Source organism: Haloarcula amylolytica (assembly GCF_049705545.1).
In the GTDB taxonomy this organism is placed as follows: domain Archaea; phylum Halobacteriota; class Halobacteria; order Halobacteriales; family Haloarculaceae; genus Haloarcula; species Haloarcula amylolytica_B.
The window spans coordinates 1-113211 of sequence record NZ_JBNAMU010000003.1 but is presented as its reverse complement, the minus strand read 5'-3'; the positions used below and the strand labels follow the sequence as shown (position 1 = coordinate 113211).

Annotated in this window: 103 protein-coding genes and 12 pseudogenes (1 of these 115 only partly in view); 53 read left to right on the top strand and 62 right to left on the bottom strand. The window is 56.4% G+C overall.

The annotated features are described in order from the left end of the window. The 3 genes and pseudogenes from ACOZ4H_RS19760 to ACOZ4H_RS19750 form a co-directional block, all read right to left on the bottom strand. Positions 1 to 706: the start of a response regulator gene (locus ACOZ4H_RS19760; RefSeq protein WP_424330971.1), read on the bottom strand. The gene continues 716 nt to the left of window position 1, outside the view; 706 of the gene's 1422 nt are visible here — the first part of the coding sequence; it begins with the start codon at positions 704 to 706; the stop codon falls past the left edge of the window. Positions 707 to 1076: 370 nt separating this feature from the next. Continuing rightward, a complete protein-coding gene (locus ACOZ4H_RS19755) occupies positions 1077 to 1496 on the bottom strand; it encodes a hypothetical protein (RefSeq protein WP_424330970.1) in 420 nt (139 codons plus the stop codon). Beyond that, a pseudogene (locus ACOZ4H_RS19750) lies at positions 1493 to 1924 on the bottom strand (site-specific integrase); the annotation flags it as partial. The pseudogene ACOZ4H_RS19750 and the gene ACOZ4H_RS19755, both read right to left, overlap by 4 nt. Before the next feature lie 67 nt (positions 1925 to 1991). On the opposite strand from ACOZ4H_RS19750, the gene ACOZ4H_RS19745 reads away from it, so the two are divergent. Together ACOZ4H_RS19745 and ACOZ4H_RS19740 are read left to right on the top strand one after the other, a co-directional pair. Then, positions 1992 to 2237 carry an antitoxin VapB family protein gene (locus ACOZ4H_RS19745; protein WP_424330969.1) on the top strand — a complete coding sequence of 82 codons (246 nt, stop codon included), beginning with the start codon at positions 1992 to 1994 and terminating at the stop codon, positions 2235 to 2237. Further along, the gene (locus ACOZ4H_RS19740; RefSeq protein WP_424330968.1) at positions 2234 to 2632 is read left to right on the top strand and encodes a PIN domain-containing protein; all 399 of its coding nucleotides are present in this window, start codon (positions 2234 to 2236) and stop codon (positions 2630 to 2632) included. Before ACOZ4H_RS19745 ends, ACOZ4H_RS19740 begins: the two co-directional genes overlap by 4 nt. A 736-nt stretch (positions 2633 to 3368) precedes the next feature. Here ACOZ4H_RS19740 and ACOZ4H_RS19735 read toward each other — a convergent pair. Further along, positions 3369 to 3515, bottom strand: a pseudogene (locus ACOZ4H_RS19735) (type II toxin-antitoxin system RelE family toxin); the annotation flags it as partial. A gap of 779 nt (positions 3516 to 4294) precedes the next feature. Then, complete coding sequence (locus tag ACOZ4H_RS19730; protein ID WP_424330967.1) at positions 4295 to 5005, bottom strand: type I 3-dehydroquinate dehydratase; 711 nt, start codon at positions 5003 to 5005, stop codon at positions 4295 to 4297. A 231-nt stretch (positions 5006 to 5236) separates the two neighbouring features. Between ACOZ4H_RS19730 and ACOZ4H_RS19725 the strand changes: the two genes are divergently transcribed. Both ACOZ4H_RS19725 and ACOZ4H_RS19720 read left to right on the top strand, forming a co-directional pair. Continuing rightward, positions 5237 to 5833, top strand: a complete 597-nt coding sequence (locus ACOZ4H_RS19725; RefSeq protein WP_424330966.1) for an N-acetyltransferase family protein — start codon at positions 5237 to 5239, stop codon at positions 5831 to 5833. Between the two features lie 402 nt (positions 5834 to 6235). Then, a complete protein-coding gene (locus ACOZ4H_RS19720; RefSeq protein WP_424330965.1) occupies positions 6236 to 7144 on the top strand; it encodes an NAD-dependent epimerase/dehydratase family protein in 909 nt (302 codons plus the stop codon). A gap of 94 nt (positions 7145 to 7238) precedes the next feature. On the opposite strand, the gene ACOZ4H_RS19715 is transcribed toward ACOZ4H_RS19720, so the two are convergent. Next, positions 7239 to 8015 carry an IclR family transcriptional regulator gene (locus ACOZ4H_RS19715; RefSeq protein ID WP_424330964.1) on the bottom strand — a complete coding sequence of 259 codons (777 nt, stop codon included), beginning with the start codon at positions 8013 to 8015 and terminating at the stop codon, positions 7239 to 7241. Between the two features lie 256 nt (positions 8016 to 8271). Then, positions 8272 to 8961, bottom strand: a complete 690-nt coding sequence (locus tag ACOZ4H_RS19710; RefSeq protein WP_424330963.1) for a 4-carboxy-4-hydroxy-2-oxoadipate aldolase/oxaloacetate decarboxylase — start codon at positions 8959 to 8961, stop codon at positions 8272 to 8274. A gap of 214 nt (positions 8962 to 9175) precedes the next feature. Here ACOZ4H_RS19710 and ACOZ4H_RS19705 point away from each other — a divergent pair, with 214 nt between their 5' ends. Further along, positions 9176 to 10219, top strand: coding sequence for a zinc-dependent alcohol dehydrogenase (locus ACOZ4H_RS19705; protein ID WP_424330962.1), 1044 nt, complete (start codon positions 9176 to 9178; stop codon positions 10217 to 10219). 106 nt (positions 10220 to 10325) lie between these two features. Here the strand turns inward: ACOZ4H_RS19705 and ACOZ4H_RS19700 are convergent, their stop codons facing one another. Beyond that, on the bottom strand, positions 10326 to 10997 hold the full coding sequence (locus ACOZ4H_RS19700) for an MBL fold metallo-hydrolase (protein ID WP_424330961.1): 672 nt from the start codon (positions 10995 to 10997) through the stop codon (positions 10326 to 10328). Positions 10998 to 11293: 296 nt separating this feature from the next. On the opposite strand from ACOZ4H_RS19700, the gene ACOZ4H_RS19695 reads away from it, so the two are divergent. From ACOZ4H_RS19695 to ACOZ4H_RS19685, 3 genes are all read left to right on the top strand, one after another. After that, positions 11294 to 12415: a TRAP transporter substrate-binding protein gene (locus tag ACOZ4H_RS19695; RefSeq protein ID WP_424330960.1), complete on the top strand. Its 1122-nt coding sequence runs from the start codon at positions 11294 to 11296 to the stop codon at positions 12413 to 12415. A 256-nt stretch (positions 12416 to 12671) separates the two neighbouring features. Beyond that, a complete protein-coding gene (locus ACOZ4H_RS19690) occupies positions 12672 to 13151 on the top strand; it encodes a TRAP transporter small permease (RefSeq protein ID WP_424330959.1) in 480 nt (159 codons plus the stop codon). Continuing rightward, positions 13144 to 14442: a TRAP transporter large permease gene (locus tag ACOZ4H_RS19685; protein WP_424330958.1), complete on the top strand. Its 1299-nt coding sequence runs from the start codon at positions 13144 to 13146 to the stop codon at positions 14440 to 14442. The genes ACOZ4H_RS19690 and ACOZ4H_RS19685 overlap by 8 nt, the downstream gene beginning before the upstream one ends. A gap of 194 nt (positions 14443 to 14636) precedes the next feature. Here ACOZ4H_RS19685 and ACOZ4H_RS19680 read toward each other — a convergent pair whose 3' ends face one another. Next, a complete protein-coding gene (locus ACOZ4H_RS19680; protein WP_424330957.1) occupies positions 14637 to 15596 on the bottom strand; it encodes an AEC family transporter in 960 nt (319 codons plus the stop codon). A 128-nt stretch (positions 15597 to 15724) separates the two neighbouring features. Here ACOZ4H_RS19680 and ACOZ4H_RS19675 point away from each other — a divergent pair, with 128 nt between their 5' ends. Beyond that, a complete protein-coding gene (locus tag ACOZ4H_RS19675) occupies positions 15725 to 16168 on the top strand; it encodes a universal stress protein (protein WP_424330956.1) in 444 nt (147 codons plus the stop codon). A 546-nt stretch (positions 16169 to 16714) separates the two neighbouring features. On the opposite strand, the gene ACOZ4H_RS19670 is transcribed toward ACOZ4H_RS19675, so the two are convergent. Continuing rightward, positions 16715 to 18229 (bottom strand): phosphoenolpyruvate carboxykinase (ATP), encoded by a 1515-nt coding sequence (locus tag ACOZ4H_RS19670; RefSeq protein WP_424331043.1) that lies wholly within the window; start codon positions 18227 to 18229, stop codon positions 16715 to 16717. Between the two features lie 170 nt (positions 18230 to 18399). Here ACOZ4H_RS19670 and ACOZ4H_RS19665 point away from each other — a divergent pair, with 170 nt between their 5' ends. The 3 genes from ACOZ4H_RS19665 (at position 18400) to ACOZ4H_RS19655 (ending at position 22822) form a co-directional block, all read left to right on the top strand. Next, positions 18400 to 19047, top strand: coding sequence for an MBL fold metallo-hydrolase (locus ACOZ4H_RS19665; RefSeq protein ID WP_424330955.1), 648 nt, complete (start codon positions 18400 to 18402; stop codon positions 19045 to 19047). A 359-nt stretch (positions 19048 to 19406) separates the two neighbouring features. Then, positions 19407 to 21821, top strand: coding sequence for a methyl-accepting chemotaxis protein (locus ACOZ4H_RS19660; protein WP_424330954.1), 2415 nt, complete (start codon positions 19407 to 19409; stop codon positions 21819 to 21821). Positions 21822 to 22144: 323 nt separating this feature from the next. Continuing rightward, positions 22145 to 22822 (top strand): type I 3-dehydroquinate dehydratase, encoded by a 678-nt coding sequence (locus tag ACOZ4H_RS19655; RefSeq protein WP_424331042.1) that lies wholly within the window; start codon positions 22145 to 22147, stop codon positions 22820 to 22822. Between the two features lie 54 nt (positions 22823 to 22876). On the opposite strand, the gene ACOZ4H_RS19650 is transcribed toward ACOZ4H_RS19655, so the two are convergent. After that, a complete protein-coding gene (locus ACOZ4H_RS19650) occupies positions 22877 to 23905 on the bottom strand; it encodes a homoserine dehydrogenase (protein ID WP_424330953.1) in 1029 nt (342 codons plus the stop codon). Here ACOZ4H_RS19650 and ACOZ4H_RS19645 point away from each other — a divergent pair. Continuing rightward, positions 23798 to 24433 (top strand): IS6 family transposase, encoded by a 636-nt coding sequence (locus ACOZ4H_RS19645; protein WP_424328496.1) that lies wholly within the window; start codon positions 23798 to 23800, stop codon positions 24431 to 24433. The genes ACOZ4H_RS19650 and ACOZ4H_RS19645 overlap by 108 nt on opposite strands. A gap of 91 nt (positions 24434 to 24524) precedes the next feature. Here the strand turns inward: ACOZ4H_RS19645 and ACOZ4H_RS19640 are convergent, their stop codons facing one another. Further along, positions 24525 to 25058, bottom strand: coding sequence for an amino acid-binding protein (locus ACOZ4H_RS19640; protein ID WP_424330952.1), 534 nt, complete (start codon positions 25056 to 25058; stop codon positions 24525 to 24527). Between the two features lie 202 nt (positions 25059 to 25260). Between ACOZ4H_RS19640 and ACOZ4H_RS19635 the strand changes: the two are divergent. After that, positions 25261 to 25547 (top strand): annotated as a pseudogene (locus ACOZ4H_RS19635) (cell division control protein Cdc6); the annotation flags it as partial. A 213-nt stretch (positions 25548 to 25760) separates the two neighbouring features. Here the strand turns inward: ACOZ4H_RS19635 and ACOZ4H_RS19630 are convergent. After that, positions 25761 to 25946 carry a hypothetical protein gene (locus tag ACOZ4H_RS19630; protein ID WP_424330951.1) on the bottom strand — a complete coding sequence of 62 codons (186 nt, stop codon included), beginning with the start codon at positions 25944 to 25946 and terminating at the stop codon, positions 25761 to 25763. A gap of 685 nt (positions 25947 to 26631) precedes the next feature. Here ACOZ4H_RS19630 and ACOZ4H_RS19625 point away from each other — a divergent pair. Beyond that, the gene (locus ACOZ4H_RS19625) at positions 26632 to 27420 is read left to right on the top strand and encodes a hydroxypyruvate isomerase family protein (protein ID WP_424330950.1); all 789 of its coding nucleotides are present in this window, start codon (positions 26632 to 26634) and stop codon (positions 27418 to 27420) included. Positions 27421 to 27431: 11 nt separating this feature from the next. Here ACOZ4H_RS19625 and ACOZ4H_RS19620 read toward each other — a convergent pair. The 7 genes and pseudogenes from ACOZ4H_RS19620 to ACOZ4H_RS19590 form a co-directional block, all read right to left on the bottom strand. Further along, positions 27432 to 28442, bottom strand: a pseudogene (locus ACOZ4H_RS19620) (amidohydrolase family protein). A gap of 111 nt (positions 28443 to 28553) precedes the next feature. Then, a complete protein-coding gene (locus ACOZ4H_RS19615) occupies positions 28554 to 29426 on the bottom strand; it encodes an ABC transporter permease (protein WP_424330949.1) in 873 nt (290 codons plus the stop codon). Position 29427: 1 nt separating this feature from the next. Continuing rightward, positions 29428 to 30273 carry an ABC transporter permease gene (locus ACOZ4H_RS19610; RefSeq protein ID WP_424330948.1) on the bottom strand — a complete coding sequence of 282 codons (846 nt, stop codon included), beginning with the start codon at positions 30271 to 30273 and terminating at the stop codon, positions 29428 to 29430. Then, positions 30270 to 31115, bottom strand: coding sequence for an ABC transporter ATP-binding protein (locus ACOZ4H_RS19605; protein WP_424330947.1), 846 nt, complete (start codon positions 31113 to 31115; stop codon positions 30270 to 30272). The genes ACOZ4H_RS19610 and ACOZ4H_RS19605 overlap by 4 nt, the downstream gene beginning before the upstream one ends. A 239-nt stretch (positions 31116 to 31354) precedes the next feature. After that, positions 31355 to 32635 carry an ABC transporter substrate-binding protein gene (locus tag ACOZ4H_RS19600; RefSeq protein WP_424330946.1) on the bottom strand — a complete coding sequence of 427 codons (1281 nt, stop codon included), beginning with the start codon at positions 32633 to 32635 and terminating at the stop codon, positions 31355 to 31357. 459 nt (positions 32636 to 33094) lie between these two features. Continuing rightward, entirely contained in the window at positions 33095 to 33862 is a 768-nt protein-coding gene (locus ACOZ4H_RS19595) for an IclR family transcriptional regulator (protein ID WP_424330945.1), read from the bottom strand. Positions 33863 to 34010: 148 nt separating this feature from the next. Continuing rightward, positions 34011 to 35120 carry a Gfo/Idh/MocA family protein gene (locus tag ACOZ4H_RS19590; RefSeq protein WP_424330944.1) on the bottom strand — a complete coding sequence of 370 codons (1110 nt, stop codon included), beginning with the start codon at positions 35118 to 35120 and terminating at the stop codon, positions 34011 to 34013. 168 nt (positions 35121 to 35288) lie between these two features. Between ACOZ4H_RS19590 and ACOZ4H_RS19585 the strand changes: the two genes are divergently transcribed. The 4 genes from ACOZ4H_RS19585 to ACOZ4H_RS19570 all read left to right on the top strand — a co-directional run bounded on the left by ACOZ4H_RS19585 (position 35289) and on the right by ACOZ4H_RS19570 (position 39547). Next, a complete protein-coding gene (locus ACOZ4H_RS19585; RefSeq protein ID WP_424331041.1) occupies positions 35289 to 36437 on the top strand; it encodes a Gfo/Idh/MocA family protein in 1149 nt (382 codons plus the stop codon). A gap of 230 nt (positions 36438 to 36667) precedes the next feature. Next, positions 36668 to 38116, top strand: a complete 1449-nt coding sequence (locus ACOZ4H_RS19580; RefSeq protein WP_424330943.1) for a hypothetical protein — start codon at positions 36668 to 36670, stop codon at positions 38114 to 38116. A 166-nt stretch (positions 38117 to 38282) separates the two neighbouring features. Further along, on the top strand, positions 38283 to 39155 hold the full coding sequence (locus ACOZ4H_RS19575; RefSeq protein WP_424330942.1) for a ParA family protein: 873 nt from the start codon (positions 38283 to 38285) through the stop codon (positions 39153 to 39155). Then, positions 39152 to 39547, top strand: coding sequence for a hypothetical protein (locus ACOZ4H_RS19570; RefSeq protein WP_424330941.1), 396 nt, complete (start codon positions 39152 to 39154; stop codon positions 39545 to 39547). The genes ACOZ4H_RS19575 and ACOZ4H_RS19570 overlap by 4 nt, the downstream gene beginning before the upstream one ends. A gap of 624 nt (positions 39548 to 40171) precedes the next feature. Here ACOZ4H_RS19570 and ACOZ4H_RS19565 read toward each other — a convergent pair. The 6 genes from ACOZ4H_RS19565 to ACOZ4H_RS19540 form a co-directional block, all read right to left on the bottom strand. Continuing rightward, positions 40172 to 42112 carry a COG1361 S-layer family protein gene (locus ACOZ4H_RS19565; protein ID WP_424330940.1) on the bottom strand — a complete coding sequence of 647 codons (1941 nt, stop codon included), beginning with the start codon at positions 42110 to 42112 and terminating at the stop codon, positions 40172 to 40174. Between the two features lie 110 nt (positions 42113 to 42222). Then, a complete protein-coding gene (locus ACOZ4H_RS19560; protein ID WP_367176730.1) occupies positions 42223 to 43014 on the bottom strand; it encodes an ABC transporter permease in 792 nt (263 codons plus the stop codon). Continuing rightward, complete coding sequence (locus ACOZ4H_RS19555) at positions 43014 to 43892, bottom strand: ATP-binding cassette domain-containing protein (protein WP_424330939.1); 879 nt, start codon at positions 43890 to 43892, stop codon at positions 43014 to 43016. Before ACOZ4H_RS19555 ends, ACOZ4H_RS19560 begins: the two co-directional genes overlap by 1 nt. Positions 43893 to 44129: 237 nt before the next feature. Then, the gene (locus ACOZ4H_RS19550; protein WP_424330938.1) at positions 44130 to 44726 is read right to left on the bottom strand and encodes a TetR/AcrR family transcriptional regulator; all 597 of its coding nucleotides are present in this window, start codon (positions 44724 to 44726) and stop codon (positions 44130 to 44132) included. Positions 44727 to 44861: 135 nt separating this feature from the next. Further along, positions 44862 to 47354 (bottom strand): efflux RND transporter permease subunit, encoded by a 2493-nt coding sequence (locus tag ACOZ4H_RS19545; protein ID WP_424330937.1) that lies wholly within the window; start codon positions 47352 to 47354, stop codon positions 44862 to 44864. Between the two features lie 27 nt (positions 47355 to 47381). Continuing rightward, the gene (locus ACOZ4H_RS19540; RefSeq protein WP_424330936.1) at positions 47382 to 49316 is read right to left on the bottom strand and encodes a sialidase; all 1935 of its coding nucleotides are present in this window, start codon (positions 49314 to 49316) and stop codon (positions 47382 to 47384) included. 486 nt (positions 49317 to 49802) lie between these two features. Here ACOZ4H_RS19540 and ACOZ4H_RS19535 point away from each other — a divergent pair, with 486 nt between their 5' ends. The 4 genes and pseudogenes from ACOZ4H_RS19535 (at position 49803) to ACOZ4H_RS19520 (ending at position 52244) form a co-directional block, all read left to right on the top strand. After that, positions 49803 to 50402, top strand: a complete 600-nt coding sequence (locus ACOZ4H_RS19535; RefSeq protein WP_424330935.1) for a TetR/AcrR family transcriptional regulator — start codon at positions 49803 to 49805, stop codon at positions 50400 to 50402. 427 nt (positions 50403 to 50829) lie between these two features. Further along, positions 50830 to 51293 (top strand): annotated as a pseudogene (locus tag ACOZ4H_RS19530) (transposase); the annotation flags it as partial. Positions 51294 to 51542: 249 nt separating this feature from the next. Beyond that, positions 51543 to 51719, top strand: a complete 177-nt coding sequence (locus ACOZ4H_RS19525; protein ID WP_236044526.1) for a hypothetical protein — start codon at positions 51543 to 51545, stop codon at positions 51717 to 51719. A 3-nt stretch (positions 51720 to 51722) separates the two neighbouring features. Beyond that, complete coding sequence (locus ACOZ4H_RS19520; RefSeq protein ID WP_424330934.1) at positions 51723 to 52244, top strand: winged helix-turn-helix transcriptional regulator; 522 nt, start codon at positions 51723 to 51725, stop codon at positions 52242 to 52244. Here ACOZ4H_RS19520 and ACOZ4H_RS19515 read toward each other — a convergent pair. From ACOZ4H_RS19515 to ACOZ4H_RS19500, 4 genes are read right to left on the bottom strand one after another with little or no spacing between them, the layout of a single operon-like run. Continuing rightward, the gene (locus tag ACOZ4H_RS19515) at positions 52241 to 52783 is read right to left on the bottom strand and encodes a hypothetical protein (protein WP_424330933.1); all 543 of its coding nucleotides are present in this window, start codon (positions 52781 to 52783) and stop codon (positions 52241 to 52243) included. The two genes, ACOZ4H_RS19520 and ACOZ4H_RS19515, sit on opposite strands and share 4 nt — an antisense overlap. Next, the gene (locus ACOZ4H_RS19510; RefSeq protein WP_424330932.1) at positions 52783 to 53070 is read right to left on the bottom strand and encodes a thrombospondin type 3 repeat-containing protein; all 288 of its coding nucleotides are present in this window, start codon (positions 53068 to 53070) and stop codon (positions 52783 to 52785) included. Before ACOZ4H_RS19510 ends, ACOZ4H_RS19515 begins: the two co-directional genes overlap by 1 nt. Continuing rightward, positions 53054 to 53923 carry an FAD:protein FMN transferase gene (locus tag ACOZ4H_RS19505; protein WP_424330931.1) on the bottom strand — a complete coding sequence of 290 codons (870 nt, stop codon included), beginning with the start codon at positions 53921 to 53923 and terminating at the stop codon, positions 53054 to 53056. Before ACOZ4H_RS19505 ends, ACOZ4H_RS19510 begins: the two co-directional genes overlap by 17 nt. Positions 53924 to 53928: 5 nt before the next feature. Beyond that, on the bottom strand, positions 53929 to 54255 hold the full coding sequence (locus ACOZ4H_RS19500; RefSeq protein WP_004966868.1) for a hypothetical protein: 327 nt from the start codon (positions 54253 to 54255) through the stop codon (positions 53929 to 53931). A gap of 411 nt (positions 54256 to 54666) precedes the next feature. On the opposite strand from ACOZ4H_RS19500, the gene ACOZ4H_RS19495 reads away from it, so the two are divergent. Next, positions 54667 to 55968, top strand: coding sequence for a tyrosine-type recombinase/integrase (locus tag ACOZ4H_RS19495; protein WP_424330930.1), 1302 nt, complete (start codon positions 54667 to 54669; stop codon positions 55966 to 55968). A 627-nt stretch (positions 55969 to 56595) separates the two neighbouring features. Here the strand turns inward: ACOZ4H_RS19495 and ACOZ4H_RS19490 are convergent. The 3 genes from ACOZ4H_RS19490 to ACOZ4H_RS19480 form a co-directional block, all read right to left on the bottom strand. Continuing rightward, positions 56596 to 57582 carry a hypothetical protein gene (locus ACOZ4H_RS19490; protein WP_424330929.1) on the bottom strand — a complete coding sequence of 329 codons (987 nt, stop codon included), beginning with the start codon at positions 57580 to 57582 and terminating at the stop codon, positions 56596 to 56598. A 364-nt stretch (positions 57583 to 57946) separates the two neighbouring features. Continuing rightward, the gene (locus tag ACOZ4H_RS19485; protein ID WP_424330928.1) at positions 57947 to 59089 is read right to left on the bottom strand and encodes a PQQ-binding-like beta-propeller repeat protein; all 1143 of its coding nucleotides are present in this window, start codon (positions 59087 to 59089) and stop codon (positions 57947 to 57949) included. Then, positions 59086 to 60150: a PQQ-binding-like beta-propeller repeat protein gene (locus tag ACOZ4H_RS19480; protein ID WP_424330927.1), complete on the bottom strand. Its 1065-nt coding sequence runs from the start codon at positions 60148 to 60150 to the stop codon at positions 59086 to 59088. The genes ACOZ4H_RS19485 and ACOZ4H_RS19480 overlap by 4 nt, the downstream gene beginning before the upstream one ends. A gap of 1137 nt (positions 60151 to 61287) precedes the next feature. Between ACOZ4H_RS19480 and ACOZ4H_RS19475 the strand changes: the two genes are divergently transcribed. From ACOZ4H_RS19475 to ACOZ4H_RS19465, 3 genes are all read left to right on the top strand, one after another. Then, positions 61288 to 62079 carry a hypothetical protein gene (locus ACOZ4H_RS19475; RefSeq protein ID WP_424331049.1) on the top strand — a complete coding sequence of 264 codons (792 nt, stop codon included), beginning with the start codon at positions 61288 to 61290 and terminating at the stop codon, positions 62077 to 62079. Beyond that, entirely contained in the window at positions 61997 to 62614 is a 618-nt protein-coding gene (locus ACOZ4H_RS19470) for a PH domain-containing protein (protein WP_424330926.1), read from the top strand. The genes ACOZ4H_RS19475 and ACOZ4H_RS19470 overlap by 83 nt, the downstream gene beginning before the upstream one ends. Positions 62615 to 62905: 291 nt before the next feature. Next, entirely contained in the window at positions 62906 to 64108 is a 1203-nt protein-coding gene (locus ACOZ4H_RS19465) for a LamG-like jellyroll fold domain-containing protein (protein WP_424330925.1), read from the top strand. Positions 64109 to 64653: 545 nt separating this feature from the next. On the opposite strand, the gene ACOZ4H_RS19460 is transcribed toward ACOZ4H_RS19465, so the two are convergent. Then, positions 64654 to 64863: a TOBE domain-containing protein gene (locus tag ACOZ4H_RS19460; protein ID WP_424330924.1), complete on the bottom strand. Its 210-nt coding sequence runs from the start codon at positions 64861 to 64863 to the stop codon at positions 64654 to 64656. Positions 64864 to 65021: 158 nt separating this feature from the next. On the opposite strand from ACOZ4H_RS19460, the gene ACOZ4H_RS19455 reads away from it, so the two are divergent. Continuing rightward, positions 65022 to 66122: a putative sulfate/molybdate transporter gene (locus ACOZ4H_RS19455; protein WP_424330923.1), complete on the top strand. Its 1101-nt coding sequence runs from the start codon at positions 65022 to 65024 to the stop codon at positions 66120 to 66122. 150 nt (positions 66123 to 66272) lie between these two features. Here the strand turns inward: ACOZ4H_RS19455 and ACOZ4H_RS19450 are convergent, their stop codons facing one another. Then, the gene (locus ACOZ4H_RS19450) at positions 66273 to 66791 is read right to left on the bottom strand and encodes a Tfx family DNA-binding protein (RefSeq protein ID WP_424330922.1); all 519 of its coding nucleotides are present in this window, start codon (positions 66789 to 66791) and stop codon (positions 66273 to 66275) included. Positions 66792 to 67127: 336 nt separating this feature from the next. Here ACOZ4H_RS19450 and ACOZ4H_RS19445 point away from each other — a divergent pair, with 336 nt between their 5' ends. The 4 genes from ACOZ4H_RS19445 (at position 67128) to ACOZ4H_RS19430 (ending at position 71173) form a co-directional block, all read left to right on the top strand. Further along, complete coding sequence (locus ACOZ4H_RS19445; protein WP_424330921.1) at positions 67128 to 68309, top strand: ABC transporter substrate-binding protein; 1182 nt, start codon at positions 67128 to 67130, stop codon at positions 68307 to 68309. A gap of 54 nt (positions 68310 to 68363) precedes the next feature. After that, a complete protein-coding gene (locus ACOZ4H_RS19440) occupies positions 68364 to 69476 on the top strand; it encodes a FecCD family ABC transporter permease (RefSeq protein ID WP_424330920.1) in 1113 nt (370 codons plus the stop codon). After that, positions 69473 to 70309, top strand: coding sequence for an ABC transporter ATP-binding protein (locus tag ACOZ4H_RS19435; protein WP_424330919.1), 837 nt, complete (start codon positions 69473 to 69475; stop codon positions 70307 to 70309). Before ACOZ4H_RS19440 ends, ACOZ4H_RS19435 begins: the two co-directional genes overlap by 4 nt. 408 nt (positions 70310 to 70717) lie before the next feature. After that, positions 70718 to 71173, top strand: coding sequence for a DUF4352 domain-containing protein (locus ACOZ4H_RS19430; RefSeq protein ID WP_424330918.1), 456 nt, complete (start codon positions 70718 to 70720; stop codon positions 71171 to 71173). Positions 71174 to 71224: 51 nt separating this feature from the next. Here the strand turns inward: ACOZ4H_RS19430 and ACOZ4H_RS19425 are convergent, their stop codons facing one another. The 8 genes from ACOZ4H_RS19425 to ACOZ4H_RS19390 all read right to left on the bottom strand — a co-directional run bounded on the left by ACOZ4H_RS19425 (position 71225) and on the right by ACOZ4H_RS19390 (position 79465). Further along, positions 71225 to 71428 (bottom strand): hypothetical protein, encoded by a 204-nt coding sequence (locus tag ACOZ4H_RS19425; RefSeq protein WP_424330917.1) that lies wholly within the window; start codon positions 71426 to 71428, stop codon positions 71225 to 71227. After that, positions 71425 to 72573 (bottom strand): XdhC family protein, encoded by a 1149-nt coding sequence (locus ACOZ4H_RS19420; RefSeq protein ID WP_424330916.1) that lies wholly within the window; start codon positions 72571 to 72573, stop codon positions 71425 to 71427. The genes ACOZ4H_RS19425 and ACOZ4H_RS19420 overlap by 4 nt, the downstream gene beginning before the upstream one ends. Beyond that, on the bottom strand, positions 72570 to 73949 hold the full coding sequence (locus ACOZ4H_RS19415) for a VWA domain-containing protein (protein ID WP_424330915.1): 1380 nt from the start codon (positions 73947 to 73949) through the stop codon (positions 72570 to 72572). Before ACOZ4H_RS19415 ends, ACOZ4H_RS19420 begins: the two co-directional genes overlap by 4 nt. After that, the gene (locus ACOZ4H_RS19410; protein ID WP_424330914.1) at positions 73946 to 74857 is read right to left on the bottom strand and encodes an AAA family ATPase; all 912 of its coding nucleotides are present in this window, start codon (positions 74855 to 74857) and stop codon (positions 73946 to 73948) included. Before ACOZ4H_RS19410 ends, ACOZ4H_RS19415 begins: the two co-directional genes overlap by 4 nt. Positions 74858 to 74944: 87 nt before the next feature. After that, positions 74945 to 75832, bottom strand: a complete 888-nt coding sequence (locus ACOZ4H_RS19405) for an FAD binding domain-containing protein (protein ID WP_424330913.1) — start codon at positions 75830 to 75832, stop codon at positions 74945 to 74947. Beyond that, positions 75832 to 78279 (bottom strand): xanthine dehydrogenase family protein molybdopterin-binding subunit, encoded by a 2448-nt coding sequence (locus tag ACOZ4H_RS19400; protein WP_424330912.1) that lies wholly within the window; start codon positions 78277 to 78279, stop codon positions 75832 to 75834. Before ACOZ4H_RS19400 ends, ACOZ4H_RS19405 begins: the two co-directional genes overlap by 1 nt. Further along, complete coding sequence (locus ACOZ4H_RS19395) at positions 78276 to 78830, bottom strand: (2Fe-2S)-binding protein (RefSeq protein WP_424330911.1); 555 nt, start codon at positions 78828 to 78830, stop codon at positions 78276 to 78278. The genes ACOZ4H_RS19400 and ACOZ4H_RS19395 overlap by 4 nt, the downstream gene beginning before the upstream one ends. After that, positions 78827 to 79465 carry a CoxG family protein gene (locus ACOZ4H_RS19390; protein WP_424330910.1) on the bottom strand — a complete coding sequence of 213 codons (639 nt, stop codon included), beginning with the start codon at positions 79463 to 79465 and terminating at the stop codon, positions 78827 to 78829. Before ACOZ4H_RS19390 ends, ACOZ4H_RS19395 begins: the two co-directional genes overlap by 4 nt. 211 nt (positions 79466 to 79676) lie before the next feature. Here ACOZ4H_RS19390 and ACOZ4H_RS19385 point away from each other — a divergent pair, with 211 nt between their 5' ends. After that, the gene (locus ACOZ4H_RS19385) at positions 79677 to 80873 is read left to right on the top strand and encodes a molybdopterin molybdotransferase MoeA (RefSeq protein WP_424330909.1); all 1197 of its coding nucleotides are present in this window, start codon (positions 79677 to 79679) and stop codon (positions 80871 to 80873) included. Further along, positions 80870 to 81541 (top strand): nucleotidyltransferase family protein, encoded by a 672-nt coding sequence (locus tag ACOZ4H_RS19380; RefSeq protein WP_424330908.1) that lies wholly within the window; start codon positions 80870 to 80872, stop codon positions 81539 to 81541. Before ACOZ4H_RS19385 ends, ACOZ4H_RS19380 begins: the two co-directional genes overlap by 4 nt. A gap of 454 nt (positions 81542 to 81995) precedes the next feature. Here ACOZ4H_RS19380 and ACOZ4H_RS19375 read toward each other — a convergent pair. After that, a pseudogene (locus tag ACOZ4H_RS19375) lies at positions 81996 to 82317 on the bottom strand (zinc ribbon domain-containing protein); the annotation flags it as partial. A 14-nt stretch (positions 82318 to 82331) separates the two neighbouring features. On the opposite strand from ACOZ4H_RS19375, the gene ACOZ4H_RS19370 reads away from it, so the two are divergent. Then, positions 82332 to 82754, top strand: coding sequence for a hypothetical protein (locus tag ACOZ4H_RS19370; protein ID WP_424330907.1), 423 nt, complete (start codon positions 82332 to 82334; stop codon positions 82752 to 82754). 271 nt (positions 82755 to 83025) lie between these two features. On the opposite strand, the gene ACOZ4H_RS19365 is transcribed toward ACOZ4H_RS19370, so the two are convergent. Further along, a complete protein-coding gene (locus ACOZ4H_RS19365; RefSeq protein ID WP_424331040.1) occupies positions 83026 to 83226 on the bottom strand; it encodes a hypothetical protein in 201 nt (66 codons plus the stop codon). 73 nt (positions 83227 to 83299) lie between these two features. Here ACOZ4H_RS19365 and ACOZ4H_RS19360 point away from each other — a divergent pair, with 73 nt between their 5' ends. Further along, on the top strand, positions 83300 to 83941 hold the full coding sequence (locus tag ACOZ4H_RS19360) for a cysteine hydrolase family protein (protein WP_424330906.1): 642 nt from the start codon (positions 83300 to 83302) through the stop codon (positions 83939 to 83941). A 249-nt stretch (positions 83942 to 84190) separates the two neighbouring features. Here ACOZ4H_RS19360 and ACOZ4H_RS19355 read toward each other — a convergent pair whose 3' ends face one another. Next, the gene (locus ACOZ4H_RS19355; protein WP_424330905.1) at positions 84191 to 84409 is read right to left on the bottom strand and encodes a hypothetical protein; all 219 of its coding nucleotides are present in this window, start codon (positions 84407 to 84409) and stop codon (positions 84191 to 84193) included. After that, positions 84406 to 84576, bottom strand: coding sequence for a hypothetical protein (locus ACOZ4H_RS19350; protein WP_424330904.1), 171 nt, complete (start codon positions 84574 to 84576; stop codon positions 84406 to 84408). Before ACOZ4H_RS19350 ends, ACOZ4H_RS19355 begins: the two co-directional genes overlap by 4 nt. A 240-nt stretch (positions 84577 to 84816) precedes the next feature. Here ACOZ4H_RS19350 and ACOZ4H_RS19345 point away from each other — a divergent pair, with 240 nt between their 5' ends. Genes ACOZ4H_RS19345 through ACOZ4H_RS19330 form a run of 4 tightly spaced genes read left to right on the top strand, consistent with a single transcriptional unit; the run spans position 84817 to position 87827 of the window. Beyond that, the gene (locus ACOZ4H_RS19345; RefSeq protein ID WP_424331039.1) at positions 84817 to 85830 is read left to right on the top strand and encodes a thiamine pyrophosphate-dependent dehydrogenase E1 component subunit alpha; all 1014 of its coding nucleotides are present in this window, start codon (positions 84817 to 84819) and stop codon (positions 85828 to 85830) included. Continuing rightward, complete coding sequence (locus ACOZ4H_RS19340) at positions 85830 to 86849, top strand: alpha-ketoacid dehydrogenase subunit beta (protein WP_424330903.1); 1020 nt, start codon at positions 85830 to 85832, stop codon at positions 86847 to 86849. The genes ACOZ4H_RS19345 and ACOZ4H_RS19340 overlap by 1 nt, the downstream gene beginning before the upstream one ends. Beyond that, positions 86846 to 87103 (top strand): lipoyl domain-containing protein, encoded by a 258-nt coding sequence (locus tag ACOZ4H_RS19335; protein ID WP_424330902.1) that lies wholly within the window; start codon positions 86846 to 86848, stop codon positions 87101 to 87103. Before ACOZ4H_RS19340 ends, ACOZ4H_RS19335 begins: the two co-directional genes overlap by 4 nt. A gap of 16 nt (positions 87104 to 87119) precedes the next feature. After that, positions 87120 to 87827 carry a 2-oxo acid dehydrogenase subunit E2 gene (locus tag ACOZ4H_RS19330; protein WP_424330901.1) on the top strand — a complete coding sequence of 236 codons (708 nt, stop codon included), beginning with the start codon at positions 87120 to 87122 and terminating at the stop codon, positions 87825 to 87827. Positions 87828 to 88117: 290 nt separating this feature from the next. Here ACOZ4H_RS19330 and ACOZ4H_RS19325 read toward each other — a convergent pair. Beyond that, positions 88118 to 88625 (bottom strand): annotated as a pseudogene (locus tag ACOZ4H_RS19325) (radical SAM domain-containing protein). 897 nt (positions 88626 to 89522) lie between these two features. Here ACOZ4H_RS19325 and ACOZ4H_RS19320 point away from each other — a divergent pair. The 4 genes from ACOZ4H_RS19320 (at position 89523) to ACOZ4H_RS19305 (ending at position 91350) form a co-directional block, all read left to right on the top strand. Continuing rightward, positions 89523 to 89786 carry a DUF7509 family protein gene (locus ACOZ4H_RS19320; protein ID WP_424331038.1) on the top strand — a complete coding sequence of 88 codons (264 nt, stop codon included), beginning with the start codon at positions 89523 to 89525 and terminating at the stop codon, positions 89784 to 89786. A 106-nt stretch (positions 89787 to 89892) separates the two neighbouring features. Further along, entirely contained in the window at positions 89893 to 90351 is a 459-nt protein-coding gene (locus ACOZ4H_RS19315; protein WP_424330900.1) for a winged helix-turn-helix domain-containing protein, read from the top strand. Positions 90352 to 90662: 311 nt separating this feature from the next. Next, positions 90663 to 90947 (top strand): hypothetical protein, encoded by a 285-nt coding sequence (locus ACOZ4H_RS19310; RefSeq protein ID WP_424331048.1) that lies wholly within the window; start codon positions 90663 to 90665, stop codon positions 90945 to 90947. Beyond that, the gene (locus tag ACOZ4H_RS19305; protein WP_424330899.1) at positions 90838 to 91350 is read left to right on the top strand and encodes a primase-associated protein; all 513 of its coding nucleotides are present in this window, start codon (positions 90838 to 90840) and stop codon (positions 91348 to 91350) included. Before ACOZ4H_RS19310 ends, ACOZ4H_RS19305 begins: the two co-directional genes overlap by 110 nt. 1769 nt (positions 91351 to 93119) lie before the next feature. On the opposite strand, the gene ACOZ4H_RS19300 is transcribed toward ACOZ4H_RS19305, so the two are convergent. The 4 genes from ACOZ4H_RS19300 to ACOZ4H_RS19285 are packed head-to-tail and all read right to left on the bottom strand — an operon-like array spanning position 93120 to position 96347. Beyond that, the gene (locus tag ACOZ4H_RS19300; RefSeq protein ID WP_424330898.1) at positions 93120 to 94052 is read right to left on the bottom strand and encodes a ParB/RepB/Spo0J family partition protein; all 933 of its coding nucleotides are present in this window, start codon (positions 94050 to 94052) and stop codon (positions 93120 to 93122) included. Positions 94053 to 94054: 2 nt separating this feature from the next. Then, complete coding sequence (locus ACOZ4H_RS19295) at positions 94055 to 95281, bottom strand: ParB/RepB/Spo0J family partition protein (RefSeq protein WP_424330897.1); 1227 nt, start codon at positions 95279 to 95281, stop codon at positions 94055 to 94057. Beyond that, positions 95278 to 95541, bottom strand: coding sequence for a hypothetical protein (locus ACOZ4H_RS19290; RefSeq protein WP_424330896.1), 264 nt, complete (start codon positions 95539 to 95541; stop codon positions 95278 to 95280). The genes ACOZ4H_RS19295 and ACOZ4H_RS19290 overlap by 4 nt, the downstream gene beginning before the upstream one ends. After that, positions 95541 to 96347: a hypothetical protein gene (locus tag ACOZ4H_RS19285; protein WP_424330895.1), complete on the bottom strand. Its 807-nt coding sequence runs from the start codon at positions 96345 to 96347 to the stop codon at positions 95541 to 95543. Before ACOZ4H_RS19285 ends, ACOZ4H_RS19290 begins: the two co-directional genes overlap by 1 nt. Before the next feature lie 395 nt (positions 96348 to 96742). Between ACOZ4H_RS19285 and ACOZ4H_RS19280 the strand changes: the two genes are divergently transcribed. Continuing rightward, positions 96743 to 97039, top strand: coding sequence for a hypothetical protein (locus ACOZ4H_RS19280; protein ID WP_424330894.1), 297 nt, complete (start codon positions 96743 to 96745; stop codon positions 97037 to 97039). A gap of 245 nt (positions 97040 to 97284) precedes the next feature. Here ACOZ4H_RS19280 and ACOZ4H_RS19275 read toward each other — a convergent pair whose 3' ends face one another. Both ACOZ4H_RS19275 and ACOZ4H_RS19270 read right to left on the bottom strand, forming a co-directional pair. Beyond that, on the bottom strand, positions 97285 to 97578 hold the full coding sequence (locus ACOZ4H_RS19275; RefSeq protein WP_424330893.1) for a hypothetical protein: 294 nt from the start codon (positions 97576 to 97578) through the stop codon (positions 97285 to 97287). A 129-nt stretch (positions 97579 to 97707) separates the two neighbouring features. Further along, positions 97708 to 98397 (bottom strand): annotated as a pseudogene (locus tag ACOZ4H_RS19270) (archaea-specific SMC-related protein); the annotation flags it as partial. A 139-nt stretch (positions 98398 to 98536) separates the two neighbouring features. On the opposite strand from ACOZ4H_RS19270, the gene ACOZ4H_RS19265 reads away from it, so the two are divergent. Beyond that, complete coding sequence (locus tag ACOZ4H_RS19265; protein WP_424330892.1) at positions 98537 to 98860, top strand: hypothetical protein; 324 nt, start codon at positions 98537 to 98539, stop codon at positions 98858 to 98860. Positions 98861 to 99166: 306 nt separating this feature from the next. Here the strand turns inward: ACOZ4H_RS19265 and ACOZ4H_RS19260 are convergent. Together ACOZ4H_RS19260 and ACOZ4H_RS19255 are read right to left on the bottom strand one after the other, a co-directional pair. Continuing rightward, positions 99167 to 100575, bottom strand: a pseudogene (locus ACOZ4H_RS19260) (Cdc6/Cdc18 family protein). A 1008-nt stretch (positions 100576 to 101583) separates the two neighbouring features. Then, positions 101584 to 101763, bottom strand: a pseudogene (locus tag ACOZ4H_RS19255) (type B DNA-directed DNA polymerase); the annotation flags it as partial. 212 nt (positions 101764 to 101975) lie between these two features. On the opposite strand from ACOZ4H_RS19255, the gene ACOZ4H_RS19250 reads away from it, so the two are divergent. Further along, on the top strand, positions 101976 to 102494 hold the full coding sequence (locus tag ACOZ4H_RS19250) for a DUF7342 family protein (RefSeq protein ID WP_424330891.1): 519 nt from the start codon (positions 101976 to 101978) through the stop codon (positions 102492 to 102494). 2 nt (positions 102495 to 102496) lie between these two features. Further along, the gene (locus ACOZ4H_RS19245; RefSeq protein WP_424330890.1) at positions 102497 to 102928 is read left to right on the top strand and encodes a hypothetical protein; all 432 of its coding nucleotides are present in this window, start codon (positions 102497 to 102499) and stop codon (positions 102926 to 102928) included. Positions 102929 to 103103: 175 nt separating this feature from the next. Here the strand turns inward: ACOZ4H_RS19245 and ACOZ4H_RS19240 are convergent. Then, positions 103104 to 103363: pseudogene (locus ACOZ4H_RS19240) on the bottom strand (hypothetical protein); the annotation flags it as partial. Positions 103364 to 103865: 502 nt separating this feature from the next. Beyond that, complete coding sequence (locus tag ACOZ4H_RS19235; protein WP_424330889.1) at positions 103866 to 104099, bottom strand: hypothetical protein; 234 nt, start codon at positions 104097 to 104099, stop codon at positions 103866 to 103868. A 334-nt stretch (positions 104100 to 104433) separates the two neighbouring features. Between ACOZ4H_RS19235 and ACOZ4H_RS19230 the strand changes: the two genes are divergently transcribed. The 5 genes from ACOZ4H_RS19230 to ACOZ4H_RS19210 all read left to right on the top strand — a co-directional run bounded on the left by ACOZ4H_RS19230 (position 104434) and on the right by ACOZ4H_RS19210 (position 108635). Next, positions 104434 to 104973: a DUF7342 family protein gene (locus ACOZ4H_RS19230; protein WP_424330888.1), complete on the top strand. Its 540-nt coding sequence runs from the start codon at positions 104434 to 104436 to the stop codon at positions 104971 to 104973. Positions 104974 to 104976: 3 nt separating this feature from the next. Then, positions 104977 to 105432 carry a hypothetical protein gene (locus ACOZ4H_RS19225; protein ID WP_424330887.1) on the top strand — a complete coding sequence of 152 codons (456 nt, stop codon included), beginning with the start codon at positions 104977 to 104979 and terminating at the stop codon, positions 105430 to 105432. A gap of 1372 nt (positions 105433 to 106804) precedes the next feature. After that, positions 106805 to 107104 carry a DUF3267 domain-containing protein gene (locus tag ACOZ4H_RS19220; protein ID WP_424330886.1) on the top strand — a complete coding sequence of 100 codons (300 nt, stop codon included), beginning with the start codon at positions 106805 to 106807 and terminating at the stop codon, positions 107102 to 107104. Between the two features lie 157 nt (positions 107105 to 107261). Further along, the gene (locus ACOZ4H_RS19215; RefSeq protein WP_424330885.1) at positions 107262 to 107405 is read left to right on the top strand and encodes a DUF2080 family transposase-associated protein; all 144 of its coding nucleotides are present in this window, start codon (positions 107262 to 107264) and stop codon (positions 107403 to 107405) included. Next, a complete protein-coding gene (locus tag ACOZ4H_RS19210; RefSeq protein ID WP_424330884.1) occupies positions 107406 to 108635 on the top strand; it encodes an RNA-guided endonuclease InsQ/TnpB family protein in 1230 nt (409 codons plus the stop codon). Between the two features lie 1018 nt (positions 108636 to 109653). Here ACOZ4H_RS19210 and ACOZ4H_RS19205 read toward each other — a convergent pair. From ACOZ4H_RS19205 to ACOZ4H_RS19190, 4 genes and pseudogenes are all read right to left on the bottom strand, one after another. Continuing rightward, a pseudogene (locus tag ACOZ4H_RS19205) lies at positions 109654 to 110480 on the bottom strand (IS5 family transposase). A 165-nt stretch (positions 110481 to 110645) separates the two neighbouring features. Continuing rightward, positions 110646 to 111056: a hypothetical protein gene (locus tag ACOZ4H_RS19200; RefSeq protein WP_424330883.1), complete on the bottom strand. Its 411-nt coding sequence runs from the start codon at positions 111054 to 111056 to the stop codon at positions 110646 to 110648. A 661-nt stretch (positions 111057 to 111717) separates the two neighbouring features. Further along, positions 111718 to 111948, bottom strand: a complete 231-nt coding sequence (locus ACOZ4H_RS19195; RefSeq protein ID WP_424331047.1) for a hypothetical protein — start codon at positions 111946 to 111948, stop codon at positions 111718 to 111720. 18 nt (positions 111949 to 111966) lie between these two features. Then, the coding region (locus ACOZ4H_RS19190) for a hypothetical protein (protein ID WP_424330882.1) at positions 111967 to 113211 on the bottom strand (1245 nt) is incomplete at its 5' end.

Sequence of the window (113211 nt, the reverse complement as noted above, 5' to 3'; positions counted from 1 at the left end):
TCATTGCGGAGACGTGCCACTCTCTTCCATCGGGTGTGATGTGAGGAACCTCGAATTCCACGTACTCACCATCGGCAGCTCTTTCGATCCATTTTCGAACGACCGGTTGTCGAGCGGTATCCCACCATGGTTCCTCGCAAAAGGGTTCGCCTAGGACATCTTCTTTTTCGCCGGAAACACGGGCAAGGGCTGTCTGGTTTACATCAAGTAACGTACCGTCGGGCTCCATAATGGCAATCACCGTTTGGGGGTCCTCAAACACAGCCGTAAATCGTCGCTCGCTACGTCGGAGTTCACGCTCGACCTGTGCCCGTTTGGTAGCGTTCCGGATGCGGTTAGCCAGCAGCGCGTACTGGTCCACACTGCCGCTTTTCTGAAGATAGTCTGTAACGCCAGCGGAGATGGCATCGCTTGCAATTTCCTCACTACCCTTCCCTGTAAACAGGATAAATGGTAAGTTCGCATACTGGTCTCTGACGGCTTCCAGAAACTCGATACCGGTCTGTCCCGGCATATCGTAATCAGACACCACACAGTCAAAATTACTACTAGCTAGCAAATCTAACCCCTTACTGGCGCTGGTGGCAGTTTCAATCTCAAAACTCCCGTCCTCGCGCTTCATAAAAGCTGTAGCCATATTTGCGAAATCAGGATCGTCGTCGACATGAAGCACCCAAATCGGTTCTCCTTGTCTTCGTGTGCCCATATTATATTGTATTAGCATGGACACTTTATATACTTGCCACGGTCAATTTCGATACTCAGTCTGAAATGGAACTCATAACCGGACAATCTCTGTATCTCGAACGGTGTTTCTGACAAGAAGAGAAGCTATCACAACCCGTCGCGTTAGGTCCTTCACCTGTACTGACCGAGTCGAGGAAGAGCGAAGAACGGGTATGTGAACCGTTGTATGAGACCCTCCAACGACTTGCTTGGCTCCCTGTCAATAACCTGGAACGGGATCGACTTCTGTGAGAATGGAGTTCAAGCACATCCTCAAAGACCAAACTGAGGAGCGTTCCCAGCAGCAAGGACTCATATGAAGTCGGCCGGAGGCTTGCCGATCTCCCCGATTAGACGTAGTCGCTGAACCAATCCGGAGCGCCGGTGTACTCGGCCCAGCACCGTTTGTGGCATGGCTCACCTCGGGCGTTCGGTATCGCGCGGCCAAGATCGACCATCTCTCCGCACAGATCACACTCAGCGCGGTGGCCCATTTGCCGCTGTTCAACCGAGAGGTCTTTTGTCTCGATATGGAGTTCGTGCAACGCCCTCGGCGTGAGCCGGACCAACACTTTCTCGCGGTCATCTTCGTCTCGCCTCTCTGGTGTGTACGTCAGCATCCAGTCCTGCCCCTCTTCGCCGTCGCTGGCTGGCCCGAGCGAGATTGTCTTGGCAAGTTCATCAGGGATGTAGTGCCATTCGTTGTCGGCGAACCGTGGGTAATGGCCCGTTGGCCGCGGGTCCTCAGGGTCGACATCGTCTTCGGTCATAGGGACTCAACCTCCTGGAAGGCCTCGTCGATGACGTCTTCGCTGGGGGCGTTCAGGTACGGCTCAATCGCGGCGAAGGAATCCCACCCACCGACGGCCATCACCACACGCGGGTTCATTTGTTCGTCGACGAGGAGTCGCTGGGCGAACCGTCGACGGAGATCGTGCGTACTCGCTTTCTCGAAGTCGTCGTCGCCAGTCGATTCAGCCGCCCGCGCAGCTGTCCGACGAACCACAGCACGGACGCCGGGCTGGGTCAGATCGATAAAGGAGTCCTTGGATGCGATGTTGTGTTCGTTCTGGAAGCGCTGGAGATCACGCTCGACGTCGGCGGGGAGGAAGGCATCGCGAGGTTTTCCACCGTTGCCGCTGGTGTCTTTCCCAGCCTGGACCCGAAGCCGGTACTGACCGCTCTCAGTTTGCTTAACAAGTCGTTACACACCGATTCACCCTCCACAAGGATTAACCAACGTCAACGTCAACGTTGACGTACCAATGGCAACCGCAGATGAGCAGATACGAGTAAGTGATCGAGTGAAGCGACAGCTTGATCGCCGTCGGCGTGAGGGCGAATCGTTCAACGACGTGCTCGAACGCATCCTCAACGAGAGTGAAGATGCTGACTTCTACGACGGGTTCGGAATACTCTCAGATGAGGACGCTGACTGGATTCGAGACAAGCACGAGAGCTCGAAAAAGCAGCGGAAAGAGCGGATGCAACGGTTAGACGAGGATATATGAGGGTTCTTGATGCGAACTTTCTCATCGACTACCTGAGCGGTCATCCCGCCACAGAAACGTACTACAAATCGAACGGTGGTGAGGAAGAGCTGTGGGTAATGCCTTCTCCCGCCCATGCTGAAGCACTCGTCGGTGTCGGAAACCTCCCGTCGGGCGATCTTGAGGAGGCGGTTGAAGCGCTATCGTGGGGGAAAATCTATGAAATCAATGGAGACCTATCGGTCGATGCGGGGCGAATCGCCGACGAGATTGGACCAGAGGGACCATATCTTGACGGCGTCGACGCGCTCGTTGCTGCAGTCGGGCGAGAACTTGATGCGACAGTGGTCTCGGCCGACGGTGACCTCACTCATGAGGAGACGAAACGAGTCATCGACGTTGAAGAGTATCGCTGATTCCTCAAACGACTCGTCTCTGTAGTTTTCAGAGAAGGTGCACAAACACTGCGGTATATGTGATAAGTCGGTACTATTCCTTTCAAAGGAAGAGCGATGATATGCTCACACGGTAGATCTGCGTGGTGACTACGATCTCGCTTTAATGGGAGAATTGTGCCTATCTAGGTGACACATAGGATTCTTTGACTGCCGCGAAGCAGAGACACGTGGGTAAGGTAGCCTCTGACAATCCAATCGAAATGCGGTCCCCCATTGGGTTGGTTCCTTACCTTTCACAGACTGTACTGACCGGACGGCGACTTATGTAAGATGGCGTTACTGTTGGGGTCGGTTTATTTCAGAGTTGGATGGGTGACTATACTGTTCGGTAGATTTGCGTATTGACCGGCGTGAGAACATATGGAGCCAGAACCGACTGAGAGGACGAACGAAAATAGTTTTTGAGAGCAGTGGGCGTACTATACACATGCCCTCTGAGAAGGTCTGTCCCGACTGTGAGGAATCATTAGAACAGATGGAATTACAAGGGACAGACGCCATGGGGACGCTCTCTATCGTTTCAGAAGCGTCAGACGACGGATTTCTTAGCAGTATTCGAGCGGACGAAATCCTCACGCCGGTTCCATACGTTTGTCCCAATTGCCGACGAACTCTCCTGTATGCCGAAAAGTAGTCGATAAGCCATCTGTACTGACCGAATCGCGGCAAATTGGACAAGTCGGTACTCTCGCTGCTAATCGTCGTCTGCAGTGTAGGCTCCACTTCGGTGTTCGATCCGATGAACTTCGAGAACCAATTCATCGTGATCGAGGACACAGGCGAGTCGGTATTGGCCGATTCGAAGTTTTGCGAACGGGCCGCCAGTGAGTGGCTCGAGGAACTGAGGCCAATACTCCACCCATTCTGTCCTCCAGAACCCAGCCGCGTTCAATGAGAAGTACAGCAGTATCGCAATGCTAGTCAGTAGAACTGACTGAGACAGCCGACGTATCAGTCGCGTACGCTTCAACTTGCTGTGCCGTTGTTTGATGGCTGAATCCTCTTGAGTATCACCGAAGAATCGTCGAAGTAGCCTCCCGACATGGCTCGCCCTGTGTGGTGAGGCCGGTTTCGGTATCCGTGATAACCCACCAGTCTCCTCAGGTCACGGCCGAAACTCGTTTTCATGGCTCTCTCCGGCGCGCGCCAAGTCGGCAATACCTCTAGTTGCTGTATGAATGCGAGAGCCGTTCGGCCGGCGTAGAAGGAATGGAGGGGTGAAACAACGGGAATCGGTTGCCGTGGTGTTGGGGGTGATAGTAACGACCTTGTCTCTGTTTACATCTATTTCTATCTGCAAGTGCGGAATTACAACTGTTTTTTGCCTTTTACCTCCATATAGGCCATTACGTATTCTCAGATATTCTTACTAGCTGTTCATCTACCTTCGAGAACTCTAATATCCGGGTTTCTCTATATACTAACCTGGATATTAGGAATTGGAATCTCCAATTCTCCATTATAACTCAAATTCTGTCTCTACTGCCGTCGGTATCAACAGGCAAATAATAATTACACATAGTCGCTCCCAATGGCAGAATAATTAGATATTTCGTTAGCTTCGGAGAGGAATGCAAAGACGACAGCAACCAAACATAACATCTCTATTATATATCTCTATCAGAACCGTCCTTTCAGCTGGTCGATCAATTCAACGTGATCGCCACCGTGGACAGTCGTTTCTAAAAGATTTGCGAGTTGAGCCAGTTCAATCTCCCCGTATTGCGCCTCCTCATCCAGCTGGATCGGTGCAAAGCAGAACTCAGAACCGTAGAATACACCGATGACACGGGTATGCTGGCCTAACTCGCCAAGTGAGATTCCAGAGACTCTGATATCACTTTGTGAAGCTTCGTTGAGACAATCTAATAACAATAACGCATCCTCTCGCTCCTCCGCGAACACAGATACTTTAGATATATCTCCATACTCATCACACTCCATAATCAGTTCCTGAAGCTCTGATTTTTCTGGGGTTTGTTCGAAGTCGTAGTAAGCGACAATCACATCTACCTCATTTTCTCGCAGCTCGTCAATAAGCCACTCTTCATTCCTGATAGTCTTGAGGTCAATCTCAACTATATCTACTGCATCTGCACTGGCAGCAGCGAGAAGCTCTTCTAAGCGAGTTGATTCCGATGCGTCACCACCCGCCCATTCAGGGCGATTTGAAACAATTAACGGTAATTCCCCATCGTACTCAGTTAGTTGTTCGACTGGAGCTGCTGCTTTGTCCATCTGAAATTCCACGTAGTGTGCGTCTTCCCTGGCTCGAGACTCATCATCCAAATCGTCAGTAATTCCCACCACGTCATATTCAATATTATTCATAATCCAACATAGCTGCCGTATCTATAAAAAAGTTCTATGTTGGCTTTAGTACGAGTCTCGCAATCGGCTACCTCAATTACTTGAGAGAAATTTACCTAGTATGCCTATCTGAAATTCCTCTACAAATACGAATTACTTGTGCTGATTAACCAACCCAAGAATCTATGAATTAATAAGGCCACGATGATGTACGGCAAAGAACGTTATAGTAGTGAACACAATTTTTCTAATATGACTACCAGTGATGTCTGCAATATATGGGATAACTCCGAATGTGAGGGAACAGTGGATTGTCCCCCCAGATGCCCGAGATTCTTTGATAAAAAAGGAAGACCGATGATGGTCCGTGAATTTAATTCCAATGACTATAGTTCGCTTATAAAAATGTACAACAGTCTCGAGGTTGATGACCAAACGATGGGGGTCCCGCCACAAAAAACAAAAGCATTGGAACAGTGGCTGGACTATATTTTATCAGAGGGATGGAATCTAATCGCCAATCATGATGACCGTATCGTAGGACACGGAGCCGTTACCCCGCAGTCAGAAGACGAACCAGAGTTCGTAATTTTTGTCCATCGTGAATATCGAGACAGGGGTATCGGTACGGAATTAGTCAAACAAGTACTCGCGTATACTGAATCGATGGATTACCGGAACATAGTATTGGATGTTGCTAAAACAAATCAGCGGGCAATAAACGTGTACGAGAGTCTTGGATTCGATATTGTGAGTGAAACTCCGATGTATAAGCAGATGCAAATGCCACTGCAAAAACCAGATGTCCAGGCCTTCCAGCAACCGCCGGCAGATCGCGAAGCATATTAGACTGTTATCAGTGAAACCGGACTCCTTCAGAGTCGATAGAGTAGACTAGTATTTTGACATATGCATCACCTACCAACAAAACTGTTTACACCCAGCACACTCAGAATTAGAAATATCTGAGCATGGTGATGGCTGGACAATTTGTTGCGTGTTTCAATAATATCAAAACAGGTTATCTGCGGTCCTACTGCTATTGTAGTTGGTTCCGGGCATTTGAATAACACATGTACAAGCATTATTGTAATGGTTCTAAATGCGCCATCTGTTTCAATAATATTGAAAAACTCCGATTGTATATTTTCCGGTCTTGCGCTGCTTAGTTGGCCGGGTTGTGACTAGAATTCCGAAAATTAAATTATTGGGAAGGATTTTTATAGGATGCTATAGTAGAAATCCTCACTGATGACCAAGCAACGCGTCCTCGTTACGGGCCCGTTTGGCGAAGCAGGTGAAGCGATACTGAATCACCTTGCTGAGAAAGATGAGTACGAGTTTACGTACCTCAACCGAACAGACCACCCCGAATACGAGACACACGTAGCAGACGTCGCCGATTATGATGCGATTCGACCAGCGTTCGAAGGGCAGGATGCGGTAATCCACTTGGCCGCACAGTCTGATGCGGGCGCAGAATTTGAGGAGATAATCGAGCCAAATATCATCGGCACGTATAATATTCTCAAAGCGATGGACGATGCGGGAGTTGAAAAACTCATATACGCGTCCTCACAGCGTGTGATGGGACTGTACGAGGAGGACCACGCACCGGAACTATACGAGGAAGATTATCCCAGTGAGTTCGACCCGTTCCGGCTCACTCACGAGACACTGCCGAAGCCGGACGGATACTACGGTGCCTCGAAGATGTTCGGGGAACACATGTGCCGTGCACATGCCCGTCGCGACGGTGCTCCGGAACAGGTGTACTCGCTCCGAATCTCCAGTGTTCGTACTGCAAAGTACGACCATCCATATGGCGACGCTGAACGCGGTGTAGACCGAGGGGAAGAGCACAAAGTCGACGAGGACGAGGTCTGGGACCAGTCACAGACCGGCTCCTGGGAACGCGGCAGCGAGGAGTACGAGAAAATGGTAAAGCGACTGAAAGCGTCGTGGACCTCACAACGCGACTTCGCGCATCTCCTCGAATGCTGTCTCGAAGATGACACCGTCACTTACGATGCGTTCTATGCTGTCAGTGGGAACGCAGCACGGTGGTTCGATATCGAACACGCACAGGCAGTCCTGGGCTACGAACCAAAAGACGACGCCTCAGAATGGAACAGCCCGCCAAAAGAAGCGACTGAGTGAACTCGCACAACGTGTGATACTGCAGGCGGCTGAACAGAATACCCATATCTGGCGACTCATTCCCTCACACCTCAACAACTGACTGGCCTCGCCCTCACTCGTACTGGTGCATTTTCAGTTCGATGATATTCTTTTTGTTCAGGAGTTTCGGCACGAGTTCGTCTTCTATCCGCTCGTTGTCCAATCGACTACGTGGACCACTTATACTGATGCCGCCGATAGCGTCGTCTGGCTCTGAAACGATTACCGTGGCAATCGCACAGACCCCTGGGAAGTGTTCGCCTCGATTTATCGAATATCCACGTTCCCGGATCGTGTCCAGTTCGTCGCGCAAAGTCTGCTCGTCAGTTATCGTATCGTCAGTCTGCGGTGGGAGTCCGCGCTGCTCTATAATTTGATTCACCCGTTCCTCGGGTAGCTCTGCGAGTATGGCCTTCCCCGTCGCTGTCGAATGCAGGAACAAATGTTCGCCGAGCGGTGCCTCGTCGTCTATCGACTCGGGGCTCTCCGATTTGTAGAGTTGCACAGCGTACCCGTTCTGCTCGACGGTGACGTTCGTGTGTTCGCCCGTCATCTCGCGCAGTTCGTCCAACTCGGGCCTGGCCGCCTGATAAAGTGCCATTCCGTCCTGCATCTCACCACCTATCCGAAGGAACTGAAAACTGGTTTTATAGATATCGCCCTCCCGGACGACGTAGCTCGATTCCACGAGCGTGCTGAGGTGGATGTGCGCGGTACTGGCCGGGAGGTCGAGCGCCTCGGCTACTTCCGAGAGTGTCGCGCCCCCGTTGTTGTGGAGGTAGCTGATAATCTGAAACGCCCGATTGACGCTCTTCAGCTGGCGTGTGCCCGAATTTTCGGTGTCTGTCATAGTAGAATATTGCCGTGGACTCGGTTAAGTACTGTGGAAATTTTCAATTATGTTGGAACGAGTGCCCGGCAACTCGCAGCGCCGCTCTCCAAAACAACACCAATAGTGAGACACAGCGTTCAATCGGCACGAAGATCTGTCACAGCGCCTCGCGTATTCTCTGGGTTAGTTCTGTACTGTCGGAATCTGTAGCGATGGGGGCACTGTTGGTCCAGCCGACTCAACGGAGTTATGGAGACAATGTCGCAGAGCCGAGCTACTGAATGGAGTCTTCGGGACCGACGACGTTCAGATTCTCGAACAGTTCGTCGTAGCCGTTGAGTTCGAAGAGGTAGTCCCCGTCCAGCACTTCCTCGCGGACAGAATCTTCGGCCGAGAGTTTCTGGCGGGACCGCTCCAGTACCTCCGCCGCTCCTTTGCTGGGAATGACGGCCAGTCCGTCGTCGTCGCCGATGACGATGTCACCGGGGTCGACGCTGACGCCGCCACACGAAACCGTGACGTTGACCGACCCGGGGTCCTGCTTGAGAGGGCCCTGTGGGTTCGTCCCGCGTCCGTACACCGGAAACTCCATTTCGGCGATCTCGCGGCTGTCCCGGTACCCGCCATCGATGATGAGGCCCGCGAGGTCGTTCGCCTGACAGGAGGTACACATCAGTTCCCCGATGTGGCCCGTCTCGGTGTAGCCGTTGGCGTCGATTACGAGCACGTCTCCGGGCTCGGCCATCGTTATTGCCTTGTGGATTATCAGATTGTCACCGGGGGACGCGTTCACCGTTATCGCAGTCCCCGCCATTTCAATCCCGTCGTATGCGGGTTCGATGCCGGAGTCCATGGTCAGTCCGACGTTCCCCGTCACGTCTGACACGATCGTACTTGGAACCCCTTCAAACGCCTCAACGACATCACGGTCCGGTCGCTCTACTTCATGCTCTATGGTGTGCATATCTCAGCCGAAGGTGACATTATATTTTAAACCATCGATATTCTAACCAGCGGCCGGGCGGAACAGTGGCGCTGCCCACTCGCAATCGCTCGCGTTCCCTCTCGAGACTGGCTATAACATCTCCCTGAGGCAGTCGGAACTGCCCGGGGATGTGTGGTATGATGACTTGCGGAATTCCGTAACATTATAATCGTTGTACTGTGATATCGTTCATATGCGTGGATTGGCCAAAACCAGCCGTGAGTACGGTCAAATGGAACTAGTGGATATCGGGACGCCAGAACCGTCACCTACTGAGGTATTAATCGAAATCAGCTATGCCGGACTCTGTGGCAGTGATGCTGGTATTTACGCCTTCAAATCCGCGTTTGAGCGGATGGACCTGCCGACAATAATCGGCCACGAATACACCGGTGAGGTGGTCGAAGTGGGTACTGACGTAACGAAATTCGAGGTCGGGGACCAAGTCGTCGAGCGACCCATTCGAGGCTGTGGTGAGTGTTATCAGTGTGAAATCGGCAACGAAAACATCTGCCAGAATGCCGAACTCACAGGAATTGACCACCACGGAGCGTACGCGGGATACATTGCCGTACCCGTAAGCGCCCTACAGAAAGTTCCGGAGGGAGTCGATCCGAGACACGCCGCACTCGTCGAACCTACTTCTATCTGTACCCGCGCCGTAATCGAGAACTCGCGGGTCAGCCCCGGTGATACCGTTCTCGTCGCTGGACCCGGACCGATGGGCCTACTCTCCGCACAGATCGCGGAAGCACAAGGTGGCGAGGTTGTCGTCGCCGGTGTCGAACAGGACACGGCGTATCGGCTCCCGCTTGCAGAGAAACTGGGCTACCCGACCATCAATATCGAAGAGAGTGACGTAGCGGAGTATAGTACAGAATTTACAGACGGAATCGGCTACGATGTCGTGTTCGATACGACAGGGCACCCGTCGGGGCTGACGATGGCAGCCGAACAGGCCCGAAAGGGCGGGCAGATAGTCCTCGTCGGACAGACTGGTGTGGCAGAGATGGATTACACCCCGATTGTCCGGGCTGAAATCGATTTACAAACATCGTACGGTGCGATGTACCGGGACTTCGACCGGGCGCTACGACTAATCGACTCAGGCGATGTCGATCACGAGACGTTCTCGGACAGCCGGTTTAGTCTACTCGACGCTGATGAGGCGTTCGAGGCGTTTCTGGCCGGTGAAACATGCAAACCGGTTTTCGACGTCTCCGTTCTCCGCGAATAGCTGTTTCTCACGGAAGCAAACAATCCAATACTCGAAACAGTTGCATTCAGAAGCGTCAGCGCCCGGTAACCGTCGCTGTTGTCAAACCCTGTGCCCGTTCAGTCGGCTACTCGGCACGCGGGTCCCATTCATTCCACTCGCGCTCGACGAGGAAGTCGTCGAGTTTCCCCTTCGGATTCTCGAAGACGTGCGAGCCGTGGAACACGAGCAGGGTGTCGAAGTCGTATTCGAGCAGCGAATAGAGATTCAGTTCAGCGGCTTCATGGTCGTCGTTGAAGAGTGCTGGAGGGGGGAGCAGGTACCCAGCCGGGAGCCCACCCCGGTCGGAACCGTCGAGCGTATCGCCGGAAATCAAGATGTCGCGGTCTTCAAGCAACAGAGCGGACGTCGCTTCAGTATGGCCCGGCACTTGAATCACGCGGATGTTCCCAGTGAGTACGTCGCCGTCCTCGTATTTTATATCGGGTTCGAACTCCAGCCCCTCCTCTTCGAGATGAGTATACAGTTTCGTCTCATCCGCCGGCATCGCGAGCTCGGGCGAGAATGCCTCCATGACGTGGCGTAACCCACCGTGGTGGCCGTGATCGCCGTGAGTGATGATTACGCGGTCGATTGAACCGTACTCCGTTTTGATTGTCTCGACAAGCTCTTCGCCGTTCTCCTCGAACGCGGTATCGACGAGGGTGGTCTTTCCGTTGGGGACATCTTTCAGTACCAACACACGCACGTGGTCAAACTGTATCTGGTCAATACCGTCGACTACGTTACTTACACTCATTTCAGCCGTAAGTTCTCAAATTATCCAATTAAACTTGTCGGTGTATCGGTTGTGCGGTGGGTATCGGAATGACACAAGCTATGTTGAACGGAAACCTCGTCCCGTGCAGTGGGACGTCCAACCAGCGGGAGAGGAGATAACGGTCTCATCTCGGTTTCGACAAGCCCATCGGGGGCACTCCACAGAACCTCAAGTCTATTTTTCGGTCGGTCACTCGGGTTCCCGACTCTGCTTAGCCCGTTCTGTCGGACGCAACCATCACAATCTTTATTACATGTTAGGATGTTCAACCAGGTATGGCGCGTGACAAGCGGCCAGTATCACGAAGAACCGTCCTAAAATCGAGTGGCGCACTCCTGACAATCGGTACTGCTGGGTTGGCAGGTTGTTCCGGCAACGGCGACGGAGGTAGCGATGGAAACAGCGGTGACGGCGGGAGCGGTGGCGACGGTGGCAGTGGTGGAGACGGCGGCTCCACGACTTCCGACTCTGGCGGCGAAGAACTGGAGATTACGTTCGCCACGACACAACCACCTGAGAACATCTCGGTCCAGACCGCACAGGAGTACTTCATCGACGTGCTGGAAGAGGAGTCAGATGGTCGTATCACGGTCAACCTCGAAGCCTCGACACTGGGCGGTACAGAGGATAACCTCGCCGCTCTCGAATCGGGCACTGTTGACATTCTGCACGAAAGCCCGACGGCGCTCTCACAGCGGTTCGCCTCCGAGTACTCTTTCGCCGGCGACCCGTTCGTCATCGAGGACATGGAGCACTACCGGGCGGTCAACGAGGAATTCCTGAAACCCGACGACGGGCTGAACGGGATTCTGAAAGAAAACGGCATCAGGCTGGGCGATGCGTTCTACGTCGGCAACCGCTGCTTCACCAGTAACTCTCCGGTTACCTCCCCCGAAGACGTTCAGGGCCTCAAACTCCGTCTCCCACAGTACGAGACCTGGACCTCCGTGTGGGACGAGATCGGCGCGGACGTCACGCCCGTCGCTTATGACGAACTGTACTCCGCACTGCAGACCGGTGTTGTCGATGCCTCCGAAGGTCCCATCTCCCAGTTCCTGTCTGTCAGTCTCAACGAGGTCCAGTCGCACTTTAGCGTCACGAACCACCTCCTCGACACGAAGCACTTCCTCTACAACGAGGAGTTCATGCAGGGTCTCAGCTCCGAAGACCGTGAACTTATCACTTCGACAGCAAGTGATGCGGTCGAGTCGATGACAAGTGACATCAAATCACAAGAAGAGGAGCTCTATCAAAAAGCCAAGGACAGAGGCACTACCGTCGTCCCAGCGGAGGATGTCGATCGATCTGCCTTCGTTGAGGCTGGGCAGCCAGCGCTGGAAGCATTGTCAGAGAGCAACTGGGCAGTCAACATCAACGACGTACAAGACCTCGCATAGGTCGATCGCAGATCTCCCGCAGTGAGAGAATTTCGCATAGTTTCTTTTTGTGACGGTTATACGCACGGTCCATCATGAAATTACATCCTATGTTAGACCGACCAGTCCTACTGGTGACTTTGCTTATAGGATGATACCTAGATACGCCGCTCTCAATATAATTTCGTACGGTAGTTCCTCAGGGCTAATGCCTTCAAGACGAAATTTGTCCACAATAACTCACAAGGCTTTTTAATTGACGGAGAGAGTAACCATTATGACCGGAGGATGGTTTGACAGAATTACCGTCGCAATTGGGGTAATCATGTTAAACATCATGTTAGTCGTAGGGCTGCTCCAAGTGCTCAGTCGATACTTTACGTTCCCGGTACCGCTGTATTGGACCTACGAAATAGCCAGGACGTTTCTCGCACTGATGACGATCATAGCATTGCCATATATGTTCCGGAACGAATCAGACATCTCGTTTCTGCCAGTACTAAAACGGATTACGTCAAGAACTGATGAGTTGCTTCTCTTACGCAACGTGTTCATGGCGGTCTTAGCCGGTATTCTCGTTGTATCAGCATACCTTGCAGCAGTACTTGAGGGAGACGTTAGCCTACCAATGATTGGATGGTTTAAAATCGGCTGGGGATACACGCTACTCGGAGTGAGCTCCGCTCTCCTTCTAGGAGTTATTATCCTTGATACAAAAAGTCGGCTCAGCAGCTTCCAAGGTGATACTGATGTCTGAGCTTCTCCTCGTTACTTTCATCGGACTGCTTATGCTGCTCTATGGGATCGGTGTCCCGGCAGCGTATTCGCTCGGCTTGACTGTTCTCGGGATAATGTTACTCCCGATCGGTCCACCGCTGAATCTAATCGTCATCACACAGCGGTTCTGGGCCGGGATGAATTCATGGGTCCTGTTAGCTGTCCCATTCTTCCTGATGGCAGGTCGTATCATGAACATCACTGGGATTACCGACGATATGTTCAATTTCGCCACCGAACTAGTCGGTCCGATTCAGGGCGGCCTTGCGCAAGTAAACGTCGTCGTGAGTCTGATATTCTCAGGGATGAGTGGCTCCGCAGTCGCGGACGCGGCCGGAATCGGGAGCGTCGAATACGAGGCGATGACGTCCAACGGCTACGACGGTGAATCGGCCGTCGGTATCACCGGTGCTTCGGCGATTATCGGCCCGATTATCCCGCCCAGCATCCCAATCGTTATCTACGCAGTGTTGGCACAGGAGTCGATAGGGACGCTGTTCATCGCTGGCATCGGTCCAGGACTCCTCCTCGCCGCAGCGATGGCGGGCACAGCGTTCTATCTCGGAAAGAAACGAAGCTGGCCGGACGAAGGTAGCTACGATCTCTCCCGCCTATTCGAGACCTTTGTCAAAGCAGTCCCCGGATTGATCACGCCGGCGATTATCATTGGGGGAATCCTCGGTGGGATCTTCACAGCGACGGAGGCCGCGCTGGTCGCGGTCGTGTACGCGTTACTGCTTGGCTTCTTCTACTACAGGTCCATCAACCTCAACGACCTGTATGAGGTCAGCAAAGAGACGTTCGAAGACACTGTGAGTATTGTCGTCATATTCGGGTTTGCGAACCTCTACGCATACTGGCTGACACTCTCCGGCATTCCGGACCTGATCGGTGAGATAGTCGTTGGACTGTCAATAAGTCCGGTGATGACGATGCTACTCTTGGCTGTGGTGTTGCTAATCTTGGGAACCTTCATGGAGGGAATCGCGGTCCTCCTAATAATGGTGCCAATGCTTGTGCCCCTCTACCCAGAGCTTGGTATCGATCCGATTCACTTCGGAATCGTGATGGTGGTAACCCTGATGTACGGGCTGATCACGCCACCGTTTGGTCTGATCCTCTTTGTGCTTGAGCGAGTAACCGACGAATCGCTTGATAAAGTTATGAAATCCATGGTGCCGTACTACTTGCCATTAGCACTTGCGCTGTTGCTGATCATCCTCGTGCCCGATTTATCCCTGGCAATCCCGAGAGCATTCGGGCTTCTCTGAGCAAGGTGGGCTTTCGCTCCTAACCCACGTGAAGTGGGTATCACAGGAGCTCTGAACTTTTCAGCCGATAAATGTCCGGTCGAGAACTGCTCGATAAGGCTGAAGATTTGGAAGGTGATGACCGCGGTCGATCTACACTCTACAATCACTCTGTAAATGACCGTGAGGTGCAGAAAGCGATAGCACACCCACGGTTAGATTACTGCACCTGATTTTAGCAGTGTGACAAAGATTGTTAGCACCGGCATTGAGACGAGAGTCGAGACGAACACAGTAGCGGAGACGTACTCCGGGATAGTCACACCACCCACGCTAGTGTCGCTTGCAAACTCCACAGAGAAAATGACCGGAGCCACAGCGACTGGCATCGCCGTCAAGAGGACAAACACCTGTGCGACGGTCGCGTTCTGGAAACCCATCCCAAGCGCTACAATGAGTCCGATACATGGTGACAGCAGAAATCGAAAAAGCGTCGGTGTGATTGTCATCGAGAGCGCGCTTCGATACTCTGTCTCGGAGAGTTGAATCCCGAGAATGACCAGCATGACCGGGATAGCCGAATCACCGACGAGACCGAGCGTCTCCATCGCCGCCGAATCTGCCTGTGGAGCTATGTCTACTGTTCTGGCAGCAATAGCGAGCAGGACCGCATAGACCAGTGGATAGCGGAAGACACGCTTGAGGCTCCCCATACGGGATTGCGCTCCTGAGTTCGATGCAATTGCGAGACCGATAGTAAACACGAGCACGCCGTGGACGGCCGCGAACAGCACAGCTGTCTGCCGTCCGAGGTCCCCAAACGCGAAGTCGGCCAACGGGATTCCAAGCGCACCGGTGTTTCCGAATGTCGCAATCAGCAGGAACGAATACAGCAACGAATCCCGCTTCCCGAGTGCCCTCCCTAGAACCCAACTCGCTAAGAGAACGGCCGTCACAAACAGACAGACCCCTAGAGATACCCTTACTAGAGCATCCGTTTCTAACTCGGTGAGTGTGATACTGTGGACAATGAGTGCTGGGTTCAAAATGAAGAGTGACAACGTGTTCAACGGACCTGAGTCGATTTCTTTCCAGTGACTGAGGAGGAATCCACTGCTGATTATCAGGAATATTGGCAGGATAGAGGTAGCAATGACTTTCGTAACAGACTCCATTTGGAGGATACACGAGTAGGGTCGGTAAAAGGTCTTCCACTGCTGAAATTCACATTAGACTTGGCCGGTAAAACGGGGTGTTCCAGATATTGACAAAGTATAATACGGAAGCGATTGAAGCAAATAACATGGTCATCGTGGCAGCCGTTGATGAATCAGACAGGGCAGCAAGTATTCTCGAAGAGGCCGACAATCTGGCCGAGAAGTTTGGTGATACAATTGATGTCCTTCATGTTATGAAACGCTCCGAAGCTATTCAACTTGAAGAGGATAGTGCTAACCCAGATGAAGTCGTGTCGATAGATGAGTTAAGGAACCGAGCGTCGAGGACCGCTGCAGAAGTAATAGAGTCTCATCCTACGAATGCCTCGTCTGAGAGTGTCGGGCGGATCGGAGATCCAGCAACGGAGATTGTTGACTATGCAGAGGATCACGAGGTACGGTACATTGTTGTCAGCCCGAAGAAACAGTCTGCAACGGGTAAAATGCTCTTCGGGAGTGTTGCACAGTCGATCCTATTGAATGCGAGTTGCCCGGTTGTCTCATTGGTAGCACAAAACTCAGAAGCGTAGAACGCTGATTGAGGATACCAGCGAACGGCTCATCTAAACAAATTCCTGTCACAGAAGTACTCTACCCAGAGCCAGTATAGGCGAATGATCAAGGCGACCTCTGGGTGACAGTCAATGTGCTATCGGTAGCGCAACCGAAAGCTGGTCGGTCTCATACTCTCTTTCCCGCATTGACCAACCGCTTTCTGGGCTAACCGATTTTATCGTGGTTTCAAAATTATTGAAATCTCTGCTGATGGGAATTCTCGAGGGTTCGGGAGTATATAACTAGTGTACACTTGTTATTATGACGGCAATGCCCGGATGGAGCTGTTTCAATAGTATTGAAAACAAATCTTGGAAACCGCTTTCACGCGTCAAATTTATCCAAAACCTTTGACAGACGAGCAAGGTAACCGCTTATCCTCAAACGTCTATACCTCGTACAATAGTCCAACCGTGCGCCATATCGCCACTCGTGTTCCTATGGGTCTTCAGACACACTATCCGGGTTGTTCGGTGACGGACGCGAGATCTTGGTACAAGATGCTCAAATGGAGATAGTGGTCAGTAAATGGCGTCGACAATGGCGTCGTCAAGGTCGTCAAACTGGTCGAGATAGGCCAATCGCTCCTTACGGAGCTCGGATCGTGCTACCCGGAAGTCCGCAACTCGATCAGGGACGTAGAACTGTTCAATGTCGATACCCGGAACGGTGTTGGGAACAACCAGGCCAAGCGTATCGTCGTTGGTCCACTGGATGCTGTCGCGGGCAACACCTTCGAGGATAGCGACAGTTTCCTCGACGCCGACATCAACGGGGTCGTCGGTACCGACGGTGCCGGTGTTGATAACGTAACATTGGACATCGAGGTCCGCGATGAGGTCCCGGAAGCGGTTCCCTTCCTTCCCTTTGGAGCCGATGATGAAGGGATTGGTGCCGACGACGCGGATGGCTTCGCCGACACGAGATGGATCGCCAGCGCTGGTTTCGATGGACTCGCCCAACATGAATGCGACGGCAGCCTGCTCGTCACTGAGTTTAGCGACCGGAGGCATCAATGGGTTCCGCGTGATGAAAAACACCTGGTCGACACTGTCGAGATCGATGTCGTCTGCGGAGCTTTCGAGATGGTCGCGTCTGACTACAGCGCGGGCATTACGACCGTAACGGGGTTCTTCAAAATGAACGGTACCGTCGTCATCGACGGCAACATTCTCTAAGACAGCGCTCTCATCCGTGGCCGATTCGTAGAGTTCGGGCTGCTCATCCGAATCAAGACCGAGAGTTTTGATATAGAGACCACTCCCTTCGCTGCCAGCAACAGTGCCAGACGGCAGTAATGCACAGACATCGTCCTGAATCATGTCGACACCCTCTGGGTCATCAAGCCATAACCCGTGGCTGGTCAATGTCGACTTCCCAGTGCCAGACAGGCCGAGGAACAGCTGGCCGACCTCACGGTAACCGTCTTGATCGTCGAGGGTGACCCGTTTGCTGCCAGCGTGAAGTCCGAGACCACCCTGTTCCTTCGCACGCAACATGAACAAGCGGAGAAACGACTTCTTCGCTTCCCCGGTGTAGTCGCTTCCAAGCACCGTTGTGACGCCAGTTTCGGGGTGGACACGAATCTTCGGGTCGTCGGTCGCGTCAGGGAGTTGGACGGTTATAAAATCAGGCTCCGTACCGTGGGAGGGCTCCAGAAGTTTCGCCCACGACAGTGCTATCCGACCGTACGATTTGGGAAGATACAGCCGGCAGACGTACGATGATTCGGAATGACGACCAACAACCCGGTCGACGCAGATTATATCGTTATCCGTATTTTGAATCTGGTTGAGTCCGTCCTCGAAGACCGCTAAGTCAGCATTGTCAAAATCAGAATCAATGGCGTTCTTCGTTCGGTCGGCGCTACGGGAACGGTATTCGCTAACGTACGATGGTGCGCCGTACTCAGTGGTTGTCTCGACATCCGTAGAGAACTCCCGGAGGTCCTCAATAGACGGGTTGTACGTGATGTGATCTGCTGCCACTGGGTTTGGATACTGGACCCTCTCAGGTACGCTGCTAAGGCTAACCATCCTGCGCGGTGGTTGGCAATAAGGTTTGATAAGCTTATTGAATGCCGCCGATAAGTCTGCCTCGGATGCAGTCATGCTGGCTGTCATTCAGTGCATCCATCTATTGTGTTCTAAGATTCTGAGAACCGGTGTAGGCAATTAAGTACTCTCTCACACCCCTTCGAAATGCGATGTCCGTTAGAAAAGTAGCAAGTGACGTGTACACCGTCCAGTTAGAGCACGTTCGAGTGTTCGTGCTCCAGAACCGGCCTGAAGATACGACCACCCTAGTGGATGCAGGTTTTCCCGGTGACGGTCCCGAGTTAGTTGAAACGTTGCGAGAAGAGTTCGACGGCGTCGATCGGCTGATAGTTACTCACGGCGATGAAGGCCACTTCGGTGGGACTCCCGCAATCGTTGATGCGTTTGATCCCGAACTCATTGTTCCTGGTGGAGCCCGAGGATTTCACGACGCACTCGATATCCCTGTAGACAACCACGTGAGTGACGGTGAGCAACTCGAAGGTGGGTTAGAGGTTGTCCAAGTGCCTGGACATACCGTTTCAAACAGCGGACTGTACCTCAGCGATGACAATGTTTTCATCGCCGGTGATATCTTAGAAGGCTCCGACAGGCGGGGCCTTCCGGCAGGATATCTTGTCCCGCCAGCGGAGCAGTTCAACGACCTATCGCACGCACAAGCCGAGAGCAATTTGGTGAAACTCTTCGACTATGACATCGAAACAGTCCTTGTGAGCCACGGGTCTCATGTCGATGAGCAACCGCTTGATAAGCTCAATAACTGGCTTCTAGACCGTGAGTGGGACCTCGAATATTAAACAGTCCTCTGGCAAATCATGGCAGACGAATGGCGGGTCAATATAATTGAGAACGAAATCTGAACGGTTGCGTTCCCGTTTTTTGACTCTTATTTCTGCAAGGTTCGCTATATCATGGACTCTCATTATAACTTACCTCTTCTCAGTCGGAGATGAGAGTGACTCACGTTGCAGGTGTGGGATTATACTCATTGGACTAGGTATGGAACTGTACAGAATCATCCCACGACCCATCCTGGCAAAAAAGTTGGTAGTACTGTTGTCTCCACGGAGCAGAACAGCACATATTCAAGTGTGATAACTGATCGGATACGCTTATATACTATGTGCAAAATATCATGCTATCGAAGCATCAGGATATGAAAGCTGACAAACTCTTGCCCAAAGTTGTCCGCCAGAGCTATCTCCGAAAGTTCGCCCTCGCAGTCGCTGCTATCACATTCGTCATCGTGGCAGCAGGCCTGGCTGCACAGGGAGCAATAACTGCTGAATTAACCGACCAACGCGAAAGCGAACTGATAACGACTACTGTTCAGGAATCCCAGGCAATGAACGGGTGGCTCGAACAACAGACCCGAACGACACGTCTCCTCTCGAATCATTACTTCGTGGCTGCGACGTCAGGTCAACGAGCAGAGATGACATTCATCAACGAACAGAATCGCTTGAATAGGAGCGTCCATGCGATTAACTACGTCAACACGACAACAGGGACGATAGAACGCAGCACAGTGAATGAATACCGCGGCCACACACTGGGTGATTTTGCGCTATCTTGGCGACGCGGAGAACTCGTTTTTGGGGACACCGATGACGTTGTACGGTCCCATGTCTTTGAACAGAATGGGCACTACTATATGGCCTTTGCCAGCTCAGTTCCAGAGCGGGAGTACATGACTGTCGTATTCTACAACGTAAGTCGCCGGTCCGCACAGTTTCGTAGCTCTGTTGCGGGTGAGGAGACGTTCGTGATCGAGACACAGGGCAACCGTAATCAGATCTCATTCTCCGACAATCGGTCACGCGTCTTCAATCGATTTGATGCTCCCGTATCGTCGTCGATTCTCAGGTCGACAGCAAATGGCTCGACAGGGGTTGTCCAAACGGAGGAGTACGTTTACAGCTACGCTCCGATTGCATCGACCGATTGGATTGTCATCAAGCAAGTCCCTGTCAAGAATGCCTATGCGCTGACAAACCAGATTCAACGGTACTTATCGGCACTTATTGGCTTGGCGCTCGTCGGACTCGGTATGTTCGGTGCGTTCGTAGGCAGAGACATTCGGGACGCATTGACCGACGTTACAGACCGTGCCGAGGCTGTCGCTTCAGGACAGATAGGTGAGGATATCGACGATACCGACAGGGTTGATGAGATTGGACAGGTCAAGACAGCCTTCGCCGATATACAGTCGTACTTGCAAACGGTCAGTGAACAAGCCGATGCACTGTCAAACCGACGGTTCGATGATCCAGTATTGGATACCGAGGTGCCCGGCCAACTCGGGGACTCACTGAATACGATGGGAGAGGATTTGGAGGGGTTCGTCGACAAAATCGAGCAGGCCAAGGCTGATGCCGAACAGGCCCAGCGTGAGGCTGAAAGCCTTGCTGAATCCTTGGAACAACAAGCTGAAGAATTTTCGAGTGTAATGCGAACCGCCGCCGAGGGGGATCTTACACAGCGACTGGAGACGGATACAAATAACGCAGCGATGGCCGAAATAGCGGCGGCATTCAACGAGATGCTCTCTCAACTAGGTGAGGCAGTCGACCATATCCAGACGTTCGCCGTCAATGTAGATGAGTCAGCTGAGCAGATAACTGCCAGAGCTGACGAAGTTCGGACGACAAGTGACGAAGTAAGTACCTCCGTCCAATCAATCGCCGATGGGGCTGAACGCCAGAACGAGAGCATCCAGCAGGCTGCCGACCAAATGTCGGACCTTTCGGCGACCATTGAGGAGGTGGCTTCACAGGCGGATGAAGTCGCCGAGACCGCGAGCACGGCTACCGAGATCGGGGAAGTAGGTAGCGAACGTGCTACCGAGGCAATAAATGTGATGAACAACATTGAGTCACGAGCCGATGAGGCCGTCGAGCGCGTCGAGGCGTTAAACGAGGAGATGGATCGTATCGGCGAGATTGTGGATCTGATCGACGATATTGCCGAGCAGACAAATATGCTGGCACTGAATGCTTCTATTGAGGCTGCACAGGCCGGTGAAACAGGAGATGGATTCGGCGTTGTAGCAGACGAAATTAAATCGCTGGCAGAGGAGACCAGCGAAGCTACTGAAGAGATCGCGACTGTCATTTCGGACGTGCAAACCGCGACAGATAGCACGGTGACCGAAATCCGCGAGATGGGTAACAGCATCTCTGATGGTATTGACACTGTTGACGAGGCCGTTGATTCTTTGGAGCGTATCGTCGACCACGTTGGAACTGTTAATGACGGGATGCAGTCGATTAACAAGATTACCGACGAGCAAGCAAGCACGACTGAAGATACCGTCACAATGGTCGATCAAATCGGGTCTATCAGTGAGCGAAACGCTAGTCAAGCTGGGAACGTCTCCGCAGCTGCCCAGCAGCAGACGGCGACGACTATCGAGGTCTCCGAGAGCATCGAGTCCCTGTCCTCGCAGGCCACGGATCTCTTGGAACTGCTTGAACAGTTTGATGTCACAACCGGTGGGGAATGTACCGAAACCGAGGTCTACAGTCCGGAGGACACAACCGAGAACGACAAGGGAGTACCAGACCAGTAGACGAAAATGAGATCAGTATTTTTCGAAGGTCTAATCCACCGCATAGATTGATACGATATGCTTAGAAGCTATGATACCTCTGCCGATATATGTCTAGTTAGGCCAATATACATCCATTTAGTGCCAAAACACACCTAGATTTCACGTTTGAATATTGCATCTCAGAAATAGTATTCTAAGATTGTGATTGTGTATGAACATTTGTGTGGTTTCGATGACCAAATTTTATATAGCTTGGAATGGTAAGAGATATCATGAAAATTGACGGTTTCGCTCTTGCGGCTACAACAAACGACTTAACACGGGAACCTGACGCCCGGGGAGTGGCAGACCTCATCGAATTTCGGATGGACAAGGCCGAGAATCCAGTTGAGCAACTTTCTGCATACGATGGCGAACTTCCGATCATCGCAACAAACCGGACCCGATGGTTCGGTGGCAAGGCAAACGACTCCGGCCGTTTGGACGATTTGTTCGCTGCTTCGCGTTTTGACGCTGTCAAATTCGTAGATATCGAACTCGAAACGGCACGTGCAAAAGAGTGGATATTGACTGAATTCCGGGAAAACGACGTTCAACTCATCATTTCACACCATGACTTCGAATCAACTCCCGACAAGGAGATCCTCGATGCGATTATCAAGCAGTGTGCAGAGTACGGCGACATCGCAAAAGTAGCGACGTATCCACAGAGCAACACAGACGCACTCACTCTCTTAGAAGCAATTACCACCGCGAACCAGCAAGGTATCGACGTTGCCGGTATCTCGATGGGGGAAATCGGGAGCCACACACGTGCTGTCGCCCATCTGTACGGTTCGAAACTCGGATACGCGCCGCTAGCAGCAGATACGAACGACTACGCGCCGGGACAGATTCCGCTCGAAAAGCTCCGGTCGCTCATCGATACGACAAAAGAAGCCAACGGCGAAGAACACGTCATCGATACCCTCGAAGAGGAAGAAGTCCAAGTTCCCAAGGAACTCACCCTGTCGGATTAAATTCCATAGGCGTGTACAACTGCGGGCTATTTATTCGGGAGACGGACCAGACAGCTATTTTGAGAATCGCTCGATATCCGACAGCACTGCACTCGCCGTCTCAACGCCACCTGCCCCTCGACCTGATAGATTGAGTTGGCCAGCCGACTCTGTCTCGATTCCGACTGCGTTTCGTGTCCCGACGGGGGCGAGGTCGGAGTTCTTAGGGAGGAGGCGGGGACCGACCCTTACCGTCCCGTCAGTAACTTCGACGATAAGCCGGATGGTGCGTCCATCTTTTTGCGCCAGGTCCAGCATGCTTCCCGGGAGGTTCTCTATCCCCTCGATTTCTGCGTCCTCCAGTGAAAGATTCTCTTCTCGCTCAAGAACGTTCGCAATGATTACCCCTTTCAGTGCGGCGTCAATCCCATTGACATCGAAGCTGGGGTCTGCCTCTGCGACACCAAGGTCTTGTGTTTCCGCAAGGACGTGTTCGTAGTCCAGGCCTTCCGTTGCCATTCGCGAGAGGATAAAGTTTGCAGTCCCGTTCAACACGCCACGCAATGAGGTGACACGGTCCGGCCCGAAATCCTCTATCGTGCTGATGATCGGGATTGCGCCGCCGACGGTCGCTCCGAACCGAACAGTACCATCGCTTTCCGCCTCAAGTTCTTTGAGGTCCCGATAGCGTTCTGCCACTGGACCTTTGTTCGCGAGCACGACGTGACGGTCCCGCTGGAGGGCGATCCCAGCATGAGAAAATCCGGGCTCAGCGTCGTCGAGAGTTGTCGGTGTACATTCAACGAGCACGTCGTACGGACCCTCCAGCGCTTCCTTGGGGTCGTCACTTCCAACGACGCCGTCTGTCCGTTTTGTCGACAGGACTTCTGAAACATTGACTCCCTCCGGCTCGATAGTTGCGCTTTTCGAGTCGGCGACTGCGGGGCGGTGTTTAGTTAAGGATGAAAAGTGAGGCGAGTGTGATTTCTGCTGTCCATGGCCGAAATCACACGCCTCAACGGTAGTAGCGAGTGGATTGATTTGGATTTTGTGGAGCGTGAGCGGACACCCGAGCGAGCGATGAAGCTCGGTATTCAGATGCACGTTGCGGGACTATCACTTTCGAATACAATATCTGTTCTTGATAAGTTGGGTGTCCAGCGCTCTCGAAAGGCCGTCCACGATTGGGTACAGAAAGCTGATTTACAGCCAGATAGCGGTGAAGCTCCGAATCAGGTTGCGCTTGACGAGAGCGTGATTCGCATCAACGATCAGCAGTACTGGCTGTACGCCGCCGTCGATCCTGACACGAACAGATTTCTCCATATCCGGCTCTTTACCACGTACACTACAGCGCTGACCGAAATCTTTCTCGGAGAACTCCGCGAGAAACACAGCGTCGACGACGCCGTGTTTCTCGTCGATGATGCGGACTGGCTCAAAACAGCACTGCAACGACACGGCCTCGATTTCAGATACGAACTCCACGGAAATCGGAATAGTATCGAACGTGTGTTTCGAGAGGTAAAACGACGAACGTCTTCTTTTTCAAACTGTTTTAGCCACGTCGAACCAGAAACAGCTGAAACATGGTTACGAACCTTTGCCGTCTGGCACAATGCTGCTAACTAAACACGACCGACTGCGGTAACCGTATGTCCATACTCAGTCGAGAGTTCGAGAACAGCAGAGCCAACGTCACCAACGCCTATCACACCAACTCTCATGCGTCGCTCCCGGTAATCAGCGGTTCAACCAAGCGGAGATCCTTCTCATCTGCAATCTCGCGAATCGATTCCAGTACTTCCGCCGTCGACCCTGATTCAGTTGCCAGCTTCAATCGAGCACTGGAGATGTCTGTCGCACCTTGTGGCGCCGTTAATGAGATGTCAGTAACGGTCGCGTATTTGGTCTCCTGAATCTGCGACAGCGTATCTGAAAGGTCAGTGTCGATGAGGTGGCCGGACAGTATTATCGTCAAACCCTCGCTGTACCGCTCTGTGCCCGCCTGAATGACGTTTATGCCTGCGTCACGGAGTCCTTCGACAATTGTCTCGAATCGATCTGGTGTTGCTTCGATGTCCACTTCCACAGGGATATGACCTCTCGGTGTTACGTTTCCACGCTCGTGGAAAATAGAAAGCAGATTGCCGCCGTTTTCGGCGATTGGTTTTAGGGACCGAAGCAGTTCCCCTGGCTCATCCACTAATTCCAGTCGAAGAGTGTAAGCACGGATGTCTGTTTGTGAATCATTCATCAGAGTTCCACCAGCGAGTTTCGCTAATCATTGCCGGGAATCACAGTCCAGGCGTATTATGGGCTTTCATTTGTGTTCTGATTCGCTAATCCGTGTGTATTCTGAATCGGCTTTCTACACCTCATTGGTAGCCTTATTCCTCTACATCCCTCGGCACTGGAACTTGGCGAATCAGCTACTGGCCAGCGGAAATGAGTCGTCGATGTCTCGGATTGTCTATCAGTATAAGGAACTTTGTGAGTTTCAGGACAGAGAACCACGTACCGCTCGCCGGATGCGCAGTTTCCTCTCTGACTTTGAAATCCTCAATCTCACCTTGTCTGAGATGGAACATCGTGGCCAGGATGGTGGCACGTACCGCCAGCATGAACTCAACCGCGATATCGTGACCGTCGTTGACGCCTTCCAGACGATTGTTAGCGAGTTCGGTGCTCAGCAGAGTATTGTAGAATATTTCCCGACTCTGAGGAAGAGTTTGCCACGATTTGATACCGGCAACACACCACTGCTTCCGGAGCAACTACTCTATGTCGGACTGACCGACGCCACGTACTGACTCTTGACTTTCTCTCCTTCGCGCCACTGCAGGTAGTAGTACTCTCGATCGTCGATAGTCTTCACCGTTAGCGTGCCCTTCGAGCGCGGGATCTCTGTCTATTCATACGCTTCGTCTATCTTCTCGTCCCATTCGTCCTCGTCGTCTCACCCTTCGGGCGACTTAACGCCTACCGCGTCGCTGATCTCGTCGCCCTCTCCAAGTGTCACTGCCAGCTCGTCGGCGGCGGCGACCGCCTGTTTGTGGGCATCGCGGGCGTCCTGGTCAAGCGCCTCGACGTCGATCCGCTCCAGCGTCGACAGGGCTTGGTGGGCGTATTCTTCGTCGCTCATACGCTAACCAACAATAGTAGGCCAAATAGGGATTATGTTGGTTAGCTCAAAAACCTCACTATCTATATGTTAACGATATTAGATATATGCCAAAAAATAATATTTCAATACTATATCTATTCTTGATAGGTACCGTCAAAGACTCTTAGGGGGCTATTCACGATTGGGTGCAGAAGGCTGATCCACAGTCGGTCAGCGGTAAATATCTGAATCAGGTCACGGTCACCGAAACAATGATTCTAATCTACTACCAGCAATTCTGGCTGTATGCTGCGGCGAATCCACAGGCAAACGATATTCTACAGGTACGTTGTTTTCTATCAAGAAACCGGTTCTCATAGAGCTATTTCTCAAAGATCTACAACAAACTCACGATGTCGAAACCGCTGTATTTCTCGTAGATGGTGCGAAACATCTCCGAGCAATACTGTAACGAAGGGACTCCGATGTCAAATAGAACATCATGAATGTCGGAACGCTATTGAACATATCGTTCGGAAAATAACATGCCGAACCTCTTCGCTTTCGAACTGTTTCAGCTCGTTGAATAAAAGATAGCTGATAATTAGATTCAAAGATTTGCTATCTGTCATAATACTCCAAACTAAATACGACGGTCCACGCCCGGAGTAGATTTATACCAGTCGCGGGTGATGCATGGGGTATCGATCGGAGACGAGACACTATGCCAACCCTATCGGTGAAACTCAATGACGTGTTCGGGAGCGACGTTCCGACCGAAGAGATGGTTCGCCGGGCAGCAAGCGCGGGCGCCGACGCCGTCGGCTTCTGGCCCTGGTACGACGACCTCGACGAACTCCTCGGAGCGGTTGAGGATACAGGCGTCGACCTCGCCTACCTCTCTGGCGGCGACCACCGTGTCGAGGGACCGGAGTTTCCGCTGACCGACCCAACGGAGTTCGACCGGACCGTCGAGACCCTCGAACGCGCTATCGATGTCGCCGCGGCGGCCGACAGCGAGTTCCTCAACGTCATTCCTGGACGCAGGCAGGACACCCTCGACCCTGCGGTCCAGCGGGAAACCGTGGTTCGGGCGTTGCGGTCGGTCGCCGAGCGGGCCGAAGACGGCGGTGTCACGGTTCTCGTCGAGCCGGTCAACACGAGGGTCGACCACCCGGGTATCTATCTCACCTCCTCGTACGACGGCTACGCCATCATCGACGCGGTGGACAGCCCCCACGTGAAACTCCTCTACGACGTCTATCACCAGCAGATCACCGAGGGGAACCTGATTGCCAACATCCGCGAACACATTGAACGTATCGGTCACGTCCACGTCGGCGACGTGCCAGGACGACACGAACCGGGCACTGGGGAGATCAACTATCCGAACGTCCTCGAAGCGCTCGCCGACGCGGGCTACGATGGCTACGTCGGTTGTGAGTTCCAGCCGATAGGCAACCCCGAGTCGGCGATTCGCGACGTCGGCAAGATGCTGGACACCGTCGCCTGACACGGCCGCGCTTACAGGTCGAACAAGTCCGTCGCGGTGGTCCCCATCACGCGTTCCCGGTCCGCCTCGTTCGGGACGACGGCGTCGATGTCGGCCAGTGCCGTATCGACGTCCTCCTCATCGAACGGGTAGTCCGTCCCGAACACGAAGTGGTTGACGCCGACTGTTTCAACTGCCGCGGTGAAGGCGGGCTGGTGAAAGGAGATGGTATCGTAGTAGAACTCCTACAGGTACTCGATAATGGGTTGGTCGGGCCGCGCGGCGGGGTCGTCTATCTCTCGGCGACCCCGGTCAAGTCGCCCGACGAGATGTAGCAGGGCGCCGCCCATATGCGAGAGGACGACATCGAAATCGTGGTTATCGAAGAAGCCGTCGTAGATGAGCCGAGCGATCTGGAGCGTCGTGTCCGTGGGGAAGACGACGAGCGGGTTGAGGAAGGACTCGTTCTCGTCGAGCATCTCGCTGAGCCGGTTGCCATGTGGGTGGACGAATGCTGTCAGGTCATGGTCATCGATGGCGTCGAAGACGGGCCTCAGTTCGGGAGCAGAGAGCTTACCGTCGGGCAGCGCGGTCGGGAGCGCAACGCCACAGAGGCCCGGGTCGTCGGCGATGCGGTCGACCTCCGCCCTGGCTGCCTCCGGATCTCGGAGCGGGAGCATGCCTAGCCCGGTGAGGCGACCCGAGGAGGTCGCCGCCGCGTCCGCGAAGCCGTCGTTGATGGCGCGGATAAGCCGCGTCGACTGGTCGGTCGCGAACGCCGAGGCCAGCGGGTTCGGCGTCGAGACGGAGACAAGCGTCCGGTCGATATCATACTCGTCCATCCACGCGACGCGGGCGTCGAGGTCCACGAACCCCTCGTTGACCGGGATGCGGTTCCCGGACGCGACACTCGCTGTCCCGGAGAATTGGTGGCGCATATATAGCCGGTCGCCATCCGCCTCGAGTCCCACCGGGGTGTCCATGTCCAGCAAGAGGTCAACGAACGGTTTCGGCAGGTAGTGGTTGTGTACGTCTATCCGCATGAGTCATGAGTCGACCCGTACCGGCCTAAAGGTTCCCATGCGGCAGCCAGCGCGCCCGTGACGGCCCCGCAGAGAGATTTCAGCGAGGGGAGTGGGCGGTCCACCGAAGCATCAGGTAGTCGATCCCGGCGGAGTCACGTACTTCACAGTCCAGACCGCGAGCTGGAAGAACGTGTATGAGACCAGCATGATGACCAGGACAACGCCGAACATATAGCCCAAGTCACCGGTCTTCCAAGCCAAGATGATCTGGTAGCCGATACCCGACGATGAGGCGATGAATTCGGCGACGATGACGCCGACGATGGAGAGTTGCACCGTCGACTTGATGCTGCTCGCGATGTTGGGTAGGGCCCGCCAGAATCGGAAGTACTTCACCATCTGCCAGCGGGTCGCACCGAGCACCGTTCCGAGGTGCTGGTAGCGTTCCTCGAGTTCGTTCATCCCGGTTATGGTGCTGATGAACACCGGGAAGAAGCCGACCCAGGCACCGAACGTGCTGACCCCGTTGATGCCGATGGCTATCTGCGCGTCCGCGGCGGTCATGGCCGGGAAGATGTACGCCGACGGACCGGTGAACGTGAACAGCGTAAAGCTGCCGCCGACGAGGAACCAGATGATGAACATCGGCGCGAGCACCGGGTGTGGAACGGCGTACGCGAAGATGATGAGCGGCATCGTCATCTGCCTGAGTGTGTATATTTCGGCGACGACCATGCCGAGGAGGACGCCCACTACCACTGCCAGGATGAACGCGACTATGACCGAGGAGAATGTCTCTGAGACACGCACGACGATGGTATCGGCCTGCGCCTGCAGGGAACTAACCGTATATCCGATGTCCGCGACAATACGGTTGTTGCCGATGACTCGGGCGATGACTTCCCAGAGGACGATGAACAGGACGCCGGTAACTAGCGTCGGGAACTGGCGCTTGATCCACCGCTTCGCTAGTGCGAGCTGCCGTTCGGAGAGTCCCGACATGCTACTCGTCCCCCATGATCGACGATTCGCGCCAAAAGATCATTTTGCTCTCGATCAGGTAGACAATCAGGACCACGCCGGTGCTGATCAGCCCAAGCACGAGGACGATAGCGAACGCCCGGGCGATGCTCGTCCGGCCGATGGCCGAGGCGGCCTGCGAGCCGATACCGAAGGTCCCACTGACGAACTCGCCGACGACCGCTCCGATCATCGCCAGGACGAATCCGATTTTCATGCCGTCGAAGATGAACGGGAGGCCGTTCTTGAACCGAACGTACTTGAATTCCTGCCAGGTCGTCGCGCCGTACACCTCGAGCATGTTTTCGGTGTCTTCGTCGATGCTCCGGAACCCGTCGATGGCGGCGATCAGCATCGGGAAGAACGCGACCCAGACCGCCATCACGTAGTTCGCGAGGTAGAGCATCGAGACGCTGTAGAAGCTAACCCAGTAGATCACGAGCGGGGTCATCGCGATACGCGGGACGGTGTTCGTTCCGATGATGAACGGCATCAGCGCGTTCAGGATGCGGTCGCTCGCAACGAGCGGAATCGCGATGACGATAGAGAGTGCGAGCGCCAGCAGGTACCCGACCAGTGCGGCCGAGAGCGTGTTCGGCAGGGCAGCGACGATAGCCGGCCAGATGCGGATGAGTTCGTTCACCACGCCCATCGGTCCGGGGAAGTACTTCGGGTTGAGCGACAGGACCGTCGTAACCGCTTCCCAGAACACGATCAGCAGGACGAGGCCGAGTCCGGAGAGCGTCCAGCGGGTGAGTCTGTCGTCGTCGATGCTGAACCGGCCGCCGGTGATCCCGTCGCCCAGTTTTCGCACGGCGCTCCCGATCATTGCAGGCTCTTGAAGTGCTGATGGAGTTCGGCAGACAATTCAACGAATCGGGTGGAGCCCCGAGTGTCCTCGCCCCTGGGCCTGTCGAGGTCGATGTCGATGACGTCCGCGACCTCACCCGGACGTGGCGAAAGCACGACGACTCGGTCGGAGAGGAACACCGCCTCGTCCAGGTCGTGGGTGATGAACAAGATGGTTTTCGCCGTCTCACGCCAGATGCGGAGCAGTTCGAGGTTGAGTTCATCCTTCGTCATTGCGTCCAGCGACCCGAACGGCTCGTCCATCAGGAGTACTGACGGGTTGTAGATCAGCGATTGGCTGATGGTGACTCGCTGTTGCATCCCGCCAGACAGTTCGTTGGGGTAGGAATCACCGAACCCCTCCAGTCCAACGAGCGAGAGGAGTTCGTCGGCCCGGTCTTCGTAGTAACTCATGTCTTCGTTGATGGCCCCGTTCTCTTTCAGGATCTGAACGGGGAGCATGATGTTCTTCCGGACCGTCCGCCACTCGAGAGCGACCGGATGCTGGAAGACGAGGCCGACTTCCTTGCGTTCGTGCCGTGGACTCTGGACGTCGACGCCGTTTATTTGGACCGAGCCGTCCGTCGCGTCAAGGATACCTGCAGCCATGTGTAACAGCGTCGTCTTCCCGCATCCGGAGGGACCGACGACCGACACAAACTCCCCTCGTTCCACGTCCAGGTCGATGTCTTGCAACGCGACCACGGACTCCTCTGCGACTGCATCTGCGCCATAGACCTTGTCGACACTGTCGAACGAAATCGTGTGATCCACGGACTCGGCGTCGCCGGTTCTGGATTGCTGTTCTATCTTATTATTCATTATTGTTTGTTGGTGGATTTCCGCGCCATATAAACGTAACTGATTAGTAGAGTTACTTGTTTCCGGCCGATGCCCCCGCGATGCCTCGGTAGCTCCGGTATGGCTCCGCAAACCGGGTGGCACTCGCCCTCGAGTCGTACTTCCGCCATCGAATCGCTCGGTGATGCACCGCGGCGAAGAGGATTTAGAGGGAGTCGACGTTCCGGTCGAAGGTCGGTCGGCCCGTCGATGCTGAGCCTTCAGTTGCTGGCCTCGGCCTCCTCGAACAGGTCCCAGACCATGCCGGCTGTCTCTCCCAGTTGGTTCCACTCCTCGTCGGTGAAGGTGACTTTCTCGGTGTTCTCCCATGGTTCCGAGATGACCATTTCGCTCGCGGATGGGAGCGCGTCGGGGTTGTCGACGAGCGCCGGTCCGGCGTTCTCGAGCACGTTTGCGACGCCGTCTTCGGTGAAGTAGCCGAGGCCCTCGTCTTTCATATCGAGCGTGACGGCCTGAGCACAGTTCACCTCGTGCTGGCCCGTGAGTTCCTCTTCCGTCCAGGTCTGGAGGTTCTGGTTGACCTCGTTCTTGAGATAGTCGAGGTACTCCGACTGGTTGAGCAGCCCCCACTTCAGGGCCTTGAAGTAGCCAGTCATGACCTGACCCATGAACTCGGGCGCGTTCTCCTTGTTCTCGTACCAGCTATTGTTCACCCAGATGGGGAAGCCAGGGAAACCGCCGAAGGCCGTCAGCGGGGTGACGCCGAGTTCTGCGTCGACCTCCTCTTGGTAGACGGGCAGGAGGTCGATGGAACCCCAGACCGCGGCGACTTCGCCGTTGGCGAGGCGCGGCGCGGCGACCTCTTCGGTCCCCTCTTGGAGCGTCACTTCGCTCGGGTCGACGCCAACGAGGTTCGGGTACACCTGGATCGTCGCCGCGGCGAACCCGGACGCGGCGAGGATCGTCTTGCCGGCGATGTCGCCCCGGTCCTCCATCATATCCTTGCGCCAGATGAGCGAGAGGAGCGGCCGCCCACGAGCGAGACCGACCATGCTCATGTCCAGCGCTTCGGTGTTATCTGTCTCGGGGTAGACGCTGAGCGCCGTGGTCATCGACGCGATCCCCATCGGTTTGTTACCGGTCCCGATATTCTGGGACTCGGTGTCCGAACCGTTCCCACGGACGCCGTCGATGTTCGGGACGCCGGCGTCCTCCCAGTAACCTCGACCCTCGGCCACGTGCGTGTGACCCCACGACGGCTCTGTCTTCCAAGGTGTCGTGAAGACGGCCTCCGTCTCGTCGATGAAGCCGTTCGCCTCGGTCGATGAGGTCCCACCGTCGCCGGAGGCTTCGCTCGGTGTACTTCCCCCGCTGCTGCCGTCACCACCCCCGCCGTCACCGGAACACCCGGCGAACATCGCCGCGCCTATCGTCGCGGCGGTGCCGTGCAGGAACTTTCGTCGGTCGACTTCGCCTGGTAATACGGCGTCTAGTTCGTCGATAATTCGTTCTTCCGCTGCAGTTGGCTCTCGATCAGGCATGTAGTAGGATGATTCACGCACATTACATAAGTATTGTTGTTAATGAAAAATCGATATTTCACATATGGCCACAGCGCAGGCCTCAACGTCCCATCACGCCCGTAAGCGGGCGGTTCGCAACGTCTTCGGTCCATCGTTGACCGACATTCGAGTCGTGATGGGGCGCTAGCGTTCCGTCCCGAAACTCGCCGATCACAAACAGCGTTGCGCAAGCGTGCCGCTAAACCACGGGATATCGTGTCGGTTCCGGCGGTGAGCGTGTCGATTCGGGAAGGTCTCTTTTAATGTTCGTATATACCAAATGATATTCCGTGAAGAATTGGCAGAAAGAGACTCAGGAGACAGATTATAACAGGAGTACATATATTATTTCCGTGCTACTGATTTAATGTTCGGGAAGTTCGAACGAGCAGCGAGGATAACGCAACCGCCGCGCCCGGTCCTGAGCCCGTCTGGGAGTCAGGCGAGGGACAGTTCGAGTTCGTACTCGTTGACCTGCTCCGTGAGGACATCGGCCAACTGTCGTTCCCGGGTCGAGTCCGAGAAGGAGTGTTTCGGGCCGGTAATGCTGAATCCGCCGATGACGGACCCGGACTGCTCCGTCGCCGCGACGCCGATGGCGTAAAGATCCTTTATGTTCTCTTCATGGTTGACAGCGTAGCCCTGCTCACGTATCTCCTCCAGTTCTGCGAACAGTTCGTCCCGGTCGGTGATGGTGTGATCAGTCTCCTGTGGCATCCCCCAGTTGTCGAGGATCTGTTCGACTCGCATTCGAGGCATGGCCGCCAGCATCGCCTTCCCGATGGCCGTGTTGTGGAGGTAGAGTCTGTTACCGAGTCGCTCGTGTGCCCATCCCATCTTATTGCCCGACGCGGTGTGAATGAAGACGGCTTGGCCGCCCATTTCGACTGCGAAGGTCGTGCGGAAGCCGACTTCGTCGAAGAGGCGTTCGGTGTACTCCCGGGCGAGGACGAGCCCCTCCTTGCGGGTCCGGACCTGGTTGCCCAGGCGGAGTAGTTCCGGGCCGAGGTAGTACACATCGCCACGCTTGACGACGAACTGCTTCGTTTCCAGGGTAGCAAGGTGTCCGTGGACGGTGCTCTTGGGGAGGTCCATCCGCTCGGCGACCGCGCTGACGCCGGCCCCGTCGACTTCCTCGAGGAGCTCCAGTATTTCGATGGACGTTGCTGTGGTTTGCAGCGTTTTCGACTCAGTTTCGCGGTCCATACTCTTCTTACGGGACGTGTTCAATATAAAGTTCGGGATATTCGAACAAAGTACCTGTCACTGCGGTCAATAGGCGGTGATGATTCCGGGCCGCAGACGCACCGATCCCTTCGCCGACTCGGTTACCGTATTACCCAGGAGCAGCGCTCTATACCTCGGCCCACGCATCGCGTTCGGCCGACTCGTACGCCGCGTCGAGGACCCGGAGTAACTGGACCGCGTCGTCGACGGTGGCCGGCACATCTCCAGTCTCGTAGCCCTCAAAAAAGGCCTGGAAGTAGTCGTAGACGAAGTCGCCCCATGCCGGGAACCGGTCGTACGTGAATTCGTACTCGATCGTTCGCGTGGGCGCCGCGGACCATTCGGGGTCCTCGGAGGTCAGTTCGATCGGAATGGTCGGCTCGTGCTGGAGCGCATCGTGATGAACTGGTGTGAGAGCCTGGCCCTCCTTCCCGTACAGACCGAAGTGCGTGTCCTTCCCGCGGTCGCTTAGGTAGTACCCGGAGTGGTACGTACCGAGCGTGCCGCCCTCGGTTTCGAACTGCACGACGCCACCGAGATCGACATCTGCGTGAGGATCGTCCTCCGCCTCGTGGAACTGAGCGTTGACCCGGTCGATGGGATCGTCGAGGATCCACGGCATCATGTCGATCCAGTGGGGACCGACCCACTGGAGCGCCCCGCCGCGACTCGTCTCGCGGTCGTATATGTAGTGTGTCGTGTCGCGGTAGGACAGTTGACTCGCGTTGAATCGACCTTCGACGGTCCAGATGTCGCCGAAAAAGCCGTTCTGGACGCGCTCGCGGAGGTCCATCGCGACCGGATTCTTCCGGTAGTACATCGTCGGTGCGACGGTCACGCCCCGCTCGTTCGCCCGCGTGGCGATAGATTCGAGGTCCGCGGCAGTCCGACCGATCGGCTTTTCGCTGACGACGTGAACGCCCTCGTTGACGGCGCTCGAGACGATGGCCGGCGTCTCGTCACTCCGGTACGTGATCCAGACGACATCGATATCCGCCTCCGCCACCAGGCGATGTGGGTCCTCGTACACTGACGCGCCCGCGACGAGATCCGAGACGTCCTGGCCCTCTGTCGTCACCTCGTCCGGGCGCTCGTCCATCGCAGTGAGGTTCTTGACGTCGACACGACGGCCGGGTTCACAGACGGCAGTCACGTCAAGATCCAGACCGCTCGCGACCGAAAAGTAGGGGTCGCGGTGGTGATGGTCGACGCCAACGTAGCCAATTTTCACAGGCATGTCCGAAAATCGAGCGAGATAGTATAAGAAAGTACGGGTTGCGGACCTCCTGTTCCTGCGCGGAACCCGCTCGAAGCCGGGCCACGGATGACTCGACCGCCCTGTAGACGTGGGTGACCGAAACGCTATTAAGACTTGGAGTACCTGGTTTCGATGACGGAGTACCCTATGCAAGACGTTGGCATCATCATGAACGGCGTCACCGGTCGGATGGGGACGAATCAGCACCTCATTCGGTCGATTCTGGCGCTACGCGAGGAGGGCGGCGTGGAACTGCCCGGCGGTGAGCGGGTCGTCCCCGACCCAATTCTCGTCGGTCGAAACGAACGGAAATTGAAGGCGCTGTGCGAGGAACATGACATCGACCGGCACGCGGTCGATCCCGAACTGGAAACCGTGCTGGACGGCGACGACGAGATTTACTTTGACTCCCAGGTCACGCCGCGTCGGCCTGAGGCCCTCCTGAAGGCTATCGATGCTGGCAAGGACGTCTACTGCGAGAAGCCACTCGCGACGGACCTCGACGAAGCAAAGGAAGTGGCCCAGGCCGCCGAGGAGAGCGACGTGAAGCATGGTATAGTCCAGGACAAGCTCTGGCTCCCCGGGTTGATGAAGCTCCAGCGCCTCATCGATCAGGGCTTCTTTGGCGACCTCCTCTCGGTGCGCGTCGAGTTCGGTTACTGGGTGTTCACAGGCCACGTTCAGCCCGCTCAGCGCCCGTCGTGGAACTACCGCACCGAGGACGGCGGCGGGATCATCGACGACATGTTCTCCCACTGGAGCTACGTACTCGAGAGTCTCTTCGGCGACGTGGAGACGGTCAGCTGTCTCGGGAAGATCCACATCCCCGAGCGTGTCGATGAGAACGGCGAGGCCTACGAGGCTACCGCGGAAGACGCCGCCTACGCGATTATGGAACTCGAAGACGACGTCGTTGCACAGCTCAACTCCTCGTGGACCGTCCGCGTCAACCGGGACGACCTGCTCGAGATTCAGGTTGACGGGACCGAGGGCAGTGCGGTCGCGGGTCTGCGCGAGTGCAAGACCCAGCACCACTCCAACACCCCCAAGCCGGAGTGGAACCCCGACACCCCGAACGAGCACGACTTCTACGACGACTGGGAGGACGTCCCGGACAACCAAGTGTTCGAGAACGCATTCAAACAGCAGTGGACGAAATACATCCGCCACGTAGCCGCGGACGAACCGTTCCCCTGGGACTTCTGTGAGGGCGCGAAAGGCGTCCAATTGACCGAGGCGAGTTACCGATCCTGGGACGAGGGCCGACGCGTCGAGGTCCCCGATCTTGAGCTCTGAGGGCGGCGATCACTCCTGGCGAAGCGTACAGGCGTTGGAGCTGCATGGTGTCGGCCACGTGGAGCACTCGTATTGTTCAGGGTTGACGGTGCCGATAGTGGACAGCACGGCGACCAGACCCCCCGCGGTTCCTCCCGACGGCCAGCGGTATATGAGTGGCCGTCTCGGGATCCGGATCTTCGGTAACAGTTGGAAGAAAGTACTAAAATGTCTCGGGATCTTATCCCATTATGACAGTTTCAGTCATGGACACGGAGTTGAGCGTCTTCGACCTCGAAACGAGGATGCCGTTTCACTTCGGCAACGTCGAAGTCACCGAGATTCCGAAAGTTTTCCTCCGGATAGAGGCTCAGGTCGACGGCGAGACTCGGACCGGGGCCGCGATGGGGGGCCTGATCCCCGGCTGGTTCTACAAGGACCCGGACATGCGCCTCGTCGACGGCCTGACCAACATGATCGAAGTGTTTCGGGCAGGTGTGGACAACGCACGAGCGCTGGAGCCAGCGCCGACCGCCTTCGACTGCTGGTGGTCGCTGTACGAGCGCCAGCGAGAGTGGGCGAGCGGAACGGACCACCCGCCCCTCCTTTGGTCCTACGGTGTCAGCTTCGTCGAGCAAGCTCTGATCGAGGCCGTCTGCCGGCGGAAGGACACCACGTTCGCGGATGCAGTTAGGGAGAACTCACTCGGCATCGACCTGGGGTGCATCTATGAGGAACTCTCCGCGTACGAACCTGCCGACCTCTTGCCGGCGGAACCGCTGACTTCCACCGCGATACGCCACACTGTTGGCCAGGAAGACCCCCTGATCGACAATGACCTGGCTCCCGGATCCCGTCTTGATGACGGCCTCCCGCAGACGCTCGCGGAGTACGTCCGCCGTGACGACGTGAACCACTTCAAAATCAAGCTCTCCGCGGACGTGGAGCGGGACCGCCAGCGTCTCGTGGACATCGTCGAACTGCTGGCCGACCTCGGCGTCACGGACTACCGGTGTACTGTCGACGCCAACGAAGGCTACGAGTCGGTCAGGGAATTCAAACGCCAGTGGACGTCTCATGCTGACGAGCCCGCCCTTGCGGACCTCTTCGAACGACTTACTTACGTCGAACAACCCCTTGCTCGCGATGACGCGTTCACGTCCGCGACGAAGGGCGTCCTTGAGCGGTGGGACGACGCGCCGCCGATCATCATCGACGAGTCGGACGGCCGGGTCGACAGCGCTGGGACGGCCCTCGAGTACGGGTATGCCGGGACGAGTCACAAGAACTGCAAAGGCGTCTTCAAGGGTGTAATCAACGCCTGTCTGATCGCTCATCGCAACCGCACCGACACTGACAAGCAATACGTATTGAGCGCCGAGGATTTGACAACTGTGGGTCCGGTAGAACTCCTGCAGGACCTTGCGGTGACGGCGACCATCGGAGCCGACCACGTCGAACGGAACGGCCACCACTACTTCCGCGGCCTCGACGCGTTCCCCGAATCGGTACAGAACGGGGTCCTTGGGGCCCATAGCGACCTATACCGCCGCCACAAGGATGGATTCCCGACGCTTGATGTGCAGGGCGGTAGACTCGATCTGACCTCTGTCGTCGAGGCGCCGTTCGGCGTCGGGACGACGTTCGATACCAGTGAATTCACCCCGGTCGACGAGTGGCTCGACCAGTTGCACGCCTGAAACATCGATCGGTGTGTTCTCATACCTTACTGTTCCCAATGAATTACTACTTTCTATTACCAATATTTGTTACTAACACTAGCTGCCATTGTTACTAATATGTGCTACTAACACTCGTTAGTAATATACGATAATTATTAGTAGTAGTAACACAGAGGCACAATACATGCTAGCATATACGGTGTATAGCGAGGCTGGCGGCGTAGGCAAAACGACGACCGCGGCAAATCTCGCACATGCCCACGCGGCGAACGGACTCAAGACACTGGTCATCGACCTCGACCCGCAGGAGGCTTCAATCTCCTATGTTTTCGGCGTCGACGACGACCGCGATGACGGTGAAGCTGATAACCTCGTCCGACATATGGTCGGCCGGGCGAAAGGCCCGTTCGAGAATCTCATCCGGGAGGATACGGGCGTCACCAACCTGGATGTCATCCCAGCCCACAACATGCTGTCGGGCTTGGACACGGCGATGCGTCGCGCCAAAGAGACTGAGGAACAGATGAATCCCGATGCTGAGTGGGTCGAAGAAGAACAGCTCTACCAGCTGCTCGGTCGGAATGGCATCCACGAAGAATACGACGCGATAATCTGCGACCCACAGGCATCCGAGGGCCAGGGACTGTACAACGCCGTCATGGTAACACAAACGGTCCTGATACCGGTCGAACTCTCCGGTAAGGGCTCGCTGAGTATCGACGGCCTAGAGCAACTCGTCGACGGCCTGGAGGATAACCTCGACATCGAGGTCGGCGTGCTCGGGGTAGTTCCGGTCGCCTTTGGCGACACCACAGGCCAGCAGCAACATCTCGAAACACTGCAAGATGAGGTCACGTACGACGTTCCGGCGGTGTTCCGCAAACGCGAGTCGTTGATGCAGGAGATGTGGGAGGCACGGGCCACTGCCTATCAGGTTATAGAAGAGGCCTACAAGGACGGTGAGAAGGGTGTCCGCCGTGTTCCTGACCGTGAGCACGAGACGCTGGAAAAGTACGACGAACTCGCAGCGGAGATCGAGGAGGCGTTCGACGCATGAAGTCCGGCGCTGGCTCCCCGTTTGAGGACGACTTCGACGAAGAAGAGGACACTGAGGGATCCGAACCGTCTGAAGTCGAATCCGAAACTGAATCCATCGCGACGGATACGAAGACGGAATTCGACACGAGTTCGGAGACAAGCCAACCCAGCGACTCACTCCCGTACAAGTACCGCCGCGATGGCGTCCAAGACGGCCGCAGTCATGCTAATCTCTTCTTACGGGAGGAAGCCGAAGAGCACGTTGAGGACGTCGTGGATGCGATGGAGGAAACCTTCGAGACTGAGTCGGTCTACAAAATCGACGTACTCGAAGCCATTGTTCTGGCTGCCAACGAAGACTCTCGAACAGTTGCAGACGAGTTGCGGAAAATGGGCTACGGGATGAAATAGCGAACCGATTGTTTCCGAGTGTCTAACCATCTCTAGAGCCCGTTCCTTTTCGAAAGAATACATGACCAGTAGTTGGGACCGGCGCTCTCAATGCATATGCTCTGAGCGACACAGTAGTTACCTCAACGCACTATCACCTGTCAATATCGGGCGTTCTGCATGAACTGGACTGAATTTGTGCCTAACCTGTGGCCGATTTCGGCAATCGACACCGCTCTCAACCAGCTATCTCTTCGAAGAGTGAGTAATTACTTCTAAATCTACTATAGCTGTTTGTGGTGCTGTTATACTCTTAAACCGATGTTTAGAATTTTGTTGTGACAACAAATGGTAATAACAACGGAAAGTTTTCTGAGATATTAGAGCAGGTTCGACTGCGTATTAACAAGCCATGATTATTTCGTTGTAGTGCTAAGTGCCAGCATTTCAAGCCGGCTCGTGTGTCACCTTTGACCTGGACGATTTTGACAGACGAGGGACCCTCTCATCAGCATCCGGTGGTTCGTAAGAATATTTCTCTTGACGTTCAATTCTGGATGGCGGACGAAGCGCAAACCAATACCACCCAGCGTGGAAATTCGATGGTCTACGGAATAGATCCGACTGAAACGGGACGATCGGTGCTTACTGACGGAGCCACCACCACCCGCTCACAATCACGACTGCCGCGAGTACGGCCACACCGACGACGAGGGCAGTGTCGCCGCCCGGACCCGACGGTTCTGCGATGGTTACTGCTACGAGCGACGGTTCCATCCGGATCATGTCACCGTTGGTCGTCTCGGCGGTCGCGTTGAGCGCGACGGCGTGGGTGCTCTCGACTGCGTCCTCCGAGACCGAGAGTTCGAAGCCGAGCGTCGCGGTCTCGCCGGGGTCGAGCGCGCTGACGAACGCGCTGGGGGATTCGCTGGTGAACGGCGGGGCCGTCGCGAGGCTGACTCGCACGTCTTCGAGGCGCGCGTCGCCGACGTTCGTGACGCGGACGCTGAGCCTGTTGCTCGTGTCGATGCCGTAGCTGGCGTTCACCGCCTCGAACGCGAGGCGGTCGGGCTGGGGCACGACATCACCGCGGAATTGGAGCGGCGTGCTCTGTCTGCCGGCACCGCTTGGCCCCTCGTAGCGGACGGTCACGTCGAACGGGCGGGGACCGGCCGCAGCTGTCGGGGCGACTACCGCGTCGAACGAGAACTCAGCCGTGGAGCCAGTCTCGATATCGCCGAGGGCGTACGTCGTCTCCGTGAACCGGACGTTCGGCGATGGAGAGGAGATCACGACCACGGCATTGCGTGCCGGCGTGGAGCCGCGGTTGACGACCGTCCCGCGCACCCGCCCCTCCTCACCGACAGTCAACGAGACGTCGGGGTCGCGGACGGCGAAGTCGGGGTCGGGCGCGACGGCCACCCCGATGCTTGCGGGCCTGGCCGACGCATCGGCACCCCGGTCGGTCCGGTAGTCGACGGCTGCATCAAGCGTGTAGGTCCCGCCCTCCGTGCTGGGCGGCGCGGTCACGTCGAAGGTAAACGTCCGTTCGGCCTCAGACGGCCAGTCCCCGACGAACCGAGTGCTCGCATCCCCTCCGTCAACGGCGAGTGCCCCACCGGCCGACCGGAGGGCGAGCGTGGCCTCGTTCGTCTGCGACCCGTCGTTCCGGAGCGTGACCGCGAGCGTTCCCGACCCGCCGGCCGCTACGTCGCTTTCCACGTCGGTGACGACGAACCGGCGGTCGGTCTGTGGTTCAACGCCGACGACGCTGGACGCGTCGGTCTGCCGGACGCCGCGGTCGTCGTCGAACGCCGTTGTCACCCGAAACGGGTACGTCGCGTTCGTCGCCGTTTCGGTCGCCGCGACCACGTAGGTGAGCGTCTGTCGTTGCCCGGGTGCCCACTCGCCGGCGTACTGGCTCGACGTTCCCGACGACCCGACGCGGACGTCGGGGTCCAGCGGGTCGAGTGAGATGGCCGTCTCGTTCGCCGCCTCGCTGCCGACGTTTTCGAGGGTCACGGAGACCGTGCCGACGCTCGCCGGCCCCACGTCCGCCTCGGTGTCGACGACGGCGAACCGGGCCTGCTCAACGACCCGGACTGTCACGGACAGCGTCCGCTCGACTGTCTCCGATCGGGAGAAGCCCCCGCCTTCGTCGATTTCCGACGTGTGCGTGTACGCCACGCGCAGGGGGAGGCGATAGGTCCCGGGCGAGGCGTCCTCGTCGACCGAGACGGTGAACGGGACGGCCCGCTCGCCGCCGTCGGCAATACTCCCGACGCTCTGTCGGCCGGTGGTGACGGAGAGCGGCGCGTCGCCCGCCCGAAGCCGGGTACTAACGCCGGTCGCCGTGAGAACGCGCCGATTCAGCTCCGGGTTCGTCGTCGACATGGTCTCCAGTTCGCCCGCGTTCGTGAGCGTTACCGCAAGCGTCGCCTCCTCGCCAGCGACGACGCGGTTCTCGGCGAGTGAAGCGGAAAGCTCCGGTTCCCCCCTGACGAACCCCACGACGACGCCGGAGACAAGCAGCGAGCAGATGACCACGACGGTGAGCAGCTTCGTTGCGGTTGCGAGTCGGCTCATGATCTCTCCATTGATCGGTCCGTCTCAGTGGCAATTCCGCCGTCTTGGAGTTTGGTAGGATCGTACATTGGGTATTGGTGGATCGGCGGTCGGTGGCATCGGTCACGCCATCAGATGTCCCGCCGTTGGAACAGGACGACACTCACGCCGACGCAGGCGATGGCTCCCGCGAGCAGAAGCAGCGCGCCGGCCACGTCGTAGGTCCCCTCGCTGAGGATGTCTACAGGACTGAAGTACCGCGTCGGGCTGAGGGCCCCGAGCCATTCGAAGTCGGTGTCGGTGCTTACCGTATCCAACAAGAACAGGCCGAACACCGCACCGATCCCGCCCCGCTGGGCGATGTCGGCGCGGTCCAGGCGGACAGACAGCAGCAGGCCGACACCGGCACACATCAGCAAATACGGGATCGAAAGCAGGTGAAGCGCGAACAGCGACACTGGGTCGATTGTCTCGTCGATAGCGAGGAGACCGACATAGACCACGAACGGCGTCACTAGGTTGACGCCGAGGACGGGGACCAGCAATGAGAGGTACTTCTCGACCACGACCCGCGAGCGCGAGATCGGCGTCGCGAGCAGCATGTCTAGTTGCCCGGTCTCGACATCCCCCGCAACGAGCGCACCCCCGCTGTACGCGACGTACAGCCCGAGCAACAGGAGCCAGAGGAACTGGTACATCTCGATCGAGAGGAACCCCTCGACGGTCGAGAAGTTCGCTGACCCGACGAATCCCTCCTGGAATGCCGGCGGGAGGCTCTCGACGTACTCGTCGAAGTCGACGCTCGACTCGGCGATGGACGGATACAGGAAGACGATGAGCAGCGCGTAGACCGCGAGCAGAACGGTGAGGACGGCCGTCCCTCGCATCCGTCGGCGGCCCTCGTAACGGGTCACTTCGAACATCAGTCCGCTCCATAGAAGTGCATGAACACATCTTCGAGCGGTGGTTCCTCGATTTCGAGATCGACGATGTCGTAGTCAGCAAGCACCGACACGAGGGTGTTGTAATCGCCAGTGAACGTGAACTGGACGCCGTCATCGAACGTCTCTCGGTCGAGGATACCCTCACCGCTTAGCCTGGTGAGGTCGGCATCGGACCGCGTGTGGACCCGGACACGCTTCCCGCCGCGCCGGAGCAATGCATCAATCTCCTCGAGGGTCACGAGTTTTCCCTCGCGGATGATTCCGACCCGGTCACAGACTCGTCGGACCTCGCCGAGGACGTGTGAGGAAAAGAACACCGTCTTGCCCTTCGATCGCTCTCCCCGGATGAACTCGTTGAAAGCCTCCTGTTTCAGCGGGTCCAGCCCGGAAGTCGGTTCGTCCATAATGACCAGTTCCGGGTCGTGCATGAACGCCTGAACGATACCGACCATCTGTTTGTTGCCCCGGGAGTACTCCCGGATCTTCCGGTTGAGTGGCGGGTCGAACAGCTCTAGCAACTCCTCACGCCGCTCGCCGCCTTTGAGCGACGATTGGTAGTCAAGGTACTCGCGGCCCGTGACCTGTTCGTCAAGACCTGGATCGCCTGGCAGATACCCGATTTCAGCCTTCGCTTCGAGGAGTTCGTCTTCGTCGCGAACGTCGTGGCCGAGCACCGTCGCGGTTCCCTCGGTCGGCGACTGGAAGCCGAGCAAACTGCGAATCGTCGTCGTCTTTCCCGCGCCGTTCGGCCCGAGGTAGCCGAAAATCTCGCCCTCTTGAACGGTGAACGTCAGGTCATCGTTGGCCCGAACGTCGCCGTAGTGTTTGCTCAGCCCCGATACCTCAATCGCCGCCATGGGCGCAAATGACGGCAAGAGAATATAATATTTTGTACGAGTGGGGTATTTTTACAGTTGTAGGTGGCCGATTGCTCCGCCTGCCTGTGAAGTTGTGAACGCCATTATCAGACCTGGTTGAGTGAGTACTCCGGTGTTTTTGAGCTGTGCCACGTTTCATTGGAAGCGTACCTGTCAAACATCTCTGTATTGATGGTTTCGTATAGGATGTTCTTCGGAATACGGTATTGAGAGAGGTTAGGCCATCAAATGCGAGTCAATATGGGAGAACAGAGAATCCCTTGCTCGTACTGCTGCGGTTTCACGATTGGTTGTAAGACGAGTGTACATAGTCCCTTTGATCACCGCCAGAATGTGCTCGGCCTCTTGCACCGGGTCAACATCCCGAAACACATTTGTGCGGACACCACGGCGGACGGTCTTTTCGATGATTGTTGCGAGTCGGTTGTCGATTTCGGTGAACTGCTCGCGGAACGCCTCCTGTTCCAGCGCTTGCGGAGAAATCGTGACTAATACGCAGTGAAGCTGGCGTTTCTCCTTTTTTAGCTGGCTCGGTAAGAGTGTCGTTATGATGTGGTCAAGATCTTCTTTCGGATGGTCGCCGATGGTCGTATTGATTGTCGATTCGAATCGATCGATAGAAAACTTGAGAAACTCAATTAGTAGAGCGTCTTTTGAATCGTAGTAGTGATATATCGTCGATTTAGCTTTGTCGAGTTCGTCCGAGATGAGCGATATCGAGAGTTTAGCGTAGCCACTCTTAACTAGTGCTTGGTGCGTTGCATACATGATTTCTTTCTCGGTGGCACCCAGTGTGTCACTATTATCAGTCACTTGGACAGTCCCTCCCTCGTTGGTGGCTACGGTACCACCGCAGCCCGGTCTCCCCGAACCGCACACCTTTCGGGCCAGAACTGGACCATCCGATTTGGTCGTAACAGGCCACGAGTATGGGCAGAAGGAAGCCCATTAGTTCGGACTCCATGTTGAGCGCGACGGAAGCAGTGTTTCGATCGTGTCCCGACTATTGTCCCAGATGACAATCGATGTCGGGAGGACCAGTATGGACGCGATGAACGAATAAAGGACGCTGAGAGCGATCAGCAATCCAAACTGGCCAAGGATCGGAACAACCGCGAGGATAAGCACTCCGGTACCGGACGTTGTGGTGACCATGCTGCCCGCCAGTGCGCCACCTGTTCCACGGACGCTAATGTCGAGTGCTTCCAGCAACCCGGTGTCGCCGCGGTACTCCTCGGAGAACCGATGCACGAGGTGTGCGGAGTAATCGATACCAAGCCCGATTCCGATCGATAATGTCGTTCCGGTGAGGACGTTGAAGGGAATATCCAGATACCGCATTGTCGTTGCCAAGGCGGCAATAGTGAGCAGTATCGGCACGAGATTCGCAACCCCCAATCCGGGACGACGTTCAAGTAGCCAGTAGGCGAAGAGCAGGAACGCTGCAGACGCGAGAATGGCGAGAGCCAGGCTGATGTACGCCGATTCTGCGATTACATCTGAGACGGCTTTTAATACCACAACACTGCCAGTTGCGGTCGCCTCCATCCGGAATTCGTCCGCAACGGCTCTCGTATCGTCCGTCACTTCTTGTTGACTCGCATCAGACTCGACGGAGTAGACGATACGCGTTCGCGCGTAATCGTCAGTCATGTACGATTCCGCGCGGTCGCCGTACGGCGAATCATACAGCGCGTTGTAGATGGTCGGGAGATTCTGGTCAGGCACGCCGTTACCGTTCTGGTCGTTCTGTGCGACGAGTTGACGGAACTCCGGCGAAGCACGCTCGTACCGATTAATCACGGTAAGGATGCTTGTCGTATCTGCACTCCCGCCAGCTGTAACAAAGGAGTCGGGTGGATCCTGATTCGCCCGGTGGATCTCCTCTAGCGCTGTTCCGTCCTGTAGCGACCCTTCAACGTATATCGTTACTGTGTCACTCTCACCGCTCTCGAAGGTGTCTTCAAGGTAATTTATCTGTTTCGTGACGGTGTACTCGCTCGGAGCCACAGCTTCCGGCAGAACCTCAACGTATCCGGGGTTCTCCTCCGGTGGGAGGAAGTCTTCAGTGGTGAACCGGGTATCAATCCCAGTTCCATACGCCCCCATGGCTGCCGTAGACACCAGTACGAGGGCAAAGAATACGTACGGGGCTCGACGGGCGATCGTGACACCGACAGTGAGCGACTTTCCGACTGCGGAGTCCTCAGAACCGATCGGAGCGATACTGAATTCCGGGAGGTCGTATCGCACACGCTGCCGGTCCATGAAGTGCTTGAACGACGGGAGGAAGATACCGAAGATGAGGAACGTGAATATGATTCCGACGCTGGCCACGAACCCGAGGTCGCGGATCGGGCCGAGCTGGCTGGTCCCGTTTGCGGCGAATCCAAGCACTGTCGTTCCTGTCACAATAAAGAACGCTGGGAGCAACTGATCGGTTGCGGTCCGCATCGCGGGTGTTGGTTCGATGTCCTCGATCCGTTCTTCGCGGTATCGGTTCACAGCGTGAATCCCGAAGTCGATCCCGATAGCAAGAAGCAACGGCGGGACTGTGATCAACATCTGCGTGAAGGGGATACCGGCCCATCCCATGAATCCGAAGGTCCAGATAATCGCCATCGCAAGGGAGACGAGGCCAATTAACAAATCAAACGGGTCCCGGTATGCGATAATGAGGAAGAACAGTATCAGGACAACGGCTGCTGGGACGACGAGTCCCAACGAGTCGGAGATGACACTGCTCAACTCCGCAGAGATGAGTCCACTGCCGAAGACAGAGATATCACCGTCAACCGAGCTGACAATGAACTCCGCTTCCTGTTGAATGGGCGTCAGTGGTGATGACCCCTCTGTCCCAGCACTGCTTGAGACACCTGAAACCTCGTGTGTGACAGTCGTCAGTGTTGCAGATGCCGACGGCTCCTCTCGGTTTAGATCGTTGCTGAGTAGCCCTGCAACTGCTGGCTGGCGCTCAAGTGTGGTTCGGGTGGCGGACTTAATCTCTGTCTGTGAGGCTGCTTCTACGGTATCGATCTGCTCTGGGAGTGTGTCTGCGTTCGGGTCCAGCGTCTGGGCGACTGCCTGTGCGACGCTTGTCGTCCCGACAACGTCCTGAGATTCACGCTGCGTAAGCCGGTTCTGTGCTTTCAGCATGTTGAGGATAGCCGGCTTCGACAGGACGTTCTGGTCCTTTTGAATAAGCGTTGTAGAGCCAGTCCCCTCACCGAACGGTTCGCGCTCGAAGTTGTCGTTGACCTCGTCGAACGCTTCCTGTGCGGGAACGCCGTCAGTGAACTGTGATGTCCCTGAGTCGGTCGCAGTCATGCCGAAACCCGCTGACAGAATCAGCGTTGTGACAATGAACACAGCGATGACTGTCTTGTCACGGTTGACAATCCAATCGTCCAGTACGTCGATGTATTTCTGATAATCTAGCATTGTGACATAGATGTTAGCCTCGGACGGTCACTGACGGCTGTACCAGACGACGCCGCCAACGACTGCAAGGAGTCCAATGCCACCGATCAGCCACAGTGGTGTCCCCCCGTTTCCGGACTGGTCCGTGACATCTATCGGGAGACTGTAGGTGTCAGAAACCCGTTTTTCTCCATCAGGCGTCTCGTACTGGAAGTCCAGGTTGAGCGGATAGGTCTTATCCAGCGCGTCGCTCCCCGCCGAAAGCTGGACGGAGACCGTTTCTGACTCTCCGGGTGCCAGTTCAGCGATGAACGTTTCGTCGTCACTGCTGCTGAGCGGATCATTGACGAACGCCTTCCCCTCGATGCTTGTCAGCGTCTTGTCCTTTGTGTTGGTTATCGTAAACGTGATTGACCGGTCTTGCCCCACACCAAGCGTCGAATTCTGTATTTCGATGTCAAATTCGTCCTGACTACCAGCCACCTCTGAACGGACCTCAAGCGTGTCTGCTTCAACCCTGTCGCCGTTATCATCGCGGTAGCTCACGCCGAAGTCAAACTGCCGAGCACCTGCCTCTGCACTGTTGGATACATCAACGCCAAAGCTGAAGTTAGCTGATTCGCCCGCATCGAGATCTCCAACAGCGTACTGTGACTCTTTTGGCGACAGTGTCGACTGCTGACTTTCCCATGCGACGACGACGTTCTCGACGTCACGAGTTCCAGTGTTTGTGAGGGTTGCACTCAGCGATCCGTCTTCCCCGGCCTGAAGCGACGCTTCGATGTTGGACACGCCGAAATTCTGCTCAGGTGCGGGGCTGAAGCTTAACGGCACATCGTCGTATGTGCTGGTATCGCCTTCTTGATCGTCATACTGCACGTTGGCCGACAGCGCGTAGCTTCGGTCCTCGGCATCGGGGCTCGCCGTTGTGTCGACGCGGACAGTCCGGACTTCTCCCGGTTCCCATGCCCCCACGTAGGCGGTTGTGGACGAACTCTTTCCAAACGTTATGTCGGCGTTCTGTGAAACAAACGTGACAGATGCGTCGTCAACAGTCAACGGGCCCGTGTTGCGGAGTTGCACCTCATACGTGCCTGTGTTACTGACCGCGACAGAACTACTTGAATTGACAACCGAGAACCTCTGTTCTGGGTCAGGTGCGACTGCGACGGATTGTGCTACAGATTGTGTTCGGAGACCCTCTTCGTTATCAAATGCGACCGAGAGCTCAAATCCGTACGGCTCCGGCTCCGCAGCTTCGGCAGAACTCACACGGTAGTTGAACGTCCGGACTTCTCCCGGATCCCACTTATCAACGAATCGTGAAGTGGCAGCGCCGCCGCTCACTGTGAGGTCCTGATTCTGTGATTCCAGCGTTACCGCAGCGTTCCGTGCGGAGCTATCCCCCGTATTTTCGACGCTAACTGCCACCGTGCCCGTAGAGCCGACGCGTGCATTCGAATCAATGTCGGTCACATTAAACGTGGCATCATCGGTGACGTCAATCTCGATATCGACAGTTCGAGTTATTTTGTCTTCGTCTCGTGCCCCTGTTCCCTCAGAAATGTAGCTTGTATGCTTGTAATTGAGCCTCAGTTGTGCCTCATACGTTCCGGAACTGGCGTCTTCATCCACGCTGATATCGAACGGCACTGTCGCCTTCGGCCCCGCTTGTAGCGTGCCGAGGCTTCGTTTCGAGTTCTTGACCGAGATAGGCGCGTCACCAGATCCGAGTGACACAGTAAGGCCCTTTGCCGTGGTTACCTCATTGTTCAACGCCGGATTTCGGGCGGAGCCGCTATCGAGTTCCCCGCTGTTGACCAGTGAAATTTCTATGGTCTTTTGTTCACCCGGAGCGACAGTGTCGTCTTCAAGCGTTGCCCCGATATCGGGGCTTCCAAGGACCGCAGCGGTTGCCGTTCCGCTGGTGACGGTAATCCCGACTACAGCCAGAAGTAGCAGTTTATACTTTGTAGAGGCCATGTTACTTGAGGTTTCGTTCAAACCGCGTCTCGTTTCTAGCGACACTCCGTCTCGGAATTCTTCGTTTGTGAGTAGCCATTTCCTGATATTGACTAAACGTTCAATCACATATATTGCTTTCGTATCTTTCGGGGCCAGACGAAAACAGGTACCCAGTCAAAGCCACCACTACCTCGCTATCTATCGCCTTCAACACAGTTTCTACAGGTCTTATGGGACATTAGGGGGTTCGAGGCAGCAGAGGAATGTATCTATGAATAGAGCGAACCAGAGGACAATCTAGTGTGCTCCGCTGAGACAGCGGACGACAATACGCTTAAGTTTATTGAATGTTTATTCAAAAGTATAGTTATCTGCAACTGTACCCGCTATCCAGTTCAATGATAGAAAATACAACCCAGATTGGTCTTGTGCTCTACAGAGAGAGTAGTGAAACCGTGAGCCATTTGAACCATACCAGACAAGCAGGAAACGGTCGACCTAAAGATGACTAACGAGATATCCTTTTTCCAGAACCCAGATGGAACCCGCGAGGAGATTCTTGAAGCTACATTCTATGCATTACGTCAATACGGGTACGCGGATCTGACTATCTCAAAGATAGGTGACGAATTCGGGAAGAGTCAGTCGCTCATATATCATCATTACGATAATAAGGACGAGCTGTTGGTAGATCTTCTGGATTATATGCTGGAGCAGGTCGAAAATCAGGTCCCACTTCCCAACCAGTCCCCTGAGGAGTATATCGAGATAATCGTCGATGAAATATTTGGCACCAGCAGCAACAGTGATATCGAGTTTTCGCAGGCCGTAATTGAACTGCGAGCGCAAGCAGCGCATGACGACGATTACAGCCGTCTCTTTCGAAGGAGTGATGATTTCATTCGAAAACAAATCGCGCGTGTCATCCAAGCCGGTGTTGATACAGGCGCATTTGATGTCGAAGACCCATCACAGACAGCCGCGCTGTTCCATACAGTTTTAGTCGGGATTCAGGCGGAACGGATGACCAGTGATGAGGAAACTATCGATGACGTGAGAGCCGAGTTTCAGCGGTATGTCGAGGACTGTCTGCTCTCCGAATAGCCTCTCAAACTCACGTCCAGCCGACCGATTAAGGCCCCCTGCCAGCCGTCATGCCGCCACTGGGCATTGGCTGGCAGTTCCCTTTGGGTTTCTGAATTGACTTGACCGAACCCAATGAGTGAAACCCCATTGACCCGGCTTCAATACGTTGCGGATATCCGAATCCCGCGAGGATGTAGTATGTAACCGGCTTATATGAGCTGCTCTGAAAAATTTCATACACCAACACCTCCTCACTATCGATAGTATCCTAGCTGACCGGTGTGATGTCTGGGTTTTCCTCCGGCTGATCGGAAAATCTACTGAGGTCAACCTCGTCACGGTCCATCCTTGTTGCATCGTCTCTTGGAGGGACTGTCCCTCGGCGACGGTATACGTTTTGTTGAGGGTGACTCCCTAAGAATCCCGCTGAAATTCCTGGATCGTGAATGTGCTGATGGATCGGGAATTCGATAGCCAGCAATCCTGGAGATATTGAGTCAGCGCGGGCTCTCCTAAGTCGTGCCGAAACAGATCTAGACGAGTGAGAAAGCTCAGGTTATGCGATTGCTCCAGCGGGGTCAAGACCGATACGAGACTGGTAGGAAACTCCATCTTGGGAAGAACGAGTGGCACGAGACGACGCTGATCTACCGTCGGCAAGAAGACTCTGAGCACGACGACCACCGGCAATACTCGGTATTCATGACAAACACCAGCAGCGCCTATCTTACCGAGTATGGGTATCGCTGGGAGATCGAGAGTGGCTACAGGTCGATTAAGCGATTCATGGCCGCCACGACATCAAAGGATTTTGACCTCCGATTCTTCTACTTCGCATTCGTGTGTCTGTTGTACTCGATTTGGCGAGCAGTCGATTTACTGGTACAGGTCGAATTGACTGGTGAATACGCCGTAGTTGAGACTGGTCGTCTCCATGCATAAGATTGGATTCGACGGTTGAACGCCAATCGTTTTCCCCGCTACCCTTCGATTGAGTTGTATCGATCGCCGAGCACGTCGCTCCGGTTGTGTATACAGATACAACGTATGCCACTCGCTCAACTCCTCGAACAATACGTTAGTCTGGGTATCTTCGTCCTCGCGGCAGGCCTGAGTGTACTCAGCTTCCTCGCATGGCGGCGGGAACGTGATCGTCGTATGTGGATCGTTACGCTCGGGTACGCGATGTTCGCCGTCTACGGACTTATCGTGTTTCTCGAGTACCCGCTGCTCCCGTACTTCCCGTACGCGACGCTGGAATTACTCGAACATGGGAGTGCCATCCTGATCCTCGGTGGCCTCCTGGCGTTTTTCGTCGCCTTGACGCGGGACTGAGCAATGTCGGACCCGGATCTCGAATTGGCCTCTCGGCGGGAAATCTACCAGCGGATAGCCGACACACCAGGCGTTCACTTTCGCGCACTCCTCGACGATCTTGAGTACGCACAAGGGACACTCCAGTACCAGCTCAGGTGGCTCGCCGATGAGGACCTGATCGACGTCTCGGACGACGGCAAGTACACGCGGTACTATCCGGCTGCCGAGTTCGACGAAGCCGATCGAATAGTGATGAACGCGCTACGCCGGGAATACAGTCGCCGCATCCTCGCACATCTTCTCACTGACAGCCCGCTTTCGACGACTGAACTGAGCGAACGCCTCGACAAGGCGCAATCGACCGTCTCGTGGCATCTGTCGAAGCTCGCCGAGGCTGACCTCGTCACGAAAGAACGCGACGGCCGAAGTGTGGTCTACGAGGTCAGCGATCCTGACCAAGTCAGATACCTCTATACGGTTCACCAGCGCTCGTTCACTGACAAAGTCGTCGACCGGATTCTGGGGCTCTGGGACAGCTACTAACTCGGGGTCGAGTTTGACGGAATCCCTCGAAGAACTAACAGACGCAACAGCAGCACGTACACGAGAAACGCCACTGAGGGTCCCAGCAGAGGACGGATGAGTCCCGTCAGATCAGTCCCGATTGCGGCCGCGTGAATTGTCCCGAAGGCGAACCCAGCATACGCGAACGAGTGGACGACGCGTGGGCCCCAAGGGCGCTGGAAGCGTTTTGCGTCAGTAAAGCCAAGCACCGCGACGACAAGCATAAGCAGTGCCCCTGCACCTACGGCGATGGCGCCGAGAAAGTACGGAATCGAGTATGCCGGCGCTGGAACCTGTCCGGTGACGACGAACCACGCATCAAGGACACCAAGTCCCGCGTGTAGCAACGTAACGATTATCGCGAACACGGATAATTCGATATGGATTCGTTGAGCGGCCTCGTGGAGCATTCCAAACGAATCCGTGTTGTAAAGGATTCCCGTGAGAACTGCCAGATACAACGCCGGGTACGTCACGAGTGCGGCACCTCGGTCGAGGAGCCAGACGAGTTGTGACATTACGATGCCCCTGTCGTTTCGACGACATCGGGACAGCCGTCCGTGTCCTGGAACCCATTTTTTGTTTCCGGTCGTGTCGGACACTTGTCAGCGGAGTCATTGATGCCATCTCCATCGTAATCGGCTGGGGCCTGTCGCGTCGAAACGGTCTGATCGACGAGGTCGCTTTGTTTTTGTTCGGTCGCTTGGGCGGCACGCACGTCTCCAATCTGCCAAAGAGCAGGGACAACCACCACTAATACGACCATCGCCACGACGGTGATTCGTTGCTTATGTGTCCAGGACATGTGTCTCAAAGCCATCTGTCGTATGAAAGACGCCATCGTGGATGATGAGCGCCTCTATACCCACCCATTCCGATGCTAATTCGCGTGCCTTGGCAAGTGGGAGTGCCGCGAGGGTCGTCGCCAGGGCGTCGGCTTCCATACAGTCTCGGCGTGCCACGACAGTGACCAATTCATGACGAGAGCCGAGGGATTCAGTGGTTGGATCGTAGACGTGGTCAGTCCCGTTTCGCGATCGTCGGTAGCCGCCGGACGTTGCGACGTACCAGTCCGTGTCTAGAATCTTCAGCGGTGTGTCGTCGCCGTACGGACTCTCGATGGCAACCGGGCCTGTCGGTGGAGACATATCCCCGCCACCACTAACGAACCCACGTCGACCAACACCGCCGAGTGCCTCGCTTGGCCGGTCAACGATGTACCCTTTGGCGAGGCCATTGAGATCGAGTTTGATGTCGGTAGTGACGTGGGACCCGCTGGTCCGGACAGTCCCGGTATCGAATCCGTCTGGTGGTGTTTCGCTGTCACCACGCAGGAATGTTTTGAGTTCGTGTTCGAGGCGGCCTTGATAAATATCGAACACCCCGTCGGTCCGGTCGTTGTATTCGAGCCCACGCCGGACGATACGCGCGATGTGTTCGTTCGCGATTTCCCCTTCACGGTTGAGTTGGCTGACGGCACTCACCTCATCGAAGGCGTTCAGCTGTGCTTCGAGTGATTCAGCCGTTTCTTGGGCCGCGGTTGCCGCAGTCTCGGCCCGAATGCCTGTCGCCTGAATCCGAAACGTCGTGTCACAACAGCTGAACGCGCGGTGGGTGTCACCGAACCGTTCGCACACCGATGCGAGCGATCCCGTCATCTCGGTCACTCGTCCTCTTCGTGTTCGTCGTGTTCCTCTTCGTATTCCTCCTCCTCTTCGTGGTCGTCGTTTTCTTCGTACTCCTCGTGTTCCTTGTCTTCGTAGCTGGACTGGGTCTGGACTGCTGGCGTGAAGTCCTGATTCGGCGTCGGCGCATCCGCAGCGACCTGTTGCGATGCGTCCGACGCCGTCGAATCGGGTGAGTCAGTTTGGTCGCCAGCCTGCGCGAGGCCGCCACCGGGCAGAGTAAGGGCCCCGGCGACACCAGCTGTAAGGAGCGCACCTACGAGCGTGAAGGCGACGAGTTTGTTTTTCGGGACGGGAACGCGCATGGTTAGCTGTCCCTCGGTTTAGAACCGCTAGCTTTGACGTGTCGGTCGTTGCGTTTTGCCATTGCAAATAGAGGGTTGAGACAGCCTTAGTAAGTCGTTCGCGTCCAACCCTCGAATCTTCGTACAGTTATCGAATCGGTTCAGAGCGCGAGGTGGGTTCTGAGTATGTATGTGACTTCGTTATCGAACATATAGCACTACTGGCGATTTACCGCATTGTCTTTCGACGAATCGCCCGAAAACACGCATTACAGTCCCGCTAAGCCTCTTATAGCCTCAGATAATATGCGATCATTTCATACAGCGATATACACTTTAAAGCAATATTTGCCGTGCAGCCGTAGAGCGATAAGTCTGGCGTGGGTCTGCTGTGGCAACAGAATTATCAGGTTTCAATGTGTTTGCCTCAGTATGCCGAAATCGGCTGATTCAGATTCGGAACCCGGAAAGCACGACGCCTCCCCCGGGATTGAGCGGACGAAGCCGTGGCACTCCGCCGACGACGTGCCCTGGACGCTACTCACCGAGGCCCAGCTCGCCGACGCCTACGGGGCCGTCGTCGTCCCGGCGCTTCGCCGCGACGGCTACGACCCTGAAACCGACCGCCCATCCTACGAGTGGCTCTCGAAGAACGGCTTTCGCGGGCTTACGTACGCGCTGAAAGAGTACCACGACACGACGTTCGCCGAGTTCTGGGAGAACACACTCGAGTACGACACCGAGTCCAGCGGCTACGACTGGGATATCGAACACGACGGCACTCGTGAGTCCTTTCAGGAGTATCTTGACGCGAAGCAATCGGCCGCAGACGACTGGACGGACAGCACCCGGAAGACTATCCGGTATCGGCTCGCTCGCTACGCCCGCTCCTATCGAGAACGCCACGGCACCGACGATCTCCTCTCGCCCGTCGACGCTGACAGCGACATCACCGAGACCGAAGCCGTCGACCGCTGCCGGGAGACCTTCGCCTACATGTCCGGAGAGTTCGCTGAGTCGACCATCGCGCGCGTCCACGATGCAATCCGAACGTGGTATGGGTGGCTCGTTGAGCGCCGTGTGGCGACTGTTAACCCCACCAACGGCGCGGAGGATTGGTTCTCGTGGACTCGCTCCTCGGACACGGATCCGGTCGCCCTCGATCCCGAGCACGTCCGGGCAATGTTCGACGCCGCCATCACCAGCCGCGACCGGATGCTCGTCGTCGCACTCGCCGGGTGGGGCCTCCGGGCCGGCGAGGTCGCGGCGCTGCACCAGGACCAGCTCCATTTCGATGCCGACGACCCGTATATCCAGTTCGACGAGCGAAAGAACGGGCCAGGCACCGTCGCCATCGTCTTCGGCGAGGACGTGGCCCGCCGGCACATCTCCCGCGTTGATGGCTATCTGTTCCCCTCGGAGCGCTCGAAAACCGGTCACGTCGACGGGACGACAATCGCGGGTTGGTTCCACGACCTCGCCGATACGGCCGGGGTTCCCGAGGAGATCGACGGCGTCGCCCGGAAGCCACACATGGGTCGGCGCTTCTGGTACGACGCCTACTCACAGACCACGGAGGACTTGCTGAAACACGTCCAAGATATCGCCGATGAACAGGGCAGTGCGAGCGCGAAAGTGGTCTTCGAGGACTATCTGACCGACGAGCGAAAGCGAGAACTCCGGCGAGAGTTCATGCGAGAGAAGCTGAGTACGGCATTTGGCACTAATCGCTGAAACCCATCAGACTTCGGCGAGGCGATCGTAGACTTCTCTGTGTTCCACAATAGCCCGCTTTACAATGAGGTGGCGGACGCGTTGCCGAAGCGTCTCACTCTCCCGGACCTGCTGAATGAAAGTCTTGCTGGATTCGAGGCTTGCATTAATTCTTCAAGCGATAGCTCCTCTGGTGGAATTTCGAGGCCATCGGTACTCATGATGAATCTACAGGCTGGGCAGGCCGAGTGCCTCGGGGTTTGACTCCGAGGCGGTTCACATACCTTTGTGAGAGATGTAAATCAGAAAGTGAAACGGGTATATATAGAAGAGGGCTCTGTTTTGCCTCTCTGGCTTACTCTGGTGCAACGACGTCTCCACACGTTGAACACTCCGCCCAGCTGCCTTCTGGGGCATCATCGCGCTCGGATTCAACCAGAATCCACGGGGTCGCGATGCGCTCGTCGCAGTTCGGGCAGCAACCGAGACCTTGCGTGTCATCGGACATCGACAGGGGATAGAAAGAGTGTACGACAGTGTTCCTCCAGTTCAAAATTCGATCGGCGTCGAGAATAAGTGTCTGCAGGGGTCAGAGCGAATACATTTAGTACTGTTATCGATGAACTCACGGCACCTACCCCGTGACCCTCATCTCGGTGTGAATGTGAGTGATGTCCCAGAAGTTAGATTGTTGATACGGAACTTACGATTCGCTCCTGCCCCGAACGTACACCCTGCAGAACATTCGATACCGACATCTCTGGTGAGGAAACGACCTGTGGTGTCACCGCTTGTTCCGCCACCGTGTCCACTATCTTGTATTCTCAGACCGTCACTTGAGGTTTTTTGCGATGACTGGACCGGCGTTGCATGTGAATTCGAGACTGCCCCTGCATCCTGCATCGCCTCAGAGCTACTGGGGAACGGACTATCTTCAGGGGGTTTGACCTGTATGAGCTGGTCGAAAAATGTCCCGATCTCGATAGTGTAACTATTGGGGGGCGTAATCTCTAATATCCAGTCATAGCGGCCAGGTTCCACACCCGAGTCAGCGAAATTAAATTCAAACACACCTTCGTCAGGTCGTACCTCCGGGGTGACTTTGGATTCGCCACTTGGATACGACAGTCTGAGTGTCCGTTCCCAATCAGCCGAAATTGATGGATGATGGGTAATAAATGCCGCCTCCGTGGACTGTGCAAAGACGTACTGATAGCCATAAATGAGGAGTTTTTCTCCACTTGACGCGATGACTGACCCGTCCTCTAGAACCTCAAATGAATACCTTGCACAGGCCTGATGAGACATAATGGAAGTATTACCTTCCCATGTGCCGTTGATTTCTACTCGATCCCCGTTCGCTCTTGCATGCAGGGTTTCCGAATCCCGAAGATTTCCGTCGTCGAAATGGTCTAAATAGAACTTGTTTATTTCGTGGGAACCGCTGCTTGCGGCTGAAGTGCCAACGGCGTTTCCATCAACAGGTTGTGACTCTGTGTTGGAGTCGGCGCTTGGGCTCGGCGTCTCCGTTTCTTCGCCACCGGTGCCGCCTTGTAGTCGAAGACAGCCTGAGGTGTGTCCGATACCAACAGCCCCACCGATTTTAAGCAAGTCACGGCGAGATAGACCTGACATATACTACGTGCAAATTACTAATAGTTATTAAGTATTTGGTTATATTATAAGTGTAAAATGTAGGCAATCATAGCTACACCACTAAAGATGCTAACTATATATAGAATACGGCTATTAATACGCCGTATCAGTGAAAGAAGTGGAACGAGATGCACATTCCTTACTGGTGCGGTAGGGTCGGGTATACTCGGATTGAGTGGGTGCCGCCGAATGATTGGTGGTGGAGCTGAATCGAACGAGCTAAAAGAAGCGTCGTTTCGATTCGAACACAATGGTGAGCGATTGAGTATTGTCTATGAGAGTGTCGGGTCACTGGTCGCACGACAACTTTGGGTTCGTAATCGTAGCGGAACTAGATAGCACACTACCTCACTGCTTGGAGTTCAAGTGTTTTGTATCCTGAGTTGATGACGACTCCAGAGGTCGTCGCAGCGATGAACGTGAGATCAGCCGACATTGAAAACGCTGTTTCGCCTGATGTCGGGACAAGGCCGTACAGTTCCTCAACAGCAGTACCATACCACAGGAGGCCGCCTTGGTACACCAGCAGCTCCGGGGTAAAGCCACTATCATTCTCCAATGTACGTGACCAGCGCTGTTGCCCGTCTTTGATATTAGCACAAAGGAGGCCATCTGTTGTCGGGACGACGACGTTTTTTCCCACGATCACTGGTCGTCCAGCGACTTCGCTTCCGACACTCCACTCGTACTCTAATGTCTCTGGGTTGAGGCGACGCAATTTCTGATCCACATCGGCGATCAGATCGCCTTGGTAAGTCACTGGGTATCCGACGTTCAGCGGTGCTCGGTACTGGATAGTTCCATCTGTCACCGCAAAGCCGGCGAAAAAGTTCTCAAAACCAATATGGAGTGTATTATTTAATCGGCTTACTCCGCTTGGGAACGCGCTGTTTCCGACCGTATTCGTCCATTTTTGATTGAGACTTCTTGGATCTAATACAATGATCCGATTCGCGTATTCTTCATACTCAGTTGACTCTTCAACTGTGCTGCACACGAGCAGGTCTCCGACCGTGGTGAGTCTCGATATATTTCCCTGAATCTCGGTCTCTGCCTGTCGCTCTCTATTCTCCACGTCGAACCGGTAAATCGTCGAGACGGTGTCGTCGGCTGCCTGGCTGCCGACGTAGCAGTCCGAATCGGTCAATTCGACGACCGAACTGTTGACCGGTGCTTCAAGCGTAGCTGAAGGGGTCGCCGAGCCAAAATCTCGGAGTTGAATCTCGTCGAGCGTGGCGACCAGATACGATGTTCCAGCAGCCGATAGTGCGCTAATATCCATCGAAAGCGTTTGCACTGTCTCAACCGATGCGGCTGTCGACGCATAGTCCGACGGTGTGTTGGTCGTTCTTTGTGTGCCTTGAGAATCAGCCGTCGTGGCTGACCCTGCCTGTGTCGCCGTTTCAGACTCATCAGCGTCTTGGAAACTCAGGCAACCACCGGTTCCGGACGCTGCCAGTACTGTGAGTAACTCCCGTCGTTTCATGTGTTTGTCTCCAGTGAGAACGCCACGACCTGGTTTTCCATTACGATCGCCAGCGTGTTTCCTAACGCGAGGGCGTCGTGTGTTGACGCAGCGAAGCGAGTTTGGACCTGCTTTTCTCCTGTTTCAATATCGAACCCGTACAACTCTCGATTGCGCTCTTCGTCGGGCAATTCGGTCGGCGTAACCCATACATAATCGCCGACGATAGCTGGCGATGATTTCATTGGTCGGTCGGTGGTCGTCTGCCATACCGTATCACCTGTATCAAGGTCGACTGCGTGTACCTGTGAGTAGGACGCAAAATACGCACGATTGCGAGAGAAGGTTGGTGCCGCAGTGTAGACATACATGGAGTCGTTCTGTTCCTCGAGTACATGCCGCCAGGCCACCGAGCCGTCAGGGCCGATTTTCACCAGCTCTACGCCAGCCCCACTAGCAACTGGTGCGTACAGGCTCTCGTCGTACTGCTGGAGCGGTGCGGTCACATAGCCGTCAACGGTCCAAGTAACAGTTCCCGTGGCCGGATTCCGGGCTTCGATTCGATTCTGATCTCCAGTACCGAATCCGACGATAGCCTGCCCATTAAATGCAATACCGCCCGTGTACGATCTGTCCGTTTCGGAAACCGACCAAACCTGACTGAAATCACGTTTCGATAATCCGATGACTTTGTTTGTTGTGCCATCATTTGAGTTGTGGTCGGTTCCAACCACGACATAATCGTCCGTAACGGCAGGTGGCCCGCCGGCAGGACCGATATCCGCTGTCCCGGCGATTTCTCCGGTTTCAGTGCTCGCCTTGTACAGCCCAGGCTCTAAAAACGACGTATAGTAGAGTGTATCGCTGTCAACTGTTCCAAGCAGTGAGATGCGGTCTTGCTTCGTCCGCCAGCGCTCTGTACCATCGGTTACAGAAAGCGCCCGCACACCCTCACGGGACCCGGAATAGACCGCGTTGTTGTCTACGACAGCGCTTCCTATCGGATTGAAAAATGCGTTCCATTCCCGGGCTAGTGACACTGGTGGTTCAGGCGTACTTGTTACTGCTGGTGATGTCGTCACTTCGGTTGTCGAGATCTCTGAGTTCGACTGCGCCTCGGTTGGAGTCGCTGTCGAGGGTGTCTCAGTCCCCGTTCTCAGACACCCAGTGAGAAGTCCGCTACCAAGTGTCGCCAGTAGCGTCCGTCGACTATATTTTGACAGATTTGACCCGGTCATGAGCGACACCAGAACAACTGAGTGACATTTGATAGGTGTAACTCAGAGATAGTCAACCGGAGCAGCCGTTTTGAAGCCTGTTGCCAATGTGTAGTTCTCGATGAAAACGACTCAAAATCCGATCTTATTCTCAAGCGAGCCAGGGATAGTATGGTGGCTTGTATCAACGGTTCGAACACGCTTCTAATGACAACGAAGAGCAATAATCGCGGCCGATAGCGCAGCATAATCATGCCAAGAATATCTATAATAAAATGGTTTTCAAACGGGTAATATACCTGATATATATTGCTATTACAACGTGTATGAGCTGTCAGAGGTCAGCCATTCCGACATCAACAGTAACCCACTCAAACATTCACGATTCTCAGAAAATTGGACCGGGGCGTATGAACAGGAACACGACCGCGTTCAGTGCCAATCCGAACAGCATGGTGACGCTTCCGGCTGTCAGCATAAGCGCCCCTTCCCGCGTGCTGTATTGTCGCCGAACCACGTAGCCACAGATGAGAGCAATTGGGCCGAGTACGTACGGGGCAATGACAACAGCGAGTGTGGAACTGCAGACACCAGAAAAGAAGAGCAAGCCGTGATGAGTGTTCGCCTTCCCGTGCCGACGCCGGAACTGCGATAGAGCGTATGCTGCTCCTACAACTAGATTGAGTCCTGGAACAAGGACTCCGACGATGACCAGCCACGAGAATGTCCCAGCTTGGCGACTGTCGAGCACTACAAGGGGCAGCAGAACAACTGAAGCCCCCCAACAGGCGAAAAATAGCTCTCGGGTAGACCCGAGGGTGAGCAAGTAACCGAGCACAAGTCCGGCAGTCCAGAGTGACACAGCCACAGTAATGATCAGGGGTAATCTCCCAGCCCGGCGAGTCATATTCAAACAATATAATTGTCGATACTAAAAATAGACTATTCGGAAAGTACTATGAAAGCAAAAAATAAGTATCCTTGATAAAATAGGGAGGATATATGCCTGTGAGAGGTGTGGGGGCAATACTACGTGGTGGATTTGATGCCATCTTCCGCCCACACAAATTTGTAGAATTTCAAACAGATTCGTATGGGGCTTCCCGGCTTGGTGTGATCCGACAATTGGGTTCACTCCTGGGAGTCTACTTTGTGAACCTTGCCGCATACGCGGTCCCGCTTACCCTCGCCGGCATTGGTGTTCAGTCTTCACAGTCTGCTCCGGAGAACTTCGCTAGAATCGCTGGTTCATACGGTATTGATCCGGTGGCCAGCTGGCAGTTGCTCACGGCATTCGTCCAGAACTCCCTGTTTATCTCGATAGCAACTGCAATCACACTGGTGACGTTCCACGTGGGCGTCCTCATCGTTCGGGATTCGCAGGGGATCGTCCAGAGTATGCACACTGTCGTGTACACGACAAGTGCGTATCTCGTCGCGACGTTCTCCGCGGTCTGGTATCTGACTAATCAAGCCGGCGTCAGTGGCGCACGCCAGCTCATCAGGAACCTTCAGGCCGCGTTCGTCTATGCTATCATTGATGCGCTTGGAGCAGGCGTCGAGCTTCCCGGCGGTCGACCAGATTCTCTTGGTGTCACCACTATTTCAGCCGAAGGACAGTGGATACTGGCGATACTTACACTGTCACTACTGTATTATCTCTTCTCGCTGTATCTCGGTGCTCGAATCAACCACCGGGCAACGCGGAGTAATGCGGCGATTGCCGTCGTCGCCGTCGCCCTTTCACCGGTCGTCTATGTTACCGGGTCCATCATCGCATACATCATTGCCTAACATGTCACAACAAAACCAGCAGACTTCGAATGGATCGAGTCAGTCGACCACCGCAGACCAGCCGAATGACCGCAACAAAGTCATTCTCGAAACCAATCCGACGACCAAGCCAACATTGATTCGACTGGCTGTCGTTTTACTCCTCACTCTGGGTGTAGTTGGATACCTCCAACTTAACCCAGAAGCGCTTGGGTCTCCTGACATCACGAACACGGCTGCACTCGTTGTCTTGCTGCTCGGCCTCGTATTGACTGTTCGGTTTCTGGTCCGGACTATTATCCTTGTTCGGACAACCTATACCGTGACGAACAGTCGAGTTGAACAGGAATACGAGCTCCTGTTCCGGACCCACTCGAAGGGAATCCGGTTCGATAAACTTCGTAGTCACGAACTAAATCAGAACCGCATTCAGTCGATTTTGGGGTACGGGACGATCTCGATGAACCGTGGGCTGGGTCCGCTTCGACTAGAAAACGTTGACGAGCCTGAGGCCGTCTATGATACCATTCGAACGTGTGCCAAGCGCGTAGCCTGATTCTGCGAATATATGGACGTTTGAGAGATAACTCGGCGCCGAGACTAAATGACGCCTGTACGATTATCTACCTCAAAATGTATGTCGTTCTGTGTTCCCGTGATGATGTATCCAACTGTTCTCTTAGACGTCCAGTGAAACACTCCTTATGTATTGTGAATATTACAATAACAATAAATTGATAATCTACATTCGTTAGCGATAGGGTGCTCGTTGTCGATTACGTGGCCTAATTATAACATCCGATAATCGATATAAAACTATATGTAATCTGGACATTCACGGTATTGCATGGTTTATAAGGGTTGGATGCGGCGGCGTGTACTCACCTGCGCAGCGGGGCTTGGAACAGTTGGATTGAGTGGGTGCCTCCGCATGATCGGTGGTAGTGAAGACTCTGGTGGATTAGAGGCTGCAAACTTTCGATTCGAGCAGTCTGATGAACGACTGCGAATTATATATGAAGGTGGGGGATCACTGGTAGCACAGCAACTCGAGATTCGTAGCACCGCTGGAACCGTGGCCTCTTGGAACCAGCTTGGTTCAACACAGGCACAAGCGGAGACAGCCCTATCCTCAAGCGCAACGGCGACTATTGGTCCTGAAGTTGTCAACTGGGAGCAACCAGTGGTCGCTGGTACGGTAATTCGGGTAGTCTACATGATTGATGGAGAATCACCAACAACGCTTGCGACATTTGAAACAGAAAATCAAGCGCGCCAATCGCAGCCGAGACAGCAGCCTGCTACAGAAACGGAAACGAACGAAACCGGGCAACCCGCGACCGGGGCCGTCGCAGAGGAAGCACTGGTGGGCCGGTGGCCGTTCCAGTCCGGATTTAGTGATGTTGCCGGTGACAACGACATCTCGATTGAGCGAGGAACCCCTGAACTTGGAACGTATCAGGGACGGGAGTCGGTTTCGTTGGATGGTTCAGTTGGTATGATGATCGCTCGCGGCGCAAACGAGGAGTTGAGCATCATGGCTTCTAACAGTGGACCAGCAAGTATCGGCGGCTGGGTGTATTTTGACCAGCCCTCCGGGATGCGACATCAAGATGATGACCAGCCGATACATCACATCTTCAGAAATGACGCTGAGTATGTTGTTCAGGGTGTCCCTGTAGACGATCAAGTACGACTACGACTGAGTATCAGGTCTCTTAGAGGTGGTGTTAGTTACTCAACTGAAGATCATACCACTGGCGAGATGACTATCCCGACAAATGAATGGCATCACTTTATGTATGTGGTGACTCCTCAATCGTCAGTAAGATTCTATCTCGATGGAGAACAACGGTTCGTTGACGAAAACATGCCCGGGTACAGTCCCAACGTCTCAGACTACTGGTCGCATGAGACTGTTGGGAGCTGGTATGGTACTAAGAATCCGGATTGGTATAATCTGATGGTCGGGAAATTAGCCGATCTTCGTATTTACCAGACTGGGCTCACTGGTGATAAAATTGAGCAAATAGTTACCAATACTCGTTAAAGGCTGCTGTCACCAGTGAGGAACAGCGCCTCTCAGGACCGGTATCGTTAGTTGTCTAAACAATCAGCACACCGGCCAGCGCTTGGAAACGATGGTTCTCCACACTCTATGCACGCATCAACTGCGGCGTGGCTCTCTGAACCCGACTCAAGGTACTGCTTGACCGTTTCCCACACCCGTTGAATCATATCTAGAATACCGTTCTCAAGGCGTATAAACCCACTATTCGAGGAGCTTGTCGATAGTGCTATGGAAGACTATGTACCACACCTGCTCCTGTGAGCCCAGTTCTGGGATAGTCGGTTGCTGGTGAGTCTGTCTGCTCCAGTACTGGCTCTCGCGATGGGAGCATCTGTCAGGAGCGGTGGGTTGTTCTGCCAGGATCGGCCCAATAGTCAGGGTACGACGGTCACAACAACTGCGAAAGCGAAAATCGGAAGCAGGCACTGATGGATTAGGACCACCGCCACCAGTCGAAGAACAACTGTGGTCCAGAGCCTCACGCACCGACGAGTGTCCGGCAGCCGGTCCAAAAGAGAAGTACTTCAGTCGGTGCTGATCATCACTTCGCTGGCTTTGACAACTGCCGAGACTTCGTCGCCTTGTTCGAGTTCTAGCCGCTCAGCGGAGGCTCGTGTGATTGTTGAGGTAACTTCCTGTCCATCACCAAGTTCAACTACAACCTCTGCTACTACGTCGCCTTTGTTCACCGATTGTACGGTTCCGGTTAGGTTGTTTCGAGCACTTAGTCCCATGTTCGAATGTTACTCCATTGATGTAAGTATCTGTTGTCGGCTCACGAGAACAGGAAATTGGCACAGAAGACGTAACTTAATATAGTTACTTCTTGCCTGAGGTAATGGAAGCCAGTTTCTCGTGGGAATTTTGTATATAGCCGCATTTTACCGGGTCAATGGCGATTACCGTAACGATCAGGGACGACCGTGCGTTTACGTTGTCCTGGTCGGAGGCCACCGGCGCGATAGGTGATTCAGTTACGGTACTTCCGATTGTCGTCTCCGTCGCCGTCCTCACCGACCTCTCACTGGCCCTAATGCTCGTCTGGTTCGGCGTCTTCCAAATCGTCTGGGGGTTCTATTACAGGGCTCCAATATCCGTCGAGCCGATGAAGGCAGTCGCAGCGCTCGTCATTGCTGGCTCGATAACCACAGGGGAGTTACTCGTCGCTGGCTTGTTGCTCGCGGTGGTCCTGCTGGCTATCGGGACAACAGGGTCACTGGAGCGCTTCGGCCAGTACATCGGTTCCCCAGTAGTTCGAGGCATCCAGTTCGGTGTCGCACTCGTTCTCGTTGAGACCGGTATCAGGCTCAGCAGTACGAACCTCCAGCTAGCGGCGTTGGCGGCCGTGGTCGCGACTGTCTTGATCGTACTTGGGTACTGGAACATGAGTGGATTCGTCGTCCTTCTTCTGGGTGGTGCGCTGGCAGTTCTCTCGACCGGGCTCCCGTCGCCGTCGTTCCCGCCGACGGACAGCATGGCGCTATTTGGCCCGGGCAACCTCACACTCCCCGCCCTCGAGGCGGCTGTCGCCCAATTAGCGATGACGCTTGGTAACGCTGCACTAGCAACGTCGGTTCTCTTGGCAGACTACTTCGACCGTGATGTCTCGGCCGACGAACTCTCGACGAGCATGGGCCTCATGAACCTGGCCGCAATCCCGTTCGGTGCCCTCCCAATGTGTCACGGTAGTGGCGGCGTCGCGGGGAAGTACGCCTTCGGAGCCCGGACAGTCGGCGCGAACGTTATCCTCGGCTTGGGTTACATTAGCGTGGCTCTTCTGGCGGTCGGGATCATAACCGCGTATCCCGTCGCAATGCTCGGTGTAATACTCGCCCTGATTGCGCTCCAACTGGGGCGAACCAGCATTGAGAAGGCTGACGAGTACCCTTTGGTGATCGGCATCGGAATCCTTGGACTCCTCGTGAATCTCGGAGTTGCGTTCGTCGTCGGCATCGTCGTCCACCTGTTCGTCCGTCGTTACGAGCTGTGGTGATTGTCGTCCACGACATTCAACTGTTGTACCCGAATACGCATGGACAGAAACAACGGCAAGTCTGCGCGCTTCCCTTGTGTGCCTGACCACCGGCTGCACTCACGGATGCGGTCCAGTCAGGAACTTCTCGGAGCGTCCGGCGAGTCGCTCTCAGGGTCTGTGGACCCACACATCCCCGTCACCAGTGATGGTTACGACGAGCCGTTCGCATATTTCCCGCCCCTCGATTACGTCATCAGCGGCGTCGCTGATACGCCTGATAAGTTCGGGGGCGTCCTCGTTCACTTTCACGCCAGCGTCGTCGCACGCGTCAAAAACCTGGTAGGGAACGTTGTAGAGATCGCTGTTGGCACCAATTTCGACTCGGACAGGCGCTGATAGCAGATCCGCAATCCGCACTGTTTCGCGGGCCTTGGCGACGTTCTCACGGGCGCTGGTCTCGATTCCGGAGACGTTCGCTCGCGAGGTCCCCAATTGCTCGGCGATGCTCGCCTGCTTGAATCCCCGTTCCCGCAGCGCCAGCACCTCCACCTGGCGGCGAGTGAGGATGTTGGATTCTTCCTCGAATCCGACTGTGGCGAGGAATTCTTCAACGTCGAAGTCCCCAATGGCCGCCGCCCGCTCGTCGCCGCCGACTTCGTCGGGGCTCTCCCCCTCGTCTCGCTCCATATTTGTCTTTCAGAACGTAACCATAATAAGTTACAAGGTAACTGATTCTGGATGATCGCTCTCACTTCCATCGAACCACAAATGATGCAGAGATGTTTATGTTCGGATTATCGGATCGCCTCTCTGTGAAACAGTACGAGACTGCAAGTACATTCCCTGTCCTCAGATGAGGTCACCCAGCTAGTGACCTCAGTGGGCAGGTGTATAGCGAATGTGGTTTCTCACCGCCAGAATCTCGCGTCAGTGACCCCCCAAAAATATGGCGGGCCAGACCGTTCGTTGTTTCTAGAATGAGACAACGATTAACACACCGATTCATTGGCGGGTGAGCCACCAATGAACCGAGATACGCGGTCGCGTCGACAGGTGCTCGGGGTCCTCGGTAGCACCGTTGCGGCCGGGCTGTCGGGTTGTGGGTTCACTGACGGGAGTGACCAGGGGGAGTCGCTCGAAACGGAGACAGTGGATACCCCAGCCAAACCGACTGACTCAGCAACGCCGAAAAGCGAAGTGACGACATCGACATCCTACGAGGCGTGCATGGAGCCAGTGGGCTGTCTCACATTCGACGAGCCCCCGGGGAGGTGGGTTGCAAACGACGGTATCTACTGCGACATGGGCGTCGCGCTGGGGTTGGCCGACCGGCTCGGAGGAATCGGCTCGCCGCGACGCTACTACACCGGCTATTACGAGGAACTTCCTGGCGTAACACTGGATAAAACCAGTTATCCGGCCCTCTCGCGAGGCACCCGGATGCCGAAGGAACCGTTCTACGCAGTCGACGCTGACATTCACCTCATAGACCCTGTCTGGCTGACGAATACGTTCGGCTGGACGGAGACTGATGTCGAAGAGATTGCGACGAACGTCGGTCCGTTCTTCGGGAACTACATTCGCGAGCAACACGACGCCTGGCATACCTACCAGTACTACTCGCTATCGGAGGTATTCGGGAAGGTCGCGGGCCTCTTCAGTCGGCGGTCCCGGTACGAGAAGTGGAAGGCCATCCAATCAGAGCTCACGGATGACATCCAGTCGCGCCTGCCCGACGACAGGGTTGAGTTGCTCCTGTTGCGGCCACAGGGCATCCCACCGCGGTCGTTCTTCCCGCAGTACATCGGCGATTCCGTTTCGGACCTTCAGTGGCAGGTCGTCGAGGTTGATGATGCCCTCGAGGGGAGTGGAATTCCCGAGTGGGGGACCCGAATCGACTACGAGACGATTGCGCGGCTTGACCCGGAGGTAATCGTCATGGAGACACAGTTCGCTGACGACTTCGTTCTCGAAGAGTCGTTCAGGGAGTTTGTACTCGGGCACATGCGGGAGCACCCGGTTGCACGGAACCTCACAGCAGTCGAGAACGACCGCGTCCATGCGGGCGGGATTAACTACCAAGGCCCGCTCATTTCGCTGTTCCAGACGGAGCAGGCCGCCCGGATCGCCTACCCCGACGAGTTTGGTGAGGAGGAGTTGTTCGACCGTGAACGCGTCGCTCGGATGGTCACTGAGGGCGGATGAGCCGGACCTTCGAGTCCAGCCTGTCGCCCTGCAGCTCGGTCTCCGGAGGTACCGATGGCAAGTGAACTTGGGGACGGCGAGCGGCCGGCGGCAACCCGGCGGCTTGCGTGGGTTTCCCGTGAACTCGTCGTGATTGCTGCCGGGAGTGTTGGCGTGATCCTCGTCGCTATGACGCTGCAACTCAGTTTCGGCGCCTACCCCCTCGAACCGCTTGACGCTTGGCGAACGCTTGCGAATCCGGCTGTCCTCGGTAACGAGGCGGCGTGGCGGGCGTTCCTTCTCGGCGGAACAGTGCCGGAGTACGAGACTGGGACGCTCATCGTGTGGACGATCCGACTCCCGCGGGTGCTGGTCGCGTTGCTCGTCGGGGTGAACCTTGCCGTCTCGGGGGCGATCCTTCAGGCGATAACCAGAAACGAACTTGCGAGCCCGTTCGTCCTCGGGGTGTCGTCCGGCGCTGGGCTGGCGGTCCTGCTTACCGTCGTCGTCTTCGCGGGGCTGCTCCCTTTCCTTCCGCTATTTGCCGCGCTCGGTGGCGGTATCGCGTTCCTGCTCGTCTATGCGATTGCATGGCAGGGCGGCACCAATCCTGTCCGGTTAGTGCTGGCTGGGGTAATCGTTTCCAGCGTCTTTGGGTCGATACAGACTGGGCTGTTCCTCCTCATTGAGGACGTCGGGGTCGCGCAGGGCGTCGTCGCGTGGACAGCGGGGTCACTCGTCGGGGCGGATTGGGCGCAGGTGCGGATGCTCCTGCCATGGACCGTCATCGCCGTCGGCAGCGCGTTCGCAGGTGCCAGAGAGCTGAACGTCCTCACGCTCGGCGAGGAAACTGCCGACTCACTGGGGCTGTCAGTCGAGCGGGTGCGGTTCCTCCTGTCAGCGGTCGCGGTGCTCGCGGCAGCGACCAGCGTCGCCGCCGCAGGCATCGTCGGGTTCGTCGGGCTTGTCGTCCCCCACATCGTCCGCCGGAGCGTCGGCACCGACCACAAGCGACTGCTCGTAGGTTGTGCGTTCGCTGGCCCGGCGCTGCTTGTCGCCGCCGATGCGGGTGCCCGGTTGGCACTCAACCCCGCGCAGGTTCCGGTCGGTATCGTCACTGGCCTGCTCGGCGGTCCGTACTTCCTGTATCTGATGCGAAAACACGGCGGATTCGGGGGGTTCCGATGAGCGACGGTAAAGACCGATCGGCGACTGCAGCGAGACCCGACATCGACGCGGCGCTCACGGCGACGAACCTGACGCTGCAGTACCCAGATTCCGAAGCACCCGTCGTCGACGAAGTCACACTCACCGTCCCTCGCGGACAGGTCACCGCTCTCATCGGCCCGAACGGCAGCGGAAAGAGTACACTCCTGCGGGGACTCTCCGGGCGGCTCGACCCTGTGTCCGGGTCGGTAACACTCGGCGGCCGGTCCCTTGACGAGTACGGTGACCGCGAGCGCGCCCGTCGACTCGCCAGACTCGCCCAGGAGCCGTCCGGCCCGGACGGCCTGACGGTCGAAGAGCTCGCCTACCACGGCCGGTACCCCCACCGCGGTTTCCTCGATACGGTCGAGGATGTGGACGTTGCCGCGGTCAACAGGGCGCTCGGGACGGTCGGCATCGAGGACCTCCGTGATCGACCGCTGGCTGACCTCAGCGGTGGTCAGCGGCGGCTGGCATGGCTCGCGATGGTGCTCGCACAGGACGCCGACATTCTCTTGCTTGACGAGCCGACGACGTTCCTCGACCTCCGCCACCAGCTCGCCGTGATGGATGTCGTACGAACGCTTCGTGAGGACGACGAGACGACGGTTGTGCTCGTTTTACACGACATCGAACAGGCCGCGCGATACGCCGACGAGATGGTCGTGTTGGGGGATGGCCGAATCCGTGCCCGGGGAGGTCCCGAAGACGTGCTCACACCGGCACTGCTCGCCGACGTGTTCGGCGTCGAAGCGACCGTCGAACGGGGGCGGTACGGGCCGCGGCTCACCATGATCGGTCCTGCAGACCGATGACGAATGTCACTGGTCCACTGGGCCAGTGCGTTTTACGGACGTGTCTCCCAGCCATACTTTCCGATTGCGACCACCACTGCTATAACAAATCGCTCTCGGCGGCGTCGTGAAGGAGACGCTATTGTCACCATCCAGGACAGACCCGAATACGCGGCTGTCAGCTACCTTCACTATTTGTCCCTGGTTGCGATTCGACCATCGAGAACTGTAGCGAAATTGGGTCTCAGAAACTGTCAGGTGCCAACCATTACTATCGGATGGCTCAATGTGTGGTGTATGGATTACCGAGTTCTAGTGGTGGCGTTTGTCATCCTTCTCGCTGGGTGTCCCAGTGGCGGACCAGACGGCTCGACCGGTCAGACAGAGACTACTACAACTACAGTCTCGACGCCAACCGCAACCTCGGCCGTGACACCGACGACCACGCCAACCGATACAGCAGGTCCCCAATCCACGGAACACACACCGAATGAGTCGTTCGTCGTCGGGACCGGCCCCGCTCAACTCCGCTACGTCGTCACCGAGATCAATCGAACCGAGCAAGTCGGCGGGGAGTTCGGCGTCAGTGCCGACGAGGGGTTCGTGGTTATCAGTCTCGAGGTGACAAACCTCGGAGAGAACGCAACACGCCTCACCAGCGACGTGTTCACACTCGTCGATAGCGAGGGACAGACGTATGCCACGGATAATCAGGCCATGGTCTTCCTCGACGAAGCGTTGGTCCTCCGGAGACCCAGCCCCGGCGTGACTATTGACGGAGTGGTTATTTTCGACATCCCGGCCGATAGACAGGGGCTCCGCTTGCGAATAGAACCCGTCAACGGCACGGCGGCAGCCGACGCCCACTACGTGGAAATATCGTAACCTGCTGTCACGAAATGAAGTGTTGTAGGACACCGAGTGCTGGCACTAAAGCTACCGTCGGACAGTGCTCATGACTGACGCTTCCAAGATGACGGTGCCGTCTTTGCTGACCAGTCTGGTAGCTCCCTCACCCGTCGTTTCCGAGAGGAACCGCGGTGCGTGTGGGATGTCGAAGTCCTCTGGGCGTTTGTAGTTCGCCGCAATCGCCCAGGTCCGAGAGAGCATCGACGAGGCCCCCGTGTCGTCTTCAGTCACGAGGACCGCACCTCCACTCGGTCGTGAATCGGTCCCGCGCGTTCTGTGAGATGGCCGGGATCGCGGCCGTTCGCGACGGCTAACAGTTCGCCGACGATGCTGTACGCTATCTGGTAGGGGCTGTCCCCGCCGAGGTCCACGCCGATCGGCGTGTATATCCGGTCGAGTTCGGTCTCAGTGAACGTCCGGCCCTCCTCTGTGAACGCCTCGCGCATCTCCGCGAAGCGCTTGCGCGGACCCATCAATCCGATATACGGCACCGCGGTTTCGAGGAGTGCGTCGAGGGTCAGCCGGTCGTCCACGAAGTTGTGGGTCATCACGACCGCGTAGGTGTCGTCGTCCCATTCACGGAGGGTAGCCACCTCGCGCGGACTGGCGGATATCACCTCGTCTGCCCTGGCGAGATGGTCGTCGTCGACGTGTCCACCGCGGAAGGAGACGACTGTCACCCGGAAATCGACGAGTGTGGCGAGTTCGACGACCGGGAGGACGTCGTGCCCGGAGCCGAACACGACCGCTTCCGGCGGCGGCTGAATCCCGTTCACGAACACCTCCACGGCCGGCTGCTTCTCGCCGGTCGCATCCCCGCTCGATCCCCGTGTAACAGTGAGCAGGTCGCTTCCGCCGTCTGCGAGTAGGCGATCCGTCGCTTGGCGGATTCTCTCGCGGACCCATGCGGGCAGGTCGCCGTGGAACTCCCCGTCTGCGTAGCGGCCGCGTGTCGCAGTTGGGAGATCCCCACTGACGACGGTCGCGACTGCGACCGGGTCGCCACGGTCGCGGGCGGCGACGACGGGCGCGTACTCGTCGGTCAGCGGTTCGAGAAGAACCGTAATGACACCGTTGCAGCCGACCCCCATGCCCCACACGTCGTCCGAACCCGTGAGGTCCCACGTCTCGACACGGGGCGTGCCTGCATCGAGCACGTCGGTCGCGAGCTCCCTGACCTCGTCCTCCAGACAGCCGGCAGTGATGCTTCCGGCACCGCCATCCGGTCGGAGCAGCATCTTGGCACCGGGCCTGCGGTACGCGCTCCCCTCGACATCGACGACGGTCGCGAGGACAGCCTCGACGCCCTCGTCGAGAGAGGAACGGATACGGTCGAACAGTTCCGTCTCGGGTAAGCTCCACTCGTTTGTGTTCATACGTTGGTCCGGCGGGCCTTGGAACCCCCCCGCCGTGGGTCATACTCGTAGCCGATCCGACCACCGAGTCCGTGGCGACGCAGTTGCCGACCGACTGCCGCGAGATCGGTAGCTCCGCCGAAGGCGAACAGTCCGTCCACGAACGGGAGCGCACTCGCCATTCCATCCGCCCGTGGCTCGTACGCCGACGCCACCGCCAGCGGGTTCAGCCAGACGATCCCCGCGGTTCGGCGCGAGAGCGTCGCCAGTGCCTCCTCTAGCGTAGCGACGTCACCCGTTTCCAGTCCGTCACTGACGACGAACACGACGGTTCGACGGTCGAGTGCCTCCGGCGAGTCCGCGAGGAAGCCGGCGATCGACTCGCCGATCCGGGTCCCGCCACCCCACTCCGTTTCCGCACCGTGAAGCGCGTCGAGGGCGGCCGCCGCTGTCGGCTCGTCGAACGCCGCTGACACCTCGCGGGCAGACTCATCGAAGAAGACGATCCGACAGTCACGCCACTCCGCCCGAGCCCGCCGGAGCGTCCCAAACAGGAACGAACGGTCCACCGTATCGAGGACAGACTGACTCACGTCGACCAGCCATACTGCACGCACATCATCGGGTTTTCGTTCGCGACGTGGAAGGGAGACGATCGTGCCCCCGGTCCCGACGCTTGACCGGAGCGACCGCCTGACATCGGCCCGCTCGTCGCCCTGCCGCCAGCGTCGTCCCCGAAGCGTACCGAGTCCGCGTGTCAGTTCATCGAACGCGGGCGCGAGTCTACCCGCCGCTCCGACACCGGTACCCTCTGAGACACGCGTTCGGCTCCCCGTCGGACTGAACCAAGACCGTTCGACCGCCTCGGCGTCTACGTCTGGTCTGGAATCAGTAACCATCGCGTCGAGTGCCGAAGACGCCGCCACGGTCTCTGACTCGGACTCTTGATCCGTTTCGCCACTCGACCCCGCCGCCTCCGACTCCGGCCCTTCTCCCGGGGCGTCGTCACCGAGGGGCGCGAGCGTCCCCTCCGGGCCGTCGTCCCTCCGCGGTGCCGGGCCGTCGGGATCAAGTCCGGCCGTGAGTCGCCGCCAGAATTCGGGGAACAGTCGGTCGAAGGTCGACAGGTCCTCTGCATCGGGGACGAGACACGCTCGTAGTGCCGCCCGAACGGTCGCCTCCTCGTCGAATCCGACTTCGACGAGCGCACGGACCGCGGTGATCCCAGCGTTGGCGGGGACGGCCACGCCCGAACGACGGAGCGCCCGAACGAAACGGAGGATCTCGTCGCGGACGTGGTCGCGTGCCGCTCGGAACGCTGGCACGTCCGGACCAGTGGAACCCTGGTCCGGATTGTCTGGGTACCGGTCGTCCCGGTCCTGCCCGTCAGGACTCACGATGTCACCTCCACACGTGCCTCGGCCGCTGCCTCGATGAGCGTCTCCAACAGGGAGTCGTCCACCCGTTCGACGTCCTCGACCTCCTTGAGTAGACAGCCGAGCGTCTCATGAACCTCCTCGGGCGTCAGCGGTTCGTCGTCTTCGGCCCGGAGGGTAGCGACGGCCCGTGCCCAATCAATGGTCTCTGCGGCACCGGGCGGTTTCCGCAGCGGTTCCTCGCGGAGGCGCTCGGCCATCGCACACAGTTCGGCCGCGACGACACCGTCGAGTTCGGGCACTTTTCGCGCGAGGATCGCCCGCTCTTTCTCGAACGATGGCGGCGAGACGTGCAGGAAGAGACACCGTCGCTTGAGCGCGTCGCTGAGCGCACGCGTCCGGTTCGAGGTGATCACCACGATGGGCGGAGTCTCGGCGCGGATCGTCCCCAGCTCCGGTACGGACACCTGATAGTCGCTCAGGACCTCCAGCAGCAACGCCTCGAACTCCTCGTCCGCGCGATCCACCTCGTCGATCAGCAGTACCGGTGGCGGCGATCCCCCTCGGAGCGCGCGTAACAGCGGCCGTTCGAGGAGATACTCCTCGGCGAACACCGACGCGTCGTCGCCTGACTGCACCGCCAGCAGCTGTTTCGTGTAGTTCCACTCATACAGCGCACTCTCGGCCGTCAGCCCCTCGTAGCATTGCAGCCGGACAAGCTCGGTGTCAAAGCCGGCCGCGAGAACCTTCGCGAGCTCGGTTTTCCCCGCTCCCGGCTCACCCTCGACGAGGAGCGGCTTGCCCAGCCGGAGTGCGAGTAGCACCGTTGTCACCACGTCCCCGTCGGCGACGTACGACTCCTCGTCGAACAGCGTCCGGAGACGCTCGTCGGTCACATCGCTGAACGCCGTCGTCTGTCGGTCGGTCATCGGTGTTGTGGGTCCATAGTCGACAATCTGGTCGAGTGAGCCCCGAACGACGGTGTTGGCCATGGCCGTGAATCGGGAGGCGACACGTCAGTCTGCAGCCTGCGGTGCCGCGTTCTCCGCGGTCGCCGCGAGCGCCCGTTTCGTGTACGCCTCAAGCAGATTCACGCGGAATTCCGCCGACGCCTGAAGGTCGGCCATGACCATCATCTCGTCGACGCAATCGGGTGCGACCGCGGCCGCTGCCTCGATCGACTCCCGGTCGAGTGATCCACCGACGAGTGCCTCCTCGACCGCGTCGAGTCGGACGCCGTGGTCGAGCACACCGTTGGCACCCACGCGGACCGAGGTTACGGTGTCTCCGTCCATCTCGACGAGAACGGCAACACCGACCATCGCGTACCCGGACGACGGTGACGGCTTCTTGGCGTACGCCCCGGCAGCCCCGGCGGCCGACGGGATCTCGACGCGGGTCACTATCTCTTCAGGGTCGAGCGCGGTCGCGTACATCCCGAAAAAGTAGTCGTCGATCGGGATCTCGCGCTCGCCGTCCGGCCCCGCCGCGACGACTGTCGCGTCCGACGCCAGCGCCGCCCCCGGCAGGTCGGAGGCGGGGTCAGCGTGTGCGAGGTTGCCGCCGACCGTTCCCCGGTTGCGGACCTGTTCGTCGCCGACCTGTCCGACGGCGGCCGCGAACGCCGGTGCGTGCTCGTGGACCACATCCGTATCAAGGAGGTCGCTGTAACTCGTCATCGCCCCGACGACGAGCGTGTCGCCCTCGACGGTCACACCGTGGAGGGCGTCGATCCCGCTCACGTCGATCAGTACGTCCGGGCTCGACAACCCGCTTTTCATCGCCGGAAGCAGGCTATGGCCACCCGCAAGCAGCTCCGTTTCGGCATCGGAGTGCTCGGCAAGGAGGTCGAGCGCCTCGTCGACGGTCCCCGCCTCGTAGTAGTCGAACTCGTCGGGGAACATCACTGATCACCTCCGTCGGCCGCATCGTCATCGGGGGCGTGCCCCCCGTCGGCGGTCGCAGTCGCATCCACGGCGTTCCAGACTCGTTCGGGCGTCATCGGCATCTCGACGTGGTCGACGCCGAACGGCTCCAGCGCGTCCGTGACGGCGTTGACGATGGCCTGAGGTGCGGCGATGGTCCCGGCCTCGCCGACGCCTTTCACCCCGAGTGGGTTGTGCGGACTCGGGGTCACGGTCGAGGCGGTGTCCATCTCCGGGACGTGTTCCGCTTTCGGGACGGCATAGTCCTGCATCGACCCCGTCAGCAGCGTCCCGTTGTCGTCGTATTCGGCCCCCTCGTACAGCGCCTGGCCGACGCCCTGAGCGATGCCACCGTGGATCTGCCCCTCGACGATCTTCGGGTTGATCTGGTTCCCGACGTCGTCGACGGCGACGTACGTTTCGAACTCGATCTCGCCGGTTTCGGGGTCGACCTCGACGATTGCGGCATGTGTCCCGAACGGGAACACGAAGTTGTCGGGGTCGTAGAACGATGTCGCCTCCAGTCCCGGTTCCATGTCGTCGGGCATGTCGTGCGCGAGGTACGCCTGCTCGGCGACAGACTGGATGCCGATCGACCGGTCCGGTGCGCCGGCGATCCGGAACTCACCGTTTTCGAACTCGATGTCATCTGGATCGGCCTCCAGATCGTGTGCGGCGATCTCTCGCGCCTTGTCGACGACCTTCTGCGCGCTCTTGACGAGCGAGCTACCGCCGACCGCTGCCGAGCGCGAACCGTACGTCCCCATGCCGTGCGGGATTTCGTCGGTGTCCCCCTCGACGATCTCGACGTCGTCGTAGTCGATTCCGAGTTCGTTTGCGACGATCTGCGCGTACGTCGTCGCGTGGCCCTGTCCGTGGCCCGAAGTGCCACAGAACGCCGTCACGGTGCCTGACGGGTGGAAGCGCACGAGGCTCGACTCCCACAGTCCCGCCTGTGCGCCGAGCTGTCCCGCGAGTTCGGAGGGGGCGAGTCCGCACGCCTCGATGTAACAAGAGAAGCCGACGCCGAGGTAGCGGCCCTCCTCACGGGCTTCCCGCTGCCGGTCACGGAAGTTCTCGTAGTCGAGGAGGTCAAGCGCCTCCTCCATCGGCTTCTCGTATTCGCCGCTGTCGTAGACGACGGCAACCTGTGTCTCGTAGGGGAACGCGTCGTCGGGGACGAAGTTCCGTCTCCGGAACTCGACCGGGTCCATCCCCATCTCGTGGGCGGCGCGGTTCATCAGCCGCTCGACGACGAACGACGCTTCGGGGCGGCCGGCGCCGCGGTAGGCATCGACCGGCGGGACGTTCGTGAACGCCCCAGTTACGTGCCCGTAAATCGCGGGGATGTCGTACTGACCGGAGAGGAGCGTCCCGTACAGGTACGTCGGTACTGCCGGTGCGAACGTCGAGAGATACGCCCCGAGGTTGGCTCGTGTGTCGACCCGCAGTCCGATCACGTCGCCGTCGTCGTTCATCGCGATCTCAGCTTCCGTTTCGTGGCCACGCCCGAGTGCGTCGGTCTGGTACGTTTCCGAGCGCGTCGCGGTCCACTTGACAGGTCGGTCCAGCAGCTTGGCGCACCACGCAACGAGCGCTTCGTCCGCGTAGTGGTGTATCTTCGACCCGAATCCGCCGCCGACTTCGGGGGCTTTCACGCGGAGTTTGTGTTCGGGATGGTCGATGACTCCCGACATCAGGAGTCGGTGGAGGTGCGGGTTCTGCGACGTCATGAACACCTCCAGTTCATCGGTTCCCGGGTGGTAGTCGGCGACTGCCGCTCGTGGCTCCATCGCGTTCGGAATGACTAGCTGGTTCGTTAGCTCGATGCTCGCCGTGTGGCTCGCGTCTTCGAACGCTGTCGCCGTCTTCTCCTCGTCGCCGATCTCCCAGTCGAACGCGACGTTGTCGTCCGCGTCCGAGTGGAGCTGTTGTGCGTCGCCTCCTATCGCCTCGTCGGGATCGGTTACTGCGTCGAGACGCTCGTAACTGACATCGACCGCACCGGCCGCGTCCGCGGCCTGGTACCGTTCCTCCGCGACGACGATGGCAATCGCGTCGCCCTGGTACCGCGCCTTCCCGTCGGCGAGGAGCGGATGGTCCACGTTGTTCAGGCTCTCGAGGAGCCAGCCAACCGGAAGATGGAACGGGGCCTCTCCGGGCGTATCCTCGCGGGCTAGGTCGTCATGTGTGTAGGCCCCGATCACGCCATCCATTGCTTCCGCCTCGCTCGTGTCAATATCCTCAACCCGGGCATGACCGTACTGAGACCTGACGACGGACATGTGCGCCATATCGGCGAGCTGGATGTCGTCGGTGTACTCCGCATCGCCGGTGATCAGTGCCGGATCCTCGCGACGTTCGATTGCGGAGCCGAGGATGTCCGCTGCGGTCACATCGTCGGGATCGACGGACTCTATCGTCATTCTGCGTCACCTCCGTCGGCCGTTGCCGTGTCGTCAGCCACTGCATCGTCTGCTACTGTGCCTCCGTCGGCGACTGCCCCCGATTGCATGGAGTCGGCAGCGTTCTCAACGGCGTTGACGATATTCTGATAGCCGGTACAGCGACAGAGATTCCCCTCAAGTCCCTCTCTGATCTCCTCTCGCGTCGGGCTCGGGTTCTCCTTCAGCAGCTCCACGGATGTCATCATCATGCCTGGGGTGCAGTAGCCACACTGGAGCCCGTGTTCCTCCTGGAACGCCTGCTGGATCGCGTGCAGTTCGTCGCCGTCAGCCAGCCCTTCGACCGTCCGGATATCGGCACCGTCGGCTTGTACCGCAAGCGCTGTGCAGGACTTCACTGCTTCCCCATCCACGTGGACAGTACAGGCCCCGCAGAGGCTGCTCTCGCAGCCGATGTTCGTCCCCGTGTATCCCAGTTGGTCTCGCAACGCGTGTGCGAGCAACGTCCGTGACTCAACCGTGAGGTCGTGCTCTGTGCCGTTGACCGTCAGTGTGATGTCGTGTTCTGTCATGACGATTCAGATGAGGACCGTCCGAGCAATCGATTGACAATACCCCCTTCCGCATCCCCTTCTGGCTCCGGTGTGGCTGCCTCCGCGAGTTGGAGCTCCCGCAGCGTCGACTGGACATCCGAGAAGAACCGTTTCACGAGGCGATTAGCGACGGGGTTGATCACCCGCTGTCCCATGCCTGCCACCTTGCCGAACACGTCTGCGTCCGTTTCCCACTCGACGGCGACCCCGCCGTCGTCCGTCTCCTGAAGCGCCATTCCCGACGACATCTCGAAGGAACTGTCGCCAGAGCTGCCTTCGCCGGAGGCACCCATCCGGGGCTGGTCGCGTTCGTCGATACGGACGACCGTTTCGAACGTCGGGTTCACCGGACCGACGCTGACCTGAATCTGGCCGGCGTACCACTCCCCCTCCCGGAAAGCGCGTTCCGCTATCGTCTCCGGGTCACCGGTCAATTCGGCGTCCCGTTCGTCCGCGCGGTCGGCGAGTTCGTCGAAATCGACATCGTCGCTCTCGACGTGGAGCAGATACTCACAGCCGGGTAGCGCGTCCGCGATCAGAACCGGGTCCGACAGCGCCAGCCACACTTCCTCGACACTCGTGTCCTCCAGTTGGAACGTGCCGTCGAAGTTCATCCGTCGGGCTTACCCCCATGTGTGCGTGTGAGACACATACATATGACACCGAACCTATGTTATTATAAATGTTTGCAATAATCAGGAAAGACGGTGATTTGAAACGAGATTCGGTTAACACACCAAGATGGATGGAAATGCAACCGAACACCTTCGGGGCAGGGCTGATGCAAATATTCGTGTCTGCAGGTCTATCGACGGAGGTGCCCTGATGGGGGACTGGATGGACCGGGCCGTCGCTGCCGAGCGACTCCGATCCAGTTTCAGCGCACAGTTCCAATGGGATACGGTACGGGTCACGCCCGACAAAATCGCGGGGCGGACCGTTGCGGATGCCGTCGTCGTCCCGACGGAGGTTCCCAACCATCCCTTCGCTACGATGGACGGATATGCACTTGATACCGCAGACTCCTCGCCGCGGCCGATAGCTGGGAGCGTGGAGACCGCCGACGATCCTGAGCCACTCGCTGATGGGACTGCAGTAGAGGTAGCGACTGGAGCGCCGCTACCGGAAGGAGCTGACGCAGTCGTCCCTGTTGAGGAGGCCACTGTCGAGAATGGGTGTCTCATTGAGTCCACAACGGCTCCGGGTCGAAATCTGTATCCAGCGGGGGCGACAGCCGCCCAAGGCGAGAGGATCTTCGACCCGGGCGACCAACTCGCACCCCGGCATGCTGCTCTCCTCCGTGACGTCGGGATCGACCAGATCTCCGTCCGATCCCGTCCGGCAGTCGGAATTCTCGCAACTGGAACAGAAATCGCACGGGGCGACCAACCCGACCGTGACTCCGCCATGCTAGCGAACTTGCTGCGTCGGTGGGGTACCGAACCGACGATACTCGAACCTGTCTCCGATGCCCAATCTCACGTCACTGCGGCCATCGAACGGGCAACTGCCGAGTACGACCTCCTCATCACCTCCGGAGGAACGAGTGTCGGTGCTGGCGATCACGTCGGCAGCGTCCTTGCCGAACACGGGCCGCTTTTCACCAGTGTGGCGCTTCGACCAGGCCGGCCAACGACCGCAGCCGTTGTCGACGGGACGCCGGTCTGTGCGCTTCCCGGGAAGCCAGTCGCGGCGCATACCGCAGCCACACTGGTTCTCCGTCCCGCTCTCGCCGCGCAGACAGCGGTTGCAGAGGATCCAGCGGTGACTGTGCGGGCGACGAGTGATGTCGAACTACCGGCTCAGGACGCCGAGTATGCCGTCCCGGTGGCTCTCTGCGATGGCCGTGCAGTCCCGACCGGGCAAGGGGATGACACCGGTGACCTGTACGGGAGTCGGTTCAGGCCCGGTCGTGTTGCCTCAAGCACTCGGGTGACACTTGCAGACGGGATCATCGTTACGACCGATTCGATCGCCGCGGGCGAACTAGTGCAAGTCACGCCATTCGAGGTGATTGAATGACCGACGAATCGGACCTCCCTATAGTGGACCCATCTGCCGTGACGGAACACACCAACTCACCCTCTGACCTGCCCCCGGTCGCAGGTGTCGTGCTTGCCGCCGGAATGAGTTCGCGGTTCGGTGAATCAAACAAGCTTCTCGCCATGATCGATGGCGAACCGCTCGTCAGGCATGCTCTCCGATCGTTCCTCGACTCGGGACTTACCCCCGTTTTCGTCGTAGTCGGGCACGAATCCCAGGCTGTTCGGGAAGCGGTCGGTGGAACCGGTGCGACAGTTATCGATGCGCCCGAATACGAACAAGGTCAGTCCGTATCCGTCGGGGCTGGAACCGCCGCCGCCGCGGAGACGAATGCCGTAGCCGCGGTATTCCTCCCCGGTGATATGCCGTTCGTCGACCCAGCGACGATTCGAACACTCATCAGCGTGTACGATGCCGGCGTAGGCGATGCTCTCGCTCCAGCGTTCGACGGTCGCCGCGGAAACCCTGTCTTATTCGACCGTCGTCACTTCGATAAACTCCGCCGAATCGAGGGCGACGTAGGTGGCAGACGTGTGTTGCTTGAGAGTGACGAGGCCGCACTTGTGGCAGTCGAAGATAACGGAATCCAAATCGATGTCGACACGCAGGCGCAGTTGGCTCAGCAGAGACAAAATAGAGACGACTGATAACACCCACTGATGAACTGGGACGTACTCGTAACGGAATTCGGCACCTCTATTAACGCAAGACATCGACATGCTTGGTGCGATTGACCGGTCCGGGGCGCTGCATAAGGCGGCAGCCGAACTGGGGCGGTCGTATCCGAAACTTCAGCGGCGTGTATTGACAACCTCCCCGCGCTAAAGCGCGAGGATTCCCCGAAGGGGATATTCAGGTTGCGCGTTTCCTCGGTTCTCAAGTACGCTTTCGCGTGGAACGTCGAAGGTAGCCGTCCAGTTGTGATCAAGGACGTGCGTTACAGCGCGTACAGCCCTGTCAATGGGACCTTCCCCCTGCATACAGCAGGCGTCGAAGACGGCTAGCTATTCAACCAGCGAGGGAGCACGGTTCGACTCGCCCGAAGGCTGCGGAAATCTCTGATTTCCGTACCCCTGAAAACGATCGACGTTTTTGAAGACGTTAGCCCGTGCATGGTTCTCCCTCCCGTTGAGCGATATTCTCCGAAGCGTTCAGGTCGGTGTGACGTCCACGGCCACACTCCGAACACTGCTGGCTGGTATGGTACGCATCAACTTTCTCGACGCGAATACCAGCACGTTCGGCTTTGTACGTGATGAACTGTTGGAGTTGGTGGAAGTGCCACGAGTGGATGCCCGACCACGAACTGTTCTTGCGGATGCCTCCGAGGTCTTCTATCCGAATGATGGGGGTTCTCGAACTGTTCCGCGAACGTGATGAGGCGACGGGAGAGTTTGTGGTTCAAGTGCTTAATTCGGCGCTGTTATATCAAAAGGCGTGTCTATCGAGGGTCTGCGGTGTGAGTTCAAAACATTCGACGATCACATTGAGACTGGGTACGAGGAATCGCCACCCCGACGCGTCTCGGAATTCATGGAGAACACTGACGGCATCTCTGTAGATCCGATGGCGACAAATCTCGAGGACTACATTGTGGATCATAGTAGACGGAAGTATCTCGAACAGACGCTGGAACCGGGAGACCAACTTAGCGTCATTGGCTCTGCCGTGCCGCGACGTGAGGATATCGAATCAGCAGCCTACCCACGTGATCTGGTGGTTACGCAGACAGACGAGACGGCACTCCAACTCTCGGAGCAGTCCTATGACAATATTGCTGACGGCGGTAGTGCATTACTCGTCAGCGCTCTCACCAGTATCAGTGGGATCGCCCTTCTCATACTGTGGGCTATATTGTAATCCGATCACGATTCGGATCAGGAGATGCTCTGTATCATTTGCTCACTATGCGGCTTGAGCCGACTTATCCGTGATGAATTTGCGCTCTGTATCTCGCACGATATCAGGACCCCTCTTTGAGCTGGTAGAAACCTCGACGCTCAATACGCACACCTATCGAACAGTTGTTTCAGATGGCCAGCCGAGTAACAAATGACGGTCAGAGATTGGAGTAAGAGTTAGCTAACCAACAATCGTGACGATATTGTTCCTTGGTTATCACTCTGCCAACTTACACTGTTGCCGTGACGTGCTGATATTCGGCTTGCGACGGCATCGGCTGCAGCTTCAACCCGGCGAGTGCCAGCTCCCGCAACACCTCTGGCGGCACACCCTCAACATTCCGAAGCACTGTATCGAACGTCCACGCATCGTACTGACTGGCGCTCGGCGCAAGCACGTCCACCGATTCCGTCCCCACCTCATCAAGAATCCATCTAACTAGTCAGTACAAGGAATGTACCCGGCAGATTCGATTTAAACGGACTGGCATACAACTGTCAGGAATGGACGAGTATATTAAGCCCCGTCCGGAGAGTTCGGTTCTGCTTACCATCGACATGCAAAACGACTTCACGCTGCCCGGTGCTCCGGCAGAAATCAAGGGGACCGCTCAGGCAGTACCACAGATGAAGCGTCTCGCCGAGGCGTTTCGGTCTGCGGACACGCCGATCGTCAATGTCATCCGGTTGTACAAAAAGGACGGGTCGAACGTCGATCAGTGCAGGCGAGCAATGATCGAATCCGGGGCTGAAATCGTCCGGCCCGGAACTGACGGCGCCGAGCTCGTTGAGGAATTGAAACCATCACCAGACGTGCGTGTTGATGCCGAGACACTGCTGCATGGTGATTTTCAGGAGATTGGCCCACAAGAATGGATCATGTACAAACCCCGCTGGAGCGCATTCTATCGAACCGGGCTGGAGGACTTTCTCGCTGGACAGTCGGTAGATACGATCGTCCTCTGTGGGTGTAACTTCCCGAACTGCCCGCGAACGACCGTCTACGAAGCGAGCCAGCGGGATTACCGGTTAGTTTTCGTTCCTGACGCGACCTCCGGAATATATAAACAGGGAATTGAGGAGTTGGAGAACATCGGTGTGACAGTCCAAGACACTGCCGACACGATTGGGTGGATCTCAGACTAGGCATTGGCTGGAATATGAATACGCACCCTCCATCTTGCACGCTTTTCAGAATCTCATTGCTGTTTGATAGGTGGGCATGGAGTCAGTTCACGTACTCACTGACTGGATATTTCTGGTGAGATCGTGAGCAACAAACGACGCTCAGAAATCAATCGATAATTGGCTAACCACCAGTATGGGTTTCGGTCAACTATTGTCGGTTAGCGTTCTGCTACTCTACACTGTTGCCGTGACGTACTGATACTCAGCTTACGATGGCGTCGGCTGCAACGTCAACCCAGCCAATGCCAATTCCCGCAAGACCTCTGGAGGGACACCCTCTGAACTGCGCAACACAGCATCGAGCGTCCAAGCGTCGTACTGACTCGCACTCGGCGCAAGCACATTCACTGACTCAATAGCCACCTCCTCCCGAATCGCCCGAGCAACTTGACGAACACCCTGCCGTTCTTTTACGCTGCAGTTCATGCTTCCACCGCCCGAACAAGATGGCCAACGAGCGACCCACCGACGTGCGGACCGATATCCCAGCCACGCTCACCGCGAGTGTACTCGAACCACTCAGCGAGCGTCTCGAAGGTTGTCTCGGCTAACACAACCTTTTCGCCGTCACCGTCGTTCGAAACAACAGCCACGGCGAACTCGTAGCTGTCCCAGTAATGCGCTGCACCATCGCCGCCGACGCCAAGAAAGAGCCAGCAGCAGTCCTACCTGACTGTCCCATAAATACACCAGTAGCCGCGGGGCAGGGATGCGTTATTTCTCAATCCAGGACCATCCAAGCCTGATCTGGAATGGAATTACCCTCATGATTAAATAGTATGTAGACGATCATTTGGGTGGATTCTATGGTACCAGTTAACGACCTACAAGAAATGTACCGCGACATGGTGACAGCGCGTCACTACGAGGAGCGGTTACAGGAGGAGTATCTGGAGGGAAAACAGCCTGCCTTCGACATCTCGGCTGGGCCGATTCCTGGCGAGTTACACCTCGCGGCCGGCCACGAGGCGTCGGGTGCAGGCGTCTGTCAGCACCTCCGGGACGACGACACAGTGACAGCCCCGCACCGACCCCACCACATCGCCATCGCGAAGGGTGTCGATCTGAAGCGAATGACCGCCGAGATATTCGGCCGCGAGAACAGCCTCGGCAAGGGGAAAGGCGGACACATGCACCTGTTTGACCCCGAGGCCGGGTTCGCCTGTAGCGGCATCATTGCGGAAGGGTGTCCTCCCGCCGCAGGTGCGGGACTGGCGGCGAAAAAGCGCAACACCGACAGCGTCGGCGTCGCGTTCCTCGGCGAGGGTGCCATCGACCAAGGCGCGTTCCTCGAATCACTGAACTTCGCCGCCGTCCATGACCTGCCCGTGGTCTTCGTCATCGAGGACAACGACTGGGCCATTAGCATGCCGAAAGAACGGGTCACCGACGTACAGAACGGCGCCAAGCGCGCCGACGGCTTCGAGATGCCCGGCGTCCGCGTCGACGAAGACGACGCCGTCGCCGTCTACGAAGCCGCCGGCGAGGCCATCGGCCGCGCCCGTGACCGCAACGGCCCGACGGTCATGGAGATACAAGTCCATCGCCGGATGGGCCACTTCATGGGTGACCCGGAGAGCTACCGCCCAGAAGAAGATCAAGCGGCCGCCCAGCAACGCGACTCGATCGAGCGGCTCGAGGATGACCTCCGCGCTCACGGTATCGATGACGCGACTATCGAGGATCTGCGTGACGAGGCACACAGCGCCGTCGAGGAGGCGATCGAGTGGGCCAAGTCCCAGCCCGAACCCGACCCCGAGGACGCGTACGAGGACATGTGGGTGAACCCGCCCAGTGGCGTGACCGACAGCGAGCCCGACTACGACCTCGCGGGAGGTGACGACTGATGTCGAAACAGACCCAGCAAATCGACCGCGACCTGACGATGAGCAGAGCGATGGTCGAGGCCATCGCCGACGAGATGCGCGACAACGAGGAAGTCTTCTACATGGGTGAGGATGTCGCCGACTACGGCGGCATCTTCGACTCCACGGAGGGCCTGCGCGATGAGTTCGGCTACGACCGCGTGATGGACGTCCCGATCAGCGAGACGGCGTACCTCGGTGCGGCGGTCGGCGCCGCACAGGAGGGGATGCGCCCCATCGCGGAACTGATGTTTGTCGACTTCTTCGGTGTCGCGATGGACCAGATATACAACCAGATGGCCAAGAACACCTACATGAGCGGCGGGAACGTCTCCGTGCCGATGGTCCTGACCGCCGCCGTCGGGGGCACCTACAACGACGCCGCACAGCACTCCCAGACGCTCTATGGGACGTTTGCCCACGTCCCTGGGATGAAGGTGGTCGTCCCGTCGACGGCCTACGACGCGAAGGGACTGATGCACAACGCCGTCCGCGACGACGACCCCGTCGTCTACATGTTCCACAAGCGCCTGATGGGGATCGGCTGGCTCCCCGCTCCCGACGGGCCCAAGACACCCGTTCCCGAGGAGGACTACACGATTCCCTTCGGGAGCGCCGATATCAAACGCGAAGGCGAGGATGCAACTATCGTCACGCTCGGCCTGCACGTCCACCGGGCGCTGGACGCGGCCGAAACGCTGGCCGAGGACGGCATCAGTGCGGAAGTCGTTGACCTGCGGTCGCTGGTGCCACTTGACACCGAAACCATCGTCAAGTCCGTCGAGAAGACGGGGAATCTCGTGGTCGTCGACGAGGACTACCGCTCCTACGGCGTGACGGGGGAAATCATCGCCAGCGTCGCCGACGAATCGCTGGCCGCGCTCGATGCTGTCGAACGGGTCGCCCTGCCAGACGTTCCGATTCCGTACTCCCGCCCGCTTGAACAGGAGGTCGTCCCGGACGCCGAGGACATCGCTGCGGCTGTCGAGCGGACCCAATGAGCGGTACCACGGACCGCGTCGCGGTGACGCTCGATGACTGGCCAGACGACGCTGACAGCGACGAAGGGGTCGTCATCAACTGGTTCGCACGCGAGGGTGCGAGCATCGATGAGGGAGCGAGTCTCTGTGAGGTCCAGGTCGATAAGGTCAGTGTAGACGTGATCGCACCGACGAACGGGACGCTAGCAGAGATAGTCTGTGGCGAGGACGACGAGTTTGCAGTCGGCGACACGCTCGCCTGGATAGCACCATGACGGGGGCGACCCGACCATGAGCGAGGACGGACCGGCTGAGCGGACCGTCCGCGAAAACCGGTCGCTCACGCCGATGCGCAAGACCATCGCCAACCGGCTACAAGAGAGTTATCAGGAGGCGGTCCACGTGACGGTCAACCGGACTATCGATGCTGAGGAGCTGCTGTCCGCTGCCGACGACGCCGAGAAGACAGTCGAGAATGTCGATCCGACAGTGACCGACATCATCCTGTGTGCGCTCTCAGACACGCTGGCGGCCCACCCGGCGTTCAACGCTACCTTTGAGGACGGGACCCATCGCCTCTATGAGGAACAGAACGTTGGTGTTGCCATCACAATCGAGGGCGGCCTCGTCACTCCGGTTATGGCAGACATCGGATCGCTGTCTCTGAGCCAAATGGCAACCGAGCGCCAGCGTCTAACAGAGAGGGTGCAGGCGGGTGACTACACGATGAGTACGTTCAAGGGCGGAACGTTCACGATATCGAACCTTGGTCCGCTCGGCGTTGACTCGTTCGATCCAGTCATCAACCCGCCCGAAATTGCGCTCCTGGGACTTGGCCGTATCAATGAACCTGCAATTGCTGTCGATGAGGGCGTGACCTTTCGCCGGCAGATGACGGCCAGTCTGAGTTTCGATCATCGAGTGGTCGACGGCGCTGACGCCGCGCGATTCCTTGAGACACTGGCGGAGCACCTCGGTGACGCGTCGCAGTACGTCTGATCGACTATACCGAACGATCGAACCGCAAAGTTGAGGCCCTACGTCTTGGCCGCACCACCCGGGAAAGACCGCTATCAGGAATTCAAAACGGTCGATACTTTCGACATCCTTGGCCGACCGCTGGAGTAGGCCAGCAATAAAGCTAACCAACAAAACGAAAGTAATCGCAACAACTGTTGGTTAGCACTCTGTTCATTCACCCCGTCGCCACCACAGGCTCATACCCCGCCTGCGACGGCGTCGGCTGCAACCTCAACCTGCTACGCCGTGACGCGGTCCTGATAGGCATGTCAGATGAGATGCTCTATGGACTCGCCGTCCTGGGCTAACTCGGACTGTTCGGGCGAGGCGTCCATATCACGTGTAGAGAACGACTCTGGAGAGACGGCCTCTTGCATCGCTGTGAGCTTCGACCGGAGCTGACCGCTCGTCGAGCGGACCAACTCATCGTCTGGCAAGGAATGGACTTCGAGCCCGTCGAAGCGTGTTGCGACCTGCTGGACTGTATTTAGTTGTTCGAGGGCGTCTCGACCCAGTACTGGTGGCTGTCTTGCATCCGCTGGAGTTCGCTGACAACGTCATCGTAGCCGGCTTCTTTGGCGGCGTGAGACACTGCTGGAAATTTGCGCCACGGGGATTGATTGGTTCGTGGAAGACGACGACCTCACCGAGCGCTCTAAAGTAGCTGAGGAGCTCGTGAAAGTCGTCTTCGTCCATCGTTGGATATGTCGGTGACATCGAGACGAACACCGACACACCGGCCTGCTGGGGCTTATCTAACGCCTGCCAGCGAGTCATCGGTGGCGGGGCGTTCGGTTCCATCGCCCTGACGAGTGTCGCATCGAATGAGGGAATCGACGAGCCGACGGTAATGCGATCACCGGCGGCCTGAAAGAGATCGATATCCCGAGTCACAGCAGGGCTTCGCGTGAGAATTCGGATGGGAATGTCGTTCCCTCTTCGCTGGCTGGCGGGCTGTCAAGCCCCTCGGCCGATGCGTGTATATCTGTGTGCTGTGTCGCCGAGAGGATATACGCCAGCCTAGTGGGCTGAAAGTGAAAGTGCCGGCCCAATCCGGCACCGAATGGGGTGGGTGGGGTGGGGATACAGACACCTGAAAGTGAAATCAGATGGCGGTGTCTGTAGCTTAGACTTTTCCGGTGTCGGGTATGATACTGATGGCTAGTAGTTTCACAGTTGACATGGTGGCAAAGAATCAACAACGGGCTCCAGGATAACTGGGGTCTCTGGTCAGAAGAAGGACTGACTGACTTGAGCAACACCGTATTCAGCGTCGGTCGATGATTCAGCGACCACCGTACCGTTTTCGAGGATCTGTATCGTCAGCGTGGCGCTACTGTCAGTCTGTTTTTGCGCGTTGGCACTGATAATCTGGACATCGGTTGCCTCGATGTCGATGGTGGTCGTCCCCTCGCCGTCAACTGACCGTGTCTCCGAACCACCATCTGCCGTCGTGATTGAGATACCTCCTGTCCACTGTGTCGACGCACACGTACTGCTCTTGAACGTGACTCAGCACTCGTCGGCGGGAATCTAGACTATCACCACTGGTCGCACAACCCTGATCAGGGGGTCTGTCTCTGTCGCGAGTGCCACGATATCATCGGCTTCGACATCTATGATACAGAACTTGAGGAGCAAGCGGAATCATAGGGATTTGACTCTCGTCACGACCTGCAGGTCATTCGCCTTGCGCTTCGAGATGCTGCAGTAACCGGTCGGCCAGTTGGAACCCAATCTGCAACTGCTCTCGTTGATCGCTATAATCTCCTGCACTCTCCCGAACGCGTTCGCCAACTCCTTTTCCTGGGCGAGGAAAACGTTGAAAGTTCCATGGTCGACGCCGTCTCGGATAGATGGCATGTGACTGCCGACGAGTTCGACAATTTCGACGGACTCTACCAAGCAGTCAAGGCCCACATTCGGACTGTCGCGTGATAGTCTCTCTGGCACCTGTAGCGTTTTTCGGTATTAGGAGCCGTCAGGCTTGGCTGAGTACCGGAGTAAAAATATTTAATGTGGTTTGGGTACAACAATAAAATACATGAGCAATCCTGAGCGCACTGGAATACCAGATGGTGGCGTGTTAGAACCTGACAGGGAAGAGGATGATGGGCGAGATGATGACGAATTCGAATTGGACGTTGACCTCCCCGAAGACAGTATCTTCGATCTTGAGGACTACCTCAAGATGTACGAGGTCGCCTCTAAACCGAAGCAATTCCGGATCATGGAAGCACTAGCCGAGGACAACGAACTCAGCACCAGCGAACTATCGATGGTTCTGGGTGAAGAGGACAATGCCCTCCACTATCCGCTTCGAACGCTGAAAGAAGTTGGACTGATTAAGAACAGACGAAACCCCAACACGGGGACAGAAGAGACATATTCGTACTACGAGCTTACGGACATGGGGCGAGTGGTACTCACTGAAGGTATCCGAGAGGGGGTCAGGATACTGGCACGCGAAGAAGCGGCATTGGAAGACAAGTACAGCAAGTGAACCATACTCTTCCGACCGATTAGTATATTAGCCTCGACCGATGGAACATTTGTTGTCAGAGGCAGCCCTTCTTCGCGGTATTCATACGGTCGGTATCAACCGATGAGTTAGAAGGTGTGTCGCTCTTCTCGGTCTGCTTCAGTCGTTATCGTTCTCAAATGGATTGGACGGAACCTGTGGTGGTAGCGGCCCTCACCTGCAGGCGCGAATTGCTTTGTTTGTGTCTTAAGCCCCTGTCCTTGGAGGGAGACTTTAATCTGTGATGAATCAGCGGAACCCTTGAGTTCGACATTACCACCACGGCGTCCCGTATGAGTGAAGCAGAGCGTGAGCGATTGGGGCTCTCAAAAAACGACGTGTCGTTCATGAGCCTGATTGCAAGAGCATTCCGAGAAGAACTCGATGACTACACACTGACCGACTCGATGACTGACCTCAAAACCCGAGCTGGTGATCCCGATATTGACCAGTTGAGAGAGGAAGGCTATGTCGAGCAAGATCAGGTCTCCCGTCGACGCTACTACTCGCTTACGAGGAAAGGGTGGGGGGTCCGGTGCGAAAGAGATCACCGTCAACACGCTGGAGGATATCTTTGAACTCCCCTGCTTCGAGAACATGGTCGAGGACCTTCGAGTCGAAAATACTGTGCCGGTCAGGAAGGATCTCTACAACTTCGTCGCGATGGTTATGTGGCTACAAGATTACCACCAAATGTCTCATGAAAATATGAAACCAGCAGTGATTGATGACGTCGCAAATCTCTTCGAAAAGAAGTGGGATTGGTACGACCCAGCCGAGACCAACTATCAGGTTGGTTATGAAATTAACCACGGGACTATCGACGGTGAAGATGCCCTTCCGATGGGGTGCGACAACGACGACATGAGACGGCACTGTATCGGGAAAGAGAACTGCCCCTATTCAATCTATCAGAGTCTTCCGTTCCCGGACGAGATGTTCGATACGCTCGATCGGATTCAGGATGATGCCGAAATCTAAGCGGTGACATCTAAGTTGAAATCAGTCCTCAACTTTTCAGCCTGAGATATTCAGTGTCGGTTCGGTTGTTCTGAGCGAGTTAGTCTGTCCGTGTATCAACCTTGAGTTTATACATTGGATCGTGCAGCACCCCCGCCAAGATAGATGGTTGGTTCTGGGTTGTCTCTGGATACTGATACTACAGGGCGAGCTTCCCCAGTTAGAATCAAATAGTCCCTTATTTTCCGGAGTAGCGCTTGTACTGGAGGTATTCGAGGGTTTGAGTAATTATTGAATTCTTTTCCCAGCCTCAGAGAGGGCTTATCTCCAGAATTCTGCCGTGTCCAGTCATCTACGTGGTGTCCAGACACGATATGACACAATATGGCAGTTGTCTCGGGAGAACATAGGCCAGTTCGCCAGAAATCTGCCGTGTCCAGACGGCTACAGGGTGTCCAGACGCTAAACAGGGGGTATTTGACGCAGTATCCGCCAATTCTCCGGAATTCACCCGTGTCCAGACGGCTACCGGGTGTCCAGACGCTAAACAGGAGGGTATTCGACCGTTTATATTCCAATTCCCCAGAATTTGCCCGTGTCCAGACGTCTACCGGGTGTCCAGACACGAATATCCAGTTGGCGACAGTCGCTGGAAAGCGTCCAGACACGGCTTACGGCTTTAGAAAAGGTTATAGGTTCTATAGACTTCTTAGAAGAGTGTCCAGACAAGCTACACCCCCCGATTTTATCCAAAGAGAGAGGGGGGTGTAGGGGGTGTAGGAGGGGTGAAGCCAAGAGGCGCTTGGCAGCGGGCTTCAGACGGCAGCCAGCCGTGGACCACCCAGACGGGCTACTATCAGAATAGCTAGATAGACGAGACGCCTGTGTCGGCAGAGCGGGTCACAGTGACACAGCAGTGTAACGGCGAGTGTAGCAAGGGGTGGACCAGCGAGGATGCCGCAGTGGGACGGACCTCGATACAAAGACAGCCAGTGGGGAGATCCGCCTGGGCAACAGTGGGGGGACAGACCGCATCGAAGTGAGTGGGCGACACAGTGGACCACAGTGGATGGTGAGTTGGGACAGCTCCGGAAACGGTGGAGGGACGTGCAGCGACAGGAGGCACAGTAGGGGGACGCACAGTGGGGGGACGGACGGCGGGAACAGCACAGTAGGGAGGCAACTCAGGGACGCGAATGTATTTGGATTCTAACACTGGATGTGACTGCACTCTGGAGCGACGACGTCGACGGCTGGCTGGCGGGGAGATCGGCCCTGGAAGGACGCCCTCGGGACAGGCATGGCAACTCGCCTCGACACACCTACTACGACCGCAGGGGACAGGCCGGAGATGCACCCCTCGAAAGCCCGCGGTCGCTCGCGGTCCCTGCGCGACATATCATCGGTCGCTGCGCTCCCTCGATAGGGGCCGCGCAGCGGACGCCCGCACCGACCGCACGCGAGGCGACCGCCCCCTTTCAGTCCGCCCACCGCAACAGCGACCGCGACCGCAAACAGCCCAGCACAGCACACCTCAGCTAACCGACACAGCCCCGCAACCACGACCCCAGCAGCAACCGCGACAGCACCCGACAGCAGCCCACACCACACCACACAGTATTGTAATGCAAATAGGAGAAAGAAGAGAATGGAAGCGGAATTTGGCAAAAAAGTTGAGAGAGGCAGCGAGCACACGGCGCAGTGAAACATATATGGAACGTGCTAGGTGAGCCCCATATTACTCCGATTTCGCCGTCTTGTCGGCGATCAGCAGTACGCAAGTACGCAGTTTACGTCTCCTCGACCACATCTGTCGCTAACGAACGTATTGTCTCGGTCACGACATCAGTCAGTGAACGGCGGTTCTGATGGCAGTACTCCATCACAGCTTGCTTCTCCTCCCTATCTAACGCCACTGCTACCCGTGGGACCTCCAGGTACCGCGGATGCTGCTGGCCAAACAGAATCCCTTCTCGAACTGTCGCTAACGGGGTGTCCGTGGCTTCGACAGCCCGGTCAACGAACTCCATCGCATCGTCACTGTGGTCGAACTCTACCGCCATCGCCGCAATCCCGACCACACGGTCCTTACTGATGGCTGCCTGTCTCCGAGCTAGATACCCCGCGACGGTCCAACGCAACCCATCGAAACGCCGGATCTTGCTGTTATGATGTTTCAGTGCGGTCCACTGTTGACTCGTCCCTGTTGGTCCATCGATCAGCAACGGATGAATTTCCGCCGGTAACGACAAGACATTGAAATACCGCCGTACCGTTCGCGGCGCTTTTACTGTCCGATCAGCCACCAACTCGGCCAGTTCCTGAGTCGACTCCGCTTCCAGTTCACTCGCGACGGACTGACAGTACTGAGCCCACTCGTAGGTCGACCACTCCCGGACGATACTTGCCGTCTCTGTCGCCGCCAACGCATCCAGAGCGGTCTCATAGATCTGGACGGGCAATTGTTCCCACCCACACGCCGTAGCAGCCTGGTATCGCTGCCAGCCGTCCGTGATGTGGTAGACCTCATCTGTGGCATCCGGCCGTACAATCAGCGGATTACTCAGTCCTGTCTCTGCGATCGATGCTCGAAGCTCCTCTGAGGGGGTCACCCGCCGTGGGTTATGCGTTCCATGGACCAACGAATCCACAGCCACAAGTTTGTCGTACTCCGACGGGAGCTTCCCCTCAGGGATGGTCTCACGTTCAGGGTTCGCTGTCATCGCTACTCCCACTCCTCAGTTTCCGCTAGCGTCTCCAGTCGCTCTTGGTACAGCTCCCGGACTAATTCACCATGCCCGTTCACATCTCGCTGTTGCATCGCGTGAGTGTGCCACCGGCTGTGGTGCTGGGTCTCCGGCCCCAGCACGTCGACTTTTTTGAACGGCCGCGTCGGTTCAACTTCCTCGTACGTCTCTTTGAGCGCCGCAGCACAGTTCTGGAGCGTCTCAGTGAAGGCTTCTCGCTGGTCGCTCGTTGAAACATCACTCTCTAACTGCGTGGTGACATCGTGTCGGAAATCACGGAGCGTTCGCCGAAGCTCTTGCTCGGACATCTCGTCAAAGCGAAGTGACCCAACAGTCTCTAAGACTGCGTCGGTTGGATCAATGGCAGCCGTTTCAGCTTCTTCGTCAACTGCCTCGTACAGTGCGACGATTTCTCTGGAGGTCCCCGACTTGCCGTCACCACTGCCAAGTGTCGCCCTGATATCAATCCCGTAGTTCTCCAGTGCCAGCCGCTCTTGTTCGGTTCGGTCCTCGGGTGATTTGAACAGTGACTGCAACACTGGTGGCAGCTCTGCGGTCCGTAAGTGCCCCTCCACGATCGAGATTGCACTCTCATCGTCCCGGCCCAGGAATCGCTTGGCTACGTACTCTAAGGCTTGCTCGTCGGTACTGAACCGCCGCACCTGCGAGCCATCCGGTGAGTTCCGCACCGATGGCCCGTCACTTGGACTCCCAGGGAGTGTACATGTCGTCGCCGCACAGTGGGCCAACAACTCCGACTCCCCTGCCATGTCGGCGCTACAGGCTGGACACGACTCGGGCTCTTCTCGGGGCCGAACTAGCTCGTAGATCAGTTTGAGCTGATTGGCAATCTCTTGTTCGGACAACTCTTTCCGGTCGGTGTTCTCAATAAGGGACGTCCATGCTGCATCCAGATCGTCAGCGTTGAGGATTTTGCACGGCACCCGCTCATAGCCGGCTTCCATCGCTGCATGGTACCGTCGCGAACCAGCTACGATCGCGTACGTCTCGTCGGCATCACTAACCTGCTCGTCAGCAAGCTCAACAGTATCCAACGGCCGGACGATAATATCCTGTAAAACACCATCAGCGGCAATGGAGTCTGCGAGCTGGCGGTCATCTGCATCGCCGGTCCACGCCTCCTCACGGGACTGGACAGCATCAAGTACCAGCGACTCGACCGGTAACGCCTGTCGCTCGATCATGCATCCTCGCCTCCAGTGGCGTCACCCATGTCCTGAATGACTTGCTGCCACCCGACTTGCTCGAGTGTCAGTGCAACGTCGTCACCGCCGCTAGCCTCGATGGCGACTTCGGCGAGGAAACTCTCTGTCTCACTCGAGACTTTCTCCTGAATCTCTGTGACGGCATCGCTGTATGATTCATAGACAGTGACTTCCTCGGACACCGTCACGTAGAACCCGTCACCACCAGTAGCATCGACGGTAAACTGCGTCCCCGACATTACTCCTCACCCTGTGAGGCAGTATCGCCGGTATGCACGGTCCGGTCCGCAATGTCGTCTAGGTTGCTTTCGGCGACTTCGAGGACGCTATCATCAGTGACCCGATACGGCTTGAGCATCCCGTAGGTATCGGGGAGCACGTGGTCATTGATCCGGATCGCCAGTCGATCCGGCGTTCGGGGCCGAATATCGTCGGGGCCGCCCCACGAAAGATACTGGCCGTCGGACTGTTGGTGATACTTTGCTTCGGTCTCAATAACCGACCGCAGGTTGAGGTTCGTGATATTGAATCCCAGCTCACTGTAGAGGCCCTGCCGGGCGTTGAGTCGCTTGGTCGGTTCCCGAAGCGGCGGTTCGGCAGGGTCCGCGACGAACAGCAAGTCGAACTCGGCGGATTGGGCCGGCGTGACCTCCTGTAAACGCTCATCAGTAATGCGAATCAGCATCGAGGTGACCGTGAGATCCGGGTCGACGCTGATTCGGTCTGTATCCAGGACCGCATCTAGTTCTGAGAGGATACGTTTGCAGGCATCACTGGTGAGCGGATTGACCGGCCCACTTTCACCATGGAGTTGCTCGTATTCGATAGAGAGCCGCTGGTTAGTCTGTTGTTCGCGACTAACACCGTACTGCCGTAGGTCATCAATTGCGGTGCGGTTCGTCGTCTCGACGCTACCGTGAGCCTGGAGGCGGATGATATTCTCGCCGAACGCGTCGAAGAGTTCACGAGCCGAACTCGTCAACAGTGACGGGATCTGGGCAATTCGATGGATCTCGCCGCTGGACTCGGCGTTCGTCTCACTCATCGTTCGCCCGTCTCCAATCGGGATTGGTGGCCAATTGGTAACTGTTCAGACGGCGAGCAAGGGTGGAAACAGTGGCTACTTGGGGCAATATTCGGTCGAATGGTGGTTTGTAGGCGCTGCGATCGTGGGGAGGTTTCAAGACTCCCGGTAGTGATAACGTTCATGCGGTTTCGCAGCCGACGCGGCGCCCGTGTTGATGGCACGGCGTCGCACTCGGTTTTCCGAACGACACCCGAGGAGCGACGCGTCGACCCACTCAGACAGTCAAGGGCGCAACTACTTAGTAGTTTACCCCTATAAGCTAAAATATAACACTGTAGAGTGAAATATTAGCCAATAGAAGTAATTATCAGTGCTCCGGTGAAAATATGAGTTCACCCTTTGTCGAAAGTGACATGGTGAAAAGTGAGAGGAAAGAGTTGATACTCAGATTCATGGCAGAGCATCCTCTCGCGATGTCTCCTGTAGCGCTCTACCGAAACCTTAGAATCCACCGTGAGCTACGTGTGGGGAAAGAGACTGTAAAAAACTATCTTCAGGAAATGGCCAAAGAAGGACTTGTGCTTCGTGTCGACAAGAACGCACTCGATGATGCTGAAATCCAAGAGGCCGACGACGAAGACCGCGCCTACTACCTCATCTCAGAAGACGGGAAAGCAGCGGTGGAATCGGACTTCGAAGAGGTCTGGTAAGGTGCCCTGTCTGTTTTCGCTCGTTCGGCCGTTGCTGCGGAAGTTCCGCGGCCTGTCCAAGCAGGGCTTGGGACAGACTGCTCACACTTTAGCTAACTGAATGTCCTTACTCGTGAAACAGGAGACCTTCGACATAGACAATCGGTGGTTTCCCATTTTCATGCTCCTCTCTCTGACGGTCGAAACTGCAGTTATCCCGCGATTCACCAGGGCCGACTAATCTGATCCCGGAGGGGGATCTTAGCCTATCGTTGAGATCTTTTTTGTGGGATCAATTCGTCGGTGAAGGTGGTGAGAAGGTCGTCGGGCTCATATTCAAAATTATCTGTTGGAGGTTCCCAGAGTTCGACAGTAAACGCCGTCGCGTTTGTGGCGTGGCCTTCAGTGGCTTCAACAACAAAAACTGCGCTTCGATAGATCACGACCGTCTTATCATCATCGACATCGAGATATTCGATTGCGGCTTCATCAAGTGCAACTCGGAGGTCTGCCGGTTCATCTAACGTACAGTGTTGTACCGGCCCGTCCTCACTTGTCATACTAACTACTATCGGGCGTTTGTACAAGTGCCTCTGGATATCATACCTGACTGGTGAGTGATTACACCACCTTGCAGGTGTTACTCATGCCCCTCTCATTTACTGATAAGGATTTGAGCTGACGGGGGGTTAGATAGCAGTAACACGAGTGATGTCATTGTCGAGCGCCTGTGCGTCTTCAGGAAGCAAGGCGACCACGAGATACGCAGCATAGTCTTCGAAGTAGTCGACAAACTGGGCAATGCGGTCTGAATCGATCGCTTCCAGTGAATCCACCAGCATGAATGGCACCGTCTCATGAAGGTCGTGGACGAGATAGCCTGCCAGTGTGAAGATCAGTCCCGTCACCTCGCGCTCACTCTCGCTCAGATGTTCAATCGTATCTTCGTAGGCGGCTCCATTTTCTGTCGTCCGGACGATATGGAGGTCGAATGCTGTCTTCTCGACTTTCCGCCGCCCCTCACGCACTGTCTGCTCGACACGCTCGATCCAGATCCGGTCCAGATTTTTGTAGTCCAGAATCTCCAGCATCGCCTCCATATGTTCGTTGAACTCCTCAACCGCCTCGGCTTCGATCTGGTCGATCTTTGTCCGTTCATCGGTCAACTGGTCACCCAATTCCTCGCGTTCTTTTCGGAGGTTGTCGGCACGGTCCAGCATTTCCTCGATCTCTTCGATTTCCTCGGAGAAGCCTTCGAGATCTGATTCGAGACTATCGATTTCGAATTCAAGTTGGTTGGCTTCTTTGTGAAGTGAGAGCACCTCGTCGAAGTCCTCAGATTCAAGATCGTCGACCTCGGCTTCGAGTGATTCGACGTCGACATGGCTGAGCAGCAGTAAGCAGTACGAGCGGTGGCGGCTGCCGTCGTCTATCATAAGGACGTGATAACACAATATGTGATTAACCAACAAACCTATGCCAATACGTGCTTTGTTGGTTAACACAAGGCGACCGCTAATGTCCCACGAGCCACCGACGCCGCCGGCAGAACTCCCGACAGGGATCGTCGACACCCTCAACGGCTACTCGCCAGACCAACTCCGACACGTCGCACGCTACGCCGAGGAGTTAGCAGAGCACAAAGCTCGCGAGGCCTGTCTTGAGGAAAAGTCGGATGAGGACGAAATCGACGAGCGGCAGGATGAGCTACCGGACAACGTCCCGCCGAAAGCCACAGTCACAATCAAAGAGATCAACGACAACCGCTACTATTACTGGCAGTGGCGGGAGGGGGATAAGGTGACATCAAAGTATAAGGGGCCGGTCAATCCAGACGAGTGAACTCAACCTGGAGTACCCACTCCATGCTGCCGTCGTTTCCCCACGGTTTCTTCATCATCAATGGTACCGACGACAAAGAAATCGTAGGACACCCCCCGTTTTCGAGTAGTAAATGGGAGAGGGTGAAGAGATAGCACAGCAGATCTACCGCTACGTCAAATCTATTGGCTCACCCACCCCCCGTTTTCGAGTAGTAACGAGACATACCGACGAATTACACCCACCATTTTCGAGTTGTAACGCATCACGTGGGATACGTACACCCCCCGTTTTCGAGTAGTAAGTGTGGGTCCAATACTGGCGAGGTTAGTTCTTACTCCGGAATTGTTTCAGCCGTTCCTGGACAACTGCACTGATAGTCGCCTCTTCATGAGCTAGATCATCGAACCGGGAATCCTCACGGAGCGTCTCCATGATCGTTTCTGGATCCTCGGAGAGAGAGAGAAGTACATATGCACACCTCTGCCTCGCCCCTTGCCTCGACGTTCAAAGTCCAACACACCGTACGTACTCTGTTCGGTGACGTGATTTACGAACGTCTCGCGACTGTACTGATCCGTATCCATCGTATCAGCAATGAATTGGTACGTCTTGAAGGCAGGTCCAGCAGGTATCCACTCAGGATACTCTCTTGCATAGTTGGCCGTCGCCGCCACAGCGTAGATAGAGAGTTTCTTTTGAGTCGAGATTCCGCTGATATGACGGAGTTTGCGGTTTTCGGTGTATTTCTCCTGGGCTTCACGGACATCAGTCTCGGTAACCGTGTCAGCTCCACGCCGCTCGGCTAATTCGCCAGCCCATCTAAGGAGATCAATCGCTTTCCGCGCATCCCCGTGTGTTTGGGATCCGAACGCAGCAACAAGCGGAACAACGTCATCTGTAAGTGATTCTGGCTTGAACGCATCCCGCCGATTGTGGAGAATACTCCGGAGTTGCGTCGCATCGTAATCGTCGAAGAAGATATCGTCGGGATTGTAGGAACTCTGTGCGCGGCTGTTGAGATCCTTCATGAAATCAGCGTAGTTCGTGATCGTCGTTAGCGAAATCGGGCCGTCAAAGTCAGCAAGTTTGCGAGCCCGTGAAAGCTGGTAGATGAGAGAATTATACTCCGCTTCCTGATACGGCCCCTCTAGCATATCTATCTCGTCAAGGATGAAGATGACACCATCGTAATACTCTCGCATGAGTTCATACAGCCGCTCAAGCTTCTGATCCGTTGAGACGCCGGTCTGGGGTACACCAGGATCGACACCGAGGTCGTCGGCAGCAGCTTTAACTAGCCGGTAGACAGCCCGATCTGCAGTTTTCGGTCCCTCGCAGTTGATAGAAAGAACCCCGAAAGTCTTGCCTTGAGATTCACATAATTCGACGATTTGTTTACACACTGCATGAATGATGAGCGACTTCCCGGTTCCAGATGGTCCGCTCAGGAGCATATCGGGGATCCCTTCATTCTGGAGGACCGGTTTTAGGTTGTCGACGACACGGCCCAACTGGTCGTCACGACCGACGATACGGTCCTCATCAATGATGGTATCTGACCGGACGAGGTCTTTGTTCGCAAAAACACCACCGGACGATTCCGTTTGGAGTCGGTCACGAATTGAGATACCACCACCGTCGCCGCTAGTTGTCTCTTGAGACGAATCAACGGGATCTGATCCGTTTCCGAAGGTTGGTTGTGATGCGCCAAGAGAATCGCCCACCTCATCCATCGACTCAGGCTTTTCAGGATCAGCAGAAGAGGATTCACGACCCTCCTCACCTTCCGGATTATTCGATCCTGCTCTGCGTCCCTCTCGTCCCATTATGAACCCCCTCGAACTCTGGGTATAAAAATATGGACCCTTATGGAGTTGTAACCGGGCGAAAATAGGCTATCTAAGCACTACAGCCACGTATCCTCTGTATGAGTCAGCTACCGTCTTCGGAATCTATCACCCTCCGTTGTCGAGATGTAACGGGTCGACGAAGATCGCTATCATCGAACTCTCTCGATGCCTCAGACCCCCCGTTTTCGAGTTGTAAGCACCAGGATTGTCGCGAAAGAACAACACTCGTAGGACCGGTTCGCGAAGGAGAGTAACAGCGAGTTTCGAATATGATTGCTTCTGAAGCTGTTTAGCTGAATGCAGGCGCTAAGCCCCCGTCGTTAACGATCAATGTAGGGAGCAAAGCGACCGAGTGGCGCAGTAGGGGAGGGTAGTTCACTGATCTCGAATGTTCTACCCCCTCCCCCCTTTTTCGAGTTGTAAGTCATGGGGAACGGGCCACTCCAAACGCCGTGTAGTGAGCACCAAGGTAACAGAAGTTGGTGTAGAGGCAATGAAACAGGATAGTACACGGGATTGGCACCACGGACGAAATGGGAGAATATCAATATATAAATAACTCAATCGTCTAGCTGAGCTAGACGATATATTCTATTTGTCCACAGTACAGATACGGTTAAGTAACATAGAATATAAAATTTTTCATTCTAAATAGCAAGTTAGAACACTAAAGAATCAGCACCTCTATCGTGCAGATCTGGTGTAATCGATTGGCTCGCAGTCCCTCTTGTCATTCACCCCTCCTTGTCGATACGAGTTTACAACTCGAAAAAGGGGGGAGGGGGTTCGTCAGATCCAGTCTGTGATACTGACTATACGTGTTCCGTTGATCTCTCATCTAATATCGTTCTGATCCCTGTCAAGAGATGCCAGTATGCTCTCGACAGCTCAGACCGACTGAGTCTCGTAGTATGATGGACCGTACAACTCAATCTCTTCGTGAGACAACGCGACCCGCTCTTGCGAGGTTTTCTCGTCGTCGGCGACTACGTACTTGATGTCCCGTCTCGGATGGACAGCGAGGTCCTGCTCTCGAGCCCGCTTCAGCGCCGCCACGTTCTGCATATGCTGCGGACATGGTTTTCGTTTCGATCATTGGGACGCTGAGCCGGAGCGTCGATAGGTCACTCGCCGGCGTCAGACCAGCGCCAGTCTCCAGACCGTATCGGAACTCTCGCGAGAAGTCCACGTTGAAACAGGCGAGATTCCTGGCAGCATAGGAAGACAAAAAATATATTTTGCCCACAGAAAGAAATATGTGAGCTTACCCCGTTGGTCGAAATATGTCAGACGACGCCCGTGGCGACGGCCCACCCCCATTCGACCGGCCATTCGAAGGCGCAGACACGAAACAGCGCGTGTATGGCGCGGTCCTCCATGCACGGGAGCCGATGACGGCCGCCGAGATTGCCGAGCGTGCAGACTGCTCAGAAGAATCTGCACGGACGCACCTGTCCTTCTATACTGACCTCGGTATTGTCATCCACCACGACGGCCGCCCAGCTCGATACGAGCGCAACAACGACTACTTCGAATGGCGGCGAATGAACGAACTAGCGAATGACCACACCGTCGAAGAACTACAAGCCCGGGTCTCGGACCTTACCGACCAAATCGAAGCATATCGGGAGGAATACGACGCTGACTCGCCCGCTGACGTTGATGTTCTCGAATACGACTCCGAGCACGTTGACGACGTATACGCGGACCTCGGCGACTGGGCGACCGCGATCGAGGAGCGCCGGCTCCACGAGCGCGCCCGACAGAAGGCGACCAGTTCGACTGCGCCGTCGCACGGCTGACGATGGTGCCGACCGACGATGGCGCGAGTCCCGCGCCACTAGACCGGGCAGTGTTAGAGCGGATACAGTCTCGATTCGCTGGCCGCCGACTATTCGGAGCAGTGGACCTCGTCGAGGAAGGGAAACTGTATCTCCGTGTCGAACTCGCCGGTGATTACTACCCGGGTGATGTGTCTGCTCGGTTTGAGATTCGATGGTATCGCAACGACGACTTCACCGTTCACTATCAAGAAGAGCGCCAAGAGAGCGTGTGGAAGTGTCGGTGGGATCGTCACCCCAGCAGTCACAACGTACGGGACCACTTCCATCCACCGCCGGACGCGAGTCGCGCCAACGCAGAGGACGCACAGTGGCCCCAAGACCATCGTGATGTCTGCCGCCTTGCCCTCGATTACGTCGAAGAGCGAATCGAAACGCTGTGGGAACGGCAGTAGGACGCAAAATAGTCTCACTCCCTTTCATACTACTTGAAACGCGTGATCCTCTATGCAATTGGGTCAAGCGATTTCATCGATAAATCCGACTTCAAGCAATACCGTTCTGCAAGCTCCATCAACGCTCGAGTCCGTCGGATATCGGCGACGTTGTGGATGATGAGCAGGTCGTAGTTCGGTTGGGCAACCGTTGACTGGGCGCGTCTGAGCGAGTGTCGTCGCGTGTCCGTTCGCGTCGACCCAGAAAGGGGGCCCGTCGTGCAGGAGGAGATGGTCGAGCACGAGCGACTGCAGGATCGGGACGCCGCGGCCTCCCTCGACGTCGAGCAGCGTGATGCCGTCGTCGAACTGTGGCAGCAGCATCTCGTCCGTAGTCGGATCGGCCTGGTCAGCGAGGGATAGATTGCGGTCTGCGCCCCGAGTTGGCTGGTTCACCGCCAATCGGTTCGACGTTGAGTGTCTCCTATACTCGACTTGTTGTCCACATTTTTGATAAGCCGCGGTGTGGCGCTTCCACGTTTCAGGGTAAGCCCCAGATAGATCGGGACTTGTCCACAGTTGCCGAGTTTCTGGAAGATACGACGGTTTACGGGAAGGTTTCCAGAATCGGACTCCTCAGCGCTACCTAGTTAACCAACATTTCTAATTTTTCGAACCTGTTTGTTGGTTAAACACGCAGACGCCGACGAGATTTTGTCGCGAATCAACAACCTCGGCAATGACCCCTATTTCATTGGGTTGCTGGACCACGAGCAATCGGACTTGGTGAGTTCAGTTCGGGATAGCTGTCGTGGTTCCTCGTCGCTACTGCATCCGTGAGCAGCTGCCGAATCAACGAACGATCATTCCCGGCCCTAAATAGCGTCCTCGGCTCCAGGGAGATTGTAGCAACCTCTTTGAAGTCAAGAATATTATTGACATGGCTGATAGGATTGTGTTACTCGGTTTTATGGAGTTGGTCATCGACCTCGTAGAGCCAGCCACGGTCAAGAAGCCGATCGACCACGTATACTGCATCAGCCTGCTCCTCAATATCCTCAGACTCAGCCAGAAGGAACTCATGTGCTTCACTCTTGGAGAGTTCGTCAGTGCCTGTGGCGTACGCTCTCTCGAGTGTCTGGTAGGCACTCTGGATCCAATCTGGGAGAGGCGGTTGGCCAGTGTGTCCCATAGCCCTAGTAATTCAACTATACAGTATAGTTGAGAGCCAGCAACTTTACTTCCCCGGCGGGTTGGATAGGCGACTCTGAGCTCGAGACTGAGACACTCTGAGATGGTGATTACAGGGATAATCACAACCAGTTTCAACTACCCTGACGCTGCCGATAAGCATGACTGCCGCAATCGTCTTTTGACGCCGTCCTCCCTGGAGTAGAGCCGTCAAGATCGGGAAATGACCAATTTCTGGATTCAGTTTATATGTGTCGAACGATCGGTCAGGAGACACACTCGATATAGGATGGACCACCTCAACTTATAATAAGCCAGAGTGCGAACGATGGACTATGATCGAAGACGAATCAGATTCCGAAAGCCTGATGCACCGTCAGACGACGGGCGAAGACCGTGTACGGATGGTCGCACGGCAGCTGTCGGAGCCGCGGACAGCGAATTGGATCGCCTCTGAAGCGGGCTGGTCACACGAGCCCACCAAGCGCGTCCTTGAACGGCTCGTCGACGACAGTATCCTCCACCGTGACGAGAGTGGTACCCACACCACGTACTACCCTGATTACCGCCGGCAGGCGATGCAGGAGGCGATGCGCCTCCGAGACAGCGGCCAGACTGTTGAGGAGCTCACGGAGCGGCTTGCCGAGATGAAGGCACAAATCCGTGATTGGGAGGACACATTCGACGTCGAGTCACCGAACCAGCTTCGCGGGACACTCGCTGAGGAGACCCTTGATGACGAGGAGGAAGACCAGCGGCGTGACATCGCTCGTGAGTGGGAGCACCTCCAGCGTCGCATCAAAATCGTCGGATTCGCCATCCGTGAGTGGGACTTCCTCGCCCCAACGACAGAGCCTGCTGAGGCTAGCAGCTAACGGATGTCGGTCCCACATCCCGGAGGTGACCCAAACGCGAATCTTTACGCCCAGCTGAAACGGGATGTGCTTGACCGTGTGCCACAGATTATGACGGTCGAGTACGTTCCAGATGATATTGAAGTCAAGCAGCTGCGGGCGAACTTCGATCCGAATCGTCTTGATCCCCCGACGGGCCCCAAGTCGCCGGAGCTGACAATTAAATGGTACCGTCAAGACCCTCACGACTGGTTCCGTATCAACTACACTGATCCGAACACGGGATTTCACGCTGGGTGGCACCAGGACGAGGATCACCCCGACCTCGGACGGGCACATTTCCAGTACTCGGTCGCCGACAAAGAGGACCGCTGGGCAATCACGTTCACCCAACAGACTCCCTCACTGATTCTCTGGGAAATCGTAGAAGATCTCCTCGAGAAAGTCCATCCGAATTACCAGTACGCGAACGAGGACTAATGACCCTGATAAGGTATCTGGAGAACACACCGGACGGTCACTCGTGGGTTCATTGACTGATACCACAAAACAAGGAGAAAATCCGTGATTGTGAGGGCGGGAACTAATGATTTGGTGGATAAGCAGGACCAGCGTCTCTTGGCTAGCGTAGCGCCTCTGCTTTGCGTGAAAGGCACCGGAATCGAATACGCAGTTCCGGGGCCACAGAACAGTGCTCACAGTGTTGACTTCAAAACCGTTCTGACGACCCAACTGCTCAGTGACCTTCAGAACTGACTGCCGGGTGTTCTGACATCCTGACGAGACGTTCAGAGAGCCGTGCAAGATGCAGCGCGCGAGTCGGTCAGATTAGAACTAAGGAAGCGGGGAGAAACGTGGGGAAAATACAAATGAAACTTCCGTGAACTCAATGTATGCGCTCGAATTGGTCTCGACGTGCCCTCCTCGGCGGTTTAACTTCACTCGGTATCACGGGACTTGCCGGGTGTAACGGTCGCCTCGGGAGCAGCCGAGGTGCAACTGATGTTTTTGTTCACAACCAAGGGGATGTGCCACGGGCGGTCGGTTTGACTGTCACACAGGGCGACAGCGAGTCTTCCCGCATCGATACCAGTCTCGAGCTAAGACCGAATGAACAGGAGAAAATCAACAACGAAGTCATAATGGGAAGTGATTATGACGTAGAAGTATCGTTCACCGACACGGATAGAGAATCACCGTACTCAGAGACACAGGAATGGAATGACGCCGGTCAACCCCTGCACATCATACTGAACGACCAAATCGTATTTGCAGTCCAGATAGGGTAACTCAGCGACAACCCATTCCTATTCACTCACTGTGTAGACCGCTACATCTATTTGCTGTATACACCCTCTAAGTCTTGAACACCGCTTCTGACACCTTCTGGAAACATTAGACCGGACGTGCAAGGTGGAAGGCGCGAATCGGTCATGCAATACTGGTCGTTACTGGGCCAGTCAAATCGGGAGATACAGAGATCCTCTTTACCGGTCTTTGTATAGGATATCAATATCGATCTTGGGGCTTCGGTCCACCCTATTTATTGAGATTGGACGTGGTAACGTTGTATGCCCACGAGTGGGTACAACCCGTCTGATACGCTGAGTCCAGCAACACCGACTGGATATCAAGAGGCTGTCCCGTTCCAGTATTCGTTGGTTGTGATACTCGGTATTGTTGCCGTGCTGGTGTCGATTGCTGCGGTGGGATTTGGGGCCCTCCTCTGGTATGCTCAGGGAACCGCCTCGAAACTATCTTCGCTTTTGAGGAGACGGCCACAAGCATCTCGTTCACGGTTCGATCGGGGTCGGTCGCCATCGCATTCGTCGGCGCGATAGGAGTTATCACTGTGCTTCACGAATTGACGCATGGACTCGTCTATCGATACCTCGGGTATCAGGTATCGTACGGGGTCGCCCCGCAACTTGGAGCGTTTTACGCAGCAGCATTCCACCAATTCCAGCAGCGCAGCGACAACCTCGTTGTGGGAATCGCACCTCTGGTCGTTCTCAACGTGTTGCTACTCCCGTTGTTGTTCGTTCCGATTCCCCTGCTTGCATTTGCAGCATTTATTGCGCTGCTGTTCAACACCGCTGGGGCTGCCGGCGACCTCTATCTCGTCGCGGTATTACCTAAAACCAGGCGCTAATGCCCCGTCCTCAAGGAGCAACGCAGGGAGCGAAGCGACCGAGTAGCGCAGTAGGGCGGGGATACAGCGCCGTCATCGTCTCACAGACACTCTGCAACGACCGGCCCACAGGCCCACCAAAGTGTTTATACGTCCAGACAATGTATATACATCGTACATGGAGAAGTTCACGATCAACGGCCACGAAGTCGTGGACGGCGACGTGAAAGCCACCGGCAACGGCGCTCACGTCTACGTCCCGAAACGATGGCGTGGCGCGGACGTGAAAATCGTCCGCACATCCGACCCTACCGACAAATAGATGAACTACAACTACAGGTATCGGCTGAACCCATCCGACGACCTCCGCGAACGGTTAGCGTGGACTGTCGATACCTGTAGGCAGGTCTACAACCATTTCCTCCACCGACTCAACCGACACGACGATACGTCCTCGTACTCCGAACAGAAGCGTCTGCCGGACTTGAAAGACTGGTGGACCGACCTACGAGACGTTCACTCGAAGGCGTTGCAGAAAGTCGTCCAGCGGTTGTACGACAACCTCTCGACGCTCAAAGGCCGGAAGAAAAACGGCTACAACGTCGGGGAGTTGAAGTGGAAAGCACCGGGCGAGTACCAATCGTTCACCTACAGTCAATCCGGCTTCAAACTCAAAAACACGAGTGGTCGGACGCGACTGTGGCTCTCAAAGATTGGTGACATTCCCATCACATTCCACCGTGACCTACCTGACGACGCCACTATCAAGACCGTCGCGATCAAACGCGAACCCACCGGCAAGTGGTATGCCATCCTCGGCGTCGAAACCCCTGACAACCCTCCCGAGAAGCCTGACGAAGTGACTGACGCAGTTGGCATCGACGTGGGTATCCTGAAATACGTCCACGACAGCGACGGAACCGCCGTCAAGTCGCCGGACCTTTCCGATGAACGCGAGCGATTGGAACGCGCTCAACGTAACCTCTCGCGGAAGAAACACGGCTCGAACAATTGGGAGGAACAACGCAAGACGGTCGCTCGACGCCACGCCGACCTGAAACGCAAGCGACGTGACTTCTTGCACAAACTCTCGGGATACTACGCCAGCGAATACGACCTTGTAGCGGCCGAGGACTTGGACGTGAAGGGGTTGGTCGAGCTCCCGGGCAACTCTTGGAATCGGGTCAGAGCCTCGTGGGGGACGTTTCTACGGATGCTCGAATACAAGTGCGAACGGGAAGGGACGCACTTCGTCGCCGTGGACCCCCGAGGAACGACTAAAGAGTGTGCGTCATGTGGTGTCGAGACGGACAAGCCGTTATGGGTACGCGAGCATTCGTGTCCGTCGTGTGGGTTTGAGGTGGACAGAGACGCGAATGCGTCGTGGAACATTCTTTCTCGCGGTCTCGAACAAGTAGGGACGGGCTGTCCCGAATCAACGCCTGTGGAGACTGCGCTCCCTACGGACACCGATTCGGTGTCTGCAAAGCGCGTCATGGAAGCAGGAAGCCCCACCCTCAAGGAGCGAACCGCGTCAGCGGTGAGCGAGTAGGGTGGGGAGGAAGTCACCGCCTGGAAGCATTTCTGCGCACCCTGCGAGTGACAGCATACCAGAACAGGCTCCCATCGTCCGTAGATATCGCCTTCGCTGCATATCTATATAATCAAGCCATCACCGAAGTGTTTTTTCATAAATCGAGAATTTCCTATCAGATTCACTCTGTACTGAATGGTTCTTCGACTAAATCAACATCTGTCAAGAACACCGTGTGAGATATAGAGCGTGAGTGCAGCAGTTCTCACTCCAGGGAAAACAGTTAATTCGGTAGAACAAGACCGAAGAGACTCACAGCAACACCGATACCGACGAGTGGAAGGCTACTCTCAGAGAAAAGCCCGATGAGTGTCAACTGAAACCCGAATAGGACAACCCGCAACCCTTCGACACCAAGGTACTGCGGTGTAGTATCTGCCATAGATACCAGAGACAAGCGAGAGTTATTAAACCCCATCTCTACCCTGTATAAACTCGGCTGATAAACCCGACCAGTCACTCGCTTCTCAGCGTGAAACGTACTACAAGACATGCGCTATGTATACAACAACGTCTTTTGAAACCACTCAGTTTCTATCAGAATAGGCGTGACCGATACAGAGGGTAGAGTCAGCAAAACAGACCCATCCCCTCGGGATATGCTTGCTGAAGCCGCTGTTAACCACGGATCCAATGAATAGCGGGGAGAGAGAGGTTTGTATTCCGTATCAAGCTACAACTGAGATTTGACCAATATTTAGACTTATTGTAGTATGATGAGGTGCATCAAATATGTCTCAGGATATACCGACAAGGATAGTATTAGGAGTCGGGGTTATTGGAATTTTGGCAGGATTTCTCCTAATTATACAAGTGCCAGCTGCCAATCAATACCACGAAACGACTCTTTCAGCCACTGGAATCGGTATTTTGCTCATTCTGTTTGGTATTCAAACTCTTGCTGAGTCACAGAGGTAGTTCTCTCTGTTCAAGACCCGCGCCCTGGGTCTTGTTTAGATGCTCAAAATCATCTGAGTTAGGTCTTGAGAGACTGTTCTATGTTTCTGACAGCACACATTAGGACGATCTCTCGGAACTGTCCAAACCACGTTCGTGACTTAATTGTCGAACCAAATCGTTCTCAGCGCAAAAAATATCAATTCTACGATAGAACGCTGATGATATGTCTTATCATCAATGTGAGCATTATGAGCAGCGTCAAGTGAGTAAAACTCACGATGTTTGATGACCGGTCTAATGTCCTCATTTCGGAGCATATGCCGGAGTTTGTCCCAGTCAAAGCCCTTGTCAGCGACGACTGTTTCTACATTATTGAGATTCCTCTTCAGGACTTTCCAAGCAATCTGTATGTCGTGTGGTAGGTTCTTTGAGCGTGTACGTCGAGTATTGACCGCGTAGAGCAGTCGGCAAGAATCGTTGTTTTAACCGACTCAAACGTTCCTTTGACTCGCTTTGAATAATTATGACTGGACGAACGGTGTGCGATACTAGTCGAGTCTATTGCCTGTATCTCTCCAGAATCAAACAAATCTGCTGACAGTCCTAGCAACGTCCGCCAGACATTCATTTTGAGGTCTTGTTTCCGACTACAGACGGTGGTGAAATCCGGCGGTTCATCCACTGAAAGGCCGAGCATTGATACAATATCGGGCAATTCTCGAAGCACGTCGAGCAGCTGCCGGTAAGTGTGATCGAGGTATTCTCGAAGGCCGTGAATGGCTATGATTACCCAATCTGCGTAGCCACCTTTCCTTTCTTGATAGGTGGGTCTGGGTCACTCCCGACAGCTTTTTGAGATAATGTGACACATCGTTCGGTGAAGCGGGCCAGTTTCGAGTGCACACCGAACTGTGCTCGCTTCACTTCCTAGAATCCTCGACATTTAGGCAATATTACTAGCGTCTAAACAAGGCCCGAGCCGTGTATTCAGCAGTGGCTTCTTCATCTACTCAGTGTTGTCAGTAAGGGTATAACAGATACAGAGGCTGAATACAGCAGACCCGGTCGTCACGACGTGATTCGACTGAGCCAGGCTCCAAGCATCAGTAACAGGATTCCGATTACGAGCAACTGAGATTCTCGAAGAAGGATTGATATAAACGGCTCGTAACCCCCTATAGGCTCTTCAAAGGGGCCAATGACCCGATAGAGATAGAACACGAGATAGATGAACCCAGGGCCAGTGGCACTGGCTGTCACCGTCGCTTGTGCAGACGCTCGTGTGTAGAGGAACACCACCAACACGACGTTGAAGATGAGTGGGATAAGCCCGCCAAAGTACGAATTCACGACTGCGACAAGGAAAAACAACAGCGAAACGCCGATGACGAACCCCACGCGGTGGCGCTCACTCCGACCAACATAGGCAACAATCCGACCGACCCCTTGCTCAACCCACCCTGAACCTGGCTCACTCATAGATATAGTTCCCATCGCAACCACAAAACTATCCGGCCACCATGAGCAAGAGTGACGACGCGTGCTGCATATGCGCTGTGTATTCAGCAGGAGTGCTGAAATCTATCACCGATTAAGAGCTTCAACAAGGCCGTTTCTCTGAGAGATGGTTGACCGGAATCCGGATTCAACGTACAACACTTTGGGTCAATAGAGTCAATCTGTTCACATGACCTCGCTCGTGGCTCGATTCCGCCAATTTCCAACTGACCGTCCCATTATCGCCCTCGCAATTGCGATCCTGACCGTCGAGATCGCCGGAGCTTCCGGATCAGTCTTCACGATACAAAGTCTCAGCACGTGATATAATATGTAATAAAACGCCTGGATTCAGCGTTTTCCTAGTTCGTTAGTTAGAGCCGACACCGAAGTACATCTGGTGAAAGACCCCCCGTCATCGATGTGTAACACAGAATCGACGACCCTCATATGAATTTGCGTATCTGTGATCGGAACTAATTGTTCCCCTCCCCGTTATCGAAGTGCAAGCCGCCCGTCTGACACCCCCCGTCATCGAAGTGTAAACACAGGGTCGAACATTCCCCCCGTCATCGATGTGAAAACGGTTCAGTACCCGATTCACGCCGTTTGGCACGCGGATTTTCACTTCGAACATGGGGAGTCATCCCGATAGCAAACCCCGCGTTCTTCCGAGGCTCCTCCTACTCACCCGGATTACCGCTCCCCGATACCTCGACTTCATTTTGTTACCTTCCCGCCAGTGCCGGTAGTAGTAGCGGTTGTCGCTGATCTCCTTGATCGTGATCGTGACCTTCGACGGGACACCGAGCCAGTTCAAGGACTCCGCGCTGGCCTGCGAATCGTCGACGCCGGCGGTATCGGACAGCACCACTGCGGTCGGGAGTCGGGATCAGCCGCCGTACGTGAGCATGGCGATTGAGCCAAGCAGCGCGCCTGCCGAGATGATCACCGCCAGCCGCAGCACTTTCGCGAGCAGGTCCTCGCGTGCCGAGGTGCTGCTGAGGTCTCGGTCGATGTCCGATCCCATGCGCCGTTTCAGCAGCACAGACCCGACGAGTAGCGCCACGGAACAGACCGCCACTGTCCCGTAGAGCCTCACCTCGCTGGGCTGGATGGCAGTCGTGATAGCCCCGAGGGCCCACAGCAGGTCGGGACGCAGTTGGGCGTCAATCGTCGCCGCCGCGGCCGATATCCAGCCGGCGCCGAAGAACCCGCCCACCAGACCGAGGCCGAGCCCACTCACACCGGCCGCGAGCGGTCGCGTCCAGCGCGACCGCACCGGGACCACTGTCAGATCGGAGACGCCACCGAGAGCGCTGCGCAATTCCTTCCGGAGCACGGACTCGGCGAGGTCCTCGTGGTCCGCCGGCATCGACTCGCGTTCGTCGCTGTAGGCCTCGACCACGTTGTCGACGTGGCCGTGGATCGCACGGCTGAGCCATCGCTGCCGGAGGATCGCCTGCTGGTGGGCCAGCCTCTCGGCGGTGTCATCGTGCGGGACGACGACCGTGTCACGGTTACTGACGCTGCCGTCGATGTGTACGACGACATCGGTCTCCGAGAGGCAGTCGATGCGCCCCGACTTGGAGACGGCGATCGTGACGCCGAGGTCGCCTAGTTCCTCGACGAGCGACCGGAACAGTCGCGAGGCGTCTCTGATGTTTCGGACCGCGAGATCGACTTGCGTGTCTTCGTCATCCACCCTGCCCTCGTGGGTGAGGTTCTCGAAGAGGCTACCGGACGACACGCCAGGCGTGGGCTGATCCGGATCCAGCAGGATGCGAAGCCCCTCCAGCAGGCTGTCTGGCAGCTCGACCGGGGTTGACCGAAGCCCCTGCAGTGCCCAACGGCGGTCCGTCGGATCGTCCATGGGTGCGTGTTCTAGTTCGAACCGGTTGGGCGCGGTCGAATCGATGACGGACTCGATCGATGTCAGATCGATCACGTCCTCGAAGGTACATTCGACGGTCGCCTGGATTGGCTGACCGTGCCGTGCCCGGAGGTAGCTACAGACGCGGCCAGTGGCGGTATCGGCGTACAGCATGACGATCCCAAGCTCGAGGTCGTTGAGCTCGGCCGGATCGTCCGCGAACATCTGAGAGCCGCTGTTCTGATACAGGCGGGTTTGCTTCAT

What these genes read in the sequence shown, in the direction of transcription:
- ACOZ4H_RS19755 (WP_424330970.1), bottom strand. Translation starts at nt 1,496, where the DNA reads ATGACCGAAGACGATGTCGACCCTGAGGACCCGCGGCCAACGGGCCAT.
- ACOZ4H_RS19745 (WP_424330969.1), top strand. Translation starts at nt 1,992, where the DNA reads ATGGCAACCGCAGATGAGCAGATACGAGTAAGTGATCGAGTGAAGCGA.
- ACOZ4H_RS19740 (WP_424330968.1), top strand. Translation starts at nt 2,234, where the DNA reads ATGAGGGTTCTTGATGCGAACTTTCTCATCGACTACCTGAGCGGTCAT.
- ACOZ4H_RS19730 (WP_424330967.1), bottom strand. Translation starts at nt 5,005, where the DNA reads ATGAATAATATTGAATATGACGTGGTGGGAATTACTGACGATTTGGAT.
- ACOZ4H_RS19725 (WP_424330966.1), top strand. Translation starts at nt 5,237, where the DNA reads ATGACTACCAGTGATGTCTGCAATATATGGGATAACTCCGAATGTGAG.
- ACOZ4H_RS19720 (WP_424330965.1), top strand. Translation starts at nt 6,236, where the DNA reads ATGACCAAGCAACGCGTCCTCGTTACGGGCCCGTTTGGCGAAGCAGGT.
- ACOZ4H_RS19715 (WP_424330964.1), bottom strand. Translation starts at nt 8,015, where the DNA reads ATGACAGACACCGAAAATTCGGGCACACGCCAGCTGAAGAGCGTCAAT.
- ACOZ4H_RS19710 (WP_424330963.1), bottom strand. Translation starts at nt 8,961, where the DNA reads ATGCACACCATAGAGCATGAAGTAGAGCGACCGGACCGTGATGTCGTT.
- ACOZ4H_RS19705 (WP_424330962.1), top strand. Translation starts at nt 9,176, where the DNA reads ATGCGTGGATTGGCCAAAACCAGCCGTGAGTACGGTCAAATGGAACTA.
- ACOZ4H_RS19700 (WP_424330961.1), bottom strand. Translation starts at nt 10,997, where the DNA reads ATGAGTGTAAGTAACGTAGTCGACGGTATTGACCAGATACAGTTTGAC.
- ACOZ4H_RS19695 (WP_424330960.1), top strand. Translation starts at nt 11,294, where the DNA reads ATGGCGCGTGACAAGCGGCCAGTATCACGAAGAACCGTCCTAAAATCG.
- ACOZ4H_RS19690 (WP_424330959.1), top strand. Translation starts at nt 12,672, where the DNA reads ATGACCGGAGGATGGTTTGACAGAATTACCGTCGCAATTGGGGTAATC.
- ACOZ4H_RS19685 (WP_424330958.1), top strand. Translation starts at nt 13,144, where the DNA reads ATGTCTGAGCTTCTCCTCGTTACTTTCATCGGACTGCTTATGCTGCTC.
- ACOZ4H_RS19680 (WP_424330957.1), bottom strand. Translation starts at nt 15,596, where the DNA reads ATGGAGTCTGTTACGAAAGTCATTGCTACCTCTATCCTGCCAATATTC.
- ACOZ4H_RS19675 (WP_424330956.1), top strand. Translation starts at nt 15,725, where the DNA reads ATGGTCATCGTGGCAGCCGTTGATGAATCAGACAGGGCAGCAAGTATT.
- ACOZ4H_RS19670 (WP_424331043.1), bottom strand. Translation starts at nt 18,229, where the DNA reads ATGGTTAGCCTTAGCAGCGTACCTGAGAGGGTCCAGTATCCAAACCCA.
- ACOZ4H_RS19665 (WP_424330955.1), top strand. Translation starts at nt 18,400, where the DNA reads ATGTCCGTTAGAAAAGTAGCAAGTGACGTGTACACCGTCCAGTTAGAG.
- ACOZ4H_RS19660 (WP_424330954.1), top strand. Translation starts at nt 19,407, where the DNA reads ATGAAAGCTGACAAACTCTTGCCCAAAGTTGTCCGCCAGAGCTATCTC.
- ACOZ4H_RS19645 (WP_424328496.1), top strand. Translation starts at nt 23,798, where the DNA reads ATGGCCGAAATCACACGCCTCAACGGTAGTAGCGAGTGGATTGATTTG.
- ACOZ4H_RS19640 (WP_424330952.1), bottom strand. Translation starts at nt 25,058, where the DNA reads ATGAATGATTCACAAACAGACATCCGTGCTTACACTCTTCGACTGGAA.
- ACOZ4H_RS19630 (WP_424330951.1), bottom strand. Translation starts at nt 25,946, where the DNA reads ATGAGCGACGAAGAATACGCCCACCAAGCCCTGTCGACGCTGGAGCGG.
- ACOZ4H_RS19625 (WP_424330950.1), top strand. Translation starts at nt 26,632, where the DNA reads ATGCCAACCCTATCGGTGAAACTCAATGACGTGTTCGGGAGCGACGTT.
- ACOZ4H_RS19615 (WP_424330949.1), bottom strand. Translation starts at nt 29,426, where the DNA reads ATGTCGGGACTCTCCGAACGGCAGCTCGCACTAGCGAAGCGGTGGATC.
- ACOZ4H_RS19610 (WP_424330948.1), bottom strand. Translation starts at nt 30,273, where the DNA reads ATGATCGGGAGCGCCGTGCGAAAACTGGGCGACGGGATCACCGGCGGC.
- ACOZ4H_RS19605 (WP_424330947.1), bottom strand. Translation starts at nt 31,115, where the DNA reads ATGAATAATAAGATAGAACAGCAATCCAGAACCGGCGACGCCGAGTCC.
- ACOZ4H_RS19600 (WP_424330946.1), bottom strand. Translation starts at nt 32,635, where the DNA reads ATGCCTGATCGAGAGCCAACTGCAGCGGAAGAACGAATTATCGACGAA.
- ACOZ4H_RS19595 (WP_424330945.1), bottom strand. Translation starts at nt 33,862, where the DNA reads ATGGACCGCGAAACTGAGTCGAAAACGCTGCAAACCACAGCAACGTCC.
- ACOZ4H_RS19590 (WP_424330944.1), bottom strand. Translation starts at nt 35,120, where the DNA reads ATGCCTGTGAAAATTGGCTACGTTGGCGTCGACCATCACCACCGCGAC.
- ACOZ4H_RS19585 (WP_424331041.1), top strand. Translation starts at nt 35,289, where the DNA reads ATGCAAGACGTTGGCATCATCATGAACGGCGTCACCGGTCGGATGGGG.
- ACOZ4H_RS19580 (WP_424330943.1), top strand. Translation starts at nt 36,668, where the DNA reads ATGACAGTTTCAGTCATGGACACGGAGTTGAGCGTCTTCGACCTCGAA.
- ACOZ4H_RS19575 (WP_424330942.1), top strand. Translation starts at nt 38,283, where the DNA reads ATGCTAGCATATACGGTGTATAGCGAGGCTGGCGGCGTAGGCAAAACG.
- ACOZ4H_RS19570 (WP_424330941.1), top strand. Translation starts at nt 39,152, where the DNA reads ATGAAGTCCGGCGCTGGCTCCCCGTTTGAGGACGACTTCGACGAAGAA.
- ACOZ4H_RS19565 (WP_424330940.1), bottom strand. Translation starts at nt 42,112, where the DNA reads ATGAGCCGACTCGCAACCGCAACGAAGCTGCTCACCGTCGTGGTCATC.
- ACOZ4H_RS19560 (WP_367176730.1), bottom strand. Translation starts at nt 43,014, where the DNA reads ATGTTCGAAGTGACCCGTTACGAGGGCCGCCGACGGATGCGAGGGACG.
- ACOZ4H_RS19555 (WP_424330939.1), bottom strand. Translation starts at nt 43,892, where the DNA reads ATGGCGGCGATTGAGGTATCGGGGCTGAGCAAACACTACGGCGACGTT.
- ACOZ4H_RS19545 (WP_424330937.1), bottom strand. Translation starts at nt 47,354, where the DNA reads ATGCTAGATTATCAGAAATACATCGACGTACTGGACGATTGGATTGTC.
- ACOZ4H_RS19540 (WP_424330936.1), bottom strand. Translation starts at nt 49,316, where the DNA reads ATGGCCTCTACAAAGTATAAACTGCTACTTCTGGCTGTAGTCGGGATT.
- ACOZ4H_RS19535 (WP_424330935.1), top strand. Translation starts at nt 49,803, where the DNA reads ATGACTAACGAGATATCCTTTTTCCAGAACCCAGATGGAACCCGCGAG.
- ACOZ4H_RS19525 (WP_236044526.1), top strand. Translation starts at nt 51,543, where the DNA reads ATGTGGATCGTTACGCTCGGGTACGCGATGTTCGCCGTCTACGGACTT.
- ACOZ4H_RS19520 (WP_424330934.1), top strand. Translation starts at nt 51,723, where the DNA reads ATGTCGGACCCGGATCTCGAATTGGCCTCTCGGCGGGAAATCTACCAG.
- ACOZ4H_RS19515 (WP_424330933.1), bottom strand. Translation starts at nt 52,783, where the DNA reads ATGTCACAACTCGTCTGGCTCCTCGACCGAGGTGCCGCACTCGTGACG.
- ACOZ4H_RS19510 (WP_424330932.1), bottom strand. Translation starts at nt 53,070, where the DNA reads ATGTCCTGGACACATAAGCAACGAATCACCGTCGTGGCGATGGTCGTA.
- ACOZ4H_RS19505 (WP_424330931.1), bottom strand. Translation starts at nt 53,923, where the DNA reads ATGACGGGATCGCTCGCATCGGTGTGCGAACGGTTCGGTGACACCCAC.
- ACOZ4H_RS19500 (WP_004966868.1), bottom strand. Translation starts at nt 54,255, where the DNA reads ATGCGCGTTCCCGTCCCGAAAAACAAACTCGTCGCCTTCACGCTCGTA.
- ACOZ4H_RS19495 (WP_424330930.1), top strand. Translation starts at nt 54,667, where the DNA reads ATGCCGAAATCGGCTGATTCAGATTCGGAACCCGGAAAGCACGACGCC.
- ACOZ4H_RS19490 (WP_424330929.1), bottom strand. Translation starts at nt 57,582, where the DNA reads ATGTCAGGTCTATCTCGCCGTGACTTGCTTAAAATCGGTGGGGCTGTT.
- ACOZ4H_RS19485 (WP_424330928.1), bottom strand. Translation starts at nt 59,089, where the DNA reads ATGAAACGACGGGAGTTACTCACAGTACTGGCAGCGTCCGGAACCGGT.
- ACOZ4H_RS19475 (WP_424331049.1), top strand. Translation starts at nt 61,288, where the DNA reads ATGCCTGTGAGAGGTGTGGGGGCAATACTACGTGGTGGATTTGATGCC.
- ACOZ4H_RS19470 (WP_424330926.1), top strand. Translation starts at nt 61,997, where the DNA reads ATGCGGCGATTGCCGTCGTCGCCGTCGCCCTTTCACCGGTCGTCTATG.
- ACOZ4H_RS19465 (WP_424330925.1), top strand. Translation starts at nt 62,906, where the DNA reads ATGGTTTATAAGGGTTGGATGCGGCGGCGTGTACTCACCTGCGCAGCG.
- ACOZ4H_RS19460 (WP_424330924.1), bottom strand. Translation starts at nt 64,863, where the DNA reads ATGGGACTAAGTGCTCGAAACAACCTAACCGGAACCGTACAATCGGTG.
- ACOZ4H_RS19455 (WP_424330923.1), top strand. Translation starts at nt 65,022, where the DNA reads ATGGCGATTACCGTAACGATCAGGGACGACCGTGCGTTTACGTTGTCC.
- ACOZ4H_RS19450 (WP_424330922.1), bottom strand. Translation starts at nt 66,791, where the DNA reads ATGGAGCGAGACGAGGGGGAGAGCCCCGACGAAGTCGGCGGCGACGAG.
- ACOZ4H_RS19445 (WP_424330921.1), top strand. Translation starts at nt 67,128, where the DNA reads ATGAACCGAGATACGCGGTCGCGTCGACAGGTGCTCGGGGTCCTCGGT.
- ACOZ4H_RS19440 (WP_424330920.1), top strand. Translation starts at nt 68,364, where the DNA reads ATGGCAAGTGAACTTGGGGACGGCGAGCGGCCGGCGGCAACCCGGCGG.
- ACOZ4H_RS19435 (WP_424330919.1), top strand. Translation starts at nt 69,473, where the DNA reads ATGAGCGACGGTAAAGACCGATCGGCGACTGCAGCGAGACCCGACATC.
- ACOZ4H_RS19420 (WP_424330916.1), bottom strand. Translation starts at nt 72,573, where the DNA reads ATGAACACAAACGAGTGGAGCTTACCCGAGACGGAACTGTTCGACCGT.
- ACOZ4H_RS19410 (WP_424330914.1), bottom strand. Translation starts at nt 74,857, where the DNA reads ATGACCGACCGACAGACGACGGCGTTCAGCGATGTGACCGACGAGCGT.
- ACOZ4H_RS19405 (WP_424330913.1), bottom strand. Translation starts at nt 75,832, where the DNA reads ATGTTCCCCGACGAGTTCGACTACTACGAGGCGGGGACCGTCGACGAG.
- ACOZ4H_RS19400 (WP_424330912.1), bottom strand. Translation starts at nt 78,279, where the DNA reads ATGACGATAGAGTCCGTCGATCCCGACGATGTGACCGCAGCGGACATC.
- ACOZ4H_RS19395 (WP_424330911.1), bottom strand. Translation starts at nt 78,830, where the DNA reads ATGACAGAACACGACATCACACTGACGGTCAACGGCACAGAGCACGAC.
- ACOZ4H_RS19390 (WP_424330910.1), bottom strand. Translation starts at nt 79,465, where the DNA reads ATGAACTTCGACGGCACGTTCCAACTGGAGGACACGAGTGTCGAGGAA.
- ACOZ4H_RS19385 (WP_424330909.1), top strand. Translation starts at nt 79,677, where the DNA reads ATGGGGGACTGGATGGACCGGGCCGTCGCTGCCGAGCGACTCCGATCC.
- ACOZ4H_RS19380 (WP_424330908.1), top strand. Translation starts at nt 80,870, where the DNA reads ATGACCGACGAATCGGACCTCCCTATAGTGGACCCATCTGCCGTGACG.
- ACOZ4H_RS19360 (WP_424330906.1), top strand. Translation starts at nt 83,300, where the DNA reads ATGGACGAGTATATTAAGCCCCGTCCGGAGAGTTCGGTTCTGCTTACC.
- ACOZ4H_RS19355 (WP_424330905.1), bottom strand. Translation starts at nt 84,409, where the DNA reads ATGAACTGCAGCGTAAAAGAACGGCAGGGTGTTCGTCAAGTTGCTCGG.
- ACOZ4H_RS19345 (WP_424331039.1), top strand. Translation starts at nt 84,817, where the DNA reads ATGTACCGCGACATGGTGACAGCGCGTCACTACGAGGAGCGGTTACAG.
- ACOZ4H_RS19340 (WP_424330903.1), top strand. Translation starts at nt 85,830, where the DNA reads ATGTCGAAACAGACCCAGCAAATCGACCGCGACCTGACGATGAGCAGA.
- ACOZ4H_RS19335 (WP_424330902.1), top strand. Translation starts at nt 86,846, where the DNA reads ATGAGCGGTACCACGGACCGCGTCGCGGTGACGCTCGATGACTGGCCA.
- ACOZ4H_RS19330 (WP_424330901.1), top strand. Translation starts at nt 87,120, where the DNA reads ATGAGCGAGGACGGACCGGCTGAGCGGACCGTCCGCGAAAACCGGTCG.
- ACOZ4H_RS19315 (WP_424330900.1), top strand. Translation starts at nt 89,893, where the DNA reads ATGAGCAATCCTGAGCGCACTGGAATACCAGATGGTGGCGTGTTAGAA.
- ACOZ4H_RS19310 (WP_424331048.1), top strand. Translation starts at nt 90,663, where the DNA reads ATGAGTGAAGCAGAGCGTGAGCGATTGGGGCTCTCAAAAAACGACGTG.
- ACOZ4H_RS19305 (WP_424330899.1), top strand. Translation starts at nt 90,838, where the DNA reads ATGTCGAGCAAGATCAGGTCTCCCGTCGACGCTACTACTCGCTTACGA.
- ACOZ4H_RS19300 (WP_424330898.1), bottom strand. Translation starts at nt 94,052, where the DNA reads ATGACAGCGAACCCTGAACGTGAGACCATCCCTGAGGGGAAGCTCCCG.
- ACOZ4H_RS19295 (WP_424330897.1), bottom strand. Translation starts at nt 95,281, where the DNA reads ATGATCGAGCGACAGGCGTTACCGGTCGAGTCGCTGGTACTTGATGCT.
- ACOZ4H_RS19290 (WP_424330896.1), bottom strand. Translation starts at nt 95,541, where the DNA reads ATGTCGGGGACGCAGTTTACCGTCGATGCTACTGGTGGTGACGGGTTC.
- ACOZ4H_RS19285 (WP_424330895.1), bottom strand. Translation starts at nt 96,347, where the DNA reads ATGAGTGAGACGAACGCCGAGTCCAGCGGCGAGATCCATCGAATTGCC.
- ACOZ4H_RS19280 (WP_424330894.1), top strand. Translation starts at nt 96,743, where the DNA reads ATGGTGAAAAGTGAGAGGAAAGAGTTGATACTCAGATTCATGGCAGAG.
- ACOZ4H_RS19275 (WP_424330893.1), bottom strand. Translation starts at nt 97,578, where the DNA reads ATGACAAGTGAGGACGGGCCGGTACAACACTGTACGTTAGATGAACCG.
- ACOZ4H_RS19265 (WP_424330892.1), top strand. Translation starts at nt 98,537, where the DNA reads ATGTCCCACGAGCCACCGACGCCGCCGGCAGAACTCCCGACAGGGATC.
- ACOZ4H_RS19250 (WP_424330891.1), top strand. Translation starts at nt 101,976, where the DNA reads ATGTCAGACGACGCCCGTGGCGACGGCCCACCCCCATTCGACCGGCCA.
- ACOZ4H_RS19245 (WP_424330890.1), top strand. Translation starts at nt 102,497, where the DNA reads ATGGTGCCGACCGACGATGGCGCGAGTCCCGCGCCACTAGACCGGGCA.
- ACOZ4H_RS19235 (WP_424330889.1), bottom strand. Translation starts at nt 104,099, where the DNA reads ATGGGACACACTGGCCAACCGCCTCTCCCAGATTGGATCCAGAGTGCC.
- ACOZ4H_RS19230 (WP_424330888.1), top strand. Translation starts at nt 104,434, where the DNA reads ATGATCGAAGACGAATCAGATTCCGAAAGCCTGATGCACCGTCAGACG.
- ACOZ4H_RS19225 (WP_424330887.1), top strand. Translation starts at nt 104,977, where the DNA reads ATGTCGGTCCCACATCCCGGAGGTGACCCAAACGCGAATCTTTACGCC.
- ACOZ4H_RS19215 (WP_424330885.1), top strand. Translation starts at nt 107,262, where the DNA reads ATGGAGAAGTTCACGATCAACGGCCACGAAGTCGTGGACGGCGACGTG.
- ACOZ4H_RS19210 (WP_424330884.1), top strand. Translation starts at nt 107,406, where the DNA reads ATGAACTACAACTACAGGTATCGGCTGAACCCATCCGACGACCTCCGC.
- ACOZ4H_RS19200 (WP_424330883.1), bottom strand. Translation starts at nt 111,056, where the DNA reads ATGAGTGAGCCAGGTTCAGGGTGGGTTGAGCAAGGGGTCGGTCGGATT.